The organism is Staphylococcus sp. HMSC034C12 (assembly GCF_001835895.1).
GTDB classification, from domain to species: Bacteria; Bacillota; Bacilli; order Staphylococcales; family Staphylococcaceae; genus Staphylococcus; species Staphylococcus hominis.
The window spans coordinates 1-104991 of record NZ_KV826308.1 but is presented as its reverse complement, the minus strand read 5'-3'; the positions used below and the strand labels follow the sequence as shown (position 1 = coordinate 104991).

The following is a 104991-nucleotide window of genomic DNA, read 5'->3' as shown; positions in this document are numbered from 1 at the left end:
TCACTTATCCAGATACTTTATGTCCCAGCCTCTTTTATGATTTATTTGTTTTCGTATGGAATAACATCATCACCATATTCTTTTTTAATATACGCTTTGATTTCTTTAGATTGCATAACTTTTAATAATGTTTGGAATTTTTCATCATTTTTATGACCTTCTTGAACAGCAATCGTATTCGCAAATGGTGATGATTCACCTTCCATAACAATAGCATCTTTAGACGGTTTTAAACCATTATCAAGCGCATAGTTTGAATTTATAATTACTGCAGCTCCTTCACCATTCTCATATGTTTTTGGTAAAAACTCTGCCCCTTGTTGATGGTTAAATTTCAAGTGTTTTTTATTTTCAGCAATATCTTCAAATTTTGCATTTTCAATTTTAACGCCTTTTTTTAATTTAATTAATCCTTCATTAACAAAGAAAGATAGAAAACGTCCTTCTTCTGCAGGATTATTAGAAACGTAAATCGTCGATCCATCTGGAATGTCTTTTAAATTTTTATATTTTTTACTATATACACCCATAGGCGTTGTAAACACTTTACCTAATTCTTCAATTTTATAACCATGACTTTTCTTTTCAGCATTCAAGTATGGAACGTGTTGGAAGAAGTTCGCATCAACATCGCCTTTATCTAATAATTTATTAGGCACCTTATAATCATTAACTTCTTTGACTTCTAGATCATATCCTTTTTTCTTCATTTCTTCTTTAGCTTTTTTCAACACATCACCATGAGGTGCTGGCGACGCTGCTACGGTAATTTTTTTATTATCTTCTTTCTGATTTCCACAAGCCGTTAGCGTAATAATTACTAATGCAATACTGATCATACCTATTAATTTTTTCATATGTATTGACACCTTTTTATAAATTTTCAACTCTCATTTACTCTTACTAGATATGTAAAGACATAAAAAAATACTTTCTACTATTAAGAGAAAGCATCGATACACTTTCTCTCATCTTCTAAAGTATGATTAACTTTATGTGAATTAGCACCATGTCATACAATGACGGTTGCTGGGTTTCGTAGGGCACATCCCTCCACCACTCTTGATAAGAGTTAATAGATTATTGAATTATTAATAACTTATCATTGATTTAAACTTTGGTCAATATGTTTTTTTAATATTCTAAAAATTTAAAAAGTGTTAAACCAAATATTTCAGGGAATATTCTTATACTATGTATATAAGAAGGAGGGAAAATTATGATCCGTTATTTTTATCATTGTCTTAGTGCGTTAGTTATAAGTATTATCTTATTAATTACAATGGCTATAATGGATGGCTTAGTTCAATCGACTCATCTTACTTTATTGTTAATTAATATTGATTTCTTAATTGATCCAAGCAAAACGCCATTATTATTAGAACTAGCCATTCATATTTTTATAGGATGGTTAATATATTTTATTTTCTTACTTATTTATCATGTCTTTAAACCATTATATAAACTAAGTTATGTCTTATTAATGATTGTTTTTGCCTCTCTTTATCCGTCACTCATCGCTATGGCAAAGCGTTCATTCTTTCACTTTAACTGGACAGAATACGGTTTATGGATGATTGCTCATATTATTTTTATGATTTTAATGGCTTGTTCCATTTCATATTTTTCTAAAAAGAAATATTAATACCTTATATAAATCATGTGATAAATATTGATTTAATGTTTACAAAACATTTATTCTTTAAGTTAAGTTAAAGATTTATTATGATTTTTTTTAAAACCCTGTTTCTGATCTATTCAAATGCTACACTCTAGTTGTAATTGATCATGAATGAAATGGGGTTTTCATTATGAAGAAAGTATCTTTCATCGCATCTACACTTTTAACAAGTACAATGCTACTTACAACGACTCAATCTGTAGAAGCACATACTGCTGACTTAGTGACTAAAGAAAACGCTAAACAAATTGCTACAGATGCATTATCTAATAGTGGAGGTAATCCAAATCTACAACGACTTGGTCGTACTGTTGACAAAGGCGCATACTTTGAAATTATAAGTCATAATAGATTAAATGAAGGCAGTGGAATGTATAAAGTTTATAAAAATGGCGAAGTTGAGTACAAAAATGGTACATATAGTGACTTTAATCAACTTCAAGATACACGTATTCATGCAGAATCAGGTATCGCTAAAGCTGCTAAAACACCTTCCTCTTCTAATGATAAACAAGTTAATTCTGTTGATTGTGCACGTGAACTCAATCGTTATTATGTAGGAACAGTTGCTTCTTCTGAGGTGCCATCCTCTAAGTCACTTAAAAATACTCAAACATCACAATCTTCTGTTAAAACACTCCCAAGTACTGGAGACGATACACAACAACACTCAACTCAACTTTTAGCCTCACTTCTATTAGTTATGGGAACTTCATTATTACTTAAACGAAAACATCATAGTCATTCTTATTGATCTACTAAACATTTTTAATAAATAAAAAAGGAGTGAGTCAACAAATTCAAAATGAATTCTGACTCACTCCTTTTGTTTAATCATGATTTCGTTTAAATAGTTCTACAAGATAAATCATTTCCATACTAAATTAATATACAAGAAACTGTCTCTATATTATTTATTTTTATTATCCGCTTGTTCATTATCTTGACTATCAGAATGTTGATCATCTTTGTTTTTAGTTTGTTCTACACCTTCAGGGTCTTGTTCTTTAGCATTGCCTTTTTTTGGATTATAATTAACACCTTCTGTATAATCATTACCTGCATTCCATAATAAGAACTCATTCACACCGTTATCTTTTAAAGCTTGAACTTCTTCAGATATCGCTTTTGCATCATAATCAATATAATTACCAGCCCCTAAATATGAAGCGGTAAAGTCTTGAATCCATGGTCTTGAAATAGGCTTATCTTTACCTAATGTATCTAATAAACTATTTTCTTTTTGAATATAGCGATTAACTGTTTTATATGGCTCAGTATCTGGTGCTTGTAAACCGAAATCTCCATTACTCCAATGAGATGGATAAATCATTGATGAAATGGCATCTACATTTTTAGAAATTTTAGGGAAGCTTTGACCAATACCAGGTGCATTTTCAACTAATGCAGAATAACCAAATACATCAGCTGACACATTAACTCCCATTGGTTTTAATTCTTTATTTGCGTATTCTAAGAATTTAGTAATTGTATCCACACGTTGATCGCCTGAACTCATCTGACTATTTTTATATTCACCTTTATTATAAGTTAAGCTATCTGCTTGATTTTCAAATCCTTCTGGGAAGCGTACATAGTCAAATTGAATATCTTGGAAGCCGGCTTTTGCAGCTGCTTTTGCAACATCAATATCATACTTCCATACTTCCTTCATAAATGGATTAACAAAGCTATCCCCTTTACCATTTGTCCAAACAGAACCATCACTATTTTTGAATGTCCATTCAGGGTGTTCATTTGCTAATTTTGTATCTTTAAATGTTACAATACGTGCAATTGGGTAAATATTATTATCATGCAGTTTTTTTAATAATTTTTTACCATCTACAATATCAAGCGTATTTTTATCCACTTGTTTATTGCCAGTATTTAATTTCATAGTAATGTTACCTGTATCATCTTTCACATCGATAACCATGGTATTTAAATTAGAATCTTTGATGAATTTAACTAACTCATCCATTTTTTTACCCTGTGTAGAATTACTTGTTACATAAATCCCTTTAACACCATCTTTAGGATACTCTACTTTATTTTCATTTGTATTTTTATCATTATTCTTTTTCAATGCATCACTTTGACTATTACCACTTTTATTACTAGATTGCTCATTTTTCTGATTTCCATCTTTTTGTCCACTATCAGATGCATTATCTCCATTACTACAAGCCGCCAATAATAGAGCACTTGTTGTTAATACAGCAAAAATTTTATTTTTCTTCATTACTGTTCCTCCAAGAAAGTATATAAGTATTAATTAAGAACTTAGTTATCATATATAAACGATTTAAAAATAAAGACTAACTTCAATTAATAAGAACTTAACTTACTTTAGAATAGCATATTTTAACAAAAAATATACGATACACTAAAGTTTTATAAAATATTCTATTTAATATTTACATATATTAAAATTTTAAAGAAAACGTAAAGATAATGCTTTAGAATCATCGATGATCCACTGAACATTTGGTATTGATCTTTTCATTTGTTGCATGATAAATTGCTCATTATTTTTAGGAAAATCCCAAATATACTTAATAAATTCAAAACTTAATGTTTTAGGATTTCCTCCGATATGTTCTCTGTTAAATAGTGAATATATGTAACGCTTGATTACTCTAAGTATACATTTTACTCTTGGTTCTTTAATCCATATGACTTTAGTTGCATATTTTAATCTCATACTAAGTGTACTAGAATAATTTCCATCAATAATCCATTCCTCTTTTACTACAATAGATTCAAGTTTTTGTTTTAATTCTTCAAAAGTAATGACGTTTTTATTATTAAGCCATTGAATTTGATCAATATGGTAAAGTGGCAGTTGATATTTTAAATGTAGTTGATATGCCAATGTTGATTTTCCAGAACCAGGGCTACCAATAATTAATATACGTTGTTTCATAACAATCCCCTTTGAATATGTTTGAATGTTTACATTAAATGTATAAATACGGTAATTTCATAAAATTGTAAATTGTTAATTAAGAAATTTCAATAATTAATTACTTTATACTTGAGAATATTATTATTTTTTACGATAATGATATTGAAAGTTTATTAAAGGAGTGAAAGGCATAATGAATAAAGAACAATTAGAAAAAGTAAGTCATGGGAAAGGATTCATCGCTGCATTAGACCAAAGTGGTGGTAGTACTCCAAAAGCATTAAAAGAATATGGTGTAAACGAAGATCAATACAGCAATGATGACGAAATGTTCCAACTTGTACATGATATGCGTACACGTGTTGTCACTTCACCTTCATTTACTTCAGATAAAATTTTAGGTGCGATTCTATTTGAACAAACTATGGATCGTGAAGTTGAAGGTAAATATACTGGTGACTACTTAGCTGATAAAGGTGTCGTTCCTTTCTTAAAAGTCGACAAAGGTTTAGCTGAAGAGCAAAATGGTGTCCAATTAATGAAACCTATCGACAACTTAGATGAAACTTTAGACCGTGCAGTTGAACGTCATATCTTCGGTACTAAAATGCGTTCTAACATCTTAGAATTAAATGAACAAGGTATCAAAGACGTTGTTGAACAACAATTTGAAATTGCTAAAAAAATCATTGCTAAAGGTTTAGTACCTATCATTGAACCTGAAGTAAACATTAACGCTAAAGACAAAGCTGAAATCGAAGAAGTATTAAAAGCTGAACTTAAAAAAGGCTTAGATTCTTTAAATGATGATCAATTAGTAATGCTAAAATTAACTATCCCTACTAAAGCTAACTTATACAAAGAATTAGCTGATCATCCAAATGTTGTTCGTGTTGTTGTATTATCTGGTGGCTACAGCAGAGACGAAGCAAACAAATTATTAAAAGACAATGATGAATTAATTGCAAGCTTCTCACGTGCATTAGCAAGTGATTTACGTGCAGGCCAATCAAAAGAAGAATTTGATAAAGCTTTAGGCGATGCAGTAGATTCAATCTACGATGCTTCAGTAAATAAAAATTAATAGTCAGATTTTTATTTAAAAGTGATGAGTCACGTGCTCATCACTTTTTTCATGTTTTTAAGCAGTTATAACCATTAAATTTATTTAATAAAAAAACTGTTAACAGAACGTGATGTTCTGTTAACAGTTTTCTAATTTTTCTTATTTAGCATTAGTATTTTCATAGAAACCTAATTCTAATTGTTTAGATGTTAAACGACGAGTTTTTCTCATTAAGTCAACATCATGAATTAATGATTCACCATATGAAGGAATCATTTTTTTGATTTTTGGTTTCCATTCATCTAAATATTGTTCGAAGTTTCTTTCGATAACTTCTAACGCTACTGAAACTGATGTAGAAGCCCCTGGTGATTCACCAAGTAAAGCAATGATAGAGTGGTCTTTAGAGTCAACCACTTCTGTACCGAATTGGATGAATCCTTTACCTTCTTTTTCATCATCTTTAATAACTTGTACACGTGTACCAGCAGTATATACTTGCCAATCTTCATCACGAGCTTCAGGGTAGAACGTACGTAAGTGGTTCATACAACCTTCTTTAGTCATGATGATTTGGTCAAATGAATATTTAAGTAATGACATATTCTTAACTGCTGCAGCTAATAACGTAGTGATATTGTGTGGTTTAACTGATTTGAATAAATCTAAGTTAGAACCGTGAATTAAGAATTTAGGGCCAACATTTGCGAATGGTCCGAATAATAATGTTCTTTCACCATCGATATAACGAGTATCTAAGTGAGGAACAGTCATTGGTGGTGTGCCAGGTGGCTCTTTACCATAAACTTTCGCATCATGTTGTTCGATAACTTCTGGATTTGTACAAGCGATAAATTGACCAATGATTGGGAAACCACCGATATGTTTACCTTCTTCGATACCAGTTTTTTGTAATAATGGAATAGATCCACCACCAGCACCGATGAATACATGGTCAGCTTCTTTAGTAAAGACTTTATTGTTAGCTAAATCTTTAATTTTAACTTGCCATTTACCGTTAGATAAACGTTTGAAGTCTTGTACTTCATGATTATAGTTGACGTTTACGTTTGAATCGTCGTTTTGTAAGTTATGTGCCATTTTACGAGTTAATTCACCGTAGTTAACGTCAGTACCTTCGTCGATTTTACTAGCAGCCATTAAGCCATCATCGAAACGACCTTGCATCATTAATGGAATCCATTTTCTCATTACTTCGATGTCTTCAGTGTATTCGATATCATCGAACATAGGGAAATCTTTCATTTTTTCGTAACGTTCTTTTAAGAATTGAACGTTGTTTTTACCACGTACGAAACTGATATGTGGTAAAGGATGAATGAAATCTCTAGGATCTTTAATTTGTCCTGATTCTACTAAATGACCCCAAAATTGTTTAGAAATTTCAAATTGTTCGTTAATTTCTTTTGCTTTTTCAATGTCAATCGTACCATCTGGTTGTCTTACAGTATAGTTTAATTCACATAATGCAGCGTGACCAGTACCAGCATTGTTACGTTCATTTGAACTTTCGATACCTGGACGATCTAAACGTTCATAAAGATCGATGTTCCAGTTAGGTACAAGTTCATTGAACATAGATGCAACTGTTGTACTAATTACACCAGCACCGACAATAATCATATCTTTTGATTCTGTCATGTTTGTACACCTCTCCAAAAATTATGTTTCACAATATATTATAATTACCTGTTGCTCTTGTTTCCCTAATATCTAGTAATCAATATATTGTTTTAGTAATGTGTTAAGTCTTTCATTACTATGTTAAAACAAATATAGTCAATTGTAAATCAGAAAAACTTAAATATTCGAATTAATGAATTCATTATCATTAAATTAAGCAAAAAATTTATCAATATAAGTTAAATAGTAAGAATAGTTGAATGATCAAAGTTTTATTATAACATGATGTCATTACAATCACTTAATGATTTACTTACAACCTTATATAATGATTATTTATTATTTTGTAAAAACTTTTCAATATAAAAAGCTGATTCTTCAATTGATTTATACTCAGTATTAATCACTGTAGCATTTAATTTTTTAAATACTTCTTCTGCATAACTGAGTTCTTCTTTTATACGATTTAAATTATTATATTGAGACTCTTTCGACAAACCTAATGTTTCAGCACGACTTTTTCGTATATTTGCAATATACTGTGGACTTGCAGTTAATCCAAATACTTGTAACCCTTTTTGCTTAAAAACACTGTCTGGAATACTAACTTCAGGTACTAAAGGAATGTTTGCTATTTTGTAGCCTTTATTCGCTAAATACATACTTAATGGTGTCTTTGAAGTACGTGATACCCCTACAATCAACGCATCCGCTTCGCCTATATCAGAAAAATGCTTACCATCATCATATTTAACTGAATATTCAATCGCTTCAATACGCTTAAAATAAGCTTCATTTAACTTTCTTAACGCACCACTTTCCATCAATGGTTTTTCACCTGTCACGTGTTCAATAATGCTAATTAAATCAGACATATAATCTACATATGGGATATGATGTTCTCTAGCAAATTCGTGACCAAGTGCATTAAATGATTCACTTACTAATGTCGTAGCTACTATTGCGTGGTGTTCTTTCGCTAAATTTAATATATTTAAAAATTCTTCCTCATCTTTAATATAAGGAAATTTTTTTATTTCTACATTATTTAAATCTGGAAACTGGGTTAAAGTTGCATGAATCATACGTTGAGCAGTTTCTCCAATTGAATCTGAAACAATAAATAATTTTAAATTATGTGCTTGTGACTCGACTTCATTCATTTTTGATTACTCACTTTCCTCCACTTGACTCTGAGCAGTCGCTAAAATTGCTCCTGGAATTCGGAATGGTGAACATGATACATAATCAATTGGTAAGTGATTGAAATAATGAATAGATTTTGCATCTCCACCTAATTCACCACATACACCAATCTTAATATTTTCGTTCACTTTCTTTGCCTGTTTAACTGCCATTTCAATTAGTTTTCCAACGCCATCTTCATCTAATGTTTGGAACGGGTCAAGTTTCAATATATTTCTTTCAGTATACACATTTATAAACTTCCCTGCATCATCTCTAGAAAAACCAAATGACAATTGTGTTAAATCGTTCGTACCAAAGCTGAAGAAATCACAATATTTTGCTAATTCGTCTGAAATAAGACATGCACGAGGCGTTTCGATCATTGTTCCCATTGAGTAATCTACGCTTTCTTGATGTTGTTTTTCTAATTGATCAATAGTCTTAACAAGGTTTTCTTTTAAAGTAGTAAATTCTTCGACTGTAGACACTAACGGAATCATAATTTCTGGTTTACACTGAATGCCTTCTTCTTTTAATTTAAATACACTTTCAATAATCGCTTCTACTTGCATTTCATATAACTCAGGGTATGTGATGGCTAAACGACAACCACGATGTCCAAGCATTGGATTCACTTCGTTTAAATCCACAATGCGTTTATCTAATGTTTCCTTTGAAATATTTAATTGCTTCGCAACATTCGCAATATCCTCTTCAGAATGTGGTAAGAACTCATGCAATGGCGGATCAAGTAAACGTACTATTGTAGGATGTTCACCTGATAATTTAAAAATTTCTTTAAAGTCTTCTACTTGATATTGTTTAATATGATTAAGTGCTTCGAGACGGTCTTCACGAGAGGATGATAAGATGAAACGTCTCATCTCTACTAGTCGCTCAGCCCCAAAGAACATATGCTCTGTACGTACTAATCCGATGCCTTTAGCACCAAATTGGTAACCCACTTTAATATCTTGAGGTGTTTCTGCATTCATACGTACTTTTAAACGAGCTGTCTTTTCTGACCACTCCATAAATTGATTGAATGACTCGCTATGCTCAGCATTGACTGTTTTAATCTCACCTAAATAAATGTCACCTTCTGAACCATCAACTGAAACCATATCTCCTTCATGTAGTGTTTGATTGCCATAGTATACCGTCTTAGCACTCGTATTAATTTCTAAATCAGAACATCCTGTCACACAACATTTACCCATTCCACGAGCTACAACTGCTGCATGAGACGTCATGCCACCATGTGTGGTTACAATCGCTTCACTTGCAATCATACCTTCAATATCTTCAGGAGACGTTTCTGGTCTCATCAAGATCACTTTTTTACCTTGATCTGATTGTGCTTTCGCCTCTTCAGCAGTAAATACAATTTGACCTGTTGCAGCACCTGGACTCGCAGGTAATCCCATTTTAGATACAACTGTTGCTTCTTTTAATGAAGACTCATCGAAATTAGGATGCAACAGTTGATCAATTGATTTTACTTCAACTTTTTTCATTGCTTCTTTTTTAGTAATAATACCTTCATTCACTAAATCTACAGCAATTTGAATAGCTGCACGTGCTGTACGTTTACCATTACGAGTTTGGAGTAAATATAATTGTCCATTTTCAATTGTAAATTCAATATCTTGCATATCTTTATAGTGTTTTTCTAATTGTTTTGTCACATCTACAAATGCTTGATGAACCTCTGGCATTTGATCATGTAATGTTGAGATATCTTTAGGTGTACGAATACCAGCAACAACATCTTCTCCTTGTGCATTAAGTAAATATTCACCAAATAATTTATTTTCGCCAGTCACTGGATTACGCGTAAAAGCAACACCTGTTCCACTATTATCTCCACTATTACCGAAAACCATTTCTTGGATATTTACTGCTGTGCCGATGTCATGTGGAATATCATTTAAATCTCGGTAAATACGAGCACGATCATTATCCCAAGATTTAAATACAGCTTCTATAGCTTCTTCCAGTTGTTTCAAAGGCTCTTGTGGGAAAGGTTTATGTACTTCTTCTACATATATTTCCTTAAAGCGCTTACAAATTTCTTTTAAACCCTCTGCACTAATGGCAGCGTCATTCTCAAAATGATGTTGTTTTTTATACTGTTCGAAATATGTATCAAATGCTTGCATAGGTACACTATATACGACTTCACCAAACATTTGTAATAAACGACGATAACAGTCATAAGCAAAACGTTTATCCCCAGTTTTTTTAGCTAATTTTTCTACATTCTCATCATTTAAGCCCAAGTTTAATATTGTATCCATCATTCCTGGCATAGAAATTTTTGCACCACTTCTTACAGAAACAAGTAATAAATTAGTATCAGAAGAGAATATTTTTCCGGTTCTCTCTGAAAATGAAGCCAAGTGATCAATTAATTCTGTTTTGATGTCAGTAGATAATGACTTACCTTGTTTTAAATACTCAATACATGCTGTTGTGGTAATGGTGAAACCATCTGGTACAGGTAAACCTAAGCGTTTCATTTCAGATAGATTAGCTCCTTTACCTCCCAATACATCTCTCATTGATTTTTGTCCTTCATCAAACGCATAAATATATTTAGTCATTATAAATCACCTCAAATTTTTGTTATGTCATACTAATTATTTAAAAGTATGTCATAATAACACGTGAAATACAATTAAAATTATCTTTATTTTTAATTTTTCTAAATATAGACAATTTTTCAATATTCATGTTATCTGATACATCAGTATTCTCATCATAAAAAAACACTGATAAATTAGTGACATACTAATTTATCAGTGTGGTGAATATGATTATTTATTTTGAGCGTTGTTATATTTTGTGCGTTCAGCATCGCGTAATTCAACACGACGAATTTTGCCAGAGTTTGTTTTTGGTAAATCTTCTACAAATTCAATCGCACGTGGATATTTATATGGTGCGACTACTTTTTTAGAGAAAGTTTGTAACTCTTTCACTAAATCATCACTTGGTTTATAGCCCTCTTTTAAAATAATAAATGCTTTAACAATATTGCCACGAATTGGATGTGGACTTGCTACAACTGCACATTCTTTTACCGCTTCATGATTTGTGAGTGCATCTTCAACTTCGAAAGGTCCAATAGTATAACCAGAACTAATAATAATATCGTCACGGCGACCTTCAAACCAGAAATAGCCATCTTCGTCGATATGTGCTAAATCTCCAGTAATGTAATAATCTCCTGCATGTGCCTCTTTTGTACGTTTCTCATCTTTAAAGTAACCTTTAAATAATCCAGGGAAATCAAGTGGTAATGCTATATTACCTTTTACATTTGTATCCACTTTGTTTCCATCATCATCAACAACTGCTACACGACTACCCGGAATAGCTTTACCCATAGAACCAGGACGTGGTTCTGTATCTTTTAAGAAACCAATTAGTAACGTACTTTCTGTTTGTCCATATCCGTCACGCACTGTTAAATTAAAATGTTTACGGAATTGTTCAACTACTTCTCTATTTAATGGTTCCCCTGCAGATACTGCACTGTGTAAATGATCTAAATTGTATTGATCTAAGTTATCTAATTTTGCCATCATACGGTATTCTGTTGGTGTACAGCAAAGCACATTAATTTTAAAGTTTTGTAATAGTGATAAATAACGGGAAGGATTAAATTTACCATTATACACAAATGCTGTCGCTCCTGATCCCATAATAGATAGGAATGGACTCCATACCCATTTTTGCCAACCAGGTGCAGCTGTTGCCCACACTAAGTCATCTTCTTTTATAGCTAACCAATGTTCAGGTGCCATTTTCATATGAGCATATCCCCAACCATGAGAATGTGTAACAGCTTTTGGATTACCTGTAGTTCCAGAAGTGTAAGATAAAATAGCAACATCATCTCTTGTTGTATTGGCTATGTCTAATTTATCACTTTGCTTTGCTTTTTCATCTTCAATACTAATCCAATTCTCTTGATTTCCGTTAATCACAAATTTTGTTAATTCGTTATATTCTTCAATATCTCTAAATTCTTCTATAAAATCAGCTAATACAATAACTGCATTAATTTCTCCATGCGTAATACGATATTGTAAATCCTTTGTTCTTAACATTTCAGAACTTGGGATAATTGCAATACCTAATTTTAATGCTGCAATATAAAGTTCATACGTGATGATAGCACGTGGCATCATGATTAACACTTTATCGCCTTTTTTTAGTCCATGGTTTAATAATACATGTCCTACTTTATTAGCGTTTTTAATTAATTCAGAGTATGTAACACTAATGGGTTCTTCTACACCGTTTTCATAAATAATTGCTTGTTTACTTTGATTTGAAGCATGTTTTTCTATTTCAGATACAATATTATATGTCTCTGGTGCTAATAAATTTAAATGATTCATTACTTTATTTTCCTTCCAATTTTTAAGTTTTCATCGTTCATAAAATCACACATCTTAATTTCACGCAATCCTATGCGGTATTTGTTTTAAATATAAAAAAGATTAAGTTTCTATACCAGTATATTACTTTTTTAGAAACTTAATCTTTGAATATTAAATATATTATCTATATCAACATTCGTTTCTAAATTAGCAAGTTCTATTCTTACATTATAAGATAAATCGCGATTAACTATTTTATTATCGACACCTTGTTTAGTGCCTCTTTTTTTATGCGTTTTATCATAAGCGGCTGAACTTTGCCAATCATAGAACGATTGTCGATCTTTCCATAACGTCAAAATAATATAATGACGATGCTTAGTTTGAGGACGTAAAAAACGTAAAGCTTTGAATCCTGGCACATCTTGTAAATATTTAGTGCGCTCTAAAAATTTAGATTCAAATTGAGGTTCATTACCTTCATTAACAAACAAGTGATTCAAAACACATATTGAATCGTTTGTTAACTCGTTTATTGACTCAAGTACTGTATATAATTGAACATCATTATTTTTTTCGATAGACATAGTCCGTTCTTCTTTTTCTTCTATTACATATGTTTTATAACTATCAGTTAAAGTCACTTCTTAGTTCCTTCATTTCTTAACTAGCTTTAAGCTATCATTTTTAATTCTGCTATTCATCTCTATCTTCCTTCATATAATGAAAGGGAACGTTTAACAATTTCTAAGAATTCATGATCCAACATCGACGTCTTAGAAAAGTAATCAAGTATATTTTCAGCAAGATATTCATGTTTTGGAAAATTTTGGTCTTGATTTATCCATGATGCAAGTTCACCTAATGGGGTCTTATCATCAATAAATCCTTGCATAAAATCATAAAAACTCATCAACTCACCCCAATATCTAGATATAGGATAATACTATCATGACAAATTCTTTAATACTAGAGTATACACTTGACTTCTACTTTAAAAATGTAGAATTATTGCTTAAATATATATTTTGACTGCTTATTCAATAGTTAAATAGTTTAATACTACTGCACCTACTGCTTCTGCTGCAACTAACATACTTGACTCATCAATCGTAAATTTAGGATGATGATGTGGATATGCTTTACCCTCTCTCGGTTTTGCTCCAGAATATATAAAAGTACTTGGCAATGTTTTAGCATAAAAAGCGAAGTCTTCAGATGGCGGTTGAGGTTCGCATACTTCTATGCCTTTAACATCAGCTAATTTTGCTTGGTTAATGGTTTCTGCAACATATTCAGTAAAGTCAGGATCATTATACAATGCAGGATAATCTTTACTAAATGTAAATTCACAATTTACACCAAATGTTTCTTCCAAACCATGAACCATTTGTTTTAAAGCCGTTTCAATACGATCGCGTGTAGCATCTGTCAAAGCGCGAACGTCACCTTCAATGGTTATTTTATCTTTAATCACATTAAATTGACCTTTACCATCAAATGATCCAATTGTGACGACACCCGTTTCAAATGGATTAAGGCGACGTGAGACCACTGTTTGAGCGGTAGTAACGAAATTAGCTCCCGCTACAATCGCATCATTTGCAGTATGCGGAGAAGAACCATGTCCTCCTTCACCTTTTACAATTAATTTAAAGTAAGAACGTCCTGTTTGAACGTTACCCTTATGATAATAGACTTTACCAGGAGCCATATTAGTCATCACATGGGTGCCTAAAACATGATCAACGCCATCCAATACGCCATCTTCAATCATACCTTTAGCTCCACCAGGTGGCATTTCTTCAGCGGGTTGATGAATAACAATTACTTTGCCACTGAACTGAGATTTCATTTCTATCAATGTTTCTGCCAAAATAAGCATATATGCTGTATGTGCATCATGTCCACACGCATGCATGACTCCCTCGTTTTTAGAAGCAAATGATAAACCAGTATCTTCTTGAATGGGAAGCGCATCAAAATCTGCTCGAATAGCAATCGTTTTCCCAGGTTTACCACTATCTATCGTTACTTTTACACCATTTTGTCCTATATTTGTTTCTACCTTACACTCTTTATCTTTATAAAAATTAGCAATATATTTGGGTGTCTCAGTTTCATGAAATGATAACTCAGGATATTCATGTAAATGTCTTCGAATCTCGATCATACGCTTTTCCTTATCTTGTAAACGTTGCACTAAATCTTTAATCATTTCATATCACTCCTTCTCTGTCATTCATTATATGCCTTTACGTATTAAAAATGTTGTAGAAGGGGATATTTAAAATAAAAAGGTTAGAATCATCTTTGATTCCAACCCTTATTTCATATAACTATCTTATTAATGTTTATAGTATGGATCGAATTCCATTGCTCCAGCATTCTCGTCACTAACACCATGTTTATAGTAATCAACATATTGTGGTTCTAATGGTTTTTTACCACGAATGATATCAGCTGCTTTTTCAGCGAGCATTAAAACTGGTGCATGAATATTACCATTAGTAGTGCGAGGCATAGCAGATGCATCAACAACACGTAAATTTTCCATGCCATGTACTTTCATAGTTAATGGATCTACAACTGCCATCGGATCTGACGCTGGCCCCATTTTAGCACTACAAGAAGGATGTAAAGCAGTTTCGCCATCTTTACGTACCCAATCAAGAATTTCTTCATCTGTTTGTACAGATGGTCCTGGTGAGATTTCACCACCATTATATGGATCCATCGCAGGTTGAGATAAAATATTACGTGCTACTCGAATTGCTTCAACCCATTCTTGTTTATCTTCTTTTGTTGATAAATAATTGAATACAATACTTGGTTTTTCAAATGGATCTTTTGATTTAATTTTTAAACTACCACGTGAATTTGAATACATAGGACCAACATGTACCTGATATCCATGCGCCACTGGTGCTTTTTGACCATCATATCTTACAGCAATTGGTAAGAAATGGAACATTAAATTTGGATATGCAACTTGATTGTTAGATCTAACAAAAGCACCACCTTCAAAGTGGTTTGAAGCTGCTGCACCTTTACGTGCAAATATCCATTGTAATCCAATCCAAGGCATACGTTTTACATCTAAGCTTGGTTGTAGTGAAACAGGCTGCTTACATTTATGTTGAATATATACTTCTAAATGATCTTCGAAGTTTTCTCCAACACCAGGTAAGTGCATGCGTGGTTCTATACCTTTAGATTTTAAGAATTCAGAATCACCGATACCAGACAATTGCAACAACTGAGGTGTATTAAATGCACCACCTGAAAGAATTACTTCACCAGCATTCACAGTATGAAGTTTACCATTACGTTTAAACGTTACACCTGTAGCTTTCTTACCTTCAAAATGTATTTTAGTAACAAATGCACGTGTTTTAACTGTTAAATTTTTACGCTTCATTGCAGGACGTAAATAGGCACGTGAAGCTGAAACACGACGGCCATTATGTACTTGACTATCAAATGGACCAAAGCCTTCTTGTCTATATCCATTGACGTCGTTTGTTTTATGATAACCTGCTTCAACACCTGCATCGAAGAATGATTTAAATAATGGATTTGTGGCTGGTCCACGTTTTAATTTAATCGGACCGTCATGTCCTCTATATTTATCATATGGTGCAGCTCCAAATGTTTTTTCTAGTTTTTTAAAATAAGGTAAACAATGTGCAAAGTCCCAAGTTTCCATTCCTTCTGGTTCAGCCCAGCCTTCATAATCCATTGGATTACCACGTTGATAAATCATACCATTAATTGAACTTGAACCACCTAATACTTTACCTCGAGCATGGTCTACCTTACGTCCCATATGCGGTTCTTCTTCAGTTTGGTATCTCCAATCGTAAAATGGATTTCCTGAAGGAAACATCAATGCTGCAGGCATTTGTATAAATAAATCCCATGGATAATCACTACGTCCTGCTTCTAGTACAAGTACTTCTTTATTTTTATCTTCTGACAAACGATTTCCCAATACTGATCCAGCGCTTCCTCCGCCAATAATTACGTAATCATATGATTGATTTTTACTCATATATTGTCGTCCTCCTATAAAAATATAAATCTTCTATTTAAATACAATTTAGTTTGATTTGATACGTCTTTATTCTTCAAAATAAATGGACCGTAAAATAATACGTCTACGGTCCTTTATAGTTAAATTGTAAAAGTTATTTACTAAAGAAATTTACAGGTTCTGGATTTCTATTTGTAAGAATATGTTTAGAGATTAAGTATTCTTCTAATCCTTCTTTACCTAACTCACGTCCAATACCAGATTGTTTATAACCACCCCATGGCGCTTGAGCGAAGTAAGGATGGAAGTCATTAATCCAAACTGTGCCTAGTTTTAATTTATTAGCTACACGTTGTGCTTTTCCTATATCTTTAGAAAATACTGCACCTGCTAAACCATAAATTGAATCATTTGCGAGTGCAATCGCTTCTTCTTCATTATCGAACCCTTCTACTGTAACAACAGGGCCAAATACTTCTTCTTGAACAATTCTCATATGAGTATCGCAATTAGTGATTACAGTTGGTTCAAAGAATAAACCTTCTTTTAAATCTTCATCGTCTGGACGTTTCCCACCGATAGCAATTGTTGCACCATCATCTTTAGCAACTTTCATATATTTTTCAATTTTATCTCTATGTTCTGGAGAAATCACTGGACCCATTTCTGTGTCACTATCAAATCCATTACCTAATTTAATTTTTCCAACACGTTCAATTAAAGCTTTTTCAAATTTTTCTTTTATATTGTTATGAACTAAAATTCTTGAACCTGCTGAACAAACTTGACCTGCATGGAAATATCCGCCATTTAATGCTTGATCTACAGCTAATTCAAAATCAGCATCATCAAAAATAATATTTGGATTCTTTCCGCCAAGCTCTAATGCAATATTAGTTACATGATTTGCAGCATTCTTCATAATGTGTTTACCAGTTTCAATTCCACCTGTAAATGATACTAAATCAACTTCTTTATGACCTGATAATGTATCTCCTACTTCTTCACCACTACTTAATATTAGGTTGATAACCCCTTTAGGGAATCCAACCTCTTCCATTAATTCAAATACACGAATTGTTGTTAATGGCGTAATTTCACTTGGTTTCATTACTAATGAGCAACCAGTTGCTAATGCAGGTGCAATTTTCCATGAAGCTTGTAATAATGGATAATTCCAAGGCGTAATTTGTGTAACTACACCTACAGGTTCTTTAACAAGTTTACTTTCAGTGTTAGGTATTGGAGAATCAATAATTTCTCCTCCGTCTTTATCCGCCAAACCTGCAAAATAATTAAACACATTTGCAATATCATCCATATCTGCATAAGATTCCTCTAATGTCTTACCAGTATCTAGTGTTTCTAATTTGGCTAATTCATCACGATTTTCTGTAATTTTATCAGCAATTGCTCTTACTTTTTTACCTCTGACTTCACTTGTTTCTTGTGACCACTCACCATTTTCAAATGAACGACGTGCTGCTAAAATAGCTTGCTCTGCATCTTCCTTAGTACCTTCAGTAACAGTGAAAATCACTTCTTGATTATATGGATTAATAATATCTCTAGTATTTTTGTTAGCGCTCTCTACCCATTCACCATCGATATATTGGCGATTAGACAATGCTTTTACAAGTTCCATCATACTACCTCCGTTAAGTTTGTTAAATTTTTATTTAACGAATTTTACAAAAGTAGCTTATCATATTTTTTACGTCATTGCAAAAAGCATCTTTATATATTTTTTTATATTATTTTAAATATTATGGAAATTAAAATTGACTTTTGAAACTCATAAGAAAAAATCATATAATGAGTGAGAATGTAAAATTTGTGTTAATATTTCACATCTTATGAAAATCAAAATAAGTGAGGTGCAATATGAGCAATTCTAATAATATCAATCAAAAAATAGAGGAAGCGAAAGATTTAGTTATCAACTCAATTGGTGAAACAATGGATTTATATGGTACAAACCGTAGTGTTGGTAATCTTTACGGTACGATGGTTTTTGAAGGCAGTATGACGCTTGATGAAATGCGTGAACATTTACAAATGAGCAAACCTAGTATGAGTGCTGGTGTAAAAAAATTGCAAGAATACGATATCGTTAAGCAACAATTTACCCGTGGCAGTCGCAAACAACATTTTATAGCTGAGAAAGATTTCTTTAATTTTTTTCGAAACTTTTTCACACAAAAATGGGAACGTGAAGTCGATACAAATTTAGAAGCAACGAAAAAAGCAGAAAACATTCTTCAAAACATAATACAAACTAATAATTTAAGTGGAGAAGAAAAAGAAAAAATAGATCGTATACAATCCCAACTGAACCACACAAAATTATATTGTAAATGGTTAGAAAATTTAAGCTCTGCGATTGAATCTGGAGACATTTTCGAACATTATCCTATACCAAAAGAAGAAGAGTTATAACTTAATTCATTATCAATATGATTCAAAAATCCTCAGAAATTAGATTTATTATCTAATTTCTGAGGATTTTTAAATGTACTATCATTTTTTACATTATAAATTATCGTCTTCAGGGTCTGATTTAACTTGAACAATACGAAGTGAACGGCGCTCTACTTCTTTTAGTTTATCTGCTCTTGTTTCCAGTTTAATCCGATCTTTATTAAGTGTGATAATAAAGGATATCATCATAAACGTAAATATAAATAGAAGGGGTACACTTGCTAATAATGAAGCAGTCTTTAATACTTCAAGAGCTCGTTCTCCACCAACTAACATAAGGGAGAAAGGTAATAGACATAAAGCAAAAGCCCAGAATAAACGATTAGCTTTTAATGGTTCCCCTATTACCTTCTTCTGAGAAGCAGCCGCTAAAATATAAGAACCTGAATCAAATGTCGTTGCTAAGAATAAAAATGCAGATATTAAGAACAACACTATAATTAAAGAACCAAATGGCAATTGATGCATAACTTCTATAATTGTTGCTTCAGTACTATGTTTATTTAAAAAATCAACCACATTAAACTGTCCACTAATTTGTAAATAAACAGCATAATTACCAAAAATTCCAAAGAATAAGACACATCCCAATGTACCATAAGCAATTGTTCCTAATATGACTTCTTTGAGACGACGACCTTTTGAAATTCGAGCAATAAATAAACCAATAAATGGTGCATATACAAGCCACCATGACCAATAAAATATAGTCCAATCTTGAGGGAAATTTGTTTCATTACGGTTTCTAATTCCACCAAATGGCTCCATCCAAGTTGCCATATGGAAGAAATCTCGCATCATATTCCCAAAACCAGTTAAAGTTGTTTCCATAATAAAGATTGTTGGACCTACAATAAATACAAATGCAAGTAATAAGAATGATAACCATACGTTAATATCACTTAATTTTTGTATTCCTTTTTTCAAACCAGTATAAGAACTAATTGCAAAAATGACTGTGATTGTGAAAAGTATAATTGAGCGAATAACCATATTGTTTCCATCTATACCTGTTAATCGTTCAATTCCAGAAGAAATTAATGGCACACCTAATGCTAAAGAGGTTGCCGCTCCTCCTAATAGTCCAAATATAAATAAGATATCTACTAATTTACCTAAAAACTTATCAGTTTGTCCTTTCAATACTGGACGACAGGCTTGACTAATTTTATATACTGGTTGTTTCTTTACAAATACTAAATAGCCAATAGGCAAAGCTGGTAATACATAAATCGCCCATGCAATAGGTCCCCAATGGAACATACCATATTGCGTTGCATATGTAAGAGCCTCATCAGTCATTCCTTTAGCACCATTTGGAGGTACCTGATAATAGAAGGCCCATTCGATAACACCCCAATAAAGAATATCTGAACCAATACCTGCACAAAATAGCATTGCAGCCCAACTAAAATTATTGAATTCAGGTTTATCACTTGCTTTTCCTAAAGTCACATTACCATATCGGCCGAAAGCAATATAGAGTACAAAGGATAAAACGGCTAAACCTATAAATAAGTAAACAGATCCTATCGAGTTAGAAATAGCACTATTTATATCAGTAATAACTTTCTCACTTGCACTTGGAAAGACCATCATAGGTATAACTGCTGAAAGCAAGACAATAACAGTACCTATAAAGGTGGGCCAATCCATTATTTTTTCTTTTTTCAACTAAGATCCTCCTTTGAATATTATATGTACGACTTATATTTTATTTACGTGAATGATTCACATGATGACAATATCTAAAATTAAATAAAAATGCAAATTACATTCATAAAATTATTTTAGAAAACTGAATATTTATATATTTTATTCCATTGAAACTATCGAAAAAAATTAACTATATAAATAGTGTTAAATTAAAAATAAACGTTTTGAACAAATAATAAATTATAAACATTGAATTTTTATTCATTTTTAATGAATATATATTTTTTTGAAATTCTCTGTTTTAAAATAAAAATAAGAGAAGAATACAATTCTTCTCTTCAATATTCAAAAAGGCACAAAAGGCCTTCTCAATCTATTAAATTGTCATGAAACTTTAAATCGTTTATATTACAAATACTCTATTATAAACTAATATCCTAATATTATTTTTATTATAAAACCAACAATAACTGAAACACCTATTGCAAAGAATCCTGGAATAATAAAGCTTGTAGGTCGTGTACGTCCTGTTTCATCTAAATTAACTGCAAATAATAACGTTGGTTGCGCAGGTATAACAAAGTTAACATTTAATGTTTGTACCATTGCTACAAAATACATGGGTGGAATCCCCATACTCATGACGATGGGTACCATAATCGATGCTGTTGCTGTTTGTGAAATAACAATCATCGCTACTACAGCTACAAGAATAATCACAAGCCAGGGCATATTTTGAATCGTTTTGCCAACATCATTTTGTATGATATGTAAATTATGAGGTGCGTTAAATACTGTCGCACCTAACCAACCAGGTCCGAGTACTGCAAATAATGCACCAATAGCAGATTGTGTAATATTTGAAGATAGAATATCACTCGTATTCACTTTCAACATCAATAAATTAATTGCTGCACTTAAATACATAAAGAATTGTACAATCTCTGTCATTGATACAGTGACATCTTTTCCATTGACATTAAATGAAGGCATGAATTGAGGAAAAATACCAAACGTAAGAATACCAAACACACACAAAATAAATGCTAAAACACCTATCTTTACTCTAGTAGAAAAAGCATGATTTACATCAACGTCAGGTGTATGAGCAATTTCACTTTCAGTAATTGTATTTTTACGTCCTACAAACGTACAAAATATACTTAACATAAACATAGTGATTAATGATGTAGGTAAGACAATACTCAAATATTGACCCATTGAAATTTCATGACCTGCAAGTACTGAAATAACATAGGCTGTTGCAGATGCAGCTGGACTACAAAGTAAAGCCAAATTAGCAGTTAGTACTGAAGCAATCAGTGGTCGCTTAGGTTGGATTTTAGCTTTTACTGCGGTTTGAGCAATAATAGGTTCTAGTGATAAAGCAATATTTGCAGTCCCTACTCCAAATACGAAGACAAATACAATCATAGGCGCAATAAAAATAATTGATTTTGGAAATCGTTCAATAATTTTCGAAGCAAGATAGACAAGATAATCAATTCCGCCTGTAGCTTGTAGCGTTCCTCCAGCTATACCAATTGCCAGAATAATTAGTACTGCTGTAACAGGGGCAGAACCAGGAGGAAGTTGAAATCCAAATATCATAATCAGTTGGGCCACAATAGCAAAAATACCACAGCCTAAAGCACCTGCTGTGCGCAATCCTAGCATAATGGCTACAATCATTATGATAATTTCTACTATAAACAGTAGCATTATAATAACTCCTAACTTTAAATAGTTCATGTGAATTTTTTAACATATATATTTTATCACTTTTATTTGTTAAAAGTATATAATTGCATAAAGTTAATTAATATAAATATTTTGATAAGAAAAAACCTTTAAAAATCAAAAAGATTCTTAAAGGTTTATCAATATTTATTGTTTTTTATAATCTTCTTTGAGTGATGCACGACCTTCTTCATCATATACTACGTCATCATCGGTATGCCCTTTTGCCATTTTAAGATTTTTCTCAATACGTGCTTCTTCTTCTTTTTTAGAACGACTTCTATAAAAGCGTTCCTCAAAAAGTGAACCCCAAATGAGACCAAATATGACGCCAATCGTAATTACCACAATTGCGATCACTAGGATCCATTGAAGTACTCCTAACGCCATTGTGAATCACCACCTTTATATTTGAACACTATAGGAATTAGTAGTTATATATTTCCCTTTATAAAGTGATTTAAATCATATTAAATGTAATTTTTAAAAATAAAAAAGAGCAAGTTAGAATTCGTTTTGAATTCATATACTTGCTCTTTTAAATAACGTTATTGTTTAAATATCTTAGTCATTATTTTACATTAATTTTTAAATAGTTCATTTCCTTAAATTATGAAATGTAATTGTATGAACTTGCTTGACTTGCTGAAATTGTACGTGTAGATACTACACCTACGCCTTGATAGTTCATTTCAGATACTGTAACAGAACCATCACTATTTACACTTTCAACATATGCAACGTGACCATAACCACCTTGAGTCGTTTGCATTACAGCACCTGCTTTAGGTGTATTGTTTACAGTATAACCAGATTGCGCTGCTGCGTTAGCCCAGTTATTTGCATTTCCCCAAGTATTACCAATTGTGCCACCAACTTTGTCATATACATAATATGTACATTGACCCCAAGTATAGTAATTCGCACCTGAATTTGTTTTACCTGAGAATGCTTGAGTTGAAGCAGTTGATTGTGTTCTTGGTGCACTTTGAGTTGTAACTTTTACATTACTATCTGATGTTGACGCAGTGTTAGCGCCTAAACCACCTGTCGTATTATTAGTTGTATAAGATTGATTGTTGTTAGTAGATGTTTGGTTATTATTTGTTGTATATGAATAATTACTATTGTAATTATAGCTATTATTATTGTAATTATTATAGCTAGATTGACTATTATTTGAATCATTAGTGTGATTTAAACGATCAGGACTCCAATTACCTTGCCATGTGTAATGATAGTTACCTTGTTGATCAATTGTATAAGAGTAGCTATATGAAGTTGGGTCATTAGGGTTATATCCATTATTTTCCGCTGCATGTGCGTCATGATGCGCAAATCCAACTGTAGCGATTCCGGCTGTGGCGATAGTTACTGTAGCGATTTTTTTCATAATTAAATATCCTCCTAGAATTTTAAAACATTCTTCCTTTATTTATCACGTGGCTACTTTCAAATGACATCTCAATATTAAATTACTTCGAATTATTTTTTCTCGTTAATTAACGACAAGACATACTTTATCAGATAAACAAGCGTTTGTGGGCGTTGTTAATACCTTGTAATTGAATCATAATAATACGACGGTTTTTGTAATTAAATCTCTCTTTTGTTACATCATTCAAAACACTTTAATATCAATCTTTTTATCAATTTAATCAACAGTGTCATTACAAATGATGTAATATATCTGATTATTTTAAATATGTTTTATTTCATAACATAGGGGAATATTATTTATTATTTTCAAGAATGTATAGCAAAAAACGAGTGAGATAACATTCATTTTGAATTCGTTATCTCACTCGTTTGGTTATTCATTAAATATATTGGTGTTCTTTTAAGTAATTAAGAATATGTTCAACTGATTCATCTATACTTTGTGTTTCAGTATTAATAGTTATTTCAGGATGTTTTGGCGCTTCATAAGGTGCACTAATTCCTGTAAATTCTTTAATTTCACCTGAACGTGCTTTTTCATATAAACCTTTAGGGTCTCGTTTCTCACATTCTTCTACACTACACTCCGTATATACTTCAATGAATTCTCCGTCTTCTAGAATGTCACGTACTTCATCACGATCTTCTCTATATGGAGAAATAAATGCAGTAATTGCTATTGTTCCTGCATCTACAAGCAATTTACTTACTTCACCGATACGACGAATATTTTCTTTACGGTCTTCTGGACTAAAACCTAAGTTTTTATTTAAACCGTGACGGACATTATCGCCATCTAATCGATATGAATGTTTACCTTCTTCAAATAAAGCTTTTTCAAGTGCCACAGAGATTGTTGACTTACCAGAACCAGATAAACCTGTAAACCAAATGACAGCACTTTTATGATCATTTTGACGTTGTCTATCTTCTTTAGTTACTTCTGAATCATGCCATGTAATATTTGTTGATTGACTCATTTTATATACTCCCCCAAATTACTTTTGTCTTAATCCTTTAATTAATACTTCTGCAACTTCAGGTCTTGAGAATTCTTTTGGTAATGATTCGCCATTACGTAATTTTTCTCTTACTTTTGTACCACTTAAATGTACATGGTCTGATGCATCGTGTGGACACGTTTTAGCTGTAGCCATATTGCCACATTTTTCGCAGTAAAATGCATGTTCAAATTTTAAAATATGAATATCTAATTCATCTTCAAATTGAGAGATAAGCTCTTGTGCTTCATAAGTACCATAATAATCACCAACACCTGCGTGATCACGTCCAACAATAAAGTGTGTACAACCATAATTTTTACGAACTGTAGCATGTAAAATTGCTTCACGTGGACCTGCATAACGCATCGCTGCAGGATAGATAACTAAACGTGCTCTATCTTTAGGAAAGTAATTTTTCAAGATAGCTTGATAACTTTCCATACGTACATCTGCAGGGATATCATCTGCTTTAGTTTCGCCAACTAAAGGATTTAATAATAAGCCATCTACAATTTCTAATGCAGATTTTTGAATATATTCATGTGCACGGTGGACAGGATTACGTGTTTGGAATCCGACTACTGTTTTCCACCCTAAGTCTTTGAATAATTGACGTGTTTCAGCAGGATCTAAATGATAATCTGAAAATTCATCATGTTTAGGACGATTTACTAATTGAATAGGACCTGCTAAATAAACATTTCCTTTTTCATATACTTTTTTAACACCTGGATGGGCTTCTTCAGTCGTACCGTAGACATTTTGAGCTTCTTTTTCTTTATCATACGTATATTTTTCTTCAAGTTTTAAAGTACCATAAAGTACGCCATCTTCACCATATAAAGCAATATCATCACCAATATTAAGTTCATTCGCCTGTGCCTCAGTGACAGGTAAAGTGATAGGAATACTCCATACTAGTCCATTTTCAAGATGTGTATCTTCAACAACTTTTTTATAATCCGCTTCCCCCATAAATCCAGTAAGTGGACTAAAGCCACCAATAGCTATTAATTCTAAATCTGAAATTGACCAAGGATTTAAAGTTAATGATTTAAAAGCGTTCGCTTTTTCAATTAATGCTTCTCTTTCTTTTCCTTCTACAACTCGATTAATTAACTCTCCACCATGTGGCTTAATTGTATAATTGATAATATCTTCATTTGTTGGCATCGTTGATAACTCCTTTTCTAATTATTTTGATTAGTTTACTCGGCTTTATTTATAAGAAAAAGACAATTTTTTGTTACGAATAATAGTAATAATAACTAATACAATAATCGCACAAATAATTGCGAATCGAATAACATTTGTCACTGTAGTGTCTTGGATGAAATACGTCATTAAAGCATTACTATTTGTAAAAATAATAAGACCACTTACACAAATTGCTAAAATATTAATGGGTAATATTTTAGTTAAATAGGCTGAAATTGGTGCGGCAATCATACCGCCTATACTTAATGCAATGACAAACCACCAATTAATTTGAGTAAATCCTAAAAAGATAATAAAACTTAATGATGTTGAAAGTGTTACAAAAAATTCACTTGCAGACACTGTACCAATGGCATAGCGTGGTTGAATTTTACGACTTGCAAGTAACAACGGTGTATTGACTGGTCCCCAGCCTCCACCACCGATGGCATCTAGAAAACCAGCAACGGCCCCTTGTGGAACAAGTTTCGCACTACTAAGTGTGCCTACGTGTGTATGAATGGCTTTGTGACGTTTAAATAAGAACTGATACAAAATATAAAAACCCATTGAAAGTAAGAATAGTGCTATATAAGGTTTAATATAGTCACCATGTATTTGAGTTAATAATGCTGCACCGATAAATCCACTGATTGATCCTGGTATTGCGAGTTTCAACATGGTTGGCTTATGTACATTTTCAAATTTCCAATGTGATGTACCAGATGCAGCAGTCGTTGCTATTTCTGAAAAATGTACCGTTGCTGAAACAATCGCAGGTGCTATGCCGTATGTTAATAATATAGATGATGAGGAGGCACCGAATCCCATTCCGAGTGATCCATCAACAAGTTGTGCTAAAAATCCAGCTAATGCAAATATAAACAATTTTCTCATATATCACATATCCCTTCATACCTAAACTTGCAAATGAAGCCATCGTGTGAATTCTCGTTGCTTAACCTCATCTAAATACTCATCAGATAAAATGTGTTGTAATAACTCCTGTTTCCTAGATGGCTCGATTGATAATCGTTTAATTAGTTGTCTACTTTCATATAAAAAATCAATATACATTTCATATGATTCATCGTACATATCGCTTATTCTTGAAATAATTTTTTTATTCAATTTAGGACTTGCTCCATTGGTTGACACGCTAATAGAAAGTTTTCCACGTTTTAAAATACTTGGAATCGTAACATTTCCAACTTGGGCTTTCGAAGCATGATTACACAATGCATGATGAGGAACACTTTCTAACACCTTTGTATTGACGTCGTTATTATTTGTGGCAATCACTACAAGGTCGGCATGTTCAACATCTTGTGGCTCAAATTCTTTTTGACTCCAAGTGATATTTTCGTTATCTAATAATTCTTTTAAAGTTGTTGAAATATTAGGACTAACAATATGAACATCAGCACAATATTCGATTAAAGTTGAAGCTCGTTTCGTTGCAACTTTCCCGCCACCTACTATGACAATCGATTTCTGGTTTAAATCAATCATGAGCGGCATATGGTTCATATTGTCGTCCTCCTATATTAGATATTTTTCAAATTATGGTAATGTCATTTCAACATCTGATACTTGTTCTTTGAACCAGCTAATTTTTTGGCGCATATTTACAACATCACCAATCACAATCATTGCAGGATTTTTGATTTCAGATGCACGTTGTACAATGCTACCTAATGTTCCAGTGACTGTTTTTTGAGAAACTGTTGTCCCTAAATGTACTAACGCTACAGGTGTATCTACTGACTTACCATGACGCACTAATAGTTCACAAATTTCAGGCAAACGTTTTACACCCATATAAATACACAATGTTTCAGGACCATGCGCTAAATGTTCCCAATATGCTTCTTTCGTCATACCTGGTTTATTCACAGCTGTAACAAACGCAACTGAGGAACTATAATCTCTGTGAGTAACAGGAATTCCTGCATAAGCAGGAGCTGCAATTCCTGATGTAATACCAGGAACAACTTCAAATGGAATTTGATTATCCGCTAATATCTCTGCTTCTTCACCACCACGTCCAAAAACGAAAGGATCGCCACCCTTTAATCGTGTAATGGTATGACCTTTTTTCGCTAAATTCACTAACATACGATTTGTTTCCTCTTGTGGCAATGAATGCTTATTTGGATCTTTACCACAATAGAAGAACTTTGTGTTTGGTTTTGCAAAATCTAAAATCTCTTTATTTACTAAGCGATCATATAAAATCACATCTGACGCTTGAATCGCTTTCATACCTTTTACAGTTATTAAATCAGGATCACCAGGTCCTGCACCTACAAGATAAACCTTTCCCATCTTATCACCCCGTTCGCCTTCTATTTCTTTAAAAAATCAGCTGTGAAAATCTCTACCATCATGAACTTTAGCTACTACACCCGAACGAATAACGAAGTCACCGAAATGTTCACCTTCGAGACGTGATTTTCCATAATCCATTAAAATTGGTCTTAAGCTTTCAAGGATTTCCTTTTCATCGATGTTTTCTTTGTATAGTTTATTTAAGCGATCACCGTTAAAGCTTCCGCCTAAATACATATTATATTTGCCAGGCGCTTTACCAATAAATGCAATCTCAGCTAATGCAGGTCTTGCACAACCATTAGGACAACCTGTCATACGTATAGTAATCTCTTCTTCACTAACACCAGCTTCATCTAATAAATCTTCAATTTTAGATAATAGCGTTGGTAAATAACGTTCTGATTCAGCCATTGCTAAACCACAAGTTGGAAATGCTACACAAGCCATTGAATTACGTCTTAAACCACTATAATTTTTACCATCAGTTAAACCGTATTTATCAATAAGAGATTGAATATCTGCTTTTTTCTCTTCAGTTACATTAGCAATAATTAAATTTTGATTTGGAGATAATCTAAAATCACCAGTATGTGTTTCTGCAATTTCTCTTAACGCCGTTTTTAACTTATAGTCTTCTGTATCTTTTACACGTCCATTTTGAATGAATAATGTATAATTCCATACACCTTTTTCACCTTCAATCCAACCTAAACGATCGCCATTATGTTCAAATTTAAATTCACGAGCTTCACTGATTTCCCAGCCTAGACGTGTATTTAATTCTTTAACAATATTATCTACACCAAAACGATCTACTGTGTATTTAAAACGTGCATTTTTACGATTTGAACGATTACCAAGATCACGTTGAATTGTAAGTAATACTTCACATACATCTATGACTTTATTTTTAGGAATAAATCCAGCAATGCGTCCTACTTGAGGGTATGTATCTGGATTACCATGCGTCATACCCATGCCGCCACCAATAGCCACATTAAATCCAACGAGTTCATCATTTTCTACAATTGCAATTAAACCAATATCTTGTGAAAATACATCAATATCGTTTGATGGTGGTACGGCAATACCAATTTTAAATTTACGTGGTAAATATTTTTCCCCGTACATTGGTTCTACTTCTTCTTTAGAATCAAGCACTTTCTCTCCATCTAACCAAATTTCATGATAGGCATTCGTTTTAGGTAATAAATGATCACTGATAGCTGTAGCATAATCAAGTATTTCTTTATTAATATTTGATTGATATGGATTTGGGTTACACATTGTATTACGATTGACATCCCCACATGCTGCAATCGTATCTAACACTGATTCATTAATTTTTTTCATAGATGATTTTAAATTTCGTTTTAAAATACCATGAAATTGGAATGTTTGACGTGTTGTTAATTTCAATGTATGATTCGCATAATTATTAGAAATATCATCCATTGCAATCCATTGTTCAGGTGTTGCTTTACCTCCAGGTAGTCGCACACGAATCATGAAAGCATATGCAGGTTCTAATTTTTGTTTACGACGTTCATCACGTACATCTCGGTCATCTTGTTGATAGCTCCCATGAAACTTAAGTAATTTGGTATCATCATCAGAAATAGCACCAGTTAAAGGATCTGCTAAACCTTCTTCAATCGTACCGCGTAAATAATTACTTTCAGTTTTTAAATGTTCTAACGCATCAAGGTTTTCATTTAACTCATCAGCAATTTGTTTAATCGTTTTAGCCATTCACTCTCCACCCTTTCTTTAGTACACGTCACGTTGATAACGTTTATCTTTTTTCATTTGTTTTAAGTAGCTTTCAGCATCTTCTTCAGTTAAATTTTGTTCTTTCACTAATACATTGCGAATAGCTTGATGTACATCTTTAGCCATATTTTTTTCATCACCACAAATATAGATAGATGCACCTTTTTCTAACCACTCATTAAATTCTTTACTATGTTCAGCAATGCGATGTTGTACATATACTTTTTGATCTGTATCACGGGAGAAAGCGACATTCATTTTTTCAAGAACACCATCTTTTAACCATTCTTGCCATTCTGTTTGATATAAGAAATCAGTAGTAAAGTGTTGATCGCCGAAGAATAACCACGTATTACCTTTATAACCATATTCTTCACGTTCTTGCATATGTGCTCTAAATGGCGCAATTCCTGTACCAGGTCCTATCATAATAACAGGCGTATCTCCATCTTTAGGGAATTTAAAGTTTGGATTACGTTTAAGATAAATTGGAACAGTATCTCCTGGTTGAATACGTTCAGCAAATTGAACGGAACATACACCTGAACGATCTCTACCGTGTGTATTATATCTTACTGCACCAACCGTAATGTGAACTTCATCAGGTAATGATTGATAACTACTTGATATAGAATATTCTCTAGGAGGTAATTTTCTAAGGATTTGATATAAATCTTCAGGTTCTAATTCTTCAGGTGGGAAATCATTGAGTAAATCAATAAAATCTCTACCTTCAATATAATTTTGTATCCACTCACTATCTTGAACTTTGTCTTCTAACGCTTCATTATCAAAATATGCTGCTGCATTTTGAAGTAATGGTCTCGTTAATTTTGTAATTTCAAAGTAAGATGTTAATGCTTCTTCTAAAGAAATCGTATCTCCATCTTCTGAGATTTGAATTTGATCTCCCGGATCCCATCCTAATGTACTCATCAGTAATTCAACTAAAGCTGGATCATTTTGTGGTAAAACGACTAAGCAATCTCCTACTTCATATTCTTCACCAAAATTATCTAATAAGAATTCAATATGACGTGTTTCTTTATTCGATCCTCTACCATTTAAATTAATATTTTCTAATACTTCAGCTTGGTATGGATTCGCTTTTGAGTATTTTTTCTCTTTCGCAGATTTAATTGATTCACTTACAACTTGTTCACTTTGTGTACCTTCAGGTGCTGAGTCAATAGTATTAATGACATTAGCCATCCATTTTTCGGCATCTTCTTCATAATCCACATCACAATCAACACGTTCATATAATCGTTCGGCACCAAGTTCTTCAAGTTTTTTATCAAAATCTTTACCTGTTTGACAGAAGAACTCATAAGTTTGGTCACCTAATGCAAGTACTGAAAATCTTACTCCCTCTAATTTAGGGGCTTTTCTACCATGAATAAATTCATGTAATTCGGCTGCATTATCCGGTGGATCTCCTTCACCTTGTGTGGAAGTAATAATAAATAAATCTTCAACATTTTTAAGATTTTTAGGTTTAAATTCATCCATGGCTTTTAACGTTACATTATGTCCAATATTTGAAAGACGTTCTTCAAATATTTCTGCTAAACCTTGTGCATTTCCTGTTTCTGAACCATATAATAATGTAATCGCTCGTTTTTCAGGTTGAATTGTTGGTTCATTTTGTTGAAGCATTGTTTCAGTATCCTTTGAAACAGCTCCTATTTGTGAACCTTGTGTGTCAGATGTTCCTGATGTAAGTTGTTGATTTGCGACTAAATAGCCACTTAACCATACTTTTTGTTCTGGTGTAAGTGTCTGTAATAATTCATTAATTTGTGTGGCTTGTCCTTCAGTAAAAGGACTATTGGTAACACTTAGATTCAATTCATCCACCTCTATCATTTCAATCTTTATTTTGTTTTAAAATACTTACTATCTCTATATTATGTAATCTATATTCGACTTTCCAGTAAAAATCGAATATAGAATATTTTTAAATCCTTATCAGAATACTATGTTTTTTGTATAAAATTTTTTAAACCTTACGTCACGGTTTATCTGCAACATGAAGTCCACATTCTGTTTTTTCAAAACTTGACCAACGTCCTGCTCTGGAATCATCTGAATTGAATACTGGCGCTGTACAAGGAATACAACCAATACTTGGATAATGCTGGTCATGCAGTTCATTATAAGGTAAATCGTGCTGTTTAATATAATCCCAAACGTCATCTTCCGTCCAATAAATTAAAGGACATACTTTAATCGATTTAAAACGTTCATCTTTATTAACGAAATTTGTTTTAGCACGAGTCGGAGATTGATCTCTTCGTAGTCCCGAAATCCAGGCAATCGCCCCACCTAGTACCTCTTCTAAAGGTTTAATTTTACGAATATAACAACATTGATTTGGATTATTTTTCCATAATGCAGGATTGTATTTCTCAGCTTGTTCTTCAAGCGTCAATTCTGGTTTCTTCATTTCAATACGTAACTTAGGAAAACGTTCTTTTACTCTATCAATTAAATCGTATGTTTCTTGAAAATGTAAATCTGTATCTAAAAATACAATTTGAGCATCTGGTTTAATTTGATAAATCAAATTAATAAGTACCATGCTCTCTGCCCCAAAACTACATGAGTAAACGATATCTTCACCATACGTAGTATAAGCCCATTTTAAAATTTCATAGGCACCCTTTGTCGCGTCGTCAGTAGAAATGGAGTCAATAAATGGATCACCATCAAAACTCTCATACGTTATCTTTGATACTGACATAAACCTATGGTCCCTCCTCAGTATTTACAAATTTATTAATCTAATACCTATCAGAATTGTCAGAATAATATGCTAATACTTTAACGAGTTTTGAGGAGAAAGTCAAGAAAGTTTAGGGAATATTTGCTTTAAAATAAAAATACATTTTTTATTCGAACTAAAAAAATAATATTAATAAAAAAAGTGCAATATCCTATTATGGACTCGCACTTTTTTATTAATATTCTGGAACCGCAAATATAAGTCCCACCTTATCTCCATCTAAATATACTACAATTTCATAACCATTTCCTTTGATATTGTTATAAACAATATCTCTAAAATTTTTTTTATCATAATTATTGTAATGACTTATAAATTCTTCTTCACTTATATTATTTGGAGCAATTCCCACTGAAGTGACAATCTTTTCTTTAGAGTGTGGATCGTAATTAACTGCCAAATCTCCATACTTAATAGATTCATGATCCATACCATCAATATGAATTTTTCCTGTTGATTTTCCAACTATCCTCTCAACTTCCTTTTCAGTCATTCCTGGCTTTATCCCCATATATCCATTCAATGTATTTTTATGCATGAAATTTTCTAAGAAATCATCACTCATTACATTAATCTGTGGTGATTTCTTATTCTCTATCGTTTCTTTCCCTTCCTTATCAGGATCATTTGGAACTTTACCTTCTTCACTATCTTTTTTAGATACTTGATGCACTGGTGTATCTTTTTTAGGTGCATCTACTGGTCTGACAAAAAAGTAATAATACGTCGAACATGCTACGACAATCATTGCAATAACTAAAATGACAATTACAATAAAAGACCATTTTTTTCGCTTTGAATTAGTGATCATTTGATTTCTATATTGCTCAAATGCTTCTAGATCATTCCCACATTGATTACAAAAGCGTTGAGTTTCATGAATATGATTCCCACAACGTGGACAATATTTCATTTTATTACCTACTTTCACTTCTTGAGGTTAAATTCTTAGATGCTTGTGAACATGTTGATATCTGTTTTTATCTTTCAGCTAAGCACTGAATTTTTGCAATATGATTGCCATCAATATCAACTGCAACTAAATATCCGTTACTTTTATCATTGTTATAAATAATTTCAGTAGGTGTATAACTATCATATGAATAATAGCGACTTAAAAAATCATCTACTTTTACATTATCTGGGCTTACGCCTACTGCTATTACCTTACCTTCTTCATTATTAGGGCTATAATCTACTGTAATATTTCCATATTTCGTTGATTTCCATTTGAACCCTGGCACTTCCAATATGCCTGTAGGTTTACCTATTAATTTTTCAACTTCATTTTTTGTCATACCTACCTTAATACCATAATAGCCGTCTCTACAATCACTCTTTAAATATGTATTTTCAAAATCTTCGGACATCACATCAATATTTGGAGACTTCATACGTATCTCTTTATCATTTTTTTGTTTAGATTTTTTCTCTCCTTGTCTCACTGTCTTTTTGATGTCTTCTTTAGTTTTATGATGTGTGCTTGTCACTTCCTCACTCTTTACCATTTCTGGTTTCACAAAAAAGAAATAGTATGTTAAACCTCCAGAAATTAAAATAGCTACTATAAGTATTACGAATAAAATATATGGCCACCTTTTGTTTTTTTGAGATGCCGCACTTTCATATAATTGATTCTCTCTATATTGTTTAAAAACTTTTAAATCACTACCACATTTATTACAAAATGATTGACCTTCTTTAATTTGATTTCCACATTGTGGACAAAATTTCATGATGTTACCTACTTTCTTTCTTATGATGCACATAATTCTGTTCGTGTTGTAGGTTGTCTGTGTCTTAGTTTAATCCATTCACACTTATATTTATTCATTATTTTAAATGACTTTAAAGATGTTTTCTATAAATTTATTATATTATATAAAAAAATAATAATGAAGTGTTTCTCACTTCATTATTACTAATTAGTTATTCTTTTCATAACGTACTTTTTGACGGTAACCATATGTGCTTTCTTTAATTAATTGATCATTAAGCAAACCTGCACCTATTGCTCCTGCAACAGTAGATATTGAGGTTGCAAACCAAGGAATACTTAAATAAAGTTGAACACTGGCTGGTCCTTTTAAACCTACTTGTTGTCCTAAGAATCCTGGAGGTAATAAAACCAGCTCTGCTATTAAGAATAATGAATATAAAATCATATAATATATAACAATGGCTATAAATAAAGTCATGATAGTTGTTAAATTATATAACATTACAATTCTTTTATGCTTAGCTTCTTTTGTAGATTCCCATAAACCATGGGATACCATTATCCAAACGAGCATACCTAAAATTGCCATGATGGAAATTCCAAATAATCGCCATACAGAAAAATCAAGACCCATATTCCACATGGTTGAAAAAATCAATCCGAATGCACCTGTCGTAAAAGCAATCGCTACAATATTACTTAAACTTGCCATCATATTCAGTGGGTTATTCGCAAAGGTCATCCCACTGACAAGTCGCATCATTCCAAGACTACGTGAATTTGATAAATATCTTAAATGATTGTTTCCTGTTTCTTTTAAATGTACTTCAGTTTTCTCAATACGTGAAAAAGGAAATTGTTTATTAATTTCTTTCTTAACTCTATTATTGTCATCATAACCCACATGCTCTCTTTCAGAATAATGAAGTTCATTAATAATGGTTACGATAGCATGTTTAAAGCGATTCTTTACAGGACGCCATCCAAATGCAGGATATGAAAATATTGCAGCGCCATTTTTTTTATTAATATCTAAAGCAAGTACGTTTTGATGATAGAACATAGGTAAGTCTGTAATTCCTACAACATAATCCCATTCTCTTTTATTATGATAATCTTGAATTTTTTTGAATATTTCTTCCACACTTTCCGCAAAACCAGTAAGAGGATCCACCACGAGATCAACTTTCCAGTCACGTTGATGATTATCTTGTTCTGATAATATATTGGGTATGTCATTAATTAAACTTTGTGCTAATTTCTCTGTCACTCCTGGCGCCACAACGAGACCAATTAATTTTTCTTCACTCATGTTGTTTCCTCCTCTCTATGATCTTGTTTTTTATGTTCATCTTGTTGATTATCATTATTTTGTTTATTGGATGCACTTTCTTCAACTTGTTGATTTGATGCATCATGAGAAGATGATTGAGCTTGTTCTTTTTCTTTCTTCTCTTGTTCTGCTTCTTTATAACGATGATATTGTCGATACGAATAAGTAATCTGACGGATTTTCTCTTCATTCTCTACAGTAGACCCCATTGCCCCAGCAAGTAAACCTAGTGAAGATACAAACCATACTAATTTTACATAATTTATAAACGTAAAATGAGGATGTGCACTAGTCCATTGATTAAATAAACTTGGTGGAACAAATAATGATACACTTATCGCTAATAAAAGATATAAAATAATATAATTTAAAAGTGTAATAATAAATAATGTGAATATGGTAGTGAAATTATAAATATAGCGATACACACGCTGCGATTTAGCTGTTTTACGTTCAATCAATTGATGTGCATAGAGTAACCAGCCTGTCATACCTAGGATAGCAATAAGCATAAGTATAATAAATCTTACTATAGAGTACTGTATACTCAGCTCCCAAGGCATGGAGAAAATCGATACATAAGTCCCAGTTGCAAAAGCAACTGAAATAATCTTTTTGAAATTAAAAATATTTTTCCATGGTTCATTTGCACGTGTTAACCCTAAAATAAGTTGAATCCAACTGAGAATAAACCATCGATGAATATAACGTTGCTTTGGCGTTTCATCTTCATTTGGTTCTACTGCTTTAGGATGTATAAGCGGATGAATCTTGGGAGCTACTCTTGAAGTTGAATAATACAATTGTTCAATAATAGAAGTTAAACTATTTCTTAATTTTCGTCGTAGATTGATCCAACCTAATGAAGGTAAAGATAGCATCGCTACTTGTTTATCATTATTAAAATCACTAATAACTACTTTATTTCCAGAAATACTTGGTAAATCTGTAATACATACAACAAAATCCCAATCATGTTTATCTTTCATTTTTGCTGCTTTATCAATGCTTTCGTGTACATCTTCAGCTGAACCAATCATTAAATCAACGTGTAGTTGAAATACCCATTCTTGTTGATCATTCACACGTTGATTCAGCTGTTCTTTTATATCTGGAATAACAGCTTCTACATGTTTACGAGATACACCAGGTGAAGGTATCAAACCGATTTTGTGCATTGTGTTATCCTCCTTTCTTTATAGATATATAAAGTGAGGTGTACGTCAAAAAGTCTACTCTTTTCAAACATACACCTATTTATAAATGATTATTTAGCAAGTACAAGTGGTGAAAAAATAATATATACAAGTACGACTAGTCCTAGAACAATACCTCCTGCAACATAACGATATTTCCAAGGTGTCAGATCTACTTTAGCTTTATTAGTATTTAAATCAAATGTATTGGAAGGTTTAAATTTATTAAAGACAAGTATAATTGCTAAATCAATAAAGAACATAAAACTAAAAGTATATAAATAATTTAATTGTGGTACCATAAAACTAATTGCAGCATATAACACAATGTGTGTAACTAAAGCTACTTTAGCGCCTAGTTTAGATGTATGCTTAGAATAAAATGCAACTAAGACCAGTGCAAGTACCGGCATACTATATACACCATTGAACTGTTGCACAATCGCATATAATCCACTTGGGAAAAGTGCAATAAGTGGAGATATACCTACTACAATAACACCAATCACAACTGTCGCGATATGCCCGACACGTGCAATATGTTGATCCGAAGCACGCTTACCAAAAATAGGTTTATAAAAGTCTAAAGTAAAGAGTGTTGTTGTACTGTTTAATGATCCAACAAATGAACTTAATATAGCTCCAAAAATAACTGCCCCGAATAGACCATAACCCCAATCAGGTAAAATCGCCTGAATCAATGCAGGATATGCATTATCATTAGATGTTATACCTCCGTTGAAATAATTATATGCAATAACACCAGGAATCACCGTAAAAATAGGACCAAATACTTTAAATAAACTTAAATATATCGCACCTTTTTGTGATTCTTTTAAATTCTTACCAGCTAAGGCTTTTTGTACAATCATTTGGTTCGCACACCAAAAGAATAAATTATTAAAGAACATACCAAAGAATAATGTTGGCCATGGAACAACATCTGAATCAATGGCCCCAAAAGCGTTTAGTTTTTCAGGCGTACGTTGGACCATGTGGTCGAATCCTTTTACAAAATTCCCATCACCTAAATGATGTAAACCTAAAATTGTAATAATCAAACCACCTATAATTAATCCGACACCATAGATTGAATCACTAAATGCGCTCAGTGACAAACCACCGATAAATAAATAGATAACACCTACTGCACCAATGACAAATGCAATAATAATCGTTGCTGTGGCATCACTTACTCCTAAGTATTCCCCAATACTAAACATTTTATTAAATACTAATGAACCAGAATATAAGACAACTGGTAAAAATGATACAACATAAGTGAAAATAAACAATATAGAAACGAAGCGTTTAGTAAAGGTACCATAACGCATTTCAAGTAATTCAGAAATGGTATCCACACCGTACCTTAAATATTTGGGTAAGAATATCCATGCAAGTAAGACAACGGCTACAGCAGCTGTGACTTCCCAAGCCATAACTTCCATACCCTTGCCATAACTTTGACCATTCTGTCCTACAATTTGTTCTGTAGATAGGTTGGTCATAATAATTGTTGAGGCAATCGTAAATCCTGTTAAACTATTGCCTCCCATAAAATAGCCACCTGCACTATCAGTCTTTATTTTCCTTGAACGCCAAAATGCATAAAGGCTGACTCCAATAACAACGGCTAAAAATAAAATAATTGCTAACCAATTCATAATAAATGTCGATCTCCTTATTTTTTAAAATAAAAAAACGTTAAACTTTCATTTAACGTTGGATAACTAATCTATTCTATGATGTACATGTCTTGTGCCTTATTTATTTTAAACACAGAATATCTAATTTTCAATTATCATATTTAAATTTATTATATAAATAAATTATATAAAATATTATCTTTAAATTTGATGATATTTTTTATGTTGTTGAATATTATATGGAAGCGCTTGACTTCTCATAATAGAAGTCATAAAGTGAAACTATAGTTAAATCATATGCACTAGGGGTGTTTTAAAACTGAGATGAGGTGTAACCTCAAACCCTTTGAACCTGAACTAGCTTATACTAGCGTAGGAAAGTGTCGTATAAAATAAGATGACCTGTTGAGATGTGTCAAACTGTTCTCAATAATGATATATCTATTTTAATGCAACTTTCCTAATGTGAAGGTTGCATATTTTTTTGCTGTAAATGAAGTAAATGGAGGCACGATATTTATGACGAGAACAGTATTAGTAACTGGAAGTAGCCGTGGTTTAGGTGCGGTCATTGCAAAAACATTAGCTAAACAAGGATTTGAAGTTATCATTAATTACAATCAAAGTCGTGAAGCAGCTGAACAATTAGCACATGAGATTGGTGAAAACGCCATTGCTTTACAAGCAGATGTCACACAACGTGACGAAGTCGATCGTTTAGTTAATGAGGCAACACATCATTTTGGAAAAATTGACGTTGTTGTCAATAATGCATTAGTTAATTTTAAATTTGATCCAAATGCGCAAAAGGCATTTAAAGACTTATCATGGGAAGACTACCAACAACAAATTGATGGTACACTAAAAGGCGCTTTTAATGTTACTCAAAGTGTCATTCCACAATTTATAGAGCGTGGTTCTGGCACCATTGTAAGTATTGGCACAAACTTATATCAACATCCTGTTGTACCATATCATGAATACACAACAGCTAAAGCTGGGTTGATTGGGTTCACACGTAATATTGCAGCCGAATTAGGGCAATATGGTATTACTGCTAATGTAGTGTCAGGCGGATTGCTTAAAACAACTGATGCTAGTGCTGTCACTACACCAGACGTTTTTGATTTAATTGCACAGACGACTCCATTACGTAAAGTGACTACCCCACAAGATGTTGCTAATATGGTCGCTTATTTAAGTAGCGAAGCAGCAGATGGTATGACTGGTCAAAATATTACTGTCGATGGTGGTTTAACCATGAATTAATATATAACTGGTCTTCCTTATCTTAGAATAGAAATAAAATAAACATTGGAGTGAGAAATTAAATTGACTCATCAACATCAACTTCATCTCGGCGTATTAATCTATGGATGTGGTCATCATCAAGCTGCTTGGCAACTTCCCAATTCAAGTATTGAACGTATCGGTGATATTCAATACTATCAAGAATTAGCTCAGTTATCTGAAAAAGGGTTGTTAGATGTAGTCTTTTTCGCAGATAATCAGTCTTTTATTCCTAGCTATACTTCTATGCCAAGTTTTTGGTTTGATCCACTGATTAACTTAACTGCTATATCTCAAGTCACACAACATGTTGGATTAGTTCCTACCATTTCAAGTACATTTTCTAATCCATTCACTGCAGCACGTCAGTTACTTAGTTTAGAACATATTAGTGGTGGACGAGTGGGATGGAATTTAGTCACTTCCATGACAGATGCCGAAGCTCAAAATCACAGCATGGAACATCTACCCAATCATGATGAACGCTATAAAAAAGCTGAAGAGTTTGCTCAAGTCATGAATGGATTGTTTGATTCTTGGCATACTGAAGATTTCAAACCCAATCGGCATCATCATACAATGATAAATCGCAATATCAAACCGCTTCACCACAATGGCAAATATTTTCAAGTTGATGGACCATTAACAACACCAAGTAGCATTCAGGGAAAACCTGTGGCCATGCAAGCAGGTGCATCTAAACAAGGTATTGCATTAGCTACAAAATATGCAGATGCAGTATATTCTGTTTCTTGGAATATGAAGCAAGCAAAACGGTATCGCGAGCGCTTAGATAGTGAAATGGCACAACGTGACCATCAGCGTTATATTAAAGTCTTTCCTGGACTAGTCACTTATGTAGGTCATACACATGAAGAAGCATTGAAAAAGAAAGCAGAACTTGATCAACGACTTCCTATCAAAGCCGCTTTAAAGCAACTCAGTTTTTTCATTCAACAAGACTGTAGTCAGTGGGAATTAGATGCTCCTGTGCCTAAACTACCTTCTTTAGAAGAGTTTAACGGTCCCGTCGGTCGATATGAAACCATCTTAGAAATTATTCAAGATAAGCAACCTACTGTCAGAGAACTGCTAAGTTACCTTAATGCGGGGGGTGGACATCTGACACTCATAGGTACGCCAAAAGAAATTGTAGATGAAATGGAACGCTGGTTTAATGCAGGTGTTGCAGATGGATTTAACTTAATGCCACCTTCTTTACCAGATAGTTTAAACGACGTAGTTACACTCATTGTACCTGAATTACAACGTCGTGGCTTATATCGACATCAGTATAAAGGTTCTACACTAAGAGAACACTTAGATTTAGTTTAAGGTCTAATATATTTTATCCAAACCATATAGTAGAAATTAACGTAAAAAGCGATGGTATTAACTTAGGAATACCATCGCTTTTATATATCATATTATTAATATTTGTATGGATCGTTATCTTTTTCTTCTTGAAGCTTTCTTGCTTCATCTTGAATAAAATCATTACTTCGTTTATTCGTTTTATGATTTGAATAACGTTGATCACGATAGTCGTCATCATTTGAATCATTTACGTGTGTATCGTGGTATCTTTCATTATTATTGTCCGCTGCTTGATCTTTATTTGAATAATGATCTTTAATATAACGTTGTTGTTGTCTTTCTTCTTCTTCATTCAAAATGAATGCATTATTATTTGCATTTACATCATGATGGTCTCTTCTGTAATGATCATTATAACCGCCATTGCCATACATGTCATGCTTAGGTTTACGAACAAGTAACATAATACCAGCAATTAACCATAAAATTAAACTAATCCAGTTTGTAGCAATCGCTAAAATACCTGCAATAATTAATAAGATACCTGCAAGTTTAGGTTTTTTATTAATTAAAATACCGCCAATAATTGCAAGAATTAATGGGATGAACGCACCCCATGTAAAGAAATTAAATAAACCACCTAATGCATCCATACCATTATTTATTTCTGTTATAGAAACCTGATTGTCTTGTTTTTGTGTTTCATTAATAATTTGTTCTTTAAAATCAGCATTACCAATAAAGGGTTTAATCATTAAAAATATAATTGCAACTAATGCTTGAATCGCAACACCTATCCAAGTAAGAACGTGTTCCCCTGTACGTTTAATGTTATTGTTACTATTTCTATTTGTTGTATCATCATATTGTTTTACCATTATTCCGCCTCCTTTTTTTATCCTTATACCCTACTGCCTAAAGTCTTACACTCATTTATATATAAGAATGAGGATTTCTTTTTACTAATATATCAACGATGAATGAGACGATAATATACACGAGACGTCATTACATACATCAAAGCATAGATTATCATTACAAACACTAAGACACCGATATAAGTTGTTAAAAATAATTTTATATCATTAACATCTAAAATACCAAGCAAAGTATAAATCATTTTAGAAGCACATAGTACATGTATCATAGATATTATAATAGGTAAAGTAAAAATAATAACTACTTGGTCATTAATAACCGATTTAATTCGTTCTCCTTCTAAACCTACTTGACGCATAATTCGATAGTTTTTTCGATCTTCATATCCCTCAGCAATATTTTTGTAATACATCATCGTAAATGTACCAATCATTAAGACTAAAGAAACAATAGTTCCAACAAAAATCAGACCGCCATAAATATCAAACATTTCCTTATTTAATTCATCTTTATTATCAATTTGAATATCATATTGTTTCATCAATTTAGACTTAATATGATCTATGGACTGTGTATCTTGTGTTTTAAGATTAAAAGCAATGTATGAGTTAATATTTGCTGTTGTTTGATAATAATGAATCAATTGACGTTGTTGATTTACATTATGAGTAACAAGTGTGACTCCACCTGGAACTGGAAATGAAAAATGATCACCTTTTAACTGATTTGTTTTAAATGTTTGATTCATTAATTTGATATGGTCTAATTTTTGAAACATGAAATGATTCGCTAATATTCCCATTTCATTATGTTTCAGTCGCAGGTGCGTATGATTGATTGTATTGTAATCTTTCTGATTCATTACAATTAAATATATACTATCTAAATCCAATGGACTGTTTTCATTATCTCGCTTTACAAATGAACCCTTCTTATAAGTGACTGCAACACTTCCACTTGTATATTCTCTGAAAGCATCAACATCAGCATGTCTCTTAATCTCATTTTCTAGCTGACGTACTTTGTGTTTGCTCGTAGTACTATGATGCACATCTCCACTCAATTCAATACGATATTGTGTTGGCATTAAATGATTCGCACGTTGGTCTACACTACGATATGTAGCAACGCTCATTCCTAGAGTCACAATAAGAAAAGTACATAGCATGGTTAAACTAGCCAAACCAATAGAATTAGAATTCATTCTTGAACTTAAACCAGAAATAGTAAAAAAATATTTAGGTCGATAATAAACACTCGGAATCTTTTGAAGCCAATCTATCACTAAAACACTCAATGATATAAATAAGCAATACGTTCCTATTGTCACTAAAATAAGAGCAATAAAAATATTACGTAGAGAAACCAAAATGAGTGTATCTTTTAAGGCAATCATATAACTGTCAACAACAGTTATGATTCCAACAATCAATAAGATATAGAGTAAAGGTTTGGGCCATTGTTTTTCCGTTGGATGTTGCTGCTGTATTAACTTAATAGGACTTTGAAAAGTGATTTTTATATTATTAACAATAAATAAAAATAGCATCATTATTGCTAACATCAACAAGGTGTATCTCATTGCACTTATATCAAATGGATATTTTTTTAAAGAGACCTGCGTATAACCTAATATTCTATTTAACGACATATAAGTTAATGCACCAAATAAATAACCACCTATAATACTCAGACACCCAATGATAATATATTGATATATTCCTTCTATAAACAGCATTAACCTAAAATGCTTTTTTTCCATACCCAAAATCATATTCATGGCCAGCTCTTTTTGACGACGTCGCATAATAAAACGATTAGCATAAAGAATAAAAAGGAGGCCAAATAGACACATAAAAAAATTTCCTATACTAATAAAAACCGGAATTACATCACTATGCTTATGAATCGAAGTATTCATGTTTAAGGATAATAAAATAAATTCAATACCAAATAATGTACTGATGACTAGAATAAATGGAATTATAATATGACGCTGTGTCTTAAAATTCTGAATGACTAACGTCCAAACCAAGCGAAAAGTCATTTTAATCACCACTTTCGTGAAGCATTGCTAAACTATCAGCAATACGTTTTTGAAACTCTGATTGTAGTTCCTCCCCTCGATAAATTTCATGATATAAACGGCCATCTTTAATGAACAAAATACGTTTGGCATAGGAAGCATCCACAGCCGAATGTGTCACCATTAAAATGGTTTGCTCATTTTTATTAATATCTCTAAATAGTTCCATAATCGTTTTAGATGTTTTAGAATCAAGTGCACCTGTAGGCTCATCTGCGAGTAACAAATCTGGTTCATTAATCAGTGCTCGACAGATAGCCACGCGTTGTTGTTCTCCTCCTGATATTTCAAAAGGATATTTATTAAGAAGTGGTTCAATATGTAACTGATAACTTAAGCGATAAAGACGATGACGCATCGTTTGATGTGAGCGATTCGCAAGTACAAGTGGCATTAAGATATTATCTTTATTTGTCATCGTCGGTAAAATGTTAAAATCCTGAAAAACAAAACCTAAATGGTCTCGACGGAAATAAGCGATTTCTTTATTACGCAATTGACGGATATTTTGCGCGTCAATCGTTATCGTACCTTCAGTAGCTTTATCATAAGTTGCAATTAAATTAAGTAAAGTGGACTTCCCAGATCCAGATTCACCCATAATCGCTACAAATTCACCCCTATCCACATTAAATGACATGCCATTTAATGCGGTAGTAGCATTCAGGCCTCTTCCAAATATTTTTTTTACATTATTCACGTCTAACAACATGATATCCATGCTTCCTTTCTTTTTATTAAACTCTTTAATTTATCACTTACTTCTATCATAAAACAAAAAGAAACCAGTAACATTAATCATTTCTTAAAAATGTTACTAGCTATCCTTACATTATTGAAAGTTTAATTATTTTCTGGGAAATGTATGTCAAATGTAGTTCCTTCATGGAGCGTTGAAGATACTTCTACTTTATGATGTAAATGTGCCGATATATGTTTAACAATAAATAATCCGATGCCACTTGAATGTTGATGAAGTCTTCCGTTATAGCCTGAGTACCCTTTATCGAAAATTTTGGGAAGATCGGCTTTACTAATTCCTACACCGTTATCTCGTATAGATAGCACATGATTTTCGTTGTTAAACGTAATCCAAATATCTTTACCTCTTGCATATTTCAAAGCATTATTAAGCATTTGTTCTATCATGATCGTACACCATTGAACATCAGTCAGTACTTCATCTTCACAACGTGTGTAATGAATAGTTGTTTTTTGATCGATGAATTGAATCGAGTATTTCATAATAAGCGGTTTAACGAGATCGTTAATGGTCACTTTCGAAAAAGACATATCCGTTTCTTGATTCATTAATTTTAAATAGCTGAGTGCAAGACTCGTGTAGTTATCAATTTGTATGATTTCTTGACGCACGCGATTCACTACATTATCTTCATTTCTTTCTAGAAGGAGTTTCGAAGCGGTAATAGGTGTCTTCATTTGATGCACCCATGTTAGAAAATAGTTCTCAACGTTGACTTGATATGCAGCTTGTTCATTTTTTACACGTTGTAATTCATCTTCTAAGTCAGCAACTTCTTCTTTTAAAGACACTGCTTCTTGAAATCCACTAAGTTGAATCAACCAAAAAATAATCATTATGAAAAGAATAATTGCCATACCTAGAAAGAAGGCATTGAAAGGCAAATTAAAAAGAAAGAAAATCATCAAGAAAAGTAATAGAAATAAAGCTACTATCATAATTTGATGACGTATCGATTTTATAAACGCTTTTAACATACTATTTACACCTTATACCCTACATTTTTCTTTGTCTCAATGAAATCAACAATACCGATAGATTGCAGCTTTTTACGTAGGCGTGTCATATTTACTGCTAACGTATTATCATCAATAAAATTCTCTGATTCCCAACATTTTTCAATAATTGCTGTACGATTGACATACTTCCCTTCATTTTGAAATAATTTATTCAAAATTTGTAGTTCAGTAAACGAAAGTTGTACAGAGTCATTGTTGTAGTATAGTGTGGCTTCATCAACAACGAGCTTACACCCTTTAACAGTAATCTCATTATTTGAAACCGTTAAATCATATGTTCTACGAAGCAATGCTTGAATTTTCGCTATAGTAAGTGACAAATTAAATGGCTTTTCAATAAAGTCATCTCCGCCCATTTGAATTGCCATAATTTGATCCATATTGTCAGTACGCGAACTAATGAAAATAATTGGGACATTAGATACTTTACGTATCTCTTGGCACCAATGATAACCATTAAATGTAGGTAAATTAATATCTAACAGCACAAGTTCAGGTTCTGCAGTTTTAAATTCTTCAAGAATATTATCAAACTGCTTAGCAATACTCACTTCATAGTTCCAATGTGAGAGTTCATTTCCTAGACTTTCTGCAATGACGACATCATCTTCGACAATCAATACTTTCATTTTTTTCATCCTTTATTTTGCGTCATGATCATTATTGTCATTAGGATTAGACATTTTATTTTTTTCTTTCTCAAATTCATTTTCTTTATGTTTCGTTTTTTTCTTACGTTTTCTTTCTTCCATAATAGATAATGCGATAAATACAACTATCAGTAAAGGAGATAACATTACGAATATCATTATTGATTCACCTCTATATATTTATTAATGACATGATTTCTTTAACTTTATTTTAACGCTTTTTCTTTAAATTGAATATGTTTGAGATTGACTGTTTCATAAAAAAGTAAGGAGCGAGATTCGAATTCATTTTGAATACGCCGTCTCACTCCCATGCTTCTTTTATTTTTAATCTTCTTTATTTAAAATATATTTTCTAATATCTTCTATGGTAATCGCTTCTTTAATTTGTCTTTGGATATCATTGATTTTTGCTGTTCTTCCCATACTTCCTGCCCAACTTTTAGGACTATGCTGTTCCCAATCATCTAATTCTTTAAATAGTTCTTGTAATGTTGTCATATGTTTACCACCTTTTTTTAATTTGGGTAAATAAAATAGCCCTCCTTAAATAAGAAGCGCTTGTCGACATCTTCTTATCTTTCAGGAAAATCCTGTTGGATGTAGCACCTCACGCAAAGCGCAGTTGCTGAAGTTTCATAGGGCCAATTCCCTCCACTTACTCTTAATAAGATCAAACTATTTTATTTAATACTATTATAGCATACATTTTCAATTCTTTATATTAAATTGATTTATTAAATCATAGAATAGAATAAGTTAATAATTTTTTACAATACCTTAAACTAAAGTTTACTAAATACTTACTTCAAATCAAATAAAATTTCTTAATATAAAGATGTAAGTAATCTATATTTTACATATTAGGGGGCTTTTTTAATAATGAGTTTCATCAATAAATTTGGAAAAACCACAGTAGCAACTTCAATTCTAGCTGCTTCAGTATTAGGTACAACACATGTGTCATTCGCATCTGGTGCTGGACAAGGTGCTCAAGATCAACAAGGTCAAAATGGCGATTACATGGCCATCGGTAACACTAAAAATCCTAAAAATGTGATTTTCATGGTTGGAGATGGTATGGGTCCTTCTTATAATTCAGCTTACCGTTATTATGCAGATAATCCTAATACCAAAGAATTAGATCAAACTGCTTTTGATAAATATTTAAAAGGAACTAACCGTACTAATCCTAACGATCCTAAAGAAAATGTCACTGACTCAGCTGCAGGTGGCACAGCTTTCGCTACAGGTCATAAAACATATAATGGTTCAATCTCTGTAGATAATGATAAAAAACCTTTAAAGTCAGTATTAGAATATGCTAAAGAACAAGGTAAATCAACTGGTTTAGTGACAACAGCAGAAGTCACTGATGCAACCCCAGCTGTGTATGCGGCACATGTAGATGATCGTGATAAAAAAGATGAGATTGCACAACAATTTTATAACGATAAAATTAATGGCCAACATAAAGTAGATGTTCTCTTAGGTGGAGGCTCTAAATACTTCGGTAAAGAAAATGGTCATTTAACTGAGAAATTTCAAAAAGATGGTTACGACTATGTAACCAATAAAACTGACTTAGCTAACTCAAAAAGTGACCAAGTATTAGGTTTATTTGCTGAGAAAAATATGCCGTTACAAATTGATGCACCACAACAAAATCCATTATTAGCAGATATGGAAGAGAGTGCATTATCTAAATTAGAAAAAAATGATAAAGGATTCTTCTTAATGGTAGAAGGCGCTTCAATTGATAAATCTGGTCATCCTAATGATATCACTGGTGTCATGTCAGAAATGAGCGGCTTCGATAAAGCATTCCAAAACGCTATCGACTATGCTAAAAATCATAAAGATACATTAGTTGTCGCAACTGCTGACCACTCAACTGGTGGTTTATCCATCGCTAAAGGCAAAGATTATGTATGGAATCCAGACGCTATTCATAAAATGAAACATTCTGGCAGTTACATGACTGAACAAATTGCTAAAGGTAAAGACCCTGAAACAGTGATCAATGAAGGTTATGGTGTCGACTTCCCTAAAAAACAATTAGATAAAGTTAAAGATGCAGCGAAAGAACTAAAAGACATTAAAGATAAAGCTAAAAATGAAGATGATCCAAAAATTGCAGAAGCAACAACAACATTACAAGACGCCATCCAAAAACCAATTAATGACGAATCTCATACTGGTTGGACAACATATGGTCATACTGGTGAAGACGTAAATACTTACGCATATGGCCCAGGTGCTGATAAATTCCGTGGTAACATTGATAACACAGATAGTGCGAAAAATATCTTCGACTTCTTTGGTCAAGATGTCACGTCTAACCAAAATCAACAATAGTATTGAGCTCATAGATAAGACGTTCTCTATAATTAAAGAGCGTCTTGTTTTATGGTCAGAAAAAGCACTTTAGCAAGTAACGAACTGCTAAAGTGCTTTTTACATCACTATTTCATTTCTAAATTATCTTTAATTTTTTGTTTTACTTCATTTAAGCTATCGTTATTAGGATAGAAATAGTACAATCCGTCGTCACCTTTGTCATTTTGACCATCAATGATTAAACGTTCTACATTATTATCAGCTTTACTATAATCCGATCTAAATTTATTTAATTCGATAAAACTTAAATCTGTTCTTAAATTATCTTGTGCTGCTTTAAATATACTGTTTAATTTTGTTACTGAACTCATTGAAAAGGCTTCTTTAGCGACTGCTGTGATGACTTGTTGCTGACGCAACTGACGTCCGCCATCACCACCAGCACCTTCTTCTTTACGCGCACGCATGTATGCTAAAGCTTGCTTACCATCCATGTGATATTGCTTACCTTTTTCGAAATGAAACGGTGTAGTTGATTTTGTCGTAAACGTTGCATCACTTGTGATATCCACGCCACCGATTTCATCTACAACGGTTTTTACCCCATCCATATTTATTGCAATATAGTGATCAACAGGTACATCCATTAATTTTTCAAGCGAATTCACTGCCATTTTAGGGCCACCATACGCATAAGCATGATTGATTTTCTCCGTTGAATCGTGACCCACAATTTCAGTTCTCGTATCACGTGGTACACTTACCATTACTGTCTTGTTATCTTTTGGATTAATCGACATGAGTACAATCGAATCACTACGCTGTCCTAAATTTTCTTGATGACGTTGTGCATCATCATCAATACCATATAACACAACGGTCATTGGATCACCATCTTTTAAACTTTTTTGTCTTAGTTGTGAGTGATCTCTATCTAATGGTTCTTTAATTGAATTGTTCAACGAATGGAATTTTAAGAAAGTTAAAACAACTAAACATATTATTATTACTAAAAATATAATCAAGATAGTAAGAATAATCTTAAATATAGGCGATTTATTTTTCATTATTTATAACCTCTTTTTTATTTTTATCATTACTTTTGCTCGTAGTAACACCTACACCTGTTGCTATAACTAACCATTGCAATAATCCTATAGAAAGTTGATTTTGTACTAATGTGATTTCAAAAAGTTGATGAGCTAATATCGCAATAAAAGCTGCAGCAGACAATTTTACTAATCTATTCGAACCTTTACTTACGTAAGACATGAATATTGTAAATAATATCAATATAAATATTAGTAAACCTAAATAACCGATCTGAAGTGCCATATTAATATATAGATTATGAGATGAAGCCTCTCTGCCAATCACATCAGTTGCTACTGTATTTGGACCAAAACCAAAAATTGGCCTTAAATCTATAAGGTTATTTAATCTTCCCCATATATCAGCTCGTCCAGACATTATACTCTTACCAGTATGTTCTAACATCCATGCTTCTAATTTTCCATATTGACTCCAATTTGGCAACTTAGGGTATACGAACACAATTGAACCAAATGAAACAATAATAAGTATAAATAAAAAAATACTTAATCCTTTATTTTTAACTATTGTATTCCAAATAAAATAGATTATTGCTCCAATAAATATAGATAATAACACTGATCTTGTGTCACTTGCTAATAATATAACCAATGCAATTAATAGAAATATATAAGGAATAAGTCTTTTTTTAGTAGTAAATATTCTTAATAATATAAAATAAATAGCTATAAACATAAAAGGTCCCAAGATATTTGAATTAGGATAAATACTTGAAAATTCTCTTCCAAATCCTTTCGCTATCCATACTAAAAAGTGAAACAATACAAATACAATACTAATTCTATAAATTAGAAGAATTACCTTATTATTCCATTCACTATTTGAGAAATATAAATATACTCCTATACAAGCTACAAATTCAAATGTATTGGTAATCCCTTTATTTCCTAAGCCATTTTGAGAAGAAACTATTGATACAATAATATAAATAACCATTAGAAATAATATAATAATATCAGAAATTTTTATATAACGTTTATATAAAATTCTTAGAAAATAAAAGATATTAGTAAAAGCAATGACTAAACTCAAAGCTAAAATACCTATTTTAGAACCGTTAGCATTCAAAGATCCAATTAATAGAAGAATAAATAACAAACTAAGTATCCAATTATTTAGTGACTGATTTTTTATTTTTTTTGAATTATCTTCTCCCACACTAATTTCTTCCTTTCTTCATTGAGATACTTATTACTAATGAATTTGTAGTTAATAACTTAAGTAACATCGATATTATAGTGGACCAACAAAAGCCATAAATCCCATATATATAACTCCCATAGAAAGCTAATAAGATATAAATCAAAGCATATCCTAATTGTATATAAAGAATTATTTTAGAGTTGATCATTCTCATTGAAAAAGGGTGAAAAATACTAATAAATATCTGTAACAGACAAATTAGAACTACTAAATTAATAATTAAATACACTTTTTCAAAATAATTATGATATAAAATATAAACAACTAACAATGATGAATACTTAACTATGAAAAACATAGGTATACTTACAATAATAATCCCTATATTTATTTGAATAAATCTTTTTAAATTTTTATTTCCATTATCTACTGTTAAATATGAAAGAATTACATTGTTAATCGGGGTTGTCACTAATCCAATCATTTTACTAGCTGTTGAAGCTATAAAATAAACATTGACTAATACTGGTCCAATGATGGGTAATAAAATGAAACGATCTAGATAATTTAAAATGTTAATAACAATATTAATAAACGAAAAATTTAAGTAATCTTTTAAAATATTTTTGTTTTCAGATTGAAAACTGCTTCTCTTTAAACTAAAATACTTCAAAAAAACTGTTTTTCTTAATAAATAAATTAATCCAAATACTTCTCCTAATAAAAAAACAACTGAGTATAACTTAATAAATAAAAAGATGATGATTCCAATAATATATCCTATTAACACACTTAAATTAACAAATAAAATGTTTTTATAGTTTAAATTTTCACGAAAATATACATTTAAATAATATCGTGATGTTAGTAGTAAAGAAAAAATAATCATCAATAATATATTTAAGTTAAAAGTTTTACTATAAAATACACATATAATAGTAAAGACTATTATATTTATTATTAATATAGCTATAAAGTATTTCGAAAAAACATTTTCTCTATCTTTATAATCAAATCCTTCTCTATGTAACAATCTGACATTATTTAAAGTATTACCTAAACTAGTAGCTATTACGATAGCTATCCCATACAAAACTATTAGTAATGCAAATTCTTTACTATTTGCTACTCTACTAATAATAGGAAATGCAATTAACTGTATTGCAACAACTACTAAAAGATTAGAGATAATATTTAATGATGAATCTTTTAAAAATTTATTCATTTTTTACACCTAAATATAATTTATCATATAGTTTTCCAATTCTAATCCAATTAAATTCTTGTAAGAAGTTTTTATCTTTCAAATTATTTTGAATTGACTCATAATTTTTGATTATATATTCTAAACCATTAATAATACTATTAACATCTTCAGGATTAACTGATTTTCCATATTTATTATCATCAAAATATTTATCTATTCCTTCATTTCTAGTATAAAGAATAGGTAAATTTTGACTTAAAGCCTCTACATAGACTAATCCAAAAGTTTCTTTAAAAGAAGGCATAGCAAAAACATGGAAATCATTCATAAGATTAATTAACTCATGTTTACTTTTAGTTCCTAAATATTTGAATTTATAGTTCTCTTTTAATTTATTATAATAATCTTTATTAATTATTTTTCCTACTACAGTCAATTCAATATTATCCATATTATTTATCGCTTTTAATAAATTATGAAGGTTTTTATCTTTATATATTCTAGCTATAAATAATACCTTCACTTTATTTTCTACGATAGTTTTAGATTGTATATTGGGATTATCAATCCACAATTGGTCTATACCATTTGGTATTATTAATGAATTATTTAACTTAGATTTAAGTTTTTCATTATCTTTATATATTGATAAAAGTTTCTTTCTATAAGAATGATTTGGAAATATGACTTGTTTCGAATGTAATATTGTTTTTAAGTATAAATTTTTTAAATGTTTTTTATATTTTAAACTATAATTTATATCTGTATTTCTTATTGTTAGAATATAAGGAGTTTTATATTTTTTATAAATTTTTAATGCTAATATACCATCATTAGTCAAAGTATGGGCATGAATTAAATTTAAATCTTCTAATAAAATATTTTTTTTAAGATATTTAAATGATTTATCTAATCTCTTAAAACTTAAAATAGAATCAGTTTTATTAATAAATACAGGTTTTAATACTTTATATTTTGTTTTATTCTCTTTTTTATTTCTTAAAGGATTATAAATAATATGTTCAAAATTGGAAGACATTTCATTAAGCTGATTTTCATATAATTTTGAGTATAAAAAATTAGAATTCAAATGTAATATTTGCATCTTTTTCACCTAACAATTTTGTTTTTATTTCTTTAATCTTTTGTTTTAAAACGCACTGCAATTTCTTCTAAATATTTTTCGAAATTATTATAAACGTTTTCTGCATTAAATGAATGTTCAAATAAATTTCTTGCATTTTTAGCATGTTGTTTTTGTAGTGTTTTAGATTCATAATAATTTTCTATTAATTTTATAAGTTTTTCTGTGGAGTCATATTCAAAACCGCAATTATTTTCATTTAATAAATCTGACATAATTCCTGGAACTGAAACTAAAATTGGAAGAGAAGCAGACAAATATTCACCAAATTTATTTGGAGCATTTAATCTAAAGTTCATACTATTTTTATATGGTGCGATTCCCACATTAGAGGTAGCTATTAAAGAAGCTATTTCGTCTTTACCAACCCATCCTGGAATAATTACATTATTATTATTGTTATATTTTTCAACAAAATAATTATATTTTTCACCAGTACCACATAATACAAATTTAATTTCTTTATTTTGTAATTTATCTATAGCCCCTTCTAAAGTTTCTAAATCAAATTGTTTACCAAAATTACCTACAAATGTCACTATAAAATCATCTTCGTTAAGATGATACTCTCCCCAAAACTCATTAAATCTTTTTTTGTAACTTTCTAAATCAAATTTCGGATAGGCAGTGTGGAATGGTATATCATATTTTCTCTCATTAAGATCACTTATTTTTAAACCGTAATTTACAAACCCTTTTGTTACACCTGTTATTGCTGTTGTATTATTAAGAACTTTTTTAAGATTCTTTTTAGAGTTATTAACTAATAACTTTACTAAAAAGTGAGATGCTCTCGGTGTAACTTCGTAATAAATTTCTGGCCATAAATCTCTAATATCAATAATAAATGGTATATTATTTTTTTTAGAATACTCTTTAACATTTTGAGCAACTTCGATAGGAGACATTGTGCAAAGTATTAAATCTGGATTTTCTAATGCATTAGCATAATGTTTGAATTTTTTTCCAAAAGCTTTAAAATGCATGAATCTAGCTAAAGAAACATTTTTCTTATATCCTTTTGTAGATAAGAGTAATAATTTAGATCTATTATATAAGTTTTTCACTTCATCTTCTTTCGATCTAAAATTTTTATTATAATGATCAAAGTTAGACGAAAACCAAATTACTTTATGCCCTTGTTGATCTAATATTCTAGTTAAATTCCCCATTCTTCTCAACCTAACGTTATTATTATCAGTAGGCAGAGGTTCTCCATCTGAAACTATCCAAATGTTCATTTTATAACCACCTTTAAGATTCTATTTCTATTTCAATATTTTTTATTAGTTTTTTACAAAGATTTAGGGCTTCCTTCGAATTGTTAGCTTGACAAATAATATATCCTATTCTACTTGTGCTACTATCTGCTAATCCTAATTCATCTCCAATGTTTGCAGATAAAGCTACTTCAATAACTTGTGGATGGTTTTTAACACTATCTGGGATAATAGCTTTTTTTAATACTCCTGGACGACTTTGTATAAAATGAACAGCACTTCCTTTATTAAGTATATTGTTCATACTAGGTAAAGGTTCATTCACACTTTGTTTTAAATGTGCTTCTAAAATGTCTATGCCAGTTGCATATTTTACTAAGTGACTTGTAATAAAATCTCCACCAAGTCTCGCTCCGACTTCAACAACTTTGGGTCCATCTTTTGTTACCATGATTTCTGTGTGTGAAGGCCCTGTTTCAATGTTTAAAGCTTTGTTAGCCGCTATTGCTAATTGACTTATTTTAGTTTTAATATCTTTATCCTTAGTACTTTGAATTTTATGAGCATTTTCAATAAAGTGTGGAGCACCTGTCGTAATTTTATCAGTAATAGCTACTACTTTAGTTTCTCCTTTACTTGTTAAAGTTTCTACTGAAACCTCTTCTCCTTGCATATATTCTTCAACTAGTATAGTTCTATTTCTAGAGTTTTCAGTTGCATGTTTATAAGCTTTATCAATATCTTTTTCATTTTCTAATAAAAAGATTCCTCTACTACCAGAAGAATCTACAGGCTTAATAATTTTTTTACCTTTTATATTTTTTAGTGCTTTTTTATAATCTTCTTTATTATTAACTAAAAAATATTTAGGTATGGCCACATTTTCTTTATTCAATGCCTCTCTCATTTTAAATTTGTCTGTTGCTTTAATAGCAGTATCATAACTTATTGTATTTAAATTAAGTTTTTCACCAATATAAGCAATTGATCTCATTGGCATATCCGTAGCAGCAGTAACTATGCCATCCGGTTTTTCTAATTCAGCTACTTTTAACAAAGCTTCAGTATCAATTGTACTAACTACATATTTTTTATCTGCAAATTCAAAACCCTCTGCATTAGGATTCATATCGGCCACAATAGTATAATAACCTAATTGTTTTGCTGTTTTTATCAAAGGAACTTGTAAAAAACTTGCACCTAGAATGATAACTTTTTTCATATTTAAAACCTCATCATTCATTAATTTTAGACATTATAATTTTGTCATAATATTTTCCATCTTGAAATTTACTTTGTCTTAAAATACCATCTTTCTTGAAACCTAATTTTTCATACGTTTTTATTGCACCTTTGTTATATGAAAATACTTCTAAATATAACATATGTAAATTAATTTTATTAAAAGCAAATTCTATTAATAACTTAAGAGCTTGAGTGCCATACCCTTTTCCCCAATACTCTAAATTGCCTATATATATAAACAATTCAGAGTTTCGATTAACCCAATCTAAATTTTTAAAACCTATAACTCCAATTGGGATTTCATTATCTATCTCAATAATAAATAGTCTGTTATCTTTTTCTAACATTCGATTTTCAAACCAATTTTCATGTTCTAATTCTGTTATAGGATAAACTGTACCAATTAAATATCTCAGTTTATCGTTTTTCATCCATTCTAAGATTAGGTTGCTGTCACTCTTTTTTAAAGCTCTTAAATTAATTTGAGACATTTATTAGCTCTCCTTATTATTAATATTACTTCTTTTTAATACACTTAAAATTGTTTTCCAAATAATTATACAGTCAAATTTAAATGATACATTATCAACATAATAGACATCATTTTTAAACTTATATACTTGAGGGATTGAGTTTCGGAAGAAAGCTTGATTATAACCAGTAATTCCCGGCTTCACTTCAAGTTTTCTAGATTCATCATTTTTATAAATTTCTAACGCTTCAGGAGTATCTGGACGCGGCCCTACAATACTCATGTCACCCTTTATGACATTTATCAGTTGGGGAATTTCATCAATACTTGTTTTTCTTAGAATTTTACCTACTCTCGTAATTCGACTATCATTTTCCGAATTATAAGTCGAACCATCTTGATTTCTAATATCAGGTGCATTCATTTTCATAGATCTAAATTTATACATTAGAAACTTAGATTTGTTTTTTCCTAATCGATAGCTTTTATAAAAAACTGATCCATTATCATCTAATTTAATTAATAATGAAGTACCACTTATCACTAAACCTACAATTGGCATAGCTACTAAAGATAATGTTAAATCAAAAGCACGTTTATAATGAGTTTTATAATTCATTATTTCGTCACCTCATCAATTACATCTAAGTATGTTTTTGCAACATACTTTGCATCCTCATCAGTGATTTGTAAATGCAAAGGTAAAGATATTTCATTTACAAATTGATTATAAGCATTTGGATAATTAATAATATTAAATCCTAAATTTTTATAAGCAGTTAATAAAGGTAGTGGTTTGTAATGAACATTAGTTGAAATTCCTTTTTCAGCCATTTTTTTAATGATAAGATTTCTTTCTTCTGCGCTTATACCACTTACTCTCGTTAAATATAGATGTCCTGATGATTCTCTTTCTTGTTCATAATGCTTTAAAATATTAATATTATTTTTATTTAATATTTCATCGTAAATAGATATGATTTCTTTTCTTCTGTTAAGAATTTCTTTGTATCTTTCTAATTGAGCAATTCCAATTGCTGATTGAATATCAGTCATATTACATTTATATAATGGTGCAACAATATCATATTCCCAATTTCCTGCTTGAGTTTTAGCCAATGCGTCTTTAGATTGGCCATGTAGACTCAACAACATATATTGATTATAAATTTCATCATCGTCTAAATTTTTATTTAACTTCCAAGTTACAGCTCCACCTTCGGCAGTTGTTAAGTTTTTAACTGCATGAAAAGAGAAGCATGTAAAATCAGCTACACTTCCAATAATTTTCCCTTTATACTTAGCGCCAAATGAATGTGCACCATCAGCTATAACTACAATTCTATTAAAAGCTTTTTGGAACTGATTATTTGCTTTAAATAAGTTTTGTTTTTCTTCAACGATTTTAAATATTTCATCATAATTCACTGGTTTTCCTGCTATATCTACTGGAATTATAGCTTTAGTTTTTTCTGTAATGCTATTAGCTAAAGCTTTATAATCCATTTCATAAGAATTCTCAGCAGTATCTATCATTTTTATATTTGCTCCTACATGAAAAACTGAAGCTGCTGTTGCAGTATACGTATATGCTGGAACAATTACTTCATCATCTTTTCCTATACCTAACAATCTAAGAGTCATTTCTAATGCTGCAGTACATGAATTTAATGCTACAGTTCTAGCACTATTTACAAAGTTAGTGATATCTTTTTCAAATTGTTTAGTTTTTGGTCCAGTAGTTATCCAACCTGATTTTAGTACTTCAATTACATTATTAATATCTTCTTGATTAATAGATGGAGGTGAAAACGGAATATTTTTTTCTGTCATTTTATTTTCTCCTTTCTTTTATAATGACCAATAAGATACTTTACTATTTTCATATTGCTTAAATCTATTTTTTAAATCCACTATTATTGCATGTTTTTCATTTAATAACTTTAAGAACTTATCATCATTGATTTCTTTAAATTGCTTATGATTTACTGAATATACTAAAACATCAATATCTCTGCCAACTTCCTCGATATTAGATGTATAAGTTGCTTTGATATTTTCTAAATCCGGTCTAAAAGCTTCCATGTATGGATCAATAACTAAAGGTTCAATTCCATATTCATTTAATTCTTCAATCATATTTATAATTTTAGAATTTCTAAAGTCTGGAGTATCTTCTTTGAATGTTAAGCCAAATACTACTACTTTAGGGTTGTTTGCCATTCTATTTTTAACTAATTCTTTAATTAAATTTTCTCCTACAAAGGTAGACATGAAATTATTTATTTTCCTACCTGCTGCAATGATTTGTGAATGAAATCCAACGTTCTCTGCTTGATAGATGAAATAGTATGGATCAACACCAATGCAATGTCCTCCAACTAATCCAGGTGTAAATCCTAGAGCATTCCATTTTGTATTCATAGCATCAATTACATCAAAAGTATTAATATTCATACGATTAAATACTTGAGATAATTCATTCATAAATGCAATATTAATATCTCTTTGACTGTTTTCAACTACCTTAGCACTTTCTGCAACTTTAATACTTGGAGCCTTATGAATTCCTGCTTCAATAATTGCACCATATGTTTCTGAAATTGTTTTAAGTGCTTCATCATCTATACCCGAAACAATTTTCACAATATTTTTAACTGTGTTCTTTTTATCCCCTGGATTAATTCTTTCTGGTGAATATCCAATTTTAAAATCTTTAATACCTTCTAAACTAGAGATTTTTTCTAATAAAGGCATACAAATATCTTCTGTTACTCCAGGATAAACTGTAGATTCATAAACCACTATATCTCCTTTTGATAAATAACGTCCTACTAACTCCGTAGCACCCTCAATTGGTGCTAAATTAGGAGTATTATCCTGTTTTATTGGAGTTGGAACAGTAATAACATAGAAATTCACATCTTTTAAGTCTTCTTCATTTGAAGAAAATTTCATAGTTGTATTTTTTAATCCTTCAGAACCAACTTCACCAGTTGGATCAATATTATTATTATATTTTTCAACTTTTTCTTTATCAATGTCAAATCCAATAACATCAAATTTTTCAGCAAAAGCTACAGCTAAAGGCATTCCTACGTATCCTAAACCAATTACACCAATTTTAGTATTATTTAACATTTTCATTACCATCCTTATCATTATTTATAAAATCGATTTTATTGTTAGCAAAATCTATTAAAAATTGTTTATTAAAATTATTCTGTAAATTACATATAATTTTATCTAATTCTTTTGAGTTTATTGTTGTGACTTTACCACGATATATTTTTTCATATACTTGTTCAGGGTGTACTTCCTCTTTATTCATCAACTCTTCATATAATTTTTCACCTGGACGAATTCCAGAAAATTCAATTTTAATTTCATCTTCAGTTTTTCCACTTAACCTAATTAGATTACGTGCTAAATCAACTATCTTTACTGGTTCTCCCATATCAAGCACGAAGACTTCTCCACCTTGTGCTAATGCACCAGCTTGTAGTACTAGTCGTGATGCTTCAGGAATCGTCATAAAGTAACGAGTCATATCTGGATGCGTCACTGTGACAGGTCCTCCAGCTGCAATTTGTTTTTTAAATAATGGAATGACAGATCCTCTTGAACCTAAAACATTTCCAAATCGCACAGCTACAAAATCGGTCTTACTATTTTCATCATTAAGACTTTGTACGACCATTTCAGCCATACGTTTAGATGCACCCATGACATTAGGTGGATTAACCGCTTTATCAGTTGAAATCATGACAAACTTTCTCACGCCAGCTTTTTTAGCGGCAGTTGCTACATTTCTAGTCCCAAGCACATTATTTTTAAATGCTTCGGTTGGATTGTATTCCATGAGTGGCACATGTTTATGAGCGGCTGCATGATAAATCGCATATGGTTGATAATTGTCTACTATTTCTTGAATATGTTGAGCATCTTGAACATCTGCAATGACTGGAATAATTTCAATTTTATCTTTATACAATTTTGTTAACTCTTGATGAATTAAATAAATACTATTTTCACCATGTCCAAGTAATATCATTCTTTCTGGTTCGAATTTACATACTTGACGACATATTTCAGATCCTATAGATCCTCCGGCTCCAGTGACTAATATTGTTTTATGCGTTAGTTCTTTTGAAATCATGGCCATATCTAACTCTACTGGTTCTCTTCCTAGTAAATCTTCAACTTCTACACGTTTTAATTGATTAACCTCTAATTCTCCAGATAATACAGACTCTATACTTGGCATTTTGAAGATATCAACCCCAGTACTGTTACATAGATCAGTGATTTCTTTCAATCTAGCTGGTGAAAGCGTAGGTATAGCAATGATAATTCTTTTAATACGATATTTTTCCACTAGATTAGGAATATCTTTAATCGTGCCCTGTACTTTAACTCCTCCAGTAATAGCTAAATTCCGCTTTTGTGGATCATCATCTACAGCTAAGACAGGTTCTAATCCCATATCCGGGCTTCGTAACATTTGTCTTATTAATAGTGACCCACCGCGACCTGCGCCTACTATCAGTGTTGGCTTTTTCTTTTTTTGTTTCCCAACTATAAATCCGCGGCCAATTCTCCATGAAATTCTTGATCCTCCTATAAGAATCAGATGCATCATCCATGTAATTAAATACAATCTAAAAAATGGTGGATGTCCTGTAAAAAGAGGTACAATAATTATTGTTGAAATAATAGAACACGTTACCGCTTCAACAATAATCAATAATTCATTCACGCTCGCATATTCCCAAGCACGATGATAAAGGTTAAATATGTATGCAAATACATGATGTGAAATCAGTAATATAATTGAAGTGAATATTAAAATTTTCTTTGAATAGCCCTCAAAATATGGCTCTAATATGCTGTAACATATAAAAACAGATAACGTTACAATAATTGAATCTATAATAATTAAAGTTAAAAGCCGTCCTCTTGCACTTAATTTATCCAACTTAACTCTCCTCACTTAGAATGTGAAATTTGATTAAAATAAATTAAAAAATTTTTTCTGTGTATATTCTTGAGTTGGCTGTTTTTTTGGTACATCTTCATTATCTATAATAAATTTCGCATTATTCATTAAATTATGAATGTCTTCATGATATTTTTTCAACTTTCTTTCTTCAAATAGACGATTCATAATGAAAGGTCTTTTTTCCACATGGTGTGCATCTGAGGCAACAAAATGTGTTAAGTTATTTTCAATCATATCTATACATTTTTTTTGCGTCTTCTTCCCATGATGCCCCATTAGTGAAGCCGTTGTTAACTGACTTAACGCTCCTGCATTAATTAATTCGTAAAGAACATCTAAATTGGCACTAATTTCTTTATTTCGTTCTGGATGTGCAATGATTGGCACATAGCCTTTCGATTGTAATTCAAAGAATAAACGACCTGTATAATGTGGGACATGTCCGGATGGTAATTCGATTAATAAGTACTTAGAATGATTAAGACCAATAATTTGCTTGTTCTCTAATTGATGTAAAATTTGGTCACTAATTCTTATCTCTTGTCCAGGATAGATATTAATTCCTATATCTTTAAATTCATCGATACTCAATACTTCATCCATTTTAGGTACGATGTCTTCATAATAATTATCAAATTGTGGACTTAAATGATGAGGAGTAGCAATAATATCTGTAATCCCCTCACCTTTAGCTTGTTTCAACAATGAAATCGTCTCTTCTTTACTCTTTGATCCATCATCTAAACCAATAAGAATATGATTATGTATATCTATCATGATTTAATCTCATCTCCATAGTAATGGTAATAACTAGAAGATTTTTCTTTAGCTGTTTTATTTAGTACTGCACCAATAACATGTCCATCGGCTTGTTCAACGAGTTGTTTAGCTTTTTTAACTTCATTTCGATTATTTTTCTGAGCATCAATAATTAACATACAATTTGGTACATATTGTAAAAATACTTGTGCATCTGTAACAGAAATGATTGGTGGCGTATCAATTAAAATAAAATCGTATTCCTTTTGTAAATGTTCAAAAATCTTTTTAAACCTTTTAGAAGCTATTAACTCTGAAGGATTTGGTGGAATGGGACCAGATGTTAGTAAATCTAAATTCTTCACTCTCGTAGATCTAATTGCTTTATCAAAATCTGAATTTCCAATAATTAAATTAGATAATCCATCATAGTTTGATGTTTCAAAATGATAATGTTGTGTTGGTTTACGCATATCTCCATCGATAATTAAAGTTTTATATCCAGCTTGTGCATAAGTAATCGCAATATTTGCAGACACAATACTTTTCCCAGCTGCTGGTTTTTCAGAAGTAATCAGCACACTTTTAATTTCTTCAGCATTTGAGAACATAATATTTGAACGAATACCTCTTACTTTTTCGCTAACAATTGATTTAGGGTTATCTTCTACATATAAAGGTGTCTCTAATGCTTTACGTTTTTCTTTTTTTCTTTTAGCCATAAGATTTTCTCCTTATTTTAATTTTTGAATTGAACCTAATACAGGAATATTTAATTCTCTTTCAACGTCTTCTTCTGTTTTAATTCGTTTGTCGAATAATTCTTTCATTATAATAATAAAAATCGCTAATATTATGCCTAAAATAAGTCCAATAACTAAATTAAGTATTAAACTTGGTGAAACTTTTGATGCAGTTCCATCAGCTGAAGATAAAACTGAAACATTATTTACATTCATAATTTTTGGCATTTTATCACTAAATACTTCTGATATATCATTAGCTATCTTTTCCGCATCATTTTTACTATCACTTTTCACATTAATATTTAAAATTTGTGATTGTGCTTGCGTAGTCACAGTTAACATTCCTTTGATATCAGAAGAAGAAAATTCATCATTTTTTTTCGCTACTTCATCTAAAATACGGGGACTTTTAACTATTTCCGAATACGTATTAACTAACTGAATATTACTTTGTACTTCTTGAGCCATTAATTCCGAATTTTTTTCTTTTTGATTTACTAATACTTGAGTATTAGCCTCGTATTTTGGTTTCATTAAAAACATAGTTATTAATGCACTAATTAAAATGAAAATAAGTGGTAATAAAATAAGTAATTTTAAATTTTTTCTTAAAGCTGTTAAAAATTTTGATAAACTTAACGAGTTTTCCATATTAACCTCCAAAATGTTTTTCAATACTAATTTTATATTTTAAAAAATATTTTTACAATAGCTTTTCTATAAATATATTTTTAAATCTCTAATTAGTTTAATATATATGTAAACATTTAAATTTAACCATTACATTTTATCTTATAACTTTAATATCAATACATTTTTAAAAAAGTGTAAATATCATGTAAACTATTGTATTTTATTTGATAATTAAATTTATTATATAATAATGTGTAGACATTATTTGTCTTTAAGAATTATTTAATTATATCTGCGTTGGATAAATTGTATTCAGCTATATTAATTTAAATTTAATAATTTTTATGTATATTAAAGATATATAAAAAGCCAAGAGATTTTCATTTAAGAAAACCTCTTGGCTTCATTTATTAATATTCAATATTTGGCATTTCGTTTACTTTGTTTTGATATTTTTTGAAAGCAATATAGCCTACAAAACCAATAATCGTTGTAACTAAAAGTTTTTTCATTATTGTCACTCCTTTTAATTTTTAGCGTACATTAGATTTGTTTTGTCAAAAAACAAGTCTATACTAAATCTATTATACACTCATTTGGTATTATTTTTAAAGTCAATCGAACAAATTGCGTTATATTTATGTCATTTTAGAGAAGGGATTGACAACATATTTAATTTTTCATCACAAATACACAAATATATATCGCAACAAACTCTAAGAAAGTAAAAAGATAAATATATTTTAAATTTAGCTTTTCTTTAAGTGGTACCTCCCAATGTGGATACTTACGTTCATAATATACATTTTGAACAAAAAACAATCCTAAACCTAATGGTACATAAGTAATCATATTTTTATACTTTGAATCTAACTCTATGTCACTAAGAAAATGCTTAATTATTACTTGTAATATAATCACAATGACTAAGAGGAGTAGTATGCGAATCATTTTATTAATCGTACTCCTTTCACAAATAATATAAGAATGGCTTGTAATAATACCATAAGCATAATAAAAATAACACTTTTTAAATCGATGGCATCAAACACTTGATGCGTAATCGTTAATGGTCGTGTAATCAGATAAACTGTATGGAATCTTAAAAAACGTCCAACATATATGCCTATCCCATTTAGAAACATTAAACTCAGTACTAAGCATCGATTAAGCCATATATTAGAAGTAAAATGTTCTAAGCTGATAAATATAAAGATCATACAATAGATTGCAAAAAAGACACCTGCCAGTAAATACGCAAACGCAAACCATTCAATTAAATTTAAACTGACTAAGAAATTGAATTTAAAATTATTAAGATGGATTAAGTCTGTAACCATATAGAACGTATTGGGAACTAATAGTATAAAAATAAGTGCAAATACAATAAATAAAGGCCACTCTTTAGTTTCCTTTGGTTTAAATAACTTTAAAAGCAAGCAAAGCTCTAGAGGAATATAGGCTAAGAATAGATTTAATGTCATAAAGTTAAGTATTCGCGGTACAAACAATGAAATAATAAAAAGCACTATAAAATAAATTCTTGCGATATAACGTGGTGCCACATTCTACACTACTTTCTTTCTATAAATGAAATAAGGTTAGAAAATTAAAACGCTAACATGTGATATCTTAACATTCTACTTTACTCTAACCTCTTTTATATTAAAACATATACTTTCGAATTGCATTATTTATGGCTATCGCAAAATGATCCATTGTTGATGTCCAATTTTTTCATTTTTACGTGCTTTTGACGAATCATCACTATTACTAAAAAATGATTTTCGAAGATCTGGTGTTAATTCTAATTGACCCCTTAACATTTTATATTGTAATCTACAATATTATTTTGTTTTATTACTGTCAAATATCCTATCATACGTTGTACATTAAATGTAAATATCTTTAATTCTTTTGAAATAAGTTGAATTAACTTTTCATTGTTATTGATTATAGACAGTATATTTTCTCCTTAAAATTGTATAGAAACAGCTGAACTGTCGATCTACGTCAGTTCAGCTGTTTTAAGATTCTTTTTCATCCTTTAAATGTTTAATATCTTGAAACCCTTCTCGATAATTCGATAATTCTTCCATAATCGCATACCAATCTTTTCCAACTTTTTGGAACGTTTGTTGCATTAATTCATCTTGCGCTTTATTTAATTTTTCTACTAATTTACTTCCCTTTGGGGTAGGAAATAATTGTTTTACTCTGCGATCTTCTTCAGATTGTTGTTCAATGATTAAGCCTTCTTCTTTTAACTTCTTCAATGTCGCGTGAGACCCTTGCTTTGATATTTCTAACGTGTTTAGTAACTGCTTAATCGTAATACCAGGCAATTTATTGATAAAAAATAAAAAGCGATGATGTTGTCGACTCATACCATATTTTTCGATAATTTCATCTGCAGTCGTCACAAACGTTTTATAAGCGAAATAAAATAGCATGTGCTCATAATCATTTTTATTTCGATCCATATTCACTCGTTCCTTTTCAAAGACATTATTAATTATTATAGTAAATTTTCTAATGATTTTCATCAAAAGGTCAATAATGTTGACTTTATTTATAACCAGGCTTATCCTATATATGTAAACAAAAGCAATACAAAGGTGGAATTGAATATGAAACAACGTGTAGGACAATATTTAATGGACGCAGTACATGAAGCAGGAGTAAATAAAATATTTGGTGTGCCAGGAGATTTTAACCTAGCATTTTTAGATGACATCGTCAGTCATGAAGGCGTTGAATGGGTTGGAACAACGAATGAACTAAATGGTGCTTATACAGCTGATGGTTACGCACGAATGAATGGACTAGGCGTACTCGTAACAACATTTGGCGTTGGCGAATTAAGTGCTGTTAATGGTATTGCAGGCGCTTATGCAGAACGTGTTCCGGTCATTGCTATCACAGGCGCACCAACAAGAGCTGTTGAAAAGGCAGGCAAATATGTGCATCACTCTTTAGGTGAAGGACACTTTGATAGTTATCGACACATGTTTGAACCTATTACTACTGCACAAGCCTATATTACAACTGAAAATGCAACAACTGAAATTCCTAGAGTAATCAATGCTGCAATTCAAGAACGTCGACCTGTACACATTCACTTACCAATCGATGTAGCAGTGTCAGATATTGAAGTTGAACAACCATTCAAAGTTGAAAAAACACCTCAACAAGATGTATCTCAATATGTAGATATGGTGGCTGATAAGTTACGTTCAGCTAAACAACCATTAATTATTACTGGTCATGAAATCAATAGTTTCCATTTACATGATGAATTAGAACAATTTGTAAATAAAACGAATATTCCAGTTGTTCAATTATCGTTAGGTAAAGGGGCATTCAATGAAGAAAACCCACACTATATGGGTATTTATGATGGAGAAATTGCTAAAGATGACATTAAAGACTATGTCGATCATAGCGATGCTATTTTAAATATTGGTGCCAAATTAACTGACTCAGCTACTGCAGGCTTTTCATATAAATTTGATATTAACGAAGTGGTCATGATTAATCATCGTCTATTCAAATTAAACGATACGATTGATAAAGAAATTATATTGCCTGAATTCTTAGAAGCGTTAAGTACGATAGATTATACAAATAAACATTCATTCCCTTCTTATCAACAACCAAAATCAATTGACTATGAATTAACTGATGATACGTTAACGCAAGATATTTACTTTAAAATGATGCAAGACTTTATTGGCGACAATGACGTATTAATCGCTGAACAAGGGTCATCCTTCTTTGGAGCTTACAGTTTAGCTTTACCTAAAAACATGTCATTTATTGGTCAACCTTTATGGGGTTCAATTGGTTACACATTACCAGCTACATTAGGTTCTCAATTAGCTAATCCACACCGTCGTAATATCTTATTAATTGGTGATGGGTCATTCCAATTAACTGTTCAAGAATTATCAACAATGATTCGTCAAGATATTAAACCTGTGATTTTCTTAATTAATAATGATGGTTATACTGTTGAACGTCTCATTCATGGTATGGAAGAGCCATATAACGATATCAACATGTGGGATTACAAAGCATTACCCAAAGTATTTGGTGGAGATACTGTACAAGTACATGACGTTAAATCTTCAAAAGATTTAAAAGAAACGTTTGATGATATTAATACCCATCCAAATCACATGCACTTCACTGAAGTCACAATGAAATGGGATGACGCACCTCAAACACTACGTGATATCTCTAAATCATTTGCTAATCAAAACAAATAATGGATATTGGGAGAACATTTAAATAAATCAATTAAGAGCGACTATATATGTCATTAATACATATTTAGTCGCTCTTTTTTATAAACTTTTTTCATTTAAAAATTTATTATCGATAACATCTTTTGTAATATCCTGTAAATGTTTGATATTCCATTCACTTTTTGAATCATACTGTAGTCCATGTTTCTCTGCTAATTGTGATGTGTAATCATCAAGGTTATAAATTTTAAAATGTTGTCGTGTTTGTTTATTGGTAGGACGTGCTTGTTCGTAATGATTGACCATGCTTGTCCATTTAACATTTTCTAAATGTACACCTTTAGGTTCTTTTACTACATCGAAGTTTATCCTTCCTAACAATTGATTATTTTCATCTCCACCATATTGTCCATTTAAAAAATTACCTAAAGAATAAGCTACCAAGGTTTTATGGTGATGATCTTTTGCTTTAACCCACTTTACTGGTTGAATCACATGTGGATGCGTGCCAATGACGACATCTACACCCTCATTTGCAAATAATTGAGCGTACTTCTTCTGTGTTTTATTTGGTGTATGGTGATTTTCATTTCCCCAATGTGCCGACACCATGACGACGTCGCTTTGTTGTTTTGCTTTTCGTATATCATGTTTAATAGTAGCTTCGTTAAACGTTTTTACTGTATATGGATAGTTTGAGACCATATCATTTGTTCCATATGTATAACTTAATACACTGATTTTCACGCCATTTTTAGAAATGGTATGTACACGATTCGCCTCTTTTTTCGAATTGTATATTCCTGTAAACAATACGTTATTATCAAATTTTTCCCAAGTCTGTATATGATTTGTGATTCCTTGATCTCCTTGATCTAAGGAGTGATTATTTGCACCATTAATCACATCGAACCCTGTTGCAACAATGTCACTTGCTACCTGACTAGGTGTATTGAATCGTTTAAAACCAGAATATGGAATATCATCCCCACCAAGTGGAGACTCCTGATTGACAAAAGCTAAGTCAGTCCTAGCTATGTCTTTCTTTATATTAGAATACATTGGCTTAAAGTTATATGTACCATCTGAATATTGTGCATCATGATATACGACAGGATGAATTAAATTATCTCCCACTGCTACTACCGATATTTTTTCACTATTATTTTCAACAAGAGCCATACCGCATATCAGTGAAAATACTAGAAAAATAACGACCGAGGTTATGTAATATTTGTACACTAAACTTACGCTCCTTATTGATTTAGAATAGATTCTTTTATATTCACGAAAAACCTAAAATAATTAATACTTGTCATTATTTTAAAATACTCAAAATAATAACTCAAATTAGTTTATGAATTAAAAAAATAAGAAATAGAAAAAGTATCTATTTCTTATTTCAAGTTATCTATCCTTACCAGATGTATCAACATGTTTGATGGGTTGATCGATGGCATTCGCTAATTTGAAAGTTTAGTTTTAACTATAGTGTTAATTGGTTACTTAACTTTATTCATTGTAGGTATTGCTGGTTTTGTCTATACTATTTTAGCTATTCTTGCAATGAATAAAGGTGAAGATTTTGTTGTTCCATTTACGATTGAAATCATTAAATAAAACGAAATATCCCTTTGTGACGTATCATCACAAAGGGATATTTTTTTATTTCTCTACTAACCATTCAATTGTACGTTCAATTGCTTTGTCCCAAAAAGCATAGTCATGTTCCCCAGGTCCTTCTTCATATTTATAATTGATACTTTTTTCATCTAAATATTTCATAAATCGTTGATTATCATCATATAAGAAATCTTCTGTGCCACATTGAATAAAGAGTTCTGGAAGTGTTGCGTCTTTATCAACCGCTTCATCCACTAAGTGATAGGTATCTAACTCTGTACCTTTAACTTTTAAAGCATCACCGGCAATGGCTTTGGGGTCAAAGTCATTCCACTCAATATCGAGTAATGATTGTACATCAAATACTGCTGACAATGGCGCTGCTTTAGAAAATAAATGACTTTGAGTTAAAGCGAATTTTATTGTTCCGTAACCACCCATTGAATGACCTGCAATAAAATTATCTTCTCTTTTTTTAGATACTGGTAACACTTGATGTGCATAATTGTAAATTTCTAATATATAGTCATAGTAGCTATGACCAAACGCCATATTCGCATAGCCACTGTGATCTGCATTCGGCATAATCACTGCCAACTGATGTGCTTCTGCATAACGTTCAATACTCGTTAGTCGCATATACGATGTCGCATCACTTGATAGACCATGGAGCAGTAATAACATTTTTAAAGGTTTTACAGGTTCATGTTGTTTAAAAAAGCTATCGTCTTCTGGAACGATGGCTGTAAACGATTGATTCATCCCAATCGTAGGTGATTTATAATTAATAGTCATAAATGCCATATTGTTTCGTCCTTCCAATTTATAAGTATGATATCTATTTTACACTTTTTGTAGACTAATGGAATGTTTTTTAATATAAAAAGACGCTAGCCAAATGACTAACGTTTTTGACTATAAATTGTTTCACGTGAAAACATTATATATCTTCTCTAAATAAAGGTTGACTCATACATCTTGGACCTCCACGACCACGTACCAATTCACTACCTTTAATTTCAATCACTTTAATACCTTTGTCACGTAATAATTGATTAGAGACATAGTTTCTATCGTATGTCACCACAACGCCTGGACGAATACATAATGTATTAGACCCATCGTTCCACTGTTCTCTAGCACCGTCTATGACATCTCCATTACCAGTAGGTATAAATTCTACGTTATCTACACCTAATGCATTGGCTAACGTTTCTCGTAGCTGTCTAGAGTGTGTAATTTTAATATCATCTTTCATTTCATCTTGCTCAATTGTAAAGATATTCATGTGATTCTCTTCTTTAAAAATAGCTGCATGCACTGTAAATTTGTCATAATCAATCATTGTAAATACAGTATCTAGATGCATAAATGTACGACTATTAGGTATTTCAATCGCAAGTACTTTTTTAAATGTAGTATAGTCATCTTTAAATATATTTCTTGCTAGCCGCTCAATGGCTTCAGCTGATGTACGTTCTGAAATACCGATAGCTAATACTTCTTTAGAAAGCACAAGCTCGTCTCCACCTTCGATGTTAAACGGTGATGTACGATCAAGCCACACCGGTATATCTGCATCTTTAAAACGGGGGTGATATTTTAGAATATACGTCATAAAAATAGATTCACGACGTCTTGCGCGCCAATACATACGATTGATCGACATACCTCTACCAATACTTGCTTGAGGATCCCGTGTAAAATATAAATTAGGCATTGGATCTAAATAGAATGGATAACGATCATCTAAATATTCAACGAGATGCGTTGTTTCAAGTTGAATGTCCTCTTTACGTATCCCAGACATCATTGTTTCAATTAATGCTTGATTTGATAATGTTGAAAGATATGTTTTAATTTCTGTCTCATGACCTAAAATTGTTTTTTGAGATTCTGATAAAATATCGTCAATTAATTGCTGTCTTACATCTTCATTTTCAATCGCTTCAGCAGCAAGTTGTTCTAGATAAACGACTTCTACCCCTTCACTTCTAAGTGTTTCTGCAAATTGATCATGCTCTTCTTGTGCCACTTTTAAATATGGAATGTCGTCAAACAACAATCCACTTAAATGATCAGGTACTAAATTTTCTAACTCTTTACCTGGTCGTTTGAGTAGCACTGTTTTTAATGTACCGATTTCATTATTAACTTGAATTGGCCCCTTTGTCATTTGTATTCCTCCTTCAAGTAAATGGTATAGTGATATGTCATTATCATGAAGCAGTGGTTCAAAATATACATTTCATGTATATAATTCTATCGTAGCACTAAATGTTAATTTCCAATAATAAAACCTTTTAATTATCGATTAGAAGACGATTTTAAAATTTTAACTTGAAATACCTTTTTATAATCATTTAATATTTATTCGCCTATGTGTATAAAAAATGATTGAAGCGAGTACGTTCACTTCAATCACCCATTTAATTCATTGCTTTTTGTACTGTACTATAGCCTAATACGACTCGGTCTACTTTACCTTTATTAACATCAAACCAAACTGTCATACCATTTTGTTTAGGTTGATAATAATAAATACCTGTTGTGTTGTTTTTACCATTATCAATTTTTTGTAGCTCTTTACTATATACTTTTTTAAGTTGTGTTAATGAAAGTTGACCTTTGACTTCCATATCTAGTAACGAGGCAGTTTTACTATCTTTAGATACATTTCTGAAGTATTGATCATATTTTAATACCGATTTATTAGATGTTGTCGATTTAATTTTAATGCCATTAAATTTAACATTTTCAGCTTTAATCGCAGTTTTAAAATTTTTATCTAATACGAATGAAGCATTTTGACCTGCATAACCATTATAGTTGTAATATGATGACGTTGCTGCGTGTGCAGTCGGCTGTTGAACAAGTGCATCTGTGACGCTAGCACCTAATAGTGTACTAAACGCTATTGTTGTAGCTACACATACTTTTGTTGTCTTTTTCATATGCGTCTTCCTCTTTCTCTTTAAACTACTCATATCATACTTCATTACTCATATCTATACAATCATTATAGCAATTGGTTATCTATTTAAATATTTTTTTATAAAATTGTGTTATACTATAAATAGGAGTAATAGTTCTATTTACTCCTTCATAAAAAGTTATACTACGTCATAACATTAGACCACGAGTTTACTTCCCCTTTGTTAAACTTGTGGTCTTATGATATATAAATTCATTATTTTAATTTTTAAATATAAGATTTATTTATATTATGAGAAACCACTTCCGAAAAGCGAACATATGTTCTATAATATTATCGAGGTGGTTTTAATGATTCCTGATCAATACAAACATGAAACAGATTATCGTAACATTCCTAGAGAATATTTAGACGCTAATATACCACAAGGACGTGGCATGATTAAGTGGGCACCTTTTGCAGTGATGCCTGAACAATATGAACGAATAAAAACTTTTATCGAAAATCAAAATAAAATAACGATGCCCTCTTTGTCGGATGATCAATTCAATATTCTGAATAGACGATTAATCGAAAAATATACAACTCATCAACTCGCTATGATTAGTTATTTTAGAAATGGTACGATTCATTCTATTGCAGCTTATATTAAACGTATTGATATTTTAAAGCGGTATATTACAATTAGTAATGAGAATGGCTCACAAACAATGCAACTCGAATTTGCAGTATTATGTCACATTGAATAATAAAAACGAGCGAGAATTGAACTCAATTCCGCTCGTATTTCTCATTTATTTACTTGTTGTGACACCTTCATAGCCAATATCTACTTCTACTGTTCTTCCATGTGTTATAACAAAAGAAACAATTAATCCATCTTTCTTAGGTTGATATTCGAAAATACCACTTTTTTTATCACTTGGAGTACCCTTTACTTTTTTAAAGTCTGAGCCATACGCTTTTTTCAATTGATTATATGTCAAATCCCCTTTAACACTAAATTGAACTTTATTCGCCTTTTTACCATCTTTACTTACACCAGTAAATGTTTGGTTATATTTTTCAAGTTTTTTATTACTATGCACTTTTTCAAATTTTATTCCATTCATTGTTACATTTCCATATTTAACTGCTTTAATAAACTGTTTATTGGTTACAAATTTTGCGTCTTTATCTACATACCCGTTATATACATAATATGGCTTTGTAGCTGCATGCGCTGTATCCTCGATTGGTAAAACAGTTGTACTTACGCCTAACATTGTCCCAAATGCTAAAGTAACTGATGCTATAGATTTAACTATTTTATTCATGATTGTCCTTCTTTCTCTAATGGATTTTTATTTCACTATTATTATCTCATACTCTTTGTCTTAATTCACTGTACTTTAGATGTATCTATCACAGAATTATGTAAATAAAATGTAATATGATTTGGTTATATACATACTACCTATTTGTTGAACTTTGATTATAATAAACTAAAGAAATGAATTAAAAATGGAGGACTATCATTTGAAAAAAATATTAGCAACTATAGTCATTATATTACTTGTTGTGGCATTAGGATTCTCAGTCTTTTTTGCAGCCACTCATTCTAATCAGTCTGACCCAAATCAAACACAATCTACTAAAAAGAAAGATAAAAAAGAAACTACTTCTGAAAGTCATACAGTTCAATCTAATGAAACAAGTCAGTCTGACAAGGGTACCACTGCGCAATCTGAGTCAACAAGTCAATCAATACAAGAACACGAACAAACGACACAACGTCATTCTACTGTTCAGACTACACAGCCAAAAACAAGTGAATCATCAACTACGTCACAATCACAACATCGTTCAGAAAGTAACACATCAAAACGCCCTACATCTCAAAGCACAGAAGAAAAAACATCTTCAGAGCAAACATCAACTGAACAACCTTCAACAGAAGAAAAACCTTCTTCACAACAAAGTACTCCATCATCTACTGAAAATCACACTAATCATAGTAGTGAGTCTAATAACAAATCTAATTAAAAATAATAGCCTGACTGATAATGATGTTTCATTATCAATCAGGCTCTTTTATTTTCTATTCTGTTACTTTACTTTCTTCTACGCGTTTTGCAATCTTAGTCATAATTGGATCTAAGAATGGTTTAGCAATAAATCCAATTAAGAAGAAACCAAGACCGAAGAGTCCAAATATAATTAATTTTGTAATTAAAATTTCTGGTACAATACCACCGACTACTTCACGTAAACAATCAATTAAATACGTAAATGGTAAGTACGGTGAAATGTTTTGGAAGAACTTAGGTAGTGTAGCCACTGGGAAGGTACCACCGCCACCTGCAATTTGTAATACTAAAAGAATAATGGCTACAGCTTTACCTGGGTTACCCAGTATAGATACACACGTATAAACAATGGTATTAAACACAATGGCTCCAAAAAGTGCCACAAGGACAAAGAGCAATGGTGATTCTACTTGTGCACGAAGTAAGAATAAGTCACCTGTTGTAACAATAAGTGTTTGTAATATTCCCATTGTTATAAAGAACATCCCTTTACCAAGATATTCTTGACGTTTTGTTAATTGATCAGCAAGTTCTTCATGTTTGTTGTGTACAGTTAATAAACTTACTAATAACAAGGCACCTACCCAAATAGATAATGCTGTATAGAACGGTGTCATACCTGAACCATAATCTCTGACTGGGAAAACATCCACAGTTTTCTTATTAATTGGGTTTGCGATAACATCTGCTTGTTTTTTCAAGTCGTTTTTCAGACTATTAACAAGCTTATCTACTGCATCATCATCGTCCAATTGATTGAATATATCATTAGCCTTATTTAAATCTCTTTCGATGCCAGGTAATTTTGTTTGTGCAAAGTTCGCTAAATTCGCTAAAGCTTCTTTTGCTTTTGGCTGATTTTCATCTAATAGATTAACTGCATTATCATACTTATTAAATAAAGTTGGTAAGTTAGCATTAACAGTAGCTGTTGCATTCGCAAGACGTTGTTCTAAATCAGGCAAATCATTACGTACGAAGTCTGCAGCTTTGGCTACATTTTTTCGTACTGTTGGGAAGTAATTTTTAGCAGTTTGAGTTGCTTCAATATATCCCGCTTCAAGTGATGGTAACTCACTTTGAAGTGTTGCAATACGAGTTTGACCATCACCTACAATGTGTTGACCTGCTTGAATCACTTGATTAATCGTATTTAATTTAGATTGCACATCTGATAATACGACTTGGCCTTCACTTAATTGTTTTGTAATATCATTAGAAACTACAAGTAAACGATGATTTAAATTATTTTTAATGTAATCTCTATAACTACCTAAACCAGAATTTAAAGCTGGCAAGCTTCTTAATACATTAATAGACTCCGCACTACCTTTACCACCACTTGATAATGTATCAATCAATTGGTTAGTAGAACGTAACGTATCATTAATACGGTTATTGGTACTTTCGATTCGTTTAATTTGTGGTGCTAAATTCACATGTTCACGTTGTTGTAATTCTTTTAATACATCAATCAATTGTTGATTGTATTTTGAAGTGTTTTCTAAACGTCCTTTAATATTTCGAAGCATATCATTATATTCTGTTGGACGATTAGAGGCAATAACACCATAAGTAATATCTCTTAAAGCTTTCACATCAGATTGTGATGCCTTAGCTTGCTTATCTGCATTTGAAGATAATGCAAGTAACGCTTCAGCCAGTCCACTATTCATAGATTTAATATCTTCATTTGAAAGGATTTGACCATTAGGTAGTTGATCATTATTTGAATGATCACTTAATTTTTGAATCGTATATTGAGGCATGCCATTGTCACTAGTTGTCGCACTTTGTTGTCGTAAATTATTATTCACATTACCATTAACTGCTTGTGCTCGCCTAGTTGCCTCTTGATAATCACCGACACGTTGCTTAGCCATACCTAAATAACCTTGTGCATCGTTAAGTTGTTGATTAGCTAAGTCTAATCCTTGACTCGCAATATCTACCCCTCTATTAATTTTAGGGAACGTCTGAGGAACATCATCTGCTGCTACATTCACTAATTTCTGAATGTTAGGCATATATTCATTCAATGCGAGAATGAGTTTCGCTTTTTGATTTAAAGAAGGAATAGCTGCATTGACGTCATTTAATTTTTGTTGAGCATTTAAAATATCATCTTTATAGTTATCTAAATCACGGAATTGATTCGCATATTGATCAAGCTGATCTTGATGATCATTAAGGTAAACAATTCTATCTGCAATTTTATTCAATTTAGGTAAAGATTGATGGGCAGCATATACTGCATTTTTAATTTTATTGATGGTTGGTACTTCGTCTTCAATTTGAAGACCTACTTTATTTGCTGCTTTCAATAATGCTTTCGTTACAGTAGTATTAAATTGTTTATTGGCTTCATCAACAATAATTGTCGAACCGGTATCAGTCATTTTAGGGGCGACAGCATTAATTTTTTGGTTCACTTTATATGTAATATCTGCTTTTTCCGGATGTTTACGAAGTGTTCCCGTAATTTGATGTGTAAATTTCTTAGGTATATAAATTCCTGCATAATATTTACCCATTCGTATTTCATGATCTGCTTTCTCCCGACTGACAAATTGCCAATCAAATTTATCATTGTTCTTCAATGTGTCTTCGAGCGTATTACCTACATTAATTTTCTTACCTCGAATTTTATCGCCTTGGTCTTCGTTTACAACTGCCACTTTAATATGACCTGTATTACTATATGGATCCCACATTGCCCATAAATTAAACCATGCGTAAAATGAAGGTAAAATTGCCAAACCGCCTAGAATTACCCAAGCAGCAGGTGTTTTAGCGACACGCTTTAAGTCTGTCAAAAATAATTTAAACGCGTTCTTCATTTTCACTCTCCTAAAAATGAAATATTAAGAATTTATATCAATATGATTTAAAACATTGTTTTTTATATCGTAGAATTAGTATAATACTTTTATCACGAATGCCATAATTAGTTGATATACGTCAACAATTAAAATGGTACTCATGCATTATAGCAGAAAATAATTTTAGCGACAAAGCTAATGCTACGTTAAAATACGATAGAAATCGTCTGACTTAAGACGGATTTATAAAATATATTATACAAAAGTAAGGAGCGTTTATTGATGTCGAAGCAAAAATTCATGATATATTTGCTAACTACAACTCTGGTTTTACCAACATTTACGTCTAGTGTTGCTCAAGCTGAAGAGACTACAAAACAAACTAAAACATCTGAATCAAATAATGAGGATTCAACTTCTACATCAGAAACAACACGTACTGAAAGCAATGAAACTCCATCTTCAGAAGATTCAACTTCTGATAGCTCTGATAATAATAAAAAGCAAGACTCTCAGTCAAAAGAAAGTCAATCAGACACAGTTTCAAATGAAGATGCCGCTTCTCATTCTAAACCATCATCAACACATTCGAAAAATAATCGTTCATCTAATACTAAAGATGAAGACACGTATCATACACCATTATCTGTATTTAGCATGAATGGTTCAAATCATTCATTCTCATCAAATTTTTTAGATCCTAGTCACTTTGAAAATGGCTTTAGTTTAACAAGTTTGATTTCATCTTTATTCCATTTTGATGATGATATTTCTAAATATGAACATGTTGAAAGTGATTCATCTTCATCTAATACTAATGATGACAAAAATGCAACGAATATAACTTCTTCAGATGAAGATCGTACTGAATCATCACAGCAACACACAACAATCGATGCATCACCTCAAGACTCATCTGACAAGTCAAATAGTCATACCACATCATCAAATCAATCTGATGTACTAACAGAAAATAATCAATCAGATCAACCGTCTGAGTCATCATTTAAATATAGTAACAGTAATAACAATCATTCAACTGATGATTCTAGCGTAAGCAAAGCTTTAGATTCATTGAATCAATTAGCTTCCGATTTAAATGATTCTAATAATAATGAGTCATCGACATCTGAAAGTAGCAATCAATCAACATCACAGCAAACAACAAACAACACAACATCTCAAACCGCTCAGGAAGATCAAGCAACGTCTAACAAAGATCGTCAACAATCAGAGGATGTACTAGATGCGCTTCTTGATAAATATAGTGATAAAGCACAACAAACACATGAAGACTATACATCATCTAAAAAAGACAGCACATCTCAAGTATCACAAAATGAAGATTCAAAAAAAGATACATCAACAACTCAAGACCAACTAAACACAAATAAAGACAATCCACAATTACCAACGGAAAAACAACTAAAACATAAACAAGAAGCACCACAATCATTTGAAAATGATTTTAAACAAAGTAATACACGCGCTATAAGTTTATTCCAAGATGTACCACAATTAGATGGGAACAATGTTACTAATGGAAACATGGCAGTGGTAGAAAATAAAGCAACACGTGAATTTATTACATCTATTGCCAAAGATGCGCATAAAATTGGGCAAGATAATGATATTTATGCTTCTGTTATGATTGCGCAGGCCATTTTAGAATCAAGTTCAGGTAATAGCGCTCTTGCACAAGCACCAAACTACAATTTATTCGGTATGAAAGGTAGTTATAAAGGTGCTTCAGTTAACTTCAATACACTTGAAGCTAGCAGTAATAATAATATTTTTAGTATTAATGCTAGTTTCCGTAAATATCCAAATCTTAAAGCTTCATTAAAAGATTATGCTGATTTAATCAAACATGGTATTGACGGTAATCCTACAATTTATAAATCATCTTGGAAAAATATTGCACCAAGTTATCGTTCAGCAACACGTCATTTAAGCCAAACTTATGCGACTGATCCAAACTATGCAACGAAATTAAATAGTTTAATTGAACATTACAATTTAACTGATTTTGATAAAAAACACATGCCTGATTTAGATAAATACTCAACATCAACAGGAAGTAGTGGCACAGATGTTTCAGGAAGTGCATTTAAGCCATTTTCAATTTCAGATGTTGCTTCACCGTATCCACATGGTCAATGTACTTGGTATGTGTACGAACGTGTTCAACAATTTGATAAACATGTAGGCGGTCATTGGGGCGATGCACATAACTGGGATAATAGCGCTGAAGACGCAGGTTATAATGTAAGTACAACCCCTAAAAATCATACAGCAGTTGTATTTGAAGCAGGCCAATCTGGAGCAAGTGCGTTATATGGCCACGTTGCTTTCGTTGAAAAAGTCAATGATGATGGCTCAATCATTATTTCAGAATCAAATGTAAAAGGATTGGGTATTGTATCCTATCGTCAAATTGATGCGGATACTGCCTCATCTTTACACTACATTCAACCTAAATAAATGCACAACAAAAGCCATTGAGTTTCAAAAATTTGAAACTCAATGGCTTTTTTATTATGAATATACTAATACTTGGGCAACTAATAAGCCACCGCCAAAGATAAATACAAAAACGACAATTGGCCATACAAATTTAAACCAATGTGAATATTTCATATCCAACATTTGTAATGTAGCCATAATCAATCCTGTTGGTGCTAAAAATAGCATCGCATATTGTCCAAATTGATACGCTGTAACAATCACAAATCGAGGAATACCTACTGTATCAGCAAGTGGTGCAAATATTGGCATGGCAAGTACAGCCAATCCTGATGATGAAGGAATAATAAATCCTAGGAAGAAAAAGATAATCAATAATACAAGAATAAACAGTGGGCCATTCGCATGTTTTACGAGTGATGATGAAAAATTTAACACTGTATCTGAAATCAGCCCATCATTCATAATCCTATTAATACCACGTGCAAGACCAATGATTAATGATACGCCTACTAAGCTTGATGCACCATTAACAAATGCATCGACCACTTTTTTCTCACCTAAGCCATTCTTACCTAATGCGACAATAAGCATAATCACAATGGTAAAGGCTAAAAACATAGACGCCATAATCGGGAACCACCATCCCTGAGTCATGACGCCCCAAACCATAATTGGGAAGGGCAAGATAAAGAGTATTAAAATAATTTTTTCACGTAAGGTAAAGATACTGTCTTCACTATTATTCTTAATCACTGACCATTGTCGTTCAAACTTCACTTTATCATCATAAGTGTATGATCGTTTCGGATTTTTTTTAATGCGTTTTGCATACCAATATAAATATCCTATCGTAAAGATGGTTGCTACAATAAGTCCAGCAATACGCCAATACAATCCATCTACAAAGGTTGTTCCTGCGGCATTAGAGGCGATGACTACTGAAAAAGGGTTAACGGTTGAAAACGTACTCCCAATAGAACTCGCCAGGAAAATAGACCCTACACATATAATAGAGTCATAGCCCATCGCTATAAAGATAGGTACCAACACTGGATAGAAAGCGACCGCTTCTTCTTCAATGCCACATAACGTTCCACCTAAAATCATTAAGATAGATACCATAAAGACCAGTAAAAATTCATGTCCTTTAGTTTTTTTAGTTAATGCTAATAATCCCGATTCAAAAGCACCACTCGTTTGTACGACGCCTATTAAACCACCAAGCACAAGAATAAATACCATGACATCGACAGCTTCAATCGTTCCATTTACCATACTTGTCGTAATTTGATCGGGACCCGCTGGCTTTTGTTTCAAGCGCTCGTAAGTTCCAGGAATCGATATCGGTTTATTGATAGCACCTGATTTAAATTGGTTCACATCAATTTTGACACCTAATTTATCAAGTTGATTTTGTGTCCCTGGGACTGTCGTTGTTTTATGATGTGCATCGACAATCTTAAATTCATGCGCTCCTGCATTATAAGAAAGCTTAGAATATGCACCTGCTGGCACAATCCAAGTTGCTAACACTGCAATAATGGTTAAAATAAATAATATTGTAAATGCACCAGGCATTTTTAATCGAAACCGTTTTTTCTCTTTGTTATCAGATACTGTATGAGATACACCTTCACCGTGTTCCATGCTCCCCACCCCTTTAATCTTAATCACTTCAATATGTACTACGTCATAATTACAATTGAGTCATTTTAAAATTGTTTTTTCACACTTTAAGTTTATGTCTAATGCATATGACATTCAATGATGATGTAAAGTAAATTGATTATTATTCATACTTTGGATACATCTTTTACATATGTTGGTTGAGTTGTCCATTTTAGTGCAACAACTCAATATATAAAAATAGAGTAAATAATTAATGTTCAATGACATTAATTATTTACTCCTATTTATTTGGTTTAGTTATTAGATTGGTGATGTTTACGACGACTGAACCATACAAGTGCACCGCCTGCAATAGCAATCACTGCTACAATTGGAATCCAGTTTTTCTTAATGGCTTCACCTGTTGCAGGTAATGATAAATTTCCATCACTATTAAATAAACCGCTAAGTAAACCATCATCGCCTAAATGACCTAATGATAAACCTTGTGTTGGATTAGGAATATCACTTATACCATCAAGTAAGCTATTTCCATTTGTTAATCCATCAAGCAAACTACTACCTGAAGGAAGATTACCTAATAGACTTGAACCGAGATTGGAACCACTTGTGTTACCCGTAATACGATCTAATAATGATGGGCGATTTACAATTGGATCAAGAATATAATTTAATCTATTTTTGGCTTGACCTAAGCTATTTTGAAGTTGTAATAAGTCATTTGCTTTACCATTAATTGTACTTTTCACTAAATCCAAAGCATTCGCTTTGTCAGATTGTACTCTTGAAATAATATCAGCTAAAACCTTCGCTTTTGCTTGGTTTAATTTTGTTGCTAACATTGTTTCAATAGCTTGTTTACGATTAGACGTTTTATCTAAAATATCATTTAAAATATCATCACTAGACACAAGACCATGTTGATTAAATGCTTGTTTTAAGCGATCAACAATTTGTGAATTTGTTAAATGGTCATTGGCTAATCGTTTCGCAATAGTAGCCGCTTCATTTTGCCCTAAACGTGTAGATAAAATTGTTTTTAATAAATCCTCTTTATTAGTAGCTTGTTCTAACATAGATTTTAAAATGTCATCACTCGTTGTTGAAGTTAATCCATCAATTTGTTTCATAATCTGATCTGCAATTTGTTTATCAGACTGCCCTTTTGTTTTAATATTTTTCAAGATGTGTTGTGCTTCATTTTTACTAAACACGCTGTTTAATATATCTTCAGCTGCATGTTGTTTGTCAGACGCTTGTTGCAAACGATTAAGAATAATATCACGGTTATTCTCTATATTTTTACGTACAGTTTTAATGTCATTATCAATAGCTTGTTTATCTTTTTTCGCTAAATCAGCTTGATTTTGAATTTTATCACGTAAATCAGATAATTGTTCTAATTTACGATTGATATATAAATGACTAGCATCATCTTTACTATTTTCAATTTTAGCAATAGCTTGATTAATTTTTTCAGTTTCTGATAATTGGTGATTCACTTTATCAAATTGATGATGTCGTGCATCTGTATCTAAGTCTTGATCTTTATGCGTATTGTTTAATTTAGCTAATTCATCTAATACATGATGGTTTGAATTAGAATGTGTTGTGTCTTCTGTTATTGGCGCATCTTGAGTGCTAGATGATTCAGTTGTCGTCTCTTCAGTATTATTGTCATCACTTGGTAATTGGTTTGAATTGTTTTCTTTTGAACTTTCGATTTCTTTTTTAGCACTATCGATATCATTTTTAATACTATCTAATTTATCAACAATAGAAGTTTCTGATTTAGAAGAGGTTGGTTGATTTGAAGGATCCTCAGTTGTTGGTGCTTCTTTTGATGATTCTTCCGTAGTGGATTCCTCTTTCGTTACTTCATCAGTTGTGTTTTCAGAAGTATTTGATTCAGAAGACGAAGATTCATTTGATGTTGTTGCATCTTTTTGTTGACCGCTATCAACTTTATTAGATAAAGCATCTAAATCTGATACGATGTTATCTAAATCACTTGATATATTAGATGTATCATCAGCAGAAGTGTCGTTACTTGTTGTAGCTTTTTCTTCTGTTGACGCATCTTGAGTGCTAGATGATTCAGTACTATTATCCTTGTTTGAAACGTCCGTTGTGTTTTCTTGTGCTGTTGCTTTATTTTCTTTTTTCGCTTCTTTGATTATATTTTTAATTTCAGTCTGATTTTTAGCACTTTCAATATCTTCTTTATAACTTTTTAACTCAACTGCACTTAAATGTTTTAGTTGCTTAATGTCTTTTTTCGCTTTATTAATTGCATCTTGTAAATCTTTTTGAACATGTGTTGAAGTTTCAGAAGTTGCTGTTTCTGCATCTTGTGTTGCTGCAAATGCATCTTTAGTAAACCCGTAACCTACAAGTGAACTACTTAATATTAAAGCTGAACATGACACTTTTAAATACGAACTTAACTTCGACATTTTACGATTTTTGTTTTGCGTATTTTTATTCATTAATGCCACCCTTTTTTAGTGATATTCCATTTCATTATATAACATTTTACATAAAACTTGAATGTCTTATTATATTTTTATTTATTTATTTTCATCAAAGATTAAACACCATTAACTATTATATTTTTAAGCGTTTTATATTCATTTTTCGAATATTCGTTACCTCTATTGAATACTGATATTGACCTGTTAAATCAATCAGCGATAAAAACTTATTATGTCCTGCGCCTGTATCTATAGATAGTTCATTTTTATTTTTATAAATGTCGTCTTTTTTTAATCCATAGCGATAATTCGGTACATGGCCATGAACTAGATATTTATTTTTAGGAATCTGACGATTAAGCGAATGTGAATAATGCCCAGTAGTATATTCTTTAATCTGCTTATTCAAAGGTTTATTGGTATCTATTCCTGCATGTGCAAAAATATAATTACCAATCACTTCAACAGCAGATAATTCACGTAAGAACGCATGCCAACGCTTAATCTTTTTATTTTTACTATTTAACCAGCGCATTTCATGGTTACCTGCTAAAGCAATCGCACCACGTCGTTTTAACCTTTTAACTAATTTTAATGTTCCAAATGAATCCGGTCCATTATTGACATAATCCCCCATAAGTACGAGTTGATCTTTTTTGGGATTATATTTTGCTCGTTTTAAAAGTATGGAAAGGGCTTTTCGATGTCCATGAATATCAGAAATCACAAGTAGTCTTTCTGACATGTAAATCTCTCCTTAAATGTAAATGCTTTATGTTGTAAGATTTGTTACGCAACATTGTTATTACCCTCAATTTTTAATTTAATACATGAGAGCGTAACAAAATTTTTATTCAATCCTCTACTGATGATACTGTATATCCCATTATAATGTATCAACATTAACTAACTTTAAACAATTTATTAACGTAACCTCAAAATTCTTTCTTTAATATAAATAATAGAATAGAAAAAATTTATATATTTTGGGGAATTAATTTATGAATACAAAACAAATGATGATTTTTAAAAATTTTGTTGAATTGCAGAATGAAAATGCTGTTGCTGAAAAACTGGGGATAACGCAACCAACTGTAACATTTCATCTAAAAAATTTAAATAACGAACTTGGAATACCTTTATATTTTAAAAAAGGAAAATGTTTCAATTTAACCGATGCTGGAGACTTACTTTATCGTAATTCTAATAAAATGCTAAATTTAATTGATGAAACAACAAATATGATTGAAGAATTCAAACAATCTAAACGTGGAACTTTACGCGTTGGAGCAAGCCATGCACCTATTTATAGTATTCTTCCTAGCACTTTAAAAAAATATATGCATGATTATCCAAATATTGATATTAATTTAATTGTAGATACTGCTCCTATAATACTAAATAAAATAAAAGATAGAGAGATTGATATCGGTGTTATTTCAGAAAAAGGATTCAATGAAAAAGAATTGAAAGTGAAACGTCTTCAAGAAAATCCACTTGTTATCGCAATGGATAAAAGACATCCTTTGGCTTCAAAAACAGATATTTCATTAGAAGATTTAAATGCGTATCGTTTCATTATTCATAGTAGTGGTTCAACACGAGAAAGTATTGATGATTGGCGAAAAAACAATTTTATTGATTTAAATGTTCATATGGAATCAAATAGTATTAGTAGTATATTAACAATTATTAAAGATTCTAATTATCTAAGTCTTGTAAGCCAAAGCACCTTATTCCATCATCCTAATATTATTGGTAAGTCATTAAAAGAAGGCCCACCTTCAAGCTATATCTCTATCGTTTACCGGGCAGATCATCGTCTCACTTCTCTTATTCAAAACTTTATGACATTAATCTATTCTTTAAAAAATGAAAGTATTTAGACGTCAATGAGATGAAAAGATCATTTATATAACCAAAGGAGTAGAAAACAATTCTTGTAGAATTCATTTTCTACTCCTTTTAATTATTTTATTAAATGTAAATTTATTATAAATTTTATTAATAAATAACTATAAAAATGATAACATTTTTACATTATATTAATAAATCGCTATAAAAATTTGTCTGTTCCTAATATAATAAAATTAAGAGAACACCGTTTTCATCAATTTTGATATGAAGGAGGCTGAGTTGATGCTTATACTTTCTATTATTTTACTAGTAGTGGGTATCATACTCATCTCTATTAGTAGCTTCGTCGTATATAGACAAGATATTGATCTTAGAGAAAAAATATATTTACCTGGCGTTTTATTTGTACTCATTGGTGCAATTTGTCTTATCGGATATTTCGTAGCTTAAATTTATACATATCATAAAGAGAAGGATAACGAATTTTAAATGAATGTTATCCTTCTCTTTTTTATGCTCCTCCTCACTTCTTCTATAAAAAAACAACAATTTTAATAAAATGTTGCATTTTCCAACGTCTTAAATTTTTTAATGGTACACATATAATCAAACTCTTGTTAAATTATAAAATACGTTCTATTAACGTACATTGTCTAATAACGCTATTTTAACAATAAAAGGAGGTATTATATTGGCAAATCTATTATATAAACTTGGTACATTTATCGCTAAGCATAAATGGCTAAGTATTATTATATGGTTAGTCGTACTTGGTGTAGTGATTGCGCCTCTATTAGTTACTTCACCAAAATTTGATAGTGATATCAAAATGAATGGATTAAAATCCATTGATACGAATGATAAAATCAGTAAAGAATTTCATCAAGACAGTGAAAAAGCGTCCATGAAGATTGTCTTTCATTCAAATAAAGAGGATGGATTGAAAGATAAAACAACGAAAAAAGACATAGAGGATGCCTTAGATAATATTAAACAAGATGATGATTATATACAAAACATTTCTAATCCATATGAGTCGGGACAGGTCAATAGTGAAGGCGATACAGCTATTGCTAATATCAGCTATGTTGTCCCTCAAACAAGTATGCAAGATTCATCTAAAAAGATAGTAAATAAAGCACTTCAAGATATTAAAGATAATCACAACATTCAAATTGAAAAAACAACTGGTATGTCAATGGGCTCTGAACCTGGTGGTGTTTCTGAAATAGTAGGTATCGTAGTTGCTTTCATTATTTTACTTATCACATTTGGCTCTCTTATTGCAGCAGGTATGCCAATTATTAGTGCGATTCTTGGTTTAGCAACAAGTGTCGGTATGATTTCATTACTTACATTTATGTTTGACATTCCAAACTTCACATTAACACTAGCTGTAATGATTGGCTTAGCGGTAGGTATTGACTATTCTTTATTTATTCTATTTAGATATAAAGAAATTAAAAAATCAGGTACTGCCACGGTAGAAGCAATTGGTAAAGCAGTAGGTACTGCAGGTAGTGCTGTTATCTTTGCTGGTATTACAGTAATGATGGCAGTGTGTGGTTTATCACTAGTAGGCATTGATTTCTTAGCAATTATGGGATTTGCTTCAGCTATTAGTGTGTTATTCGCTGTTTTAGCAGCCTTAACATTACTTCCTGCATTAATTAGTATTTTCCATAAAAGTATTAAAATTAAAAATAAGCCTACTAAAAATAAAGACCCTAAACATCATCCATGGGCTAAATTCGTTGTAGGTAAACCTGTGCTTGCAACGATTATTAGTTTAGTGATTCTTATTCTAGCTATCATTCCAATCACAGGCATGCGTCTTGGTATTCCTGATGACAGTCTTAAACCAAACGATTCTTCTGAGCATAAAGCGTATCAACTGATTTCAGATAATTTTGGTGAAGGCTATAACGGACAAATTGTAATGTTAGTGAATACTAAAGATGGTGGAAGTAAAACATCAATTGAAAATGATTTAAGTAATATGCGTAGAGATATAGAAGCTTTAGATAATGTAGATACAGTATCTAAAGCACAATTGAATGGTAATAATCACTATGCTATCTTTACGATTATTCCAAATGAAGGTCCAAACGCTAAATCTACCACAGATCTTGTATATGAATTGAGAGATTATCACAAAGATGCCGAAGATAAATATCATTATGACACTGAGATTTCTGGTCAAAGCGTCATTAATATCGATATGTCAGAAAAACTGAATGATGCTATCCCAGTATTCGCTAGCGTTATCGTTATACTAGCATTTATTTTACTTATGATTGTATTTAGATCTATCCTTGTGCCATTAAAAGCAGTACTTGGATTTGTCTTATCATTAATGGCAACCCTTGGATTTACAACCTTAGTCATGCAAGATGGTGTGATGAGTAGTCTATTTGGTGTAGACAATACAGGTCCATTACTTGCCTTTTTACCTGTTATTACAATCGGTTTATTATTCGGATTAGCCATTGACTATGAATTATTCTTAATGACACGTGTTCATGAAGAATACAGCAAAACTGGAGATAATGATCACTCTATTCGCGTAGGTATTAAAGAAAGTGGTCCAGTTATCGTTGCCGCTGCATTAATTATGTTCAGTGTGTTTATTGCCTTTATCTTCCAAGATGATACTGCAATTAAATCAATGGGTCTTTCTCTTGCATTTGGTGTATTATTTGATGCTTTTATTGTCAGAATGACATTAATTCCTGCTTTAACTAAATTATTCGGTAATGCATCTTGGTACTTACCGAAATGGTTAGGTGTTATATTACCTAAAATTGACGTTGAAGGTAAAGCATTAGAAGAACATCATGAATCTTCTACTTCTAATTACAAACATTCAGAGGCCCCTCGTTATAGAGAATTCGTTGATACACAAGATGTATCTTATCAACATCAAAATCGCAGCTATGCTACCCATTCTAATAATTATAATGCATATGATGATGTTGATTACGAAGCTTTATATACCGAAGAAGGTACACCTGAAACGGTTCATTCTAAGCGACAAGAACAGCATGACACTACAACTTATTTTGATAAAACCACACACCTATACAAAGATTTAACTGATAATAATACGGAGCAGGATGTATTATTTAAAGCATTGATGCTTTATGCCCGCGAACATAATCAACATGTTTACGATAAATATCAAACGAGTCATACAGACAATAGAAAAGATGATCAGGGAGGCGAAAGATATTGATGCTTAAATCACGCGTATCAAAATTTTTAGTACTATTAGCCACACTCACACTAGCCATAGTTTTAAGCGCCTGTGGGAATAGTCAATCCAACTCCTCTACACAAAGTAAAACCGAATTAGGAGACAAAACGATTGAAATCCCTTATATTGCAAGTGATAATTCAACTGCACGTTCACTTGTGATTGCGGAAGTATTAAAGAAAGCTGGTTATGATGTTACAACTACACCTGTGCCAGCAAGTGGACCATTATATGCAACAGTGTCTGCAAGTGATGATGCATTTCATGCTTCAGGTATTTTTCCAGAAACAGATAAAAGATATTATGATAAATTTAAAGATACACTTACTTTATATGATGAGAAACATTTAATTGATCATGTTAATGTTGGATTAGCAGTACCTAAATATGTTCAGAACATTGATTCAATTAAAGATTTAAAAGATGATAAAGATTTTGGTAAATCTGTAGATTGGACAATTCAAGGTACTGATAACAGAAATGGTGTTATGCAACAAACGAATGATGAATTAGATAGAGACGATTTGAGTAAATATAGCCTAGATAAAAGTTCCGATCAGGAACAATTCAAAAAAATTCAAAAAGCATATCAACAACAACAACCTATTCTTTTCACATCAATGGAACCAAATTGGTTCTCTAAAGAATTAGATGTCAAAATGCTTAAAGATCCAGACAAAATTTATGGAAATAATAAGCAACATATTGATTTAGTATTCAATCATAATTTTAAAGAAAAACATCCAGCGGCATATGACATTGCAACACGTATGGCAAAAGATTGGGATCAAAAAGATGAGGAACGTTTAGCTAAAAACATCTTTGTTAAAAGTAAAAATCCTGAACAAGTAGCAAAAGATTATGTAGACAATCATGATCACAACGTCGATGATTGGTTAAAAGATATCGACACTAAATAAATATTAAATTGACACTTTATTTGACAATTAAGTGTGGCGAAGAATATTAAATATTCTATCGTCACACTTTTTTATTATCATATTAAAGATGTATATTTGGAATTATTCTAAAGTTTATGATACTTTACTTTTAATAAGTCAAACTTTCGAACTAGAAAAAATGAATAGGAGTATTTTCGGATTATGCCTACTGCCAATCAAAAGCGTATGATTAAACATATAAACGCAACTGTATTTAAATTATTAAATGATTATCATTTTGACGAAATAACAATTCAAAAAATTTGTGATAACGCAGAAATTAATCGTAGTACATTTTATCGTTATTTCCAAGATAAATACGATCTTCTATTCTCTTTACCTGACTATATCGCAACTCAATTTCATCATGAAGATACTCGACCTTTTCTTTCTACAGAAGAATCTTTTCAACAATTCATCTATTTTATCGGAGAACATAAGAAAGTATTTAAACATTTACTGACCTCTTCTCGTCAAGCGGATGTCTTTCGTAATCTAACGCATGTAAGTCGTGAATTAATGTTAGATAGCGTAAAAAGTCAAAATGATCCACTTTCTTTAAAAATTAAACACAGTCATCATCCTGAAATTATTGCAGATTTTTATAGCAGTGGCATGATAGAGGTCTTAAGACGTTGGGTAGAAAATGATTACAATTATAGTGTAGATGAGATTTTTGCTACATTGCATGACATTTTAGATATATCTTTAAACTGTAAATAGTCTAATAATGCTTTGACTTCACGTCCTACTTGAAAAGTGGATTATGTGTTTTGTCCTGTCATCACATGTCCATCTACTTCTACATAAGTTATCAATGGAAGACATCTAGCCAAGTAGGTTGCTCCACGTTGTTTAATTCATTTTTTAATGGAAAGGAATAGTGGGCATCTCTATTAACCATCGACCTAGAAAGTGTCTTAATTGGAAGATGTCCTATGAACTTTTAAATTCTAAGTTGTTGCACTTAATTTGACAACTCAACTTATAAAAAATGAGCATCCAAACTCATTTTGAATTTGAATGCTTTCGATACCCATAATGTCATCGTATTACATTTTTTCTACGTGGTAAAAGTAAAGCGACTATAAGGGCGATGATTCCAATGGCCGCAATTATTATAAATTGTAATGTAAAATTAGATAATGGTTGAATAAGAATCATCAATAATGGCGCAATGGCTGTTCCTAAAAACAGAATAAATGTATTAACGGATAAGAAGAAACCTTGATTACGATTAACAACCATGCCTACTTTTGAAATCGTCGATGGAATTGCAAACGCAATACCTCCTACAAATATTACACTCCATATCACCAATAAAATAACGTTTGTAGTGAAGCCCATTAAAATAAGAGAAACGATACTAACAATTAATGCTCCTACAATCACTTGTTTAACTCCTATTCGCTCACTCATACGACCTGCTAATAATGAAAGTAACATCCCAATAATACCAAAGAGTTTAGCATTAATTGCTGTTGCTTCCGAGCCACCCACAATATCAGAAGTAATATAATGATTAAAAATTGTATACATACTAATGAACATGGTAAGTAAGGATAAAGAAATAAGATAACATAATATGACTATTTTATTATCTTTAAAATCTTTAAAGTTTTTGAAGAAACCTACTAGTTTGAGTTGAGGATTTTTCACTGGACTTTCTGGAACGAATTTATAAATGAGTATTGCTATAAGAATGTAGAGTAATGTCAATATGAAATAAACCATATGCCAATTAGAATAACGTACTACAATTTCACTCAAGTTTTGGCCAATGACACCAGACAACATAAAACTTGTACTAATAAAACTAATCGCAGTCACACGTTTTACTGGTGAATATGTTTCAGTGACATAAGTAATAGATACAGGTGAAAAAGCTGCCGCACATATACCTTGAATTGCACGAAGAATAATAAGTAGTGTGAACGAATGAATGAAGCCTATAAGTAAACATATAATGACGAGTCCAATAAGTCCAAATAAAATCGTACGAATACGTCCAAATTTTTCAGAAATTGTACCATAAAATAGACAACTTATTGAATACGTAAATGAAAAGATCACACCATTTAGTGAGGCAACAGCATTTGAAATGCCAAAATCTTTTGCGAATACCGAGGTAAGGGGTAAAGCAGTATATAAACTTGCCATAACAATAATACCTGAAATAAAGAAAATTGTAGTCATTCGATTATAATTCACCGATGTTTCCATAGTATAACTCCTTTCATAGATTTTTTCACAACAGTATTATTATGACACGTTCAATATAGTTTCTAAAGTGTACTGATTAACACTTTCTTATAAAAAGATAATTATCTAACGCTTTTTATTGACTTTACTTACCAATAATCATATAATTTCTAGTATAAAAATTATACTTATTTTATAATAAAATAATTTAACTAAAAAAGGAGTACTTATTAATGATCTTACGTTATGCTGCAAATTTAAAACTTGCAAAAGAATTATATGATTCATCAAAACCAAAATTACAAGGTAGTCAAGAAATGATTGATACATTTAAAAATGTATTTGGTTTACCAGAAAAATCAGTTAAATTAGCAGGCACAGTAGAAGCTACTGCTGCTGCATTATTTGCTGCAAGCTTCTTAAACAAAAATATTTCTCGTTTAGGTTCTATTGCAACATTTGGTGTATTAGGCGTTGCAGCTTACAAACACTTTGAAGCTGGTCATGGTAAAGAAGGCGCACAACACGCTTTAGATTTACTTGGCTTAGCTGCTTTAAGTTTTGCTGATACATTCGGTAAAAACTAATTCAATAACTATATAAATAAAAACGTTCAGCGTGAATGCATTACACATTTATGCTGAACGTTTTTATTTAACTTTTTTTAACGCGACTTTTATACTTAGTTTAACTAAAAAATATAATATAAAGGAGCGTTTAGATAATGATATTACGTTATGCTACCAATTTAAAACTCGCTAAAGATTTGTATGCCGCTTCAAAACGTAAACTTACCGGTAACCCTTATACTAAACAACTATTTACACAAGATTTTAAATTATCGGAACGTGCAATGAAATTAGCAGGTGTGATTGAGTTCATTGCATCGGGTTTGTTTGCCACAAGTTTCTTGCATAAAAATATCTCTCGCTTAGGATCACTTGTCACGTTTAGTGTATTAAGCGTTGCAGTATATAAACGCCTTGAGGCAGGTCATGGTAAGGTTGGGGCACAACATGCTTTAGATTTATTAGGTTTAGCTGCACTTAGTCTTATCGATACATTTTCTAAGAAATAATAAAGCGCACATGGGACAACGAATACGATAAGAATGCTGTCCCATTCCTTTTAGTTGTATTTATTTAAAATACTTTTAGAGATGTGACATAATGATATATCTTCAGGATGTTTATCTAATCTATCTTGATGTTCGTCTGCACTTTTAACATAATTTTCTAAAGGACGTACTTCCACAACGATTTTATCTCTATCTGAACGTTGTTGAATGAATTGTTGTGCTTCTTTAAGATGGTTCTCATTTTCACTATAAACACCTGTACGATATTTAGGTCCTTTATCTACGCCTTGCTTATTCAGACTGTATGGGTCTATGATTTCAAATAAATAATGCATTAAATCATGAATTGAAGTGATGTCAGGATTAAAAACTGTTTTAACGCATTCTACATAGCCATCATATTCATCATCAAGTCGCTGCGTCGTTCCATTCGCACGTCCTGCTTCAGTAGCTATAACGCCTGGCAATGTTTTAATAAATGCTTGTACACCCCACAAACACCCTCCAGCTAGATATACTGTTTCCAATGTATCACCCCTAAACTCTAAATACTTAAATTGATCCTAATATTTGTTTTAAAGTCTTTTTAAATTGTCGTTTATCAATTTGATTATTGTGTAGCTTTTGTTGTTTAAGTCGTTCTTTAAATTGTTCTTTATTTTTCACAATAATATTTAAGATGTTACTTAAGTCATGATAGTGTTGCATTGAAATTATATTGTCATCTGCCACAAAAGAAGGTCGATGTATTGTTTCTTTATAACCAAGTATAAGTTGATTGTTTAACATAGCCCTTTCAAGTGCATTTAAAATTTCACCACCATGATTAACATCTAAATAAATGTCACATTTTTTAAATAAACGATCAACTGTTTTTGGCGTAACTGTTGGATAAAGCACTACATTTGAATACTGCTCTAAATTTAATAATTTAGAAGACATTTCAGTTATAGCGCCGATATGAAATTCAAACTCTGGATGTAATTTTATCAATTCTTCAATATATGGAATATCATCAGAGTTTGTTAAATTTAGTATGCGTTTTGTATATTTATTATTTCTTTGATAATTATATAAATATCCCGCTGATTGAATACTATCTATATAATTAGCTTCGATATGGCTTATAATACGTTCATATTCTTGTTTATCTGGAATAATAACCGATGACTGACATTGTTCTTTATCTAATAAGAGCTTCATATTTCCTGGAACACGACTCTCACTATTTTCTTGCCAAAATAGTACGGCTTGTTTAACAAAATCAGAATAATAAAGTACAAAAAATGGGGTTGCAAGAGAATTAATAATAATCTTAGAAATATCTATATCTAATTGATTCAAAAAGAAAATAATGAAGTCGTGTTTGGATGCAAAGAAATAAGATTGACCCTTCCAATCTAGTACAATGTCTCTAGTAACAAAGTTTTCATATATGATTTCTTTACCTTCACGATTCACATATGTTTTTAAGATGGGATTTTTTTCTAAATCATATACCGTTTGTGCAAATTTGACTCCCTCTTTAGTGTAATGATCGACTGAACGTAAACGATCTTTTTCATCAAACCATTCAACAAAATTTACAATTCTATTTTTAAAATGTTCACGGTAAAATATGCGCCCTCTCACTTTGCCATTATCAATAACTTCTGCAATATTTTGATTTCCCGCAATTTCCCATAAAGGAGGAATATTCACCTCATTAAAAAAAGTTGGTGTATCATCTTTAAATTGTTTATAATTAGCAAAAAATTTATAAGGCGATATGACATCATCAGGTAAAAAACCATTGTCATCCATCACAATTGTTGGATGTCGATAATCCGCAAGATAAAGAGATTGTTGTAATTTTTGTGATGCATCATTAAATGTTTCAAATAAATTAATCATTGTAGCACCTCATTAATTAAATTTTGCCATTTTTGCGTGATATTTGTTGTTTCATAAGGTTTTGCAATTTTATAAGACATGTCATGAGGACGTGTTAATCCTTTATTGAAATATTGAATGATTTTTTTTGCCATTCTATCAGTAATATTTTCTATATTTTGATTGTCTTTCTCTATTGGAATGAGATATCCATTCTTACCCTCTTCAATAAATGTAGGATTGCCGTAATTGACTGCAAAACCTATCATACCAAGACCAGAACCTACTGCTTCCATTAAAGTAAGCCCAAATCCTTCACTTGTAGAAGCAGAAACAAATAATTCATAATTCGCATAAATATCTTCTAAGTTGACATGTCCTTTTAATTGAATGTAATCTTCTGCATGATTTTCTTTAATAATATTTTCAATATTTGATTTTTCGCCACCATGCCCATATATATCAAATCTTAATTTAGGCACTTCTTTTTTAGCTTTAATTGCTGCTTTAACAATCCAGTCTACATGTTTTTCACTAGCTAGTCTTGAGGCAGTTAACATCGAGTAAGGTTGACGATGTTCCTTAGGATATTTAAACTGTTGCAAACTGCCCACTGGAATCGTGCGTATACGTGGTTGATATGATGTGTATTTTTTAAATTGCTCAGATAAGATTTTATTTTGTAAATCTGTGGCTGTAATATAAAAATCAATAAAAGGGGCTTTAGAAAATACATATTCATAGAAATTATTCCATAAAATATGAGTATCATCTGTTGAATTTTCACTATAATGTTCAGCGTGAACTACAATTCCTACTTTACTAGGGCCTTTATTTTCAAGAATAGCTTGCCCTACTTTTGTAGAACGATCAATAATGACTATATCATCCGAAGTTAAATGTAACTGTTGCATGAAATAAGCTACAAAATGTTGTTTACTGTATAATCTAGCATCATCAAACACATATATACTCGAATTTCCATCAATATACTCTCGATATACCACAGAACCATCTTCATTATAAAACTGTCTCATATACACTTTGGCACGATTATCCTTTGGTGCATAATACTCTGAAAACGTACGAACATAACTATAATAATCTTTTCGTATCAGCATTCCATTCACAACAAACTCAGCACGATCTACAACTTCTTTATCTTCCTCTTTTAAATAGCAACTTACATAAGATTGATCATTACCAATATATAAACGTAATACTTTTCCTGTTTGAATACGTGCAGTAACAGGATTACCTAAATCTTGAATCAGTTGGTCAATCGTATAGGTCGTGGGTGCTATCTTAATATCACTAAAATATTGATATAACCATATAACTTCATCATCTTTAAAGCCAATATTGTGGGTTAATGTTTGAATATTTTCAGATGAAATAAAATCTAAAAAAATAAATTTAGCTGATTGATTAATTTGTCTTAATAATTTGGCGCGATAAGCTTGTGCATATTCTACTCCGCTACTTGCCCAGCCAATTCCAAAATTTATATTATAAATGGTCACTAAAAAACACCTCAACTTTATGGGAAATGTATCACTAAATCTTGCTTTTTATCAAATGTTAAAATGCTTAGACATAAGTTTCGAATCATTTCTCTTTTAATATTCATTGTCATATGTTCATATGTTTCTAATGCTACTCTATGGTATTCAAAAATCGCATTACGTTGGCCGTTTTGACGATTATTCACACTTGCTTTTAATTGTTGTAATTGATCTACTTGATTAATCCATTCGACATCAATAGCTTTAAGAATTGCTTTTTGTAAAAATCTTAATTTTAAATACGCATCATTAACAGTATTAAGGTTCTTTTCTAATTGTTTATTAAATTGCTGAAGAAGGAAATTGATAATACTTTCTCTGGATTCAAGATGTTGAGTCATCGTTTCATCTTTGAAATTAAAACTTAGATGATTGTAAATATAATGAACTACATCATTTTCAGTGACTATATACTTTGTTTTAATGTCATATTCAAAAACATCACGTGCTAATTGTTCAAAATCAAATTCTTTAAAATCATCTGTTGCCAAAATACGATCACGTTCTTTATATATATGTTCACGTTGAATACCTATACTTTTCTCAAACTCATTTGCCATTTCTCGATTAACCATCGCTGTTTCTTCAGACACACGTTGTGCTTTTTTCACAATATTTCTCACTTTATTTCTAAAAAACGGACTATATTGTAATTTTTGGTAATCTATTTTTTGGATTTTATCATTATTAGCCCATTTGGTATTACTCCATCGTTTTACAATATAATCATCTAACGAAACATATATTTGAGACAGTCCAGGATCTCCTTGTCGTCCAGCACGGCCACGAAGTTGTCGATCCACTCTACTATTTTCCATATGTTCATTAATGATGACTGCTAGTCCACCTAGTTCGTGTACCCCGTTACCAAGTTTGATGTCTGTTCCTCTTCCTGCCATACTTGTAGACACGGTAACAGCCTCTTGCTGTCCCGCTTCTGCAATCATTTGTGCTTCTTTTGCTACATTTTGAGCAATTAATAAATTATTAGGGATATTTTGTTCAAATAATTGGGCAGAAAAAAATTCAGCAGCTTCAGCAGTGCGCGTAATAAGTAATACGGGTTGCTTCGTTTGATGAATATGAATTATCTTTTCAAGTATTGCTTTGTTTTTATCTTCAGATTTCATATAAACTCTATCTTCTTTGTCTTCGCGTATAATTGGATGATGGGTTGGGATTTGAATCACTATTTTTGAATATAATTCAAAAAATTCTTTTTCTCCAAGTTTTCCAGTTCCTGTCATACCTGAAAATTTATTAAATAGCTTAAATAAATTCTGGAAAGTAATTGTTGCCATAACACTAAAGTCTTGTGATAATTCGACATTTTCTTTTACTTCAAGTGCTTGATGTAGTCCTGATTGAAGTTTAGTACCTGGCAACATGCGTCCAGTAATACGATCGATTAATACCACTTCTCCGTTATAAATAAAATAGTCTAGGTTATCTTGAAAAAGATACTTTGCACGTAATGATAAGTTAATAACACGGACTAAATCGAAATATTTAATTTTATACATATTGTCGATTTTAAAATAATGATTGGCTTTTTCAATTCCTTCTTTAGTGAGCCAAACTTCTTTCTTATTTAAATTTACTTTAAAATGCTCATCTTCTTCTAATGTCTCAATAAATAATTTAACAATATGAAATAAATTTGATTGAACACGTGGTGCACCTGAGATAACAAGAGGTGTTTGCGCCGCATCTAATATAATAGAGTCAATCTCATCGATGATTGCAAAATTAAGTTCTGGCAAATATTTTGCATTAATATGATCAGCAAGATTATCAAATAAATAATCGAATCCTAAACGTCCATTCGTCGTATAGACAATATCGTGATTATATAATTTCTTTTTTTCTCCCTCATCATATTCATAATCAGGTATATCTACAAAACCTAGAGATGCTGTTAAACCTAGCCATTCGTATAATGGCTTCATTTCTTGTAAATCTCGATTCGCTAAATAATCATTTGTCGTAATAAGATAAGCTGTTTTCCCACTTAATGCATTTAAATATAAAGGCATTGTTGCAGTTAATGTTTTACCTTCACCTGTTTGCATTTCAGCGATATTTCCTTGATGCATCACTATAGCGCCCATGACTTGTACGTCTTTTGGATACATATGTAACACTCGTTTAGATGCTTCACGTATCGTAGCATAAGCTTCTGGTAATAATTGATTTAGAGACAATTTCTGATCTTTTAATCGTTGTTTAAACTCGATAGTTTTGGCTTGAAGCGCTTCATCAGAATATGTGGCAAATAATTGACTATAGCGATTGACTTCAGATAGTAGTTTATCTATTCGTTTTAAGCGGATATGATTAATCATATCATTCAATCGATTTGCCATATGATATCCCTCCATTAGTAGTGTTGGTCTGATGAATGATTTTATTTATTATTTCAATTTTATCTGTAGTGGTATCATTTTTAAGATGTTTATTTTCTGCCTCACTAATAATGATATTATGAAATAAAAGAAAATTTAATCCAGAATTGATAAGTTCAATTTTATAAGCATAGGCTTCTTGAGGAAATTTAAATTCTGTGATTTCATCTTTCTTTTCAATAATTACATACGACAATTCAGAATCATTTTTTCGATAAAATGTGACTTTAACGTATGCAGCACGTGGAGGTTGAACCTCGAAATTTAGTTTAATTTCATAATGATGCCCTTTTCTTAAAATTGGAAGAGAGGGCACTGCCTTGTCCATATCAAAGCGTGCGAGCATATGCCAAGCATGAATCACTGTTCCTGAAGGCATAAGCGGGTTTTTAAACAATGCACCTTCTTTTTTAAACTGTAATGTCGTTCCATACATAAATGTTGAAGGATGGATATAGCGCCATTCAATACGATAATTATTTAGTGCTTGCATGTGAATCTCTCCCAAATCTATCTTCTAAAATCATATTATAAAAGTTAATAAACCAGTTTGTTATTGTTGGTGAGTCATCATTATGACGACCTGGTACGCCACGACTCATCACATGTGCACGTTGTTTGCTTAATATAGGTGATATATTGTGAAATGCCATTGCATCGTAATCATCATGCTCCATGTATGCAATTGCAAATATAGTATCAGAAAGGTGACTATGTTTTAATTTATTCCAAAAACGTTGATCCATGTTATCAATATCTTGTTTTGAAACTCCTCCCTCATTTGTTAATAGCACATCATTAGCAGTACCAAATTCATTAGGGCGAAGTAGTTTCATATTATTCGCAATCGTACCAATATTTATAAGTGGCTTACCTATAATAACTGCAGCTGGTTCAAGCACAGTAGCATAATAAAGTGCACCAAATGACCCCATCGATAATCCAGATAATATTAAATCATTGTCTTTAAAATTTAAAAATCTTAAAGCTTCTTTGATTACCTTAATGATTTTTTGTTCATACTCCTCTGATCCTAAATAAAATGCGCCACCTTCTAGCCTTGGATCACTAATTAACATAAATGGGGCATTCATTTTAGTCATCATATAAAAGCCTTCGAATCCTTCGGCTGGTCGATATCCACTAAAATAAACATTAAGTGGTGGTTTCATATCACCCGGATTAAAGTAATAAATAAATTCATCTCTAGAACTATCTGAAAATCGCTGCCCCCCCATAATAAATTGTCCCATTTCAAGACGTGACCATCTCTTATGTACTGCTCCAACACTAATCTTACCTTTCCCTTTTGCTTTAAGTGACACACTTATATTCGCTTGATAAGATAATCGTGGTAATTGAATGGGGTTCAATAAGTCTTTTTGGTGATAGTGAAAGGTCATTTCTGGTATATCCGTTGATCCAAATGGAAATATTCGTAGCGTATATTCAAGATCAATATCTCCTTCTATCGTATATTCAGGCCAAATTTCGTTAACTATATTTGCATCATTAACAAGATTTTGTGTCCATGTAAGTAATGGTGTAAACTCCGTTCCAAAATCTCCCTCAAGTACGAGTGCCTTATTTCCTTGATAATGATATTCTCCTTTAAAACTAGAATTGACCATTACTTTTATAGGGGAAACTCTATCACCATATTGTTTCGCGAAAGTGACTGAAAATAATTTATGTTGTAACATTTCTTCATTTTCATAATATAAAGGTTTTATTAATTTAGATCTTACTAAAGAATCATTTTCATAGAGGTCTGACCATACATGAAAATCTATTACTGTATTATGCGGGACACTCACTAAATGAAGTAGTTTCATGAGTGATTGTGAATATGGACTTTGCACAAAGACAAGATTGAATTCACCATAGACCTTTAGAATCTCTTGAACTGCATCAATATATCCACTTTCAAAATGAAATACTGCATCGTCAAGATAATCCCATTCGACATCTTCTTTTTCCTTAAACAGTGAACCTAAATCATGTCCTCCTATTTGTAGTACTCTAAATTTACGTCCCATTATTTTCACCTTCAATCAAATGGTTTAACTGTGTAATAATCTTAGAAGAACTGAATTCTTCACTTAATTTTATAGAGTGTGCAAATGAATAATTCCAATTTTTAAGATTTAATAGATAGAAATCTAGCGCCATAATCAATTCAGACGTATCATTAATAATTAAACCATTTAGTTTATGGTCAACATAATTCGTTTTAAGTTGATTTATTTGCGGAATACCTACACTGATACTTGAAATTTGCAAGTATAAGTCAGGCTCATTTCCTAAGTCTATCATTACTCGTAAGTGAGACATTTCTTTCAATAAATGCTCCTCAAAAGGTACAAAAATAAGTTTAATATATTCAATTTCTTCAATTTCTGTTTCTAAAATATCTCGTACTTCTAAAGATAACTGTTCCTCATTTTTATTTAATTGTTCGTTAGTATTTTTAATTTTATAAGTAAGCCATTCTGGAATATCAGTATCATCTTTTCTAGTTAATAAATGCAATCTGATATTTTCTCTTTCTACACTATATTGTATAAGTATATCTATTAATTCTTTGAGTCTTACTTCATTTAAACTATCTATCCAAACTCCAATATTGGTTTCATAGAGTTGACTACTCATATTAGGTAGCGTTTGTACATCGAAGGGTGTAATACGCATTAAACTAAAGTGGTTAGCGATATCATGCTTTTTCACAAAATCTTTAATAAGTTGTTCATTTTCTAATGTATCTACAATACAATATTGTGCCTGAATAATAGATTGTAATATTGATTCCTCTAATGTTCGATTACGTTGAGTAAATACTGAAAAACAAAGATTTTTTAAATCAAATATCTTGTTAATCATGTCGTTATGATGTTGATCAGCTGCGACGATGACGTTGTCATGATGTTCTATATATTTAAAATAATATTGACTTAATTTTTCATAAATAATCTCTTCAATACTCGAATACTCTATTTTTTCAAATTGACTATAAAAATCACGAGAAATTTCAACTTTTTGTGTTATAAGACTTTGTATCATAATAGTATGACCATTAATATCTAGATATTCTTTATAACTAGGTTGTCCATTATTTTGAAACTTTTCAATTGAAGAAATGAATCCTCTATCATCAAATAAATATTTAACTTGCAATGACTTCTCTTTATATGTTTCTATTTCGAAGAGATAACCTTCTTGGCTAAAATTCATTTTAGAATAAGTAGTTTCACTGGTAATTGCTATAACTTGAAATGGCGTATAGATAAACTCGGTATCTTCTGGCCATTCTAAATCTCTATAGTCTATCGCTTGTGGCGACATTTGGGCTACCCCTTGAATATCATCAAAAAGTGACCAATAAGACATTTCATATAGCCCGTGTCTATGAAGAAATAATCTTAGCATCGGTTGATAATTTAAAATAATGGTATTGAACTGTGAATTATTTTTTTGATGCATAGAAATTAAACTAATCATATCGTCAAATTCTGTGACTTTTCTTTTTATATAAAACGGTTGTGTAGTGCTATTCCACCAATTTTTAGAGTCATACCATGCAGGTATAAACTGTTTCATAACAATCTCCTACCAATATTTATTTAAAATTTCTTTATAACGGTCAAAATATAAATATGTACGTATTGTTTCTCCTATATTAATACTGATGTATACCAATATAATAAGTTGTACTGAAAAATATATTTCTTTAGAAAAACCAGGTGCAAGTAATGTCAAATACATTGGAAAAGCAAGAATCAATGCTACGATAATTGCTCCAATCCAACATACTTTTCGAGCTTTACGATTTAAAAAACGTTCAGTATCCTTACCTGGATAAATAGTATCAAAGTAATTTCCATTTTTTAAAAATTCATCAGCTTTTCTTTTCGTATTAATTAAAAAGCGAGACAAGACATAGTTCAATATAATTTGAATAACAAAGTAACTTGTTATACCTATTGGATTAGAAAAACTTAAGAAATACAAATTCAAATGCTTTCCAAAAATTGCTCCAATAAGATGGATTAAATTATTTAAAAGTACGAATACAGATAAGCTCATCATAATTGAAATACTACCCGCTGGATTTAATTTCCAAGCTAAATACGTTGGCGATTTTTTGTTTGCATTATTCATAATATCTCTATAACTAAGTCTATACTCTGTTAATTCAATAAATAACAATAATAATAAGGCAATTATTAAAGCTATAATGGTTAAAATAATTAGTAAAGAATTGATGTGTATGCTTTCAAAATGCTGATTATTAAATAGTGATTTAATTAAGCTTATAAGTACAATTGGCATAGGTCCAGCGATGCCATAAGTGATATTCTGGTCAGCTAACCAAACTAATAGCATGGCACCTGTAATTAAAGTCAGCATGAGTAATATTATATTATTATCTTTAATAAAATTATTATTTATATATGTGTTAATTACATAATAACTTTGAAAACCTGCAAATAGTAACGTTAATATTCTCTCTTTATAATGTTTTTCTGCACGTGTTTGTTTCGTTATTTTATCTATATTTCTATAATTCAATAACATGATTAGAATTAACGATGTTAACCAAGGACCTAGACCTAATGAAAAAATATTTAAATTTGTAAGATCTCCTCCAACGTTAGATATAGCAAGTTTAAAAAAGCTATCATTGCCACTATGAAAAGAATTAGAACTAACGATTGAAATGTGACTTCCAAAAATATAAATGACTAAAATAAAACACGTAAAAATAATTCTTTTATATAACACTTTATATTCTTGTTCTTTGAACATAATTCCACCTAAATTTTTAAATAACGTTTGTTTAATTATATCAAAGAGACTAAAGACATAAAATATTTCGGTATTTAAATTAAAACTATTTACCAAATATTATGCTTTAGTCTCTATTTTTTAGAAAAGACATCCGACTCATATTAATAGACATTTAAACCCTTCGTTATAAACAACTATTAATTTTTTCAATTGTAAGAGAGAAGTCATTAGCCTTTTAAAGTTCTCTTACTTTTTAATTATTAACGTCTTTGTCTATCATTATCTTTTTTATTTTTACGAGATCTTCTAATCATACCTAAACCAGCCAACATTGTTGCAACAGCTGAAACAAGTATTGAAGAATTTGAATTTTCTTCACCAGTTTCAGGTAAATCTTCATGGTGTTTAGGAAGTTGAGAATGACTATGTGCATGATGCATTGAATGTTGCATTTCAGATGAGCTTGTTGAATCGCTCACACTTGTTGATGCTGACTCACT

General features: G+C 31.3%; 90 protein-coding genes, 2 pseudogenes and 3 riboswitches. Of the genes and pseudogenes, 19 read left to right on the top strand and 73 right to left on the bottom strand.

Going from position 1 to position 104991, the window contains the following annotated elements:
- Window positions 1-41 precede the first annotated feature (41 nt).
- Window positions 42-857 carry a MetQ/NlpA family ABC transporter substrate-binding protein gene (locus tag HMPREF2629_RS02335; RefSeq protein WP_070813130.1) on the bottom strand — a complete coding sequence of 272 codons (816 nt, stop codon included), beginning with the start codon at window positions 855-857 and terminating at the stop codon, window positions 42-44.
- A gap of 108 nt (window positions 858-965) precedes the next feature.
- A riboswitch (SAM riboswitch) is annotated at window positions 966-1072 on the bottom strand.
- Between the two features lie 147 nt (window positions 1073-1219).
- On the opposite strand from HMPREF2629_RS02335, the gene HMPREF2629_RS02330 reads away from it, so the two are divergent.
- Complete coding sequence (locus tag HMPREF2629_RS02330; protein WP_054105906.1) at window positions 1220-1645, top strand: hypothetical protein; 426 nt, start codon at window positions 1220-1222, stop codon at window positions 1643-1645.
- A 166-nt stretch (window positions 1646-1811) separates the two neighbouring features.
- Window positions 1812-2435 carry an LPXTG cell wall anchor domain-containing protein gene (locus tag HMPREF2629_RS02325; RefSeq protein WP_017175108.1) on the top strand — a complete coding sequence of 208 codons (624 nt, stop codon included), beginning with the start codon at window positions 1812-1814 and terminating at the stop codon, window positions 2433-2435.
- Window positions 2436-2591: 156 nt separating this feature from the next.
- Here HMPREF2629_RS02325 and HMPREF2629_RS02320 read toward each other — a convergent pair whose 3' ends face one another.
- Window positions 2592-3926, bottom strand: a complete 1335-nt coding sequence (locus tag HMPREF2629_RS02320; RefSeq protein WP_054105907.1) for a putative glycoside hydrolase — start codon at window positions 3924-3926, stop codon at window positions 2592-2594.
- 192 nt (window positions 3927-4118) lie between these two features.
- The gene (locus HMPREF2629_RS02315; protein WP_017175435.1) at window positions 4119-4610 is read right to left on the bottom strand and encodes a P-loop NTPase family protein; all 492 of its coding nucleotides are present in this window, start codon (window positions 4608-4610) and stop codon (window positions 4119-4121) included.
- A 175-nt stretch (window positions 4611-4785) separates the two neighbouring features.
- On the opposite strand from HMPREF2629_RS02315, the gene HMPREF2629_RS02310 reads away from it, so the two are divergent.
- Window positions 4786-5676 carry a fructose bisphosphate aldolase gene (locus tag HMPREF2629_RS02310; RefSeq protein ID WP_002449395.1) on the top strand — a complete coding sequence of 297 codons (891 nt, stop codon included), beginning with the start codon at window positions 4786-4788 and terminating at the stop codon, window positions 5674-5676.
- A 141-nt stretch (window positions 5677-5817) separates the two neighbouring features.
- On the opposite strand, the gene lqo is transcribed toward HMPREF2629_RS02310, so the two are convergent.
- The 9 genes from lqo to betB form a co-directional block, all read right to left on the bottom strand.
- On the bottom strand, window positions 5818-7320 hold the full coding sequence (lqo, locus tag HMPREF2629_RS02305) for an L-lactate dehydrogenase (quinone) (RefSeq protein WP_002449218.1): 1503 nt from the start codon (window positions 7318-7320) through the stop codon (window positions 5818-5820).
- A 314-nt stretch (window positions 7321-7634) separates the two neighbouring features.
- Window positions 7635-8465, bottom strand: coding sequence for a pyruvate, water dikinase regulatory protein (locus HMPREF2629_RS02300; protein WP_017175436.1), 831 nt, complete (start codon window positions 8463-8465; stop codon window positions 7635-7637).
- 6 nt (window positions 8466-8471) lie between these two features.
- Window positions 8472-11096: a pyruvate, phosphate dikinase gene (ppdK, locus tag HMPREF2629_RS02295; RefSeq protein WP_017175437.1), complete on the bottom strand. Its 2625-nt coding sequence runs from the start codon at window positions 11094-11096 to the stop codon at window positions 8472-8474.
- Window positions 11097-11309: 213 nt separating this feature from the next.
- Window positions 11310-12902 (bottom strand): acyl-CoA synthetase MbcS, encoded by a 1593-nt coding sequence (gene mbcS, locus HMPREF2629_RS02290; protein ID WP_017175438.1) that lies wholly within the window; start codon window positions 12900-12902, stop codon window positions 11310-11312.
- Window positions 12903-13033: 131 nt separating this feature from the next.
- Window positions 13034-13471 (bottom strand): antibiotic biosynthesis monooxygenase family protein, encoded by a 438-nt coding sequence (locus tag HMPREF2629_RS02285; RefSeq protein WP_202596562.1) that lies wholly within the window; start codon window positions 13469-13471, stop codon window positions 13034-13036.
- Between the two features lie 119 nt (window positions 13472-13590).
- Window positions 13591-13797 (bottom strand): YozE family protein, encoded by a 207-nt coding sequence (locus HMPREF2629_RS02280; protein ID WP_017175440.1) that lies wholly within the window; start codon window positions 13795-13797, stop codon window positions 13591-13593.
- 123 nt (window positions 13798-13920) lie between these two features.
- Window positions 13921-15102 (bottom strand): amidohydrolase, encoded by a 1182-nt coding sequence (locus tag HMPREF2629_RS02275; RefSeq protein ID WP_049382378.1) that lies wholly within the window; start codon window positions 15100-15102, stop codon window positions 13921-13923.
- 129 nt (window positions 15103-15231) lie between these two features.
- A complete protein-coding gene (gene betA, locus HMPREF2629_RS02270; protein WP_002449442.1) occupies window positions 15232-16938 on the bottom strand; it encodes a choline dehydrogenase in 1707 nt (568 codons plus the stop codon).
- Window positions 16939-17074: 136 nt separating this feature from the next.
- Window positions 17075-18565, bottom strand: coding sequence for a betaine-aldehyde dehydrogenase (betB, locus tag HMPREF2629_RS02265; protein WP_049419641.1), 1491 nt, complete (start codon window positions 18563-18565; stop codon window positions 17075-17077).
- A gap of 239 nt (window positions 18566-18804) precedes the next feature.
- Between betB and HMPREF2629_RS02260 the strand changes: the two genes are divergently transcribed.
- The gene (locus HMPREF2629_RS02260) at window positions 18805-19359 is read left to right on the top strand and encodes a choline uptake/conversion transcriptional regulator CudC (protein WP_017175444.1); all 555 of its coding nucleotides are present in this window, start codon (window positions 18805-18807) and stop codon (window positions 19357-19359) included.
- Between the two features lie 93 nt (window positions 19360-19452).
- On the opposite strand, the gene HMPREF2629_RS02255 is transcribed toward HMPREF2629_RS02260, so the two are convergent.
- The 17 genes from HMPREF2629_RS02255 to HMPREF2629_RS02175 all read right to left on the bottom strand — a co-directional run bounded on the left by HMPREF2629_RS02255 (window position 19453) and on the right by HMPREF2629_RS02175 (window position 39246).
- A complete protein-coding gene (locus tag HMPREF2629_RS02255; protein WP_054105908.1) occupies window positions 19453-21075 on the bottom strand; it encodes a BCCT family transporter in 1623 nt (540 codons plus the stop codon).
- 411 nt (window positions 21076-21486) lie between these two features.
- Entirely contained in the window at window positions 21487-22779 is a 1293-nt protein-coding gene (locus tag HMPREF2629_RS02250) for an anaerobic C4-dicarboxylate transporter family protein (protein ID WP_017175446.1), read from the bottom strand.
- Between the two features lie 165 nt (window positions 22780-22944).
- Window positions 22945-23187: a hypothetical protein gene (locus HMPREF2629_RS02245; protein WP_017175447.1), complete on the bottom strand. Its 243-nt coding sequence runs from the start codon at window positions 23185-23187 to the stop codon at window positions 22945-22947.
- Between the two features lie 220 nt (window positions 23188-23407).
- Window positions 23408-24190, bottom strand: a complete 783-nt coding sequence (locus HMPREF2629_RS02240; protein ID WP_049382376.1) for a CHAP domain-containing protein — start codon at window positions 24188-24190, stop codon at window positions 23408-23410.
- A gap of 427 nt (window positions 24191-24617) precedes the next feature.
- Window positions 24618-25217: an adenylyl-sulfate kinase gene (gene cysC, locus HMPREF2629_RS02235; RefSeq protein ID WP_048680071.1), complete on the bottom strand. Its 600-nt coding sequence runs from the start codon at window positions 25215-25217 to the stop codon at window positions 24618-24620.
- An 18-nt stretch (window positions 25218-25235) separates the two neighbouring features.
- Window positions 25236-26414 (bottom strand): sulfate adenylyltransferase, encoded by a 1179-nt coding sequence (sat, locus tag HMPREF2629_RS02230; protein WP_049415760.1) that lies wholly within the window; start codon window positions 26412-26414, stop codon window positions 25236-25238.
- 45 nt (window positions 26415-26459) lie between these two features.
- Window positions 26460-27335: a sulfite exporter TauE/SafE family protein gene (locus HMPREF2629_RS02225; RefSeq protein WP_049415761.1), complete on the bottom strand. Its 876-nt coding sequence runs from the start codon at window positions 27333-27335 to the stop codon at window positions 26460-26462.
- A 21-nt stretch (window positions 27336-27356) separates the two neighbouring features.
- Entirely contained in the window at window positions 27357-27968 is a 612-nt protein-coding gene (locus HMPREF2629_RS02220; protein ID WP_054105909.1) for an NAD(P)-binding protein, read from the bottom strand.
- Between the two features lie 33 nt (window positions 27969-28001).
- The gene (cobA, locus tag HMPREF2629_RS02215) at window positions 28002-28766 is read right to left on the bottom strand and encodes a uroporphyrinogen-III C-methyltransferase (protein WP_048761808.1); all 765 of its coding nucleotides are present in this window, start codon (window positions 28764-28766) and stop codon (window positions 28002-28004) included.
- Window positions 28767-28802: 36 nt separating this feature from the next.
- Window positions 28803-30524, bottom strand: a complete 1722-nt coding sequence (gene cysI, locus HMPREF2629_RS02210; protein ID WP_054105910.1) for an assimilatory sulfite reductase (NADPH) hemoprotein subunit — start codon at window positions 30522-30524, stop codon at window positions 28803-28805.
- Between the two features lie 18 nt (window positions 30525-30542).
- Window positions 30543-32396, bottom strand: coding sequence for an assimilatory sulfite reductase (NADPH) flavoprotein subunit (locus HMPREF2629_RS02205; protein WP_049419645.1), 1854 nt, complete (start codon window positions 32394-32396; stop codon window positions 30543-30545).
- Window positions 32397-32559: 163 nt separating this feature from the next.
- Window positions 32560-33291, bottom strand: coding sequence for a phosphoadenylyl-sulfate reductase (locus tag HMPREF2629_RS02200; protein WP_054105911.1), 732 nt, complete (start codon window positions 33289-33291; stop codon window positions 32560-32562).
- 217 nt (window positions 33292-33508) lie between these two features.
- On the bottom strand, window positions 33509-34246 hold the full coding sequence (locus HMPREF2629_RS02195) for a zinc-ribbon domain-containing protein (protein ID WP_054105912.1): 738 nt from the start codon (window positions 34244-34246) through the stop codon (window positions 33509-33511).
- A 67-nt stretch (window positions 34247-34313) separates the two neighbouring features.
- Window positions 34314-35069, bottom strand: a complete 756-nt coding sequence (locus tag HMPREF2629_RS02190) for a zinc-ribbon domain-containing protein (protein ID WP_049414253.1) — start codon at window positions 35067-35069, stop codon at window positions 34314-34316.
- A gap of 189 nt (window positions 35070-35258) precedes the next feature.
- Window positions 35259-36365: a hypothetical protein gene (locus HMPREF2629_RS02185; RefSeq protein WP_054105913.1), complete on the bottom strand. Its 1107-nt coding sequence runs from the start codon at window positions 36363-36365 to the stop codon at window positions 35259-35261.
- Window positions 36362-37564, bottom strand: coding sequence for a 5,10-methylene-tetrahydrofolate dehydrogenase (locus HMPREF2629_RS02180; protein WP_054105914.1), 1203 nt, complete (start codon window positions 37562-37564; stop codon window positions 36362-36364). The genes HMPREF2629_RS02185 and HMPREF2629_RS02180 overlap by 4 nt, the downstream gene beginning before the upstream one ends.
- Before the next feature lie 89 nt (window positions 37565-37653).
- A complete protein-coding gene (locus HMPREF2629_RS02175) occupies window positions 37654-39246 on the bottom strand; it encodes a solute:sodium symporter family transporter (RefSeq protein WP_054105915.1) in 1593 nt (530 codons plus the stop codon).
- Window positions 39247-39522: 276 nt separating this feature from the next.
- A riboswitch (TPP riboswitch) is annotated at window positions 39523-39624 on the top strand.
- 123 nt (window positions 39625-39747) lie between these two features.
- On the opposite strand from HMPREF2629_RS02175, the gene HMPREF2629_RS02170 reads away from it, so the two are divergent.
- Both HMPREF2629_RS02170 and HMPREF2629_RS02165 read left to right on the top strand, forming a co-directional pair.
- Window positions 39748-40497, top strand: a complete 750-nt coding sequence (locus HMPREF2629_RS02170; RefSeq protein WP_054105916.1) for a 3-oxoacyl-ACP reductase — start codon at window positions 39748-39750, stop codon at window positions 40495-40497.
- Window positions 40498-40560: 63 nt separating this feature from the next.
- Window positions 40561-41853, top strand: coding sequence for an LLM class flavin-dependent oxidoreductase (locus tag HMPREF2629_RS02165; RefSeq protein WP_054105917.1), 1293 nt, complete (start codon window positions 40561-40563; stop codon window positions 41851-41853).
- Window positions 41854-41948: 95 nt separating this feature from the next.
- Here the strand turns inward: HMPREF2629_RS02165 and HMPREF2629_RS02160 are convergent, their stop codons facing one another.
- The 7 genes from HMPREF2629_RS02160 to HMPREF2629_RS11125 all read right to left on the bottom strand — a co-directional run bounded on the left by HMPREF2629_RS02160 (window position 41949) and on the right by HMPREF2629_RS11125 (window position 47733).
- Window positions 41949-42713, bottom strand: coding sequence for a DUF4064 domain-containing protein (locus HMPREF2629_RS02160; RefSeq protein WP_054105918.1), 765 nt, complete (start codon window positions 42711-42713; stop codon window positions 41949-41951).
- Window positions 42714-42805: 92 nt separating this feature from the next.
- Window positions 42806-44761: an FtsX-like permease family protein gene (locus HMPREF2629_RS02155; protein WP_054105919.1), complete on the bottom strand. Its 1956-nt coding sequence runs from the start codon at window positions 44759-44761 to the stop codon at window positions 42806-42808.
- Between the two features lies 1 nt (window position 44762).
- Window positions 44763-45512, bottom strand: coding sequence for an ABC transporter ATP-binding protein (locus tag HMPREF2629_RS02150; RefSeq protein WP_002488212.1), 750 nt, complete (start codon window positions 45510-45512; stop codon window positions 44763-44765).
- A gap of 131 nt (window positions 45513-45643) precedes the next feature.
- The gene (locus HMPREF2629_RS02145; RefSeq protein WP_070813129.1) at window positions 45644-46540 is read right to left on the bottom strand and encodes a sensor histidine kinase; all 897 of its coding nucleotides are present in this window, start codon (window positions 46538-46540) and stop codon (window positions 45644-45646) included.
- 5 nt (window positions 46541-46545) lie between these two features.
- The gene (locus HMPREF2629_RS02140) at window positions 46546-47211 is read right to left on the bottom strand and encodes a response regulator transcription factor (RefSeq protein ID WP_070508443.1); all 666 of its coding nucleotides are present in this window, start codon (window positions 47209-47211) and stop codon (window positions 46546-46548) included.
- A gap of 12 nt (window positions 47212-47223) precedes the next feature.
- Window positions 47224-47391, bottom strand: coding sequence for a hypothetical protein (locus tag HMPREF2629_RS11130; RefSeq protein WP_176746862.1), 168 nt, complete (start codon window positions 47389-47391; stop codon window positions 47224-47226).
- A 168-nt stretch (window positions 47392-47559) separates the two neighbouring features.
- A complete protein-coding gene (locus HMPREF2629_RS11125) occupies window positions 47560-47733 on the bottom strand; it encodes a hypothetical protein (RefSeq protein ID WP_002449232.1) in 174 nt (57 codons plus the stop codon).
- 71 nt (window positions 47734-47804) lie between these two features.
- Window positions 47805-47906, bottom strand: a riboswitch (SAM riboswitch).
- Between the two features lie 208 nt (window positions 47907-48114).
- Between HMPREF2629_RS11125 and HMPREF2629_RS02135 the strand changes: the two genes are divergently transcribed.
- Entirely contained in the window at window positions 48115-49590 is a 1476-nt protein-coding gene (locus tag HMPREF2629_RS02135) for an alkaline phosphatase (RefSeq protein WP_002488271.1), read from the top strand.
- Window positions 49591-49697: 107 nt separating this feature from the next.
- On the opposite strand, the gene HMPREF2629_RS02130 is transcribed toward HMPREF2629_RS02135, so the two are convergent.
- From HMPREF2629_RS02130 to HMPREF2629_RS02050, 18 genes are all read right to left on the bottom strand, one after another.
- Window positions 49698-50642: an LCP family glycopolymer transferase gene (locus HMPREF2629_RS02130; protein WP_070813128.1), complete on the bottom strand. Its 945-nt coding sequence runs from the start codon at window positions 50640-50642 to the stop codon at window positions 49698-49700.
- A complete protein-coding gene (locus HMPREF2629_RS02125) occupies window positions 50629-51843 on the bottom strand; it encodes an O-antigen ligase family protein (protein WP_054105923.1) in 1215 nt (404 codons plus the stop codon). Before HMPREF2629_RS02125 ends, HMPREF2629_RS02130 begins: the two co-directional genes overlap by 14 nt.
- A gap of 1 nt (window position 51844) precedes the next feature.
- The gene (locus HMPREF2629_RS02120) at window positions 51845-53053 is read right to left on the bottom strand and encodes a lipopolysaccharide biosynthesis protein (protein ID WP_054105924.1); all 1209 of its coding nucleotides are present in this window, start codon (window positions 53051-53053) and stop codon (window positions 51845-51847) included.
- A complete protein-coding gene (locus tag HMPREF2629_RS02115) occupies window positions 53046-54140 on the bottom strand; it encodes a glycosyltransferase (protein ID WP_070519033.1) in 1095 nt (364 codons plus the stop codon). The genes HMPREF2629_RS02120 and HMPREF2629_RS02115 overlap by 8 nt, the downstream gene beginning before the upstream one ends.
- 32 nt (window positions 54141-54172) lie before the next feature.
- Complete coding sequence (locus HMPREF2629_RS02110) at window positions 54173-55420, bottom strand: glycosyltransferase family 4 protein (RefSeq protein ID WP_070813127.1); 1248 nt, start codon at window positions 55418-55420, stop codon at window positions 54173-54175.
- Window positions 55421-55433: 13 nt separating this feature from the next.
- Window positions 55434-56621, bottom strand: a complete 1188-nt coding sequence (locus tag HMPREF2629_RS02105; RefSeq protein WP_054105667.1) for an ATP-grasp domain-containing protein — start codon at window positions 56619-56621, stop codon at window positions 55434-55436.
- A 13-nt stretch (window positions 56622-56634) separates the two neighbouring features.
- Window positions 56635-57135 (bottom strand): GNAT family N-acetyltransferase, encoded by a 501-nt coding sequence (locus tag HMPREF2629_RS02100; protein WP_054105668.1) that lies wholly within the window; start codon window positions 57133-57135, stop codon window positions 56635-56637.
- A gap of 3 nt (window positions 57136-57138) precedes the next feature.
- The gene (locus HMPREF2629_RS02095; RefSeq protein WP_054105669.1) at window positions 57139-57735 is read right to left on the bottom strand and encodes a sugar transferase; all 597 of its coding nucleotides are present in this window, start codon (window positions 57733-57735) and stop codon (window positions 57139-57141) included.
- Entirely contained in the window at window positions 57735-58949 is a 1215-nt protein-coding gene (locus tag HMPREF2629_RS02090) for a DegT/DnrJ/EryC1/StrS family aminotransferase (protein WP_070813126.1), read from the bottom strand. Before HMPREF2629_RS02090 ends, HMPREF2629_RS02095 begins: the two co-directional genes overlap by 1 nt.
- Window positions 58950-58967: 18 nt before the next feature.
- Entirely contained in the window at window positions 58968-60257 is a 1290-nt protein-coding gene (locus tag HMPREF2629_RS02085; RefSeq protein ID WP_081365142.1) for a nucleotide sugar dehydrogenase, read from the bottom strand.
- Window positions 60247-62094 carry a polysaccharide biosynthesis protein gene (locus HMPREF2629_RS02080; RefSeq protein WP_070813125.1) on the bottom strand — a complete coding sequence of 616 codons (1848 nt, stop codon included), beginning with the start codon at window positions 62092-62094 and terminating at the stop codon, window positions 60247-60249. The genes HMPREF2629_RS02085 and HMPREF2629_RS02080 overlap by 11 nt, the downstream gene beginning before the upstream one ends.
- 33 nt (window positions 62095-62127) lie before the next feature.
- The gene (locus HMPREF2629_RS02075) at window positions 62128-62895 is read right to left on the bottom strand and encodes a tyrosine-protein phosphatase (protein WP_070813124.1); all 768 of its coding nucleotides are present in this window, start codon (window positions 62893-62895) and stop codon (window positions 62128-62130) included.
- A complete protein-coding gene (locus HMPREF2629_RS02070) occupies window positions 62892-63599 on the bottom strand; it encodes a polysaccharide biosynthesis tyrosine autokinase (protein ID WP_054105673.1) in 708 nt (235 codons plus the stop codon). Before HMPREF2629_RS02070 ends, HMPREF2629_RS02075 begins: the two co-directional genes overlap by 4 nt.
- 12 nt (window positions 63600-63611) lie before the next feature.
- Window positions 63612-64274, bottom strand: a complete 663-nt coding sequence (locus tag HMPREF2629_RS02065) for a YveK family protein (protein ID WP_054105674.1) — start codon at window positions 64272-64274, stop codon at window positions 63612-63614.
- A gap of 392 nt (window positions 64275-64666) precedes the next feature.
- Window positions 64667-64768 carry an SE2200 family small protein gene (locus HMPREF2629_RS10870; RefSeq protein ID WP_017175470.1) on the bottom strand — a complete coding sequence of 34 codons (102 nt, stop codon included), beginning with the start codon at window positions 64766-64768 and terminating at the stop codon, window positions 64667-64669.
- A 160-nt stretch (window positions 64769-64928) separates the two neighbouring features.
- The gene (locus HMPREF2629_RS11205) at window positions 64929-65207 is read right to left on the bottom strand and encodes a hypothetical protein (protein WP_049334832.1); all 279 of its coding nucleotides are present in this window, start codon (window positions 65205-65207) and stop codon (window positions 64929-64931) included.
- Window positions 65204-65821, bottom strand: coding sequence for a DUF1361 domain-containing protein (locus HMPREF2629_RS02055; RefSeq protein WP_002449400.1), 618 nt, complete (start codon window positions 65819-65821; stop codon window positions 65204-65206). Before HMPREF2629_RS02055 ends, HMPREF2629_RS11205 begins: the two co-directional genes overlap by 4 nt.
- A gap of 462 nt (window positions 65822-66283) precedes the next feature.
- Window positions 66284-66739, bottom strand: a complete 456-nt coding sequence (locus HMPREF2629_RS02050) for a MarR family winged helix-turn-helix transcriptional regulator (protein ID WP_049379406.1) — start codon at window positions 66737-66739, stop codon at window positions 66284-66286.
- A 147-nt stretch (window positions 66740-66886) separates the two neighbouring features.
- On the opposite strand from HMPREF2629_RS02050, the gene HMPREF2629_RS02045 reads away from it, so the two are divergent.
- Window positions 66887-68527 (top strand): alpha-keto acid decarboxylase family protein, encoded by a 1641-nt coding sequence (locus tag HMPREF2629_RS02045; RefSeq protein ID WP_049434762.1) that lies wholly within the window; start codon window positions 66887-66889, stop codon window positions 68525-68527.
- A gap of 78 nt (window positions 68528-68605) precedes the next feature.
- On the opposite strand, the gene HMPREF2629_RS02040 is transcribed toward HMPREF2629_RS02045, so the two are convergent.
- Window positions 68606-69688 (bottom strand): CapA family protein, encoded by a 1083-nt coding sequence (locus tag HMPREF2629_RS02040; protein WP_083318391.1) that lies wholly within the window; start codon window positions 69686-69688, stop codon window positions 68606-68608.
- A 303-nt stretch (window positions 69689-69991) separates the two neighbouring features.
- Between HMPREF2629_RS02040 and HMPREF2629_RS02035 the strand changes: the two are divergent.
- Window positions 69992-70126: pseudogene (locus HMPREF2629_RS02035) on the top strand (DUF4870 domain-containing protein); the annotation flags it as partial.
- Window positions 70127-70171: 45 nt separating this feature from the next.
- Here HMPREF2629_RS02035 and HMPREF2629_RS02030 read toward each other — a convergent pair.
- The 3 genes from HMPREF2629_RS02030 to HMPREF2629_RS02020 form a co-directional block, all read right to left on the bottom strand.
- Window positions 70172-70933: an alpha/beta hydrolase gene (locus tag HMPREF2629_RS02030; RefSeq protein ID WP_070813122.1), complete on the bottom strand. Its 762-nt coding sequence runs from the start codon at window positions 70931-70933 to the stop codon at window positions 70172-70174.
- Window positions 70934-71069: 136 nt separating this feature from the next.
- The gene (gene arcA / locus HMPREF2629_RS02025; protein WP_070813121.1) at window positions 71070-72305 is read right to left on the bottom strand and encodes an arginine deiminase; all 1236 of its coding nucleotides are present in this window, start codon (window positions 72303-72305) and stop codon (window positions 71070-71072) included.
- Window positions 72306-72558: 253 nt separating this feature from the next.
- Window positions 72559-73083 (bottom strand): immunodominant staphylococcal antigen IsaB family protein, encoded by a 525-nt coding sequence (locus HMPREF2629_RS02020; RefSeq protein ID WP_070582785.1) that lies wholly within the window; start codon window positions 73081-73083, stop codon window positions 72559-72561.
- Window positions 73084-73414: 331 nt separating this feature from the next.
- On the opposite strand from HMPREF2629_RS02020, the gene HMPREF2629_RS02015 reads away from it, so the two are divergent.
- Window positions 73415-73813, top strand: coding sequence for a YolD-like family protein (locus tag HMPREF2629_RS02015; RefSeq protein ID WP_070436318.1), 399 nt, complete (start codon window positions 73415-73417; stop codon window positions 73811-73813).
- A 45-nt stretch (window positions 73814-73858) separates the two neighbouring features.
- Here HMPREF2629_RS02015 and HMPREF2629_RS02010 read toward each other — a convergent pair whose 3' ends face one another.
- A complete protein-coding gene (locus tag HMPREF2629_RS02010; RefSeq protein WP_017175483.1) occupies window positions 73859-74380 on the bottom strand; it encodes an immunodominant staphylococcal antigen IsaB family protein in 522 nt (173 codons plus the stop codon).
- 202 nt (window positions 74381-74582) lie between these two features.
- Between HMPREF2629_RS02010 and HMPREF2629_RS02005 the strand changes: the two genes are divergently transcribed.
- The gene (locus HMPREF2629_RS02005) at window positions 74583-75089 is read left to right on the top strand and encodes a hypothetical protein (protein ID WP_070813120.1); all 507 of its coding nucleotides are present in this window, start codon (window positions 74583-74585) and stop codon (window positions 75087-75089) included.
- 55 nt (window positions 75090-75144) lie between these two features.
- Here HMPREF2629_RS02005 and HMPREF2629_RS02000 read toward each other — a convergent pair whose 3' ends face one another.
- Entirely contained in the window at window positions 75145-77973 is a 2829-nt protein-coding gene (locus HMPREF2629_RS02000) for a YhgE/Pip domain-containing protein (RefSeq protein WP_070813119.1), read from the bottom strand.
- 264 nt (window positions 77974-78237) lie between these two features.
- Here HMPREF2629_RS02000 and HMPREF2629_RS01995 point away from each other — a divergent pair, with 264 nt between their 5' ends.
- The gene (locus HMPREF2629_RS01995; RefSeq protein WP_070813118.1) at window positions 78238-80439 is read left to right on the top strand and encodes an amidase domain-containing protein; all 2202 of its coding nucleotides are present in this window, start codon (window positions 78238-78240) and stop codon (window positions 80437-80439) included.
- A gap of 54 nt (window positions 80440-80493) precedes the next feature.
- Here HMPREF2629_RS01995 and HMPREF2629_RS01990 read toward each other — a convergent pair whose 3' ends face one another.
- The 3 genes from HMPREF2629_RS01990 to HMPREF2629_RS01980 all read right to left on the bottom strand — a co-directional run bounded on the left by HMPREF2629_RS01990 (window position 80494) and on the right by HMPREF2629_RS01980 (window position 85272).
- Window positions 80494-82071: a YfcC family protein gene (locus tag HMPREF2629_RS01990; protein WP_049335181.1), complete on the bottom strand. Its 1578-nt coding sequence runs from the start codon at window positions 82069-82071 to the stop codon at window positions 80494-80496.
- Window positions 82072-82346: 275 nt separating this feature from the next.
- Window positions 82347-84542: an LPXTG cell wall anchor domain-containing protein gene (locus tag HMPREF2629_RS01985; protein WP_070813117.1), complete on the bottom strand. Its 2196-nt coding sequence runs from the start codon at window positions 84540-84542 to the stop codon at window positions 82347-82349.
- 118 nt (window positions 84543-84660) lie between these two features.
- On the bottom strand, window positions 84661-85272 hold the full coding sequence (locus HMPREF2629_RS01980) for a metallophosphoesterase (protein ID WP_070813116.1): 612 nt from the start codon (window positions 85270-85272) through the stop codon (window positions 84661-84663).
- 256 nt (window positions 85273-85528) lie between these two features.
- Between HMPREF2629_RS01980 and HMPREF2629_RS01975 the strand changes: the two genes are divergently transcribed.
- From HMPREF2629_RS01975 to HMPREF2629_RS01960, 5 genes and pseudogenes are all read left to right on the top strand, one after another.
- Window positions 85529-86413 (top strand): LysR family transcriptional regulator, encoded by an 885-nt coding sequence (locus HMPREF2629_RS01975; protein WP_070813115.1) that lies wholly within the window; start codon window positions 85529-85531, stop codon window positions 86411-86413.
- Between the two features lie 253 nt (window positions 86414-86666).
- Window positions 86667-86834, top strand: coding sequence for a hypothetical protein (locus tag HMPREF2629_RS11120; protein ID WP_170076316.1), 168 nt, complete (start codon window positions 86667-86669; stop codon window positions 86832-86834).
- Between the two features lie 241 nt (window positions 86835-87075).
- Window positions 87076-89233: pseudogene (locus HMPREF2629_RS01970) on the top strand (MMPL family transporter); the annotation flags it as partial.
- Between the two features lie 385 nt (window positions 89234-89618).
- Window positions 89619-90560: a glycine betaine ABC transporter substrate-binding protein gene (locus HMPREF2629_RS01965; RefSeq protein ID WP_019834761.1), complete on the top strand. Its 942-nt coding sequence runs from the start codon at window positions 89619-89621 to the stop codon at window positions 90558-90560.
- Between the two features lie 183 nt (window positions 90561-90743).
- Window positions 90744-91304 carry a TetR/AcrR family transcriptional regulator gene (locus HMPREF2629_RS01960; protein WP_049434737.1) on the top strand — a complete coding sequence of 187 codons (561 nt, stop codon included), beginning with the start codon at window positions 90744-90746 and terminating at the stop codon, window positions 91302-91304.
- Window positions 91305-91625: 321 nt separating this feature from the next.
- Here the strand turns inward: HMPREF2629_RS01960 and HMPREF2629_RS01955 are convergent, their stop codons facing one another.
- Window positions 91626-92804, bottom strand: coding sequence for an MFS transporter (locus HMPREF2629_RS01955; protein WP_019834759.1), 1179 nt, complete (start codon window positions 92802-92804; stop codon window positions 91626-91628).
- A gap of 212 nt (window positions 92805-93016) precedes the next feature.
- Here HMPREF2629_RS01955 and HMPREF2629_RS01950 point away from each other — a divergent pair, with 212 nt between their 5' ends.
- Together HMPREF2629_RS01950 and HMPREF2629_RS01945 are read left to right on the top strand one after the other, a co-directional pair.
- Entirely contained in the window at window positions 93017-93370 is a 354-nt protein-coding gene (locus tag HMPREF2629_RS01950) for a DoxX family protein (RefSeq protein ID WP_002449545.1), read from the top strand.
- A 137-nt stretch (window positions 93371-93507) separates the two neighbouring features.
- Window positions 93508-93861: a hypothetical protein gene (locus HMPREF2629_RS01945; RefSeq protein ID WP_070813113.1), complete on the top strand. Its 354-nt coding sequence runs from the start codon at window positions 93508-93510 to the stop codon at window positions 93859-93861.
- 50 nt (window positions 93862-93911) lie between these two features.
- Here HMPREF2629_RS01945 and HMPREF2629_RS01940 read toward each other — a convergent pair whose 3' ends face one another.
- The 9 genes from HMPREF2629_RS01940 to HMPREF2629_RS01900 all read right to left on the bottom strand — a co-directional run.
- Window positions 93912-94388 carry a peptide-methionine (S)-S-oxide reductase gene (locus HMPREF2629_RS01940; RefSeq protein WP_002449282.1) on the bottom strand — a complete coding sequence of 159 codons (477 nt, stop codon included), beginning with the start codon at window positions 94386-94388 and terminating at the stop codon, window positions 93912-93914.
- Between the two features lie 25 nt (window positions 94389-94413).
- Window positions 94414-95754 (bottom strand): accessory Sec system glycosylation chaperone GtfB, encoded by a 1341-nt coding sequence (gene gtfB / locus HMPREF2629_RS01935; protein ID WP_002454732.1) that lies wholly within the window; start codon window positions 95752-95754, stop codon window positions 94414-94416.
- Window positions 95751-97256: an accessory Sec system glycosyltransferase GtfA gene (gtfA, locus tag HMPREF2629_RS01930; protein ID WP_070813112.1), complete on the bottom strand. Its 1506-nt coding sequence runs from the start codon at window positions 97254-97256 to the stop codon at window positions 95751-95753. Before gtfA ends, gtfB begins: the two co-directional genes overlap by 4 nt.
- 17 nt (window positions 97257-97273) lie before the next feature.
- Complete coding sequence (secA2, locus tag HMPREF2629_RS01925) at window positions 97274-99664, bottom strand: accessory Sec system translocase SecA2 (RefSeq protein ID WP_070813111.1); 2391 nt, start codon at window positions 99662-99664, stop codon at window positions 97274-97276.
- On the bottom strand, window positions 99645-100196 hold the full coding sequence (gene asp3, locus HMPREF2629_RS01920; protein ID WP_002454729.1) for an accessory Sec system protein Asp3: 552 nt from the start codon (window positions 100194-100196) through the stop codon (window positions 99645-99647). The genes secA2 and asp3 overlap by 20 nt, the downstream gene beginning before the upstream one ends.
- Entirely contained in the window at window positions 100180-101742 is a 1563-nt protein-coding gene (asp2, locus tag HMPREF2629_RS01915; RefSeq protein ID WP_002454728.1) for an accessory Sec system protein Asp2, read from the bottom strand. The genes asp3 and asp2 overlap by 17 nt, the downstream gene beginning before the upstream one ends.
- Window positions 101732-103300, bottom strand: a complete 1569-nt coding sequence (gene asp1 / locus HMPREF2629_RS01910; RefSeq protein WP_002454727.1) for an accessory Sec system protein Asp1 — start codon at window positions 103298-103300, stop codon at window positions 101732-101734. The genes asp2 and asp1 overlap by 11 nt, the downstream gene beginning before the upstream one ends.
- A gap of 9 nt (window positions 103301-103309) precedes the next feature.
- Window positions 103310-104509 (bottom strand): accessory Sec system protein translocase subunit SecY2, encoded by a 1200-nt coding sequence (gene secY2 / locus HMPREF2629_RS01905; protein ID WP_002454726.1) that lies wholly within the window; start codon window positions 104507-104509, stop codon window positions 103310-103312.
- Between the two features lie 242 nt (window positions 104510-104751).
- The coding region (locus HMPREF2629_RS01900; protein ID WP_070813110.1) for an LPXTG cell wall anchor domain-containing protein at window positions 104752-104991 on the bottom strand (240 nt) is incomplete at its 5' end.

Coding starts and splice junctions, on each gene's coding strand:
- HMPREF2629_RS02335 (WP_070813130.1), bottom strand. CDS start 857: ATGAAAAAATTAATAGGTATGATCAGTATTGCATTAGTAATTATTACG.
- HMPREF2629_RS02330 (WP_054105906.1), top strand. CDS start 1,220: ATGATCCGTTATTTTTATCATTGTCTTAGTGCGTTAGTTATAAGTATT.
- HMPREF2629_RS02325 (WP_017175108.1), top strand. CDS start 1,812: ATGAAGAAAGTATCTTTCATCGCATCTACACTTTTAACAAGTACAATG.
- HMPREF2629_RS02320 (WP_054105907.1), bottom strand. CDS start 3,926: ATGAAGAAAAATAAAATTTTTGCTGTATTAACAACAAGTGCTCTATTA.
- HMPREF2629_RS02315 (WP_017175435.1), bottom strand. CDS start 4,610: ATGAAACAACGTATATTAATTATTGGTAGCCCTGGTTCTGGAAAATCA.
- HMPREF2629_RS02310 (WP_002449395.1), top strand. CDS start 4,786: ATGAATAAAGAACAATTAGAAAAAGTAAGTCATGGGAAAGGATTCATC.
- lqo (WP_002449218.1), bottom strand. CDS start 7,320: ATGACAGAATCAAAAGATATGATTATTGTCGGTGCTGGTGTAATTAGT.
- HMPREF2629_RS02300 (WP_017175436.1), bottom strand. CDS start 8,465: ATGAATGAAGTCGAGTCACAAGCACATAATTTAAAATTATTTATTGTT.
- ppdK (WP_017175437.1), bottom strand. CDS start 11,096: ATGACTAAATATATTTATGCGTTTGATGAAGGACAAAAATCAATGAGA.
- mbcS (WP_017175438.1), bottom strand. CDS start 12,902: ATGAATCATTTAAATTTATTAGCACCAGAGACATATAATATTGTATCT.
- HMPREF2629_RS02285 (WP_202596562.1), bottom strand. CDS start 13,471: ATGTCTATCGAAAAAAATAATGATGTTCAATTATATACAGTACTTGAG.
- HMPREF2629_RS02280 (WP_017175440.1), bottom strand. CDS start 13,797: ATGAGTTTTTATGATTTTATGCAAGGATTTATTGATGATAAGACCCCA.
- HMPREF2629_RS02275 (WP_049382378.1), bottom strand. CDS start 15,102: ATGATTAAAGATTTAGTGCAACGTTTACAAGATAAGGAAAAGCGTATG.
- betA (WP_002449442.1), bottom strand. CDS start 16,938: ATGAGTAAAAATCAATCATATGATTACGTAATTATTGGCGGAGGAAGC.
- betB (WP_049419641.1), bottom strand. CDS start 18,565: ATGGAACTTGTAAAAGCATTGTCTAATCGCCAATATATCGATGGTGAA.
- HMPREF2629_RS02260 (WP_017175444.1), top strand. CDS start 18,805: ATGAGCAATTCTAATAATATCAATCAAAAAATAGAGGAAGCGAAAGAT.
- HMPREF2629_RS02250 (WP_017175446.1), bottom strand. CDS start 22,779: ATGCTACTGTTTATAGTAGAAATTATCATAATGATTGTAGCCATTATG.
- HMPREF2629_RS02245 (WP_017175447.1), bottom strand. CDS start 23,187: ATGGCGTTAGGAGTACTTCAATGGATCCTAGTGATCGCAATTGTGGTA.
- HMPREF2629_RS02240 (WP_049382376.1), bottom strand. CDS start 24,190: ATGAAAAAAATCGCTACAGTAACTATCGCCACAGCCGGAATCGCTACA.
- cysC (WP_048680071.1), bottom strand. CDS start 25,217: ATGAGTCAATCAACAAATATTACATGGCATGATTCAGAAGTAACTAAA.
- sat (WP_049415760.1), bottom strand. CDS start 26,414: ATGCCAACAAATGAAGATATTATCAATTATACAATTAAGCCACATGGT.
- HMPREF2629_RS02225 (WP_049415761.1), bottom strand. CDS start 27,335: ATGAGAAAATTGTTTATATTTGCATTAGCTGGATTTTTAGCACAACTT.
- HMPREF2629_RS02220 (WP_054105909.1), bottom strand. CDS start 27,968: ATGAACCATATGCCGCTCATGATTGATTTAAACCAGAAATCGATTGTC.
- cobA (WP_048761808.1), bottom strand. CDS start 28,766: ATGGGAAAGGTTTATCTTGTAGGTGCAGGACCTGGTGATCCTGATTTA.
- cysI (WP_054105910.1), bottom strand. CDS start 30,524: ATGGCTAAAACGATTAAACAAATTGCTGATGAGTTAAATGAAAACCTT.
- HMPREF2629_RS02200 (WP_054105911.1), bottom strand. CDS start 33,291: ATGTCAGTATCAAAGATAACGTATGAGAGTTTTGATGGTGATCCATTT.
- HMPREF2629_RS02195 (WP_054105912.1), bottom strand. CDS start 34,246: ATGAAATATTGTCCACGTTGTGGGAATCATATTCATGAAACTCAACGC.
- HMPREF2629_RS02190 (WP_049414253.1), bottom strand. CDS start 35,069: ATGAAATTTTGTCCACAATGTGGAAATCAAATTAAAGAAGGTCAATCA.
- HMPREF2629_RS02185 (WP_054105913.1), bottom strand. CDS start 36,365: ATGAGTGAAGAAAAATTAATTGGTCTCGTTGTGGCGCCAGGAGTGACA.
- HMPREF2629_RS02180 (WP_054105914.1), bottom strand. CDS start 37,564: ATGCACAAAATCGGTTTGATACCTTCACCTGGTGTATCTCGTAAACAT.
- HMPREF2629_RS02175 (WP_054105915.1), bottom strand. CDS start 39,246: ATGAATTGGTTAGCAATTATTTTATTTTTAGCCGTTGTTATTGGAGTC.
- HMPREF2629_RS02170 (WP_054105916.1), top strand. CDS start 39,748: ATGACGAGAACAGTATTAGTAACTGGAAGTAGCCGTGGTTTAGGTGCG.
- HMPREF2629_RS02160 (WP_054105918.1), bottom strand. CDS start 42,713: ATGGTAAAACAATATGATGATACAACAAATAGAAATAGTAACAATAAC.
- HMPREF2629_RS02155 (WP_054105919.1), bottom strand. CDS start 44,761: ATGACTTTTCGCTTGGTTTGGACGTTAGTCATTCAGAATTTTAAGACA.
- HMPREF2629_RS02150 (WP_002488212.1), bottom strand. CDS start 45,512: ATGTTGTTAGACGTGAATAATGTAAAAAAAATATTTGGAAGAGGCCTG.
- HMPREF2629_RS02145 (WP_070813129.1), bottom strand. CDS start 46,540: ATGTTAAAAGCGTTTATAAAATCGATACGTCATCAAATTATGATAGTA.
- HMPREF2629_RS02140 (WP_070508443.1), bottom strand. CDS start 47,211: ATGAAAGTATTGATTGTCGAAGATGATGTCGTCATTGCAGAAAGTCTA.
- HMPREF2629_RS11130 (WP_176746862.1), bottom strand. CDS start 47,391: ATGATATTCGTAATGTTATCTCCTTTACTGATAGTTGTATTTATCGCA.
- HMPREF2629_RS11125 (WP_002449232.1), bottom strand. CDS start 47,733: ATGACAACATTACAAGAACTATTTAAAGAATTAGATGATTGGGAACAG.
- HMPREF2629_RS02135 (WP_002488271.1), top strand. CDS start 48,115: ATGAGTTTCATCAATAAATTTGGAAAAACCACAGTAGCAACTTCAATT.
- HMPREF2629_RS02120 (WP_054105924.1), bottom strand. CDS start 53,053: ATGAATAAATTTTTAAAAGATTCATCATTAAATATTATCTCTAATCTT.
- HMPREF2629_RS02115 (WP_070519033.1), bottom strand. CDS start 54,140: ATGCAAATATTACATTTGAATTCTAATTTTTTATACTCAAAATTATAT.
- HMPREF2629_RS02110 (WP_070813127.1), bottom strand. CDS start 55,420: ATGAACATTTGGATAGTTTCAGATGGAGAACCTCTGCCTACTGATAAT.
- HMPREF2629_RS02105 (WP_054105667.1), bottom strand. CDS start 56,621: ATGAAAAAAGTTATCATTCTAGGTGCAAGTTTTTTACAAGTTCCTTTG.
- HMPREF2629_RS02100 (WP_054105668.1), bottom strand. CDS start 57,135: ATGTCTCAAATTAATTTAAGAGCTTTAAAAAAGAGTGACAGCAACCTA.
- HMPREF2629_RS02095 (WP_054105669.1), bottom strand. CDS start 57,735: ATGAATTATAAAACTCATTATAAACGTGCTTTTGATTTAACATTATCT.
- HMPREF2629_RS02090 (WP_070813126.1), bottom strand. CDS start 58,949: ATGACAGAAAAAAATATTCCGTTTTCACCTCCATCTATTAATCAAGAA.
- HMPREF2629_RS02085 (WP_081365142.1), bottom strand. CDS start 60,257: ATGTTAAATAATACTAAAATTGGTGTAATTGGTTTAGGATACGTAGGA.
- HMPREF2629_RS02075 (WP_070813124.1), bottom strand. CDS start 62,895: ATGATAGATATACATAATCATATTCTTATTGGTTTAGATGATGGATCA.
- HMPREF2629_RS02070 (WP_054105673.1), bottom strand. CDS start 63,599: ATGGCTAAAAGAAAAAAAGAAAAACGTAAAGCATTAGAGACACCTTTA.
- HMPREF2629_RS02065 (WP_054105674.1), bottom strand. CDS start 64,274: ATGGAAAACTCGTTAAGTTTATCAAAATTTTTAACAGCTTTAAGAAAA.
- HMPREF2629_RS10870 (WP_017175470.1), bottom strand. CDS start 64,768: ATGAAAAAACTTTTAGTTACAACGATTATTGGTTTTGTAGGCTATATT.
- HMPREF2629_RS11205 (WP_049334832.1), bottom strand. CDS start 65,207: ATGATTCGCATACTACTCCTCTTAGTCATTGTGATTATATTACAAGTA.
- HMPREF2629_RS02050 (WP_049379406.1), bottom strand. CDS start 66,739: ATGGATCGAAATAAAAATGATTATGAGCACATGCTATTTTATTTCGCT.
- HMPREF2629_RS02045 (WP_049434762.1), top strand. CDS start 66,887: ATGAAACAACGTGTAGGACAATATTTAATGGACGCAGTACATGAAGCA.
- HMPREF2629_RS02040 (WP_083318391.1), bottom strand. CDS start 69,688: ATGGCTCTTGTTGAAAATAATAGTGAAAAAATATCGGTAGTAGCAGTG.
- HMPREF2629_RS02030 (WP_070813122.1), bottom strand. CDS start 70,933: ATGGCATTTATGACTATTAATTATAAATCACCTACGATTGGGATGAAT.
- arcA (WP_070813121.1), bottom strand. CDS start 72,305: ATGACAAAGGGGCCAATTCAAGTTAATAATGAAATCGGTACATTAAAA.
- HMPREF2629_RS02020 (WP_070582785.1), bottom strand. CDS start 73,083: ATGAAAAAGACAACAAAAGTATGTGTAGCTACAACAATAGCGTTTAGT.
- HMPREF2629_RS02015 (WP_070436318.1), top strand. CDS start 73,415: ATGATTCCTGATCAATACAAACATGAAACAGATTATCGTAACATTCCT.
- HMPREF2629_RS02010 (WP_017175483.1), bottom strand. CDS start 74,380: ATGAATAAAATAGTTAAATCTATAGCATCAGTTACTTTAGCATTTGGG.
- HMPREF2629_RS02000 (WP_070813119.1), bottom strand. CDS start 77,973: ATGAAGAACGCGTTTAAATTATTTTTGACAGACTTAAAGCGTGTCGCT.
- HMPREF2629_RS01995 (WP_070813118.1), top strand. CDS start 78,238: ATGTCGAAGCAAAAATTCATGATATATTTGCTAACTACAACTCTGGTT.
- HMPREF2629_RS01990 (WP_049335181.1), bottom strand. CDS start 82,071: ATGGAACACGGTGAAGGTGTATCTCATACAGTATCTGATAACAAAGAG.
- HMPREF2629_RS01985 (WP_070813117.1), bottom strand. CDS start 84,542: ATGAATAAAAATACGCAAAACAAAAATCGTAAAATGTCGAAGTTAAGT.
- HMPREF2629_RS01980 (WP_070813116.1), bottom strand. CDS start 85,272: ATGTCAGAAAGACTACTTGTGATTTCTGATATTCATGGACATCGAAAA.
- HMPREF2629_RS01975 (WP_070813115.1), top strand. CDS start 85,529: ATGAATACAAAACAAATGATGATTTTTAAAAATTTTGTTGAATTGCAG.
- HMPREF2629_RS11120 (WP_170076316.1), top strand. CDS start 86,667: ATGCTTATACTTTCTATTATTTTACTAGTAGTGGGTATCATACTCATC.
- HMPREF2629_RS01965 (WP_019834761.1), top strand. CDS start 89,619: ATGCTTAAATCACGCGTATCAAAATTTTTAGTACTATTAGCCACACTC.
- HMPREF2629_RS01960 (WP_049434737.1), top strand. CDS start 90,744: ATGCCTACTGCCAATCAAAAGCGTATGATTAAACATATAAACGCAACT.
- HMPREF2629_RS01955 (WP_019834759.1), bottom strand. CDS start 92,804: ATGGAAACATCGGTGAATTATAATCGAATGACTACAATTTTCTTTATT.
- HMPREF2629_RS01950 (WP_002449545.1), top strand. CDS start 93,017: ATGATCTTACGTTATGCTGCAAATTTAAAACTTGCAAAAGAATTATAT.
- HMPREF2629_RS01945 (WP_070813113.1), top strand. CDS start 93,508: ATGATATTACGTTATGCTACCAATTTAAAACTCGCTAAAGATTTGTAT.
- gtfB (WP_002454732.1), bottom strand. CDS start 95,754: ATGATTAATTTATTTGAAACATTTAATGATGCATCACAAAAATTACAA.
- secA2 (WP_070813111.1), bottom strand. CDS start 99,664: ATGGCAAATCGATTGAATGATATGATTAATCATATCCGCTTAAAACGA.
- asp3 (WP_002454729.1), bottom strand. CDS start 100,196: ATGCAAGCACTAAATAATTATCGTATTGAATGGCGCTATATCCATCCT.
- asp2 (WP_002454728.1), bottom strand. CDS start 101,742: ATGGGACGTAAATTTAGAGTACTACAAATAGGAGGACATGATTTAGGT.
- asp1 (WP_002454727.1), bottom strand. CDS start 103,300: ATGAAACAGTTTATACCTGCATGGTATGACTCTAAAAATTGGTGGAAT.
- secY2 (WP_002454726.1), bottom strand. CDS start 104,509: ATGTTCAAAGAACAAGAATATAAAGTGTTATATAAAAGAATTATTTTT.